The sequence below is a fragment of the Amycolatopsis thermalba genome (assembly GCF_003385215.1).
In the GTDB taxonomy this organism is placed as follows: Bacteria; Actinomycetota; Actinomycetes; order Mycobacteriales; family Pseudonocardiaceae; genus Amycolatopsis_E; species Amycolatopsis_E thermalba.
In genome coordinates, this window is sequence record NZ_PQHW01000014.1 from 1 (window position 1) to 88,553 (window position 88,553).

General features: G+C 69.7%; 99 protein-coding genes, 3 tRNA genes and 1 pseudogene. 82 read left to right on the forward strand and 21 right to left on the reverse strand.

Annotated elements, in window-relative coordinates:
* Positions 1-86 precede the first annotated feature (86 nt).
* Positions 87-614, forward strand: coding sequence for a phosphopantetheine-binding protein (locus tag D0D15_RS08510; protein WP_244214939.1), 528 nt, complete (start codon positions 87-89; stop codon positions 612-614).
* A gap of 276 nt (positions 615-890) precedes the next feature.
* On the opposite strand, the gene D0D15_RS08515 is transcribed toward D0D15_RS08510, so the two are convergent.
* The 4 genes from D0D15_RS08515 to D0D15_RS08530 form a co-directional block, all read right to left on the reverse strand.
* Positions 891-1,907, reverse strand: a complete 1,017-nt coding sequence (locus D0D15_RS08515) for an ABC transporter substrate-binding protein (RefSeq protein WP_233157092.1) — start codon at positions 1,905-1,907, stop codon at positions 891-893.
* 106 nt (positions 1,908-2,013) lie between these two features.
* Positions 2,014-4,134, reverse strand: a complete 2,121-nt coding sequence (locus D0D15_RS08520) for an amylo-alpha-1,6-glucosidase (RefSeq protein WP_094003855.1) — start codon at positions 4,132-4,134, stop codon at positions 2,014-2,016.
* Entirely contained in the window at positions 4,131-5,294 is a 1,164-nt protein-coding gene (locus D0D15_RS08525) for a glycosyltransferase family 4 protein (protein WP_094003856.1), read from the reverse strand. The genes D0D15_RS08520 and D0D15_RS08525 overlap by 4 nt, the downstream gene beginning before the upstream one ends.
* Before the next feature lie 153 nt (positions 5,295-5,447).
* Positions 5,448-6,779, reverse strand: a complete 1,332-nt coding sequence (locus D0D15_RS08530; RefSeq protein ID WP_115944354.1) for an MFS transporter — start codon at positions 6,777-6,779, stop codon at positions 5,448-5,450.
* A gap of 53 nt (positions 6,780-6,832) precedes the next feature.
* Between D0D15_RS08530 and D0D15_RS08535 the strand changes: the two genes are divergently transcribed.
* Positions 6,833-7,435: a TetR/AcrR family transcriptional regulator gene (locus D0D15_RS08535; protein WP_094003858.1), complete on the forward strand. Its 603-nt coding sequence runs from the start codon at positions 6,833-6,835 to the stop codon at positions 7,433-7,435.
* Here the strand turns inward: D0D15_RS08535 and D0D15_RS08540 are convergent.
* Together D0D15_RS08540 and D0D15_RS08545 are read right to left on the reverse strand one after the other, a co-directional pair.
* Positions 7,429-8,091: a response regulator gene (locus tag D0D15_RS08540; RefSeq protein ID WP_094003859.1), complete on the reverse strand. Its 663-nt coding sequence runs from the start codon at positions 8,089-8,091 to the stop codon at positions 7,429-7,431. The two genes, D0D15_RS08535 and D0D15_RS08540, sit on opposite strands and share 7 nt — an antisense overlap.
* Positions 8,088-9,200 (reverse strand): sensor histidine kinase, encoded by a 1,113-nt coding sequence (locus D0D15_RS08545; protein ID WP_233157093.1) that lies wholly within the window; start codon positions 9,198-9,200, stop codon positions 8,088-8,090. The genes D0D15_RS08540 and D0D15_RS08545 overlap by 4 nt, the downstream gene beginning before the upstream one ends.
* A gap of 107 nt (positions 9,201-9,307) precedes the next feature.
* Between D0D15_RS08545 and D0D15_RS08550 the strand changes: the two genes are divergently transcribed.
* Positions 9,308-9,517 (forward strand): DUF5957 family protein, encoded by a 210-nt coding sequence (locus D0D15_RS08550; RefSeq protein WP_094003861.1) that lies wholly within the window; start codon positions 9,308-9,310, stop codon positions 9,515-9,517.
* Entirely contained in the window at positions 9,514-10,974 is a 1,461-nt protein-coding gene (locus tag D0D15_RS08555; protein WP_115944355.1) for a multicopper oxidase family protein, read from the forward strand. The genes D0D15_RS08550 and D0D15_RS08555 overlap by 4 nt, the downstream gene beginning before the upstream one ends.
* Here the strand turns inward: D0D15_RS08555 and D0D15_RS08560 are convergent, their stop codons facing one another.
* From D0D15_RS08560 to D0D15_RS08575, 3 genes are all read right to left on the reverse strand, one after another.
* Entirely contained in the window at positions 10,975-11,913 is a 939-nt protein-coding gene (locus D0D15_RS08560) for a sporulation protein (RefSeq protein ID WP_094003863.1), read from the reverse strand.
* A 298-nt stretch (positions 11,914-12,211) separates the two neighbouring features.
* On the reverse strand, positions 12,212-12,856 hold the full coding sequence (locus D0D15_RS08570; protein WP_094003864.1) for a response regulator transcription factor: 645 nt from the start codon (positions 12,854-12,856) through the stop codon (positions 12,212-12,214).
* Complete coding sequence (locus tag D0D15_RS08575; protein WP_094003865.1) at positions 12,847-13,995, reverse strand: sensor histidine kinase; 1,149 nt, start codon at positions 13,993-13,995, stop codon at positions 12,847-12,849. The genes D0D15_RS08570 and D0D15_RS08575 overlap by 10 nt, the downstream gene beginning before the upstream one ends.
* A 108-nt stretch (positions 13,996-14,103) precedes the next feature.
* Between D0D15_RS08575 and D0D15_RS08580 the strand changes: the two genes are divergently transcribed.
* On the forward strand, positions 14,104-14,742 hold the full coding sequence (locus D0D15_RS08580) for a DedA family protein (protein WP_094003866.1): 639 nt from the start codon (positions 14,104-14,106) through the stop codon (positions 14,740-14,742).
* Positions 14,743-14,794: 52 nt separating this feature from the next.
* On the opposite strand, the gene lon is transcribed toward D0D15_RS08580, so the two are convergent.
* Entirely contained in the window at positions 14,795-17,188 is a 2,394-nt protein-coding gene (lon, locus tag D0D15_RS08585; protein ID WP_094003867.1) for an endopeptidase La, read from the reverse strand.
* A 510-nt stretch (positions 17,189-17,698) separates the two neighbouring features.
* Here lon and D0D15_RS08590 point away from each other — a divergent pair.
* The 8 genes from D0D15_RS08590 to D0D15_RS08625 all read left to right on the forward strand — a co-directional run bounded on the left by D0D15_RS08590 (position 17,699) and on the right by D0D15_RS08625 (position 22,678).
* A complete protein-coding gene (locus tag D0D15_RS08590; RefSeq protein WP_115944356.1) occupies positions 17,699-20,314 on the forward strand; it encodes a putative bifunctional diguanylate cyclase/phosphodiesterase in 2,616 nt (871 codons plus the stop codon).
* 76 nt (positions 20,315-20,390) lie between these two features.
* Positions 20,391-20,463 (forward strand) — tRNA-Thr (locus tag D0D15_RS08595).
* A gap of 53 nt (positions 20,464-20,516) precedes the next feature.
* Positions 20,517-20,589: transfer RNA gene (locus tag D0D15_RS08600), tRNA-Met, on the forward strand.
* 176 nt (positions 20,590-20,765) lie between these two features.
* Positions 20,766-20,930, forward strand: a complete 165-nt coding sequence (gene rpmG, locus D0D15_RS08605) for a 50S ribosomal protein L33 (RefSeq protein WP_005453176.1) — start codon at positions 20,766-20,768, stop codon at positions 20,928-20,930.
* A 341-nt stretch (positions 20,931-21,271) separates the two neighbouring features.
* The gene (locus tag D0D15_RS08610) at positions 21,272-21,721 is read left to right on the forward strand and encodes a MaoC family dehydratase N-terminal domain-containing protein (protein WP_094003869.1); all 450 of its coding nucleotides are present in this window, start codon (positions 21,272-21,274) and stop codon (positions 21,719-21,721) included.
* Positions 21,721-22,116: a MaoC family dehydratase gene (locus tag D0D15_RS08615; RefSeq protein ID WP_094003870.1), complete on the forward strand. Its 396-nt coding sequence runs from the start codon at positions 21,721-21,723 to the stop codon at positions 22,114-22,116. The genes D0D15_RS08610 and D0D15_RS08615 overlap by 1 nt, the downstream gene beginning before the upstream one ends.
* Before the next feature lie 35 nt (positions 22,117-22,151).
* Positions 22,152-22,379, forward strand: coding sequence for a ribbon-helix-helix domain-containing protein (locus D0D15_RS08620; protein ID WP_094003871.1), 228 nt, complete (start codon positions 22,152-22,154; stop codon positions 22,377-22,379).
* Entirely contained in the window at positions 22,379-22,678 is a 300-nt protein-coding gene (locus tag D0D15_RS08625; protein ID WP_094003872.1) for a type II toxin-antitoxin system PemK/MazF family toxin, read from the forward strand. Before D0D15_RS08620 ends, D0D15_RS08625 begins: the two co-directional genes overlap by 1 nt.
* A 297-nt stretch (positions 22,679-22,975) precedes the next feature.
* Here D0D15_RS08625 and D0D15_RS08630 read toward each other — a convergent pair whose 3' ends face one another.
* The gene (locus D0D15_RS08630; protein WP_115944357.1) at positions 22,976-23,881 is read right to left on the reverse strand and encodes an SGNH/GDSL hydrolase family protein; all 906 of its coding nucleotides are present in this window, start codon (positions 23,879-23,881) and stop codon (positions 22,976-22,978) included.
* A 76-nt stretch (positions 23,882-23,957) separates the two neighbouring features.
* A complete protein-coding gene (locus D0D15_RS08635; protein ID WP_094003874.1) occupies positions 23,958-25,184 on the reverse strand; it encodes a pyridoxal phosphate-dependent aminotransferase in 1,227 nt (408 codons plus the stop codon).
* Between the two features lie 179 nt (positions 25,185-25,363).
* Here D0D15_RS08635 and D0D15_RS08640 point away from each other — a divergent pair.
* The 5 genes and pseudogenes from D0D15_RS08640 to rplA all read left to right on the forward strand — a co-directional run bounded on the left by D0D15_RS08640 (position 25,364) and on the right by rplA (position 28,217).
* A tRNA-Trp gene (locus D0D15_RS08640) sits at positions 25,364-25,436 on the forward strand.
* A gap of 27 nt (positions 25,437-25,463) precedes the next feature.
* Entirely contained in the window at positions 25,464-25,910 is a 447-nt protein-coding gene (gene secE / locus D0D15_RS08645) for a preprotein translocase subunit SecE (RefSeq protein WP_094003875.1), read from the forward strand.
* Between the two features lie 55 nt (positions 25,911-25,965).
* On the forward strand, positions 25,966-26,808 hold the full coding sequence (nusG, locus tag D0D15_RS08650) for a transcription termination/antitermination protein NusG (protein WP_115944358.1): 843 nt from the start codon (positions 25,966-25,968) through the stop codon (positions 26,806-26,808).
* 77 nt (positions 26,809-26,885) lie between these two features.
* Positions 26,886-27,419, forward strand: a pseudogene (gene rplK / locus D0D15_RS08655) (50S ribosomal protein L11).
* Between the two features lie 78 nt (positions 27,420-27,497).
* On the forward strand, positions 27,498-28,217 hold the full coding sequence (rplA, locus tag D0D15_RS08660; protein WP_094003878.1) for a 50S ribosomal protein L1: 720 nt from the start codon (positions 27,498-27,500) through the stop codon (positions 28,215-28,217).
* Between the two features lie 53 nt (positions 28,218-28,270).
* Here rplA and D0D15_RS08665 read toward each other — a convergent pair whose 3' ends face one another.
* Complete coding sequence (locus tag D0D15_RS08665; protein ID WP_244214940.1) at positions 28,271-29,158, reverse strand: hypothetical protein; 888 nt, start codon at positions 29,156-29,158, stop codon at positions 28,271-28,273.
* A 293-nt stretch (positions 29,159-29,451) separates the two neighbouring features.
* Between D0D15_RS08665 and rplJ the strand changes: the two genes are divergently transcribed.
* The 16 genes from rplJ (at position 29,452) to D0D15_RS36265 (ending at position 50,662) form a co-directional block, all read left to right on the forward strand.
* A complete protein-coding gene (gene rplJ / locus D0D15_RS08670) occupies positions 29,452-29,988 on the forward strand; it encodes a 50S ribosomal protein L10 (protein WP_094003879.1) in 537 nt (178 codons plus the stop codon).
* A gap of 44 nt (positions 29,989-30,032) precedes the next feature.
* Positions 30,033-30,425 carry a 50S ribosomal protein L7/L12 gene (gene rplL / locus D0D15_RS08675; protein ID WP_115944359.1) on the forward strand — a complete coding sequence of 131 codons (393 nt, stop codon included), beginning with the start codon at positions 30,033-30,035 and terminating at the stop codon, positions 30,423-30,425.
* Positions 30,426-30,612: 187 nt separating this feature from the next.
* A complete protein-coding gene (locus D0D15_RS08680) occupies positions 30,613-31,785 on the forward strand; it encodes an ABC transporter ATP-binding protein (RefSeq protein ID WP_094003881.1) in 1,173 nt (390 codons plus the stop codon).
* Positions 31,782-32,576, forward strand: coding sequence for an MlaE family ABC transporter permease (locus D0D15_RS08685; RefSeq protein WP_162830531.1), 795 nt, complete (start codon positions 31,782-31,784; stop codon positions 32,574-32,576). Before D0D15_RS08680 ends, D0D15_RS08685 begins: the two co-directional genes overlap by 4 nt.
* A gap of 2 nt (positions 32,577-32,578) precedes the next feature.
* Positions 32,579-33,418 carry an MlaE family ABC transporter permease gene (locus tag D0D15_RS08690; RefSeq protein ID WP_094003882.1) on the forward strand — a complete coding sequence of 280 codons (840 nt, stop codon included), beginning with the start codon at positions 32,579-32,581 and terminating at the stop codon, positions 33,416-33,418.
* Between the two features lie 7 nt (positions 33,419-33,425).
* The gene (locus D0D15_RS08695) at positions 33,426-34,763 is read left to right on the forward strand and encodes an MCE family protein (RefSeq protein WP_167481479.1); all 1,338 of its coding nucleotides are present in this window, start codon (positions 33,426-33,428) and stop codon (positions 34,761-34,763) included.
* Entirely contained in the window at positions 34,760-35,785 is a 1,026-nt protein-coding gene (locus D0D15_RS08700) for an MCE family protein (RefSeq protein ID WP_094003884.1), read from the forward strand. Before D0D15_RS08695 ends, D0D15_RS08700 begins: the two co-directional genes overlap by 4 nt.
* The gene (locus D0D15_RS08705; RefSeq protein ID WP_094003885.1) at positions 35,782-36,768 is read left to right on the forward strand and encodes an MCE family protein; all 987 of its coding nucleotides are present in this window, start codon (positions 35,782-35,784) and stop codon (positions 36,766-36,768) included. Before D0D15_RS08700 ends, D0D15_RS08705 begins: the two co-directional genes overlap by 4 nt.
* On the forward strand, positions 36,765-37,949 hold the full coding sequence (locus D0D15_RS08710) for an MCE family protein (RefSeq protein WP_094003886.1): 1,185 nt from the start codon (positions 36,765-36,767) through the stop codon (positions 37,947-37,949). Before D0D15_RS08705 ends, D0D15_RS08710 begins: the two co-directional genes overlap by 4 nt.
* Positions 37,946-39,166 (forward strand): MCE family protein, encoded by a 1,221-nt coding sequence (locus D0D15_RS08715; protein WP_094003887.1) that lies wholly within the window; start codon positions 37,946-37,948, stop codon positions 39,164-39,166. Before D0D15_RS08710 ends, D0D15_RS08715 begins: the two co-directional genes overlap by 4 nt.
* A complete protein-coding gene (locus D0D15_RS08720; protein ID WP_094003888.1) occupies positions 39,166-40,425 on the forward strand; it encodes an MCE family protein in 1,260 nt (419 codons plus the stop codon). Before D0D15_RS08715 ends, D0D15_RS08720 begins: the two co-directional genes overlap by 1 nt.
* A 36-nt stretch (positions 40,426-40,461) precedes the next feature.
* On the forward strand, positions 40,462-41,049 hold the full coding sequence (locus D0D15_RS08725) for a hypothetical protein (RefSeq protein WP_094003889.1): 588 nt from the start codon (positions 40,462-40,464) through the stop codon (positions 41,047-41,049).
* Positions 41,050-41,083: 34 nt separating this feature from the next.
* Entirely contained in the window at positions 41,084-41,977 is an 894-nt protein-coding gene (locus D0D15_RS08730) for a hypothetical protein (protein WP_094003890.1), read from the forward strand.
* Positions 41,978-42,877: 900 nt separating this feature from the next.
* A complete protein-coding gene (gene rpoB, locus D0D15_RS08735) occupies positions 42,878-46,393 on the forward strand; it encodes a DNA-directed RNA polymerase subunit beta (protein WP_094003891.1) in 3,516 nt (1,171 codons plus the stop codon).
* A gap of 91 nt (positions 46,394-46,484) precedes the next feature.
* Entirely contained in the window at positions 46,485-50,396 is a 3,912-nt protein-coding gene (locus D0D15_RS08740; protein WP_094003892.1) for a DNA-directed RNA polymerase subunit beta', read from the forward strand.
* Between the two features lie 119 nt (positions 50,397-50,515).
* Entirely contained in the window at positions 50,516-50,662 is a 147-nt protein-coding gene (locus tag D0D15_RS36265; protein WP_094003893.1) for a hypothetical protein, read from the forward strand.
* A gap of 57 nt (positions 50,663-50,719) precedes the next feature.
* Here D0D15_RS36265 and D0D15_RS08750 read toward each other — a convergent pair whose 3' ends face one another.
* Genes D0D15_RS08750 through D0D15_RS08760 form a run of 3 tightly spaced genes read right to left on the reverse strand, consistent with a single transcriptional unit; the run spans position 50,720 to position 52,963 of the window.
* On the reverse strand, positions 50,720-52,033 hold the full coding sequence (locus D0D15_RS08750) for a WXG100 family type VII secretion target (protein WP_094003894.1): 1,314 nt from the start codon (positions 52,031-52,033) through the stop codon (positions 50,720-50,722).
* Position 52,034: 1 nt separating this feature from the next.
* On the reverse strand, positions 52,035-52,382 hold the full coding sequence (locus tag D0D15_RS08755; RefSeq protein ID WP_094003895.1) for a WXG100 family type VII secretion target: 348 nt from the start codon (positions 52,380-52,382) through the stop codon (positions 52,035-52,037).
* Positions 52,382-52,963, reverse strand: a complete 582-nt coding sequence (locus tag D0D15_RS08760; protein WP_094003896.1) for a YbaB/EbfC family nucleoid-associated protein — start codon at positions 52,961-52,963, stop codon at positions 52,382-52,384. The genes D0D15_RS08755 and D0D15_RS08760 overlap by 1 nt, the downstream gene beginning before the upstream one ends.
* A 550-nt stretch (positions 52,964-53,513) precedes the next feature.
* On the opposite strand from D0D15_RS08760, the gene rpsL reads away from it, so the two are divergent.
* The 39 genes from rpsL (at position 53,514) to truA (ending at position 77,743) form a co-directional block, all read left to right on the forward strand.
* Positions 53,514-53,888 carry a 30S ribosomal protein S12 gene (rpsL, locus tag D0D15_RS08765; RefSeq protein ID WP_003102113.1) on the forward strand — a complete coding sequence of 125 codons (375 nt, stop codon included), beginning with the start codon at positions 53,514-53,516 and terminating at the stop codon, positions 53,886-53,888.
* Complete coding sequence (gene rpsG / locus D0D15_RS08770) at positions 53,888-54,358, forward strand: 30S ribosomal protein S7 (protein WP_017986602.1); 471 nt, start codon at positions 53,888-53,890, stop codon at positions 54,356-54,358. Before rpsL ends, rpsG begins: the two co-directional genes overlap by 1 nt.
* Positions 54,359-54,422: 64 nt before the next feature.
* Positions 54,423-56,522 carry an elongation factor G gene (fusA, locus tag D0D15_RS08775; protein WP_094003897.1) on the forward strand — a complete coding sequence of 700 codons (2,100 nt, stop codon included), beginning with the start codon at positions 54,423-54,425 and terminating at the stop codon, positions 56,520-56,522.
* A gap of 127 nt (positions 56,523-56,649) precedes the next feature.
* Positions 56,650-57,843 (forward strand): elongation factor Tu, encoded by a 1,194-nt coding sequence (tuf, locus tag D0D15_RS08780; RefSeq protein ID WP_094003898.1) that lies wholly within the window; start codon positions 56,650-56,652, stop codon positions 57,841-57,843.
* Positions 57,844-58,206: 363 nt separating this feature from the next.
* Complete coding sequence (gene rpsJ / locus D0D15_RS08785; RefSeq protein WP_003883485.1) at positions 58,207-58,512, forward strand: 30S ribosomal protein S10; 306 nt, start codon at positions 58,207-58,209, stop codon at positions 58,510-58,512.
* Positions 58,513-58,543: 31 nt separating this feature from the next.
* Complete coding sequence (rplC, locus tag D0D15_RS08790) at positions 58,544-59,200, forward strand: 50S ribosomal protein L3 (RefSeq protein WP_094003899.1); 657 nt, start codon at positions 58,544-58,546, stop codon at positions 59,198-59,200.
* Positions 59,197-59,883, forward strand: a complete 687-nt coding sequence (rplD, locus tag D0D15_RS08795; protein ID WP_094003900.1) for a 50S ribosomal protein L4 — start codon at positions 59,197-59,199, stop codon at positions 59,881-59,883. Before rplC ends, rplD begins: the two co-directional genes overlap by 4 nt.
* Positions 59,880-60,191 carry a 50S ribosomal protein L23 gene (gene rplW, locus D0D15_RS08800; RefSeq protein WP_017986607.1) on the forward strand — a complete coding sequence of 104 codons (312 nt, stop codon included), beginning with the start codon at positions 59,880-59,882 and terminating at the stop codon, positions 60,189-60,191. Before rplD ends, rplW begins: the two co-directional genes overlap by 4 nt.
* A gap of 15 nt (positions 60,192-60,206) precedes the next feature.
* The gene (gene rplB, locus D0D15_RS08805) at positions 60,207-61,040 is read left to right on the forward strand and encodes a 50S ribosomal protein L2 (RefSeq protein ID WP_094003901.1); all 834 of its coding nucleotides are present in this window, start codon (positions 60,207-60,209) and stop codon (positions 61,038-61,040) included.
* Positions 61,041-61,058: 18 nt separating this feature from the next.
* Positions 61,059-61,340 (forward strand): 30S ribosomal protein S19, encoded by a 282-nt coding sequence (gene rpsS, locus D0D15_RS08810; RefSeq protein WP_017986609.1) that lies wholly within the window; start codon positions 61,059-61,061, stop codon positions 61,338-61,340.
* Between the two features lie 31 nt (positions 61,341-61,371).
* Entirely contained in the window at positions 61,372-61,773 is a 402-nt protein-coding gene (gene rplV, locus D0D15_RS08815; protein ID WP_026153758.1) for a 50S ribosomal protein L22, read from the forward strand.
* On the forward strand, positions 61,773-62,618 hold the full coding sequence (gene rpsC / locus D0D15_RS08820; RefSeq protein WP_017986611.1) for a 30S ribosomal protein S3: 846 nt from the start codon (positions 61,773-61,775) through the stop codon (positions 62,616-62,618). Before rplV ends, rpsC begins: the two co-directional genes overlap by 1 nt.
* 3 nt (positions 62,619-62,621) lie before the next feature.
* The gene (rplP, locus tag D0D15_RS08825; protein WP_094003902.1) at positions 62,622-63,041 is read left to right on the forward strand and encodes a 50S ribosomal protein L16; all 420 of its coding nucleotides are present in this window, start codon (positions 62,622-62,624) and stop codon (positions 63,039-63,041) included.
* Positions 63,041-63,289 (forward strand): 50S ribosomal protein L29, encoded by a 249-nt coding sequence (gene rpmC / locus D0D15_RS08830; RefSeq protein ID WP_017986613.1) that lies wholly within the window; start codon positions 63,041-63,043, stop codon positions 63,287-63,289. The genes rplP and rpmC overlap by 1 nt, the downstream gene beginning before the upstream one ends.
* Positions 63,289-63,594 carry a 30S ribosomal protein S17 gene (gene rpsQ, locus D0D15_RS08835; protein ID WP_020417563.1) on the forward strand — a complete coding sequence of 102 codons (306 nt, stop codon included), beginning with the start codon at positions 63,289-63,291 and terminating at the stop codon, positions 63,592-63,594. Before rpmC ends, rpsQ begins: the two co-directional genes overlap by 1 nt.
* A gap of 78 nt (positions 63,595-63,672) precedes the next feature.
* Positions 63,673-64,041, forward strand: coding sequence for a 50S ribosomal protein L14 (gene rplN, locus D0D15_RS08840; RefSeq protein ID WP_017986615.1), 369 nt, complete (start codon positions 63,673-63,675; stop codon positions 64,039-64,041).
* A complete protein-coding gene (rplX, locus tag D0D15_RS08845; protein ID WP_017986616.1) occupies positions 64,041-64,355 on the forward strand; it encodes a 50S ribosomal protein L24 in 315 nt (104 codons plus the stop codon). The genes rplN and rplX overlap by 1 nt, the downstream gene beginning before the upstream one ends.
* Positions 64,355-64,918, forward strand: a complete 564-nt coding sequence (rplE, locus tag D0D15_RS08850; RefSeq protein ID WP_017986617.1) for a 50S ribosomal protein L5 — start codon at positions 64,355-64,357, stop codon at positions 64,916-64,918. The genes rplX and rplE overlap by 1 nt, the downstream gene beginning before the upstream one ends.
* Entirely contained in the window at positions 64,918-65,103 is a 186-nt protein-coding gene (locus tag D0D15_RS08855) for a type Z 30S ribosomal protein S14 (protein WP_017986618.1), read from the forward strand. The genes rplE and D0D15_RS08855 overlap by 1 nt, the downstream gene beginning before the upstream one ends.
* A 74-nt stretch (positions 65,104-65,177) precedes the next feature.
* The gene (gene rpsH / locus D0D15_RS08860; RefSeq protein WP_020417564.1) at positions 65,178-65,576 is read left to right on the forward strand and encodes a 30S ribosomal protein S8; all 399 of its coding nucleotides are present in this window, start codon (positions 65,178-65,180) and stop codon (positions 65,574-65,576) included.
* Between the two features lie 17 nt (positions 65,577-65,593).
* Positions 65,594-66,133: a 50S ribosomal protein L6 gene (gene rplF / locus D0D15_RS08865; protein WP_017986620.1), complete on the forward strand. Its 540-nt coding sequence runs from the start codon at positions 65,594-65,596 to the stop codon at positions 66,131-66,133.
* Between the two features lie 2 nt (positions 66,134-66,135).
* The gene (gene rplR, locus D0D15_RS08870) at positions 66,136-66,537 is read left to right on the forward strand and encodes a 50S ribosomal protein L18 (RefSeq protein WP_094003916.1); all 402 of its coding nucleotides are present in this window, start codon (positions 66,136-66,138) and stop codon (positions 66,535-66,537) included.
* A gap of 37 nt (positions 66,538-66,574) precedes the next feature.
* Positions 66,575-67,204, forward strand: a complete 630-nt coding sequence (gene rpsE, locus D0D15_RS08875; RefSeq protein ID WP_094003903.1) for a 30S ribosomal protein S5 — start codon at positions 66,575-66,577, stop codon at positions 67,202-67,204.
* Between the two features lies 1 nt (position 67,205).
* Positions 67,206-67,391 carry a 50S ribosomal protein L30 gene (gene rpmD, locus D0D15_RS08880; protein WP_094003904.1) on the forward strand — a complete coding sequence of 62 codons (186 nt, stop codon included), beginning with the start codon at positions 67,206-67,208 and terminating at the stop codon, positions 67,389-67,391.
* A complete protein-coding gene (rplO, locus tag D0D15_RS08885; protein ID WP_094003905.1) occupies positions 67,388-67,834 on the forward strand; it encodes a 50S ribosomal protein L15 in 447 nt (148 codons plus the stop codon). Before rpmD ends, rplO begins: the two co-directional genes overlap by 4 nt.
* Before the next feature lie 80 nt (positions 67,835-67,914).
* A complete protein-coding gene (locus D0D15_RS08890) occupies positions 67,915-68,823 on the forward strand; it encodes a hypothetical protein (protein ID WP_143266144.1) in 909 nt (302 codons plus the stop codon).
* 304 nt (positions 68,824-69,127) lie between these two features.
* Positions 69,128-69,727, forward strand: coding sequence for a LysE family translocator (locus tag D0D15_RS08895; protein ID WP_094003907.1), 600 nt, complete (start codon positions 69,128-69,130; stop codon positions 69,725-69,727).
* Between the two features lie 178 nt (positions 69,728-69,905).
* Positions 69,906-71,213, forward strand: a complete 1,308-nt coding sequence (gene secY, locus D0D15_RS08900) for a preprotein translocase subunit SecY (protein ID WP_094003917.1) — start codon at positions 69,906-69,908, stop codon at positions 71,211-71,213.
* Entirely contained in the window at positions 71,210-71,764 is a 555-nt protein-coding gene (locus tag D0D15_RS08905) for an adenylate kinase (protein WP_094003908.1), read from the forward strand. The genes secY and D0D15_RS08905 overlap by 4 nt, the downstream gene beginning before the upstream one ends.
* The gene (map, locus tag D0D15_RS08910; protein WP_094003909.1) at positions 71,761-72,573 is read left to right on the forward strand and encodes a type I methionyl aminopeptidase; all 813 of its coding nucleotides are present in this window, start codon (positions 71,761-71,763) and stop codon (positions 72,571-72,573) included. The genes D0D15_RS08905 and map overlap by 4 nt, the downstream gene beginning before the upstream one ends.
* Before the next feature lie 239 nt (positions 72,574-72,812).
* Positions 72,813-73,034 (forward strand): translation initiation factor IF-1, encoded by a 222-nt coding sequence (infA, locus tag D0D15_RS08915; RefSeq protein WP_005443304.1) that lies wholly within the window; start codon positions 72,813-72,815, stop codon positions 73,032-73,034.
* A gap of 32 nt (positions 73,035-73,066) precedes the next feature.
* A complete protein-coding gene (gene rpmJ / locus D0D15_RS08920) occupies positions 73,067-73,180 on the forward strand; it encodes a 50S ribosomal protein L36 (RefSeq protein ID WP_004558882.1) in 114 nt (37 codons plus the stop codon).
* A gap of 208 nt (positions 73,181-73,388) precedes the next feature.
* Entirely contained in the window at positions 73,389-73,769 is a 381-nt protein-coding gene (gene rpsM / locus D0D15_RS08925; RefSeq protein ID WP_094003910.1) for a 30S ribosomal protein S13, read from the forward strand.
* Positions 73,766-73,972 carry a hypothetical protein gene (locus D0D15_RS08930; RefSeq protein ID WP_094003911.1) on the forward strand — a complete coding sequence of 69 codons (207 nt, stop codon included), beginning with the start codon at positions 73,766-73,768 and terminating at the stop codon, positions 73,970-73,972. Before rpsM ends, D0D15_RS08930 begins: the two co-directional genes overlap by 4 nt.
* Positions 73,973-73,991: 19 nt before the next feature.
* Positions 73,992-74,393 carry a 30S ribosomal protein S11 gene (gene rpsK, locus D0D15_RS08935; protein ID WP_017986633.1) on the forward strand — a complete coding sequence of 134 codons (402 nt, stop codon included), beginning with the start codon at positions 73,992-73,994 and terminating at the stop codon, positions 74,391-74,393.
* Between the two features lie 23 nt (positions 74,394-74,416).
* On the forward strand, positions 74,417-75,022 hold the full coding sequence (rpsD, locus tag D0D15_RS08940) for a 30S ribosomal protein S4 (RefSeq protein WP_094003912.1): 606 nt from the start codon (positions 74,417-74,419) through the stop codon (positions 75,020-75,022).
* Positions 75,023-75,113: 91 nt separating this feature from the next.
* Positions 75,114-76,181, forward strand: coding sequence for a DNA-directed RNA polymerase subunit alpha (locus D0D15_RS08945; protein ID WP_017986635.1), 1,068 nt, complete (start codon positions 75,114-75,116; stop codon positions 76,179-76,181).
* Positions 76,182-76,259: 78 nt separating this feature from the next.
* Positions 76,260-76,838 carry a 50S ribosomal protein L17 gene (gene rplQ / locus D0D15_RS08950; protein WP_094003913.1) on the forward strand — a complete coding sequence of 193 codons (579 nt, stop codon included), beginning with the start codon at positions 76,260-76,262 and terminating at the stop codon, positions 76,836-76,838.
* 68 nt (positions 76,839-76,906) lie between these two features.
* Positions 76,907-77,743, forward strand: coding sequence for a tRNA pseudouridine(38-40) synthase TruA (gene truA, locus D0D15_RS08955; RefSeq protein WP_198958133.1), 837 nt, complete (start codon positions 76,907-76,909; stop codon positions 77,741-77,743).
* Positions 77,744-78,488: 745 nt separating this feature from the next.
* Here the strand turns inward: truA and D0D15_RS08960 are convergent.
* Positions 78,489-78,920: a TIGR03667 family PPOX class F420-dependent oxidoreductase gene (locus tag D0D15_RS08960; protein WP_094006056.1), complete on the reverse strand. Its 432-nt coding sequence runs from the start codon at positions 78,918-78,920 to the stop codon at positions 78,489-78,491.
* A 93-nt stretch (positions 78,921-79,013) separates the two neighbouring features.
* On the opposite strand from D0D15_RS08960, the gene pepE reads away from it, so the two are divergent.
* The gene (gene pepE, locus D0D15_RS08965; RefSeq protein WP_094006055.1) at positions 79,014-79,724 is read left to right on the forward strand and encodes a dipeptidase PepE; all 711 of its coding nucleotides are present in this window, start codon (positions 79,014-79,016) and stop codon (positions 79,722-79,724) included.
* Here the strand turns inward: pepE and def are convergent.
* Entirely contained in the window at positions 79,693-80,340 is a 648-nt protein-coding gene (gene def / locus D0D15_RS08970; RefSeq protein WP_198958257.1) for a peptide deformylase, read from the reverse strand. The genes pepE and def overlap by 32 nt on opposite strands.
* A 46-nt stretch (positions 80,341-80,386) precedes the next feature.
* Between def and D0D15_RS08975 the strand changes: the two genes are divergently transcribed.
* The 4 genes from D0D15_RS08975 to D0D15_RS36555 all read left to right on the forward strand — a co-directional run bounded on the left by D0D15_RS08975 (position 80,387) and on the right by D0D15_RS36555 (position 82,463).
* Positions 80,387-80,794, forward strand: coding sequence for a winged helix-turn-helix domain-containing protein (locus D0D15_RS08975; RefSeq protein ID WP_094006054.1), 408 nt, complete (start codon positions 80,387-80,389; stop codon positions 80,792-80,794).
* 135 nt (positions 80,795-80,929) lie between these two features.
* Positions 80,930-81,157: a hypothetical protein gene (locus D0D15_RS08980; protein ID WP_094006053.1), complete on the forward strand. Its 228-nt coding sequence runs from the start codon at positions 80,930-80,932 to the stop codon at positions 81,155-81,157.
* A gap of 50 nt (positions 81,158-81,207) precedes the next feature.
* On the forward strand, positions 81,208-82,101 hold the full coding sequence (locus D0D15_RS08985; protein WP_094006052.1) for a PaaX family transcriptional regulator: 894 nt from the start codon (positions 81,208-81,210) through the stop codon (positions 82,099-82,101).
* A gap of 194 nt (positions 82,102-82,295) precedes the next feature.
* A complete protein-coding gene (locus D0D15_RS36555) occupies positions 82,296-82,463 on the forward strand; it encodes a hypothetical protein (RefSeq protein ID WP_198958256.1) in 168 nt (55 codons plus the stop codon).
* A gap of 43 nt (positions 82,464-82,506) precedes the next feature.
* Here the strand turns inward: D0D15_RS36555 and D0D15_RS08995 are convergent, their stop codons facing one another.
* The gene (locus D0D15_RS08995) at positions 82,507-83,103 is read right to left on the reverse strand and encodes a TetR/AcrR family transcriptional regulator (RefSeq protein ID WP_094006051.1); all 597 of its coding nucleotides are present in this window, start codon (positions 83,101-83,103) and stop codon (positions 82,507-82,509) included.
* A 127-nt stretch (positions 83,104-83,230) separates the two neighbouring features.
* Between D0D15_RS08995 and D0D15_RS09000 the strand changes: the two genes are divergently transcribed.
* The gene (locus tag D0D15_RS09000; protein ID WP_094006057.1) at positions 83,231-84,016 is read left to right on the forward strand and encodes an SDR family NAD(P)-dependent oxidoreductase; all 786 of its coding nucleotides are present in this window, start codon (positions 83,231-83,233) and stop codon (positions 84,014-84,016) included.
* A gap of 310 nt (positions 84,017-84,326) precedes the next feature.
* On the forward strand, positions 84,327-85,157 hold the full coding sequence (locus D0D15_RS09005) for an alpha/beta fold hydrolase (RefSeq protein ID WP_094006050.1): 831 nt from the start codon (positions 84,327-84,329) through the stop codon (positions 85,155-85,157).
* A 32-nt stretch (positions 85,158-85,189) separates the two neighbouring features.
* Here the strand turns inward: D0D15_RS09005 and D0D15_RS09010 are convergent, their stop codons facing one another.
* Positions 85,190-85,873 carry a TetR/AcrR family transcriptional regulator C-terminal domain-containing protein gene (locus D0D15_RS09010; RefSeq protein ID WP_158224440.1) on the reverse strand — a complete coding sequence of 228 codons (684 nt, stop codon included), beginning with the start codon at positions 85,871-85,873 and terminating at the stop codon, positions 85,190-85,192.
* 82 nt (positions 85,874-85,955) lie between these two features.
* Here D0D15_RS09010 and D0D15_RS09015 point away from each other — a divergent pair, with 82 nt between their 5' ends.
* On the forward strand, positions 85,956-87,338 hold the full coding sequence (locus tag D0D15_RS09015; RefSeq protein ID WP_115944360.1) for an MFS transporter: 1,383 nt from the start codon (positions 85,956-85,958) through the stop codon (positions 87,336-87,338).
* Between the two features lie 54 nt (positions 87,339-87,392).
* Here the strand turns inward: D0D15_RS09015 and D0D15_RS09020 are convergent, their stop codons facing one another.
* On the reverse strand, positions 87,393-87,584 hold the full coding sequence (locus tag D0D15_RS09020) for a DUF2795 domain-containing protein (protein ID WP_094006047.1): 192 nt from the start codon (positions 87,582-87,584) through the stop codon (positions 87,393-87,395).
* Between the two features lie 104 nt (positions 87,585-87,688).
* On the opposite strand from D0D15_RS09020, the gene D0D15_RS09025 reads away from it, so the two are divergent.
* Positions 87,689-88,306 (forward strand): flavodoxin family protein, encoded by a 618-nt coding sequence (locus D0D15_RS09025; protein WP_094006046.1) that lies wholly within the window; start codon positions 87,689-87,691, stop codon positions 88,304-88,306.
* The last annotated feature ends 247 nt before the right edge of the window (positions 88,307-88,553 follow it).

Sequence of the window (88,553 nt, forward strand, 5' to 3'; positions counted from 1 at the left end):
TGAAGGGTGGGGCCACCACGGAGATGTACACCGCTCTATTCGTCGGCAGCGTGAGATGTGTGTGAGAGACAGGGGTGCACCGGGGCGTGGCGGGGGTGGCCGGGAACCAGCTGGTGGCGGCTGTCGGGGGTGCCGTCGACGGGGACGAGGTGCGTGAGTTCGTCCGGACGCTGTTGCCGCCGCACATGGTCCCGGCGCGGGTGGTGGTGCTGGACGCCCTGCCGCTGACGGCGAACGGCAAGGTGGACCGCCGCGCGGTGGCGGCGCACTGGCAGGCGTCGGCGGACAGTTACGTCGCCCCGGAGACGCCGGTGGAGCAGGTGCTGGCCAAGGTGTGGGCCGAGGTGCTGCAGGTGGACCGCGTGGGCCGCGACGACCCGTTCTTCGCGCTCGGGGGTGATTCGGTCCTGGCGACGATGATCGTCGGCCGGCTGCGGGAGGCGCTGGACACGTCCGAGGTGAGCGTGCGGACGTTGTTCTCGAGCCTGACGGTGGGCGCGATGGCTGCCCGGTTGGTGGCGGACCAGGCGGTGCCCGGGCGGCTGGAGCAGGTGGCGGAGATCTACCTGGAGGTGGACGCGCTGTCCGAAGAGGATTTGAACGCGCAGTTGTGAGGTCCGCTACGCGGGTTTCTCAATCACCGGCTTCGCTTCGTTACGCCCCGATTTGCCCCTCCCGAACCCGATCTCTCAGTGTTCGGTTGCCGAGCAGTCGCGTCAAGGCGGGAAAGCGTGCCTTGACCCGACTGCTCGGCAACCGATGTGGCTGGGGATCGGGTTGCGGGAGGGGGGTGCTCGTGGGGGTGGTTGGCTCTCGTTGCCGGGTGGCGGTTGTGTGGCAACGAAAAGGGCCCTCCCCGCCGCAGCGGGGAGGGCCCTTGGGTCAGAAGATCAACCCAGCTTCGCGAACCCCGGCTTCAGCTTCTCCAGCACCCACGGGATGTCCAGCACCGTCGGGTAGCGCAGCGCCGAGATGGTCTGCATGTCGGTCACCAGGTAGTTGCCCGCCTTGATGCCGGACACCAGCTGGTTTCTCTCGAACGCCTGCTGCAGGTCCGGCGAGGTGAAGGCGACGATCACCAGATCAGCGGCGAGCTTGTCGTACTGCTCCGGCGTCAACGTGCCCGTCGGGCTGCCGGACTCGTTCTTCGACGCGTCGGCCACCGCCGGGCTCAGCTTGAGGCCCGTCGACTGCAGCAGCTGCACCGCGAAGTCCTTTTCGGACGCCAGGGTGAACATCTTGCCCGCCGTGTTGCCCACCGACGCGGTGAACGTCTTGCCCGCGGCCGCCGGGTGCTGGGCCTTCACCTGGTCGATCGCGGCCTGGGCCGAGGCCTTCACCGCAGCCGCCTCGCCGGTCTTGCCCAGCGCCTGGGCGACCACGTCCACGTGCTCCTGCCACGTCTGCGCGCCCCACTCGGTCGCGTACCCGATCGTCGGCGCGATCTTGGCCAGGTTTTCGTACTCCTGCTCCAGGCCGTAGTCCGCGGTGGCCAGGATCAGGTCCGGCGTCAGCGCGCCGACCTGCTCGGCGTTGACCCCGCTCGCCGCGTCGATGATCTGCGTCTTGGCCGGGTCGATCTTGCCCTGCAGCCACGGCGGCACGCTCGCCGAGCCGTCCTTGCTGAAGTACGCGACCGGGGTGACACCGAGAGCCAACGCCGCGTCGAGATCATCACTCGACGTGCCGATCACGACCACCCGCTGCGGGGCCTTCTCGATCTTCGTGGTGCCGAACTTGTGCGTGATGCTCACCGGGAAGGCCGACGCGTCGGCACTCGCTGAGGACGCCGTCTGCGTCGACGAATCCTGCACATTGCCACACGCCACGAGCCCGAGGCCGAGCACGCCCGCGACCGAAGCGGCCACGAGCGAGCGGAGTCCGGGCAGGCGAACCCTGCGAGACATGGCAACACCCTTTCGAAGGAACTGCGACAAAGTGCGCCAAGTCAAGCAAGGCTAACCTAAGGAATCAACCCCGCAGCTTGCGACGCGGATCACCCCGGAACCGCGTTCACCCAGCTACGCGCAGGTCCCAGCCCTCCGGCAGCCCCCGAACCTTGGCCACTTCGTGATCTGCCTCGACGTGCACGGTCAGCTCCCCGAGCCGCAGGTCCGACAACCGCACCCGGCCCCACTGCCCCGGCAGGTGCGGGCGCACCGCCAGCCGCTGCTGCGGAACGTGCGGTTCGAGCCCGAGGAACGACCGCACCAGCAGCAGCGGCGCCGCGCTCGCCCACGCCTGCGGTGAACACGACGTCGGGTAGGGGATCGGCGGGCTGAACTCCGACCGCGAGAACCCGCAGAACAGCTCGGGCAGCCGCCCGCCGAACGACGCCGCCGCGTCGAGCAGCCCGGTCGCCAGCCGCTGCGCCAGGTCCACCGCGCCCGGCAGGTGCGCGTACCGCAGCAGCCCGGCCACCGCGATCGCCGTGTCGTGCGGCCACACCGATCCGTTGTGGTAGCTCATCGGGTTGTAGGCGCCCATCGCCGAGGACAGCGTCCGCAGCCCGTACCCGCTGTCCATCTCCGGCCGGCTGAGCCGCTCGATCAGCACGGCCGCGTGCTCGTCGGTCGCGATGCCCGACCACAGGCAGTGCGCGGTGTTGCTGGTCAACGCGTCCAGCGGCTGCTTGCGCCCGTCCAGCGCGACGGCGTACCAGCCCTGGTCCGGCAGCCAGAACGCCTCCGCGAACCGCTCCCGCAACCGTTCGGCCCGCTCGCGGCAGCGCGCGGAGGTGGCCGGGTCGTTGAACGCGTCGGCCAGCTCGGCGCGCGCCAGCCAGGCCGCGTAGGCGTAGCCCTGGACCTCGCACAACGCGATCGGCGTGGTCGCCAGCCGCCCGGCCGCGTCGTTGATGCCGTCGAAGCTGTCCTTCCAGCCCTGGTTGAGCAGACCGCGGTCGGTCGCCCGCCGGTACTCGACGAACCCGTCGCCGTCGCGGTCGCCGTAGCGCTCCAGCCACTCCAGAGCCGCGTCCGCCGCCGGCAGCAGCGCCCGCACCGCGGTCTCGCCCGCACCCCAGCGCCAGCACTCGGCCAGCAGCATGACGAACAACGGCGACGCGTCCACCGTGCCGTAGTAGTGGCTGCCGCCGAGCACCTGGTCGCTGTCCGGGCCGAGCCGCAGCTCGTGCAGGATCCGCCCGGGTTCCTCCTCGGTCAGCGGGTCGACGCGCTTGCCCTGCAGTTCCGCCAGCGTCTCCAGCGTGCCCAGCGCGAGGCCGACGTCCAGCGGCAGCGCCATCCACGCGGTGAGCAGGCTGTCCCGGCCGAACAGGGTCATGAACCACGGCGCGCCGGCCGCGACGAACGGGCGGCCGTCCTGGCTGCTGTCGTGGATCTGCAACGCGCCGAGGTCGCTTTCGGTGCGCTGCAACACCTGCGTGAGCACCGGGTCGTCGGCCGCGATCACCGTGCTCACGTCGCGCCAGGCCCGGATCTTGCGCGCCGGGCCGCTCGCCTCGACCTCCTCGCCGCGGTCGAACTGCGGCCGCACCCGCCGGTTCCCGACGGTCGGCTGCACCACGATCTCGGTCGACCACTCACCGCGCGCGGGCACGACGACGCGCCAGTTCAGCACACCGGGCGCGGTGAGCGGGTCCGCGGTGGCGCTCACCGACAGGCCACGCGAGCCGTCGGACCGGTCGCGCAGCAGCAGTTCCGACCCGGCCACGGTGGCGTCCGCCCCGCCGTGCGCGGGACGGCCCTCCTTGACCGCGAACAGGTCCGAGAAGTCCGCGTCGACGTGCAGGGTCAGCGTCGCGACGGTGTTCTCCCGGCCCAGGTTCCGCAGCGTGATCGTCTCCCGCAGGCCGTCGCCGACCAGGCGTTCCCGCACCAGCAGCAGCGTGCTGTCGGCCTGGCCCGGCTTCGGGTTGCGGCGCAGCACGAACTGCGCCGCGAACGCCTCCGGCGAGAGGACCGACAGCGGGTGCGGGGCCTGCCCGTCCAGCCGCAGCTCCCACCGCGAGATCAGCCGCGCGTCCCGGAAGAACAGGCCGTGCGAGGTGCCCGGCTGGATGTCGCCGTTCGTGCCGGACAGGCAGAACGTGCTGCCCTCGACGAGCGTGACCGTGCCGCCCGCGCTGGTCACGGGCACCGGTTCGCCGGCGTTGAACGCCTCCGGCGTCATGGCCGTCCTCCGGATGGCTGCAGGGCGGGGCCGTCGTTGTCCATCTGGTCGTACGCGCGGTCGAGCGCCGAGTCCAGTGCCGCGTAGTCCCGCCGCAGGCGGCTGACCTCGACCGCCCGCCGGTACGCGGCCTCGTAACCCGCGCCCAGCCCGCCGACGTCGAAGTGCTCGGCGACGTGGGCGCGGCACTTCGCCGGGTCGAGGTGGCGGACGTCGCGCAGGGCCTGCGCCAGGTCGGCGGGGTGGTCACGCACCAGTCCGGTGACGCCGTCGACGACGACCTCCGGCACCGCGCCGGACCGCAGCGCCACGACCGGGGTGCCGCACGCCATCGCCTCGATCATGACCATCCCGAACGGCTCCTCCCACTGGATCGGGAAGAGCAGGCAGCGGGCCTTGGCGAGCAGCTCGCGCTTCGCGGTCGCGTCGGCGACGCCGAACACGTGGTCGTTCTCGGTGAGCCGCGGCCGGACCTCCCGCTCGAAGTACTCCTTCTCGATCGGCTCGGCGCACTTGCCGGCCAGCACCAGCCGCAGCCCGGCGCGGTGCGCGGCCTCCAGCGCCAGGTGCGGCGCCTTGTCCGGGTGGAACCGGCCGAGGAACAGCGCGTAGTCGTCCTTTTCGGACTGATAAGGCCAGTCGGCGAGCCGCAGTGCGTTGTGGACGGTGCCGATCCAGTTCAGGCCCGGCGCCAGCTCTCGCTGCCGGTTGCTGATCGCCACCAGGTGCACGTCGTCGCCCAGTTCGGCGTAGTAGCGCGCCATGTCCTCGCCCACCGGGCCGTGCACGGTCGCCACCGTCGGCACACCGTAAGCGGGGGCGTTGAGCGGCCCGGCCAGCGAGTGGTCGTGCACCACGTCGACACCCTCGGTCGCGGCGAGGCGCTGCACGGCCCGGCGGGCGGCGATCGCGTGTATCACCTCGGGGTAGGGCTCGCCCAGCAGCTCCGGGACGGTGCGGTCCCACACCGGCACGAACCGCGCCTTGGTGCCGGGGCGGCCGGCCCCGATCAGGGTGACCTGGTGCCCGCGGTCGACGAGGGCGTCCGCGAGGTCGGCGACCACCGCCTCGACCCCGCCGTACGCCTTGGGCGGAACGTCGAAGTAGGGCGGGACGACCATCGCCACGCGGAGCGGGCGGTCGGGGTCGTCGCGGCGCACGGCGGCGTGCGAAACAGATCGGGCTTTCCACGCGGGGCGATGCGTGCTGCTCAAGCTGCCTCCTCGGACCGTCTATGCAATTAGCACTCTCCTGTTAAGAGTGCTAATACAGCGGTGATCGCCTCGGCAAGCTCCGGGTGGGCGAGATCTGCGTCACACGGTGATCCGCCGGGCCGCGAGGACGCCAGCGAGGCCGAGCACCGCGGTGCCGGCGAAGACCGCCAGGAACGCCGGTGCCGCCGCACCCTGGGCGGCGATGAGCGCGCCGCCGAGTCCACTCGCGACCGCCGTCGCCAGGGTCTGTGCCAGCTGGAGCGCCGCGCTGACCGATCCCTGCTGCCCGTCCGCGGCACGGCCGAGCGTTTCGGTGGTGGCGGCGTTGAACGCGACACCCATGCCGAACCCGCCGATCACCCAGCCGAGCACCGCGAGCAGCCCGGGGCCGACGAGCACGCCGTAGGCCAGCACGGCCACCCCGGCCACCAGGACCGCGAAGCCCAGCCCCACCGCCGCCCGCCGGTTGCGGTCCCACTTCGCCTGCACCGCGGAGCCGGCCACCCAGCTCAGCGCCCCGGCCGACAGCCCCAGCCCGGCCTCGAACGCGCTCACGTGCCGCAGCTCGGTCAGCCCCAGCGGCAGGAACGCCTCCGTGCCGAAGTACACCGCACACAGCAGGAACCGCACGACCACCCCGGCCGGCACCCCGCGCCGGACGGTGAGGGTCCCGGCCGGGGTGACGTGCCGCAGCGCGACCACGGCGAGAACCAGCCCGGCCGCGGCGAGCGGGACCAGCACCGCGGCGGTGTGGAGTTCCAGCGCGGCCAGGACGACGGCGGTGCCCGCGGCGAGTGCGACGCTGGCGACCAGCGGACGCCAGCGGGAGCCGTCCGGCGCCGGGGTGGCCGGCGTGGTCAGGCCGGGGAGCGTGCACCAGGCCGCGATCGCGGCGAGCGGGATCATGGCCAGGAACACCCACCGCCAGCCGACCGTGCTCGCCACCGCCGCCGCGACGACCGGGCCGACCAGGGACGGAATCGTCCAGGCCGAGGACAGCAGCGCGAACATGCGGGCACGCAGGCGTTCCGGGTAGACCAGCCCGATCAAGGTGTAGGCCATCGCCATCACCGCGCCGACGCCGAGGCCCTGCGTGAACCGGCCGAGCAGGAACAGCGTCCACGACGGGGCGAGACCGGCCAGCGCGCTGCCGAGCGCGCTCGCGATCACCCCGGCGGCCAGTGGGCGGGCCGGCCCGCCGCGGTCGGCGGCGTGACCGGCGAGGACGGTGCCGACGATGTTCGCCAGCATCAGCGCGGCCAGCGCCCAGCCGTAGGAGCCGAGGCCGCCGAGCAGGCGGGAGATGTCCGGGAGGATGGTCGCCACGCCGAGGGACTCGAGCGCGACCAGTCCGACGGTGAGCACGATGCCGACGGTGCGAGCCCGGTAGCGGGGCGAGAGCACACCCTCGGAAGTCGAGGAGACAGTCATGGCGGCAATTATGTTACGTATCGGAACGGAATGGAAGTGCTAGGATGGGCCCTGTGACGAGCACCCGGGCGGGACGGCCACGCGACGAGCGCATCGACGGGGCTGTCCGCGAGGCGACGGTGGACCTGCTGAACGAGGTGGGCTACGCGGGCCTCACGCTGGAAGCCGTGGCGAGCCGGGCGGGCACGAGCAAGCCCGCGTTGCGCCGCCGGTGGCGCGGGCGCCAGCACCTGGTCGTCGACGCACTGGTGGCCACCGTCGGCGCGGTGCCCACGCCGGACACCGGGTGCACGCGCTGCGATCTCATCGCCGGGATCCGGACGCTCAGCGAGGCCTTCACCACCAGGATCGGACGGCGCGTGCTGCCCGCCCTGGTCGCCGACCTCGCCGACGATCCGGAACTTTCGGCGGTGTTCCTGCGCGACTACTTCCACACGCGACGGGCGTCCACCGCGCAGGCCCTGCGCCGGGGCATCGAGCGCGGCGACCTCGACCCGGACCTCGACCTGGGTCTCGTGCTCGACATGCTGGCATCCACCACCTACTACCGCGTCCTCTTCGGACACCTACCGGTCACCGGGAACCTGGCGGAGCAGGTGGTGGACGTGGTGCTGGCCGGGGTGGTCACGCCGCGGTGGCGCGGCTGCGGTCACTGACCGGCGTCGCCGGGACGGACCAGACCGGTCTCGTAGGCGATGTGCACCAGCTGCGCGCGATCCCGGGCGTCCAGTTTGGACAGCAGGCGGCTCACGTAGGTGCGGGTGGTGGCCGGGCTCAGGAACAGCCGCCCGGCGATCTCGTCGTTGGACCGGCCCGCGGCGACCTCGGCGAGCAGCTCCCGTTCCCGCCCGGTCAGGTGCGCCAGCCGCGCCGGGTCGGTCCGGTGCCCCCGCGCGACCGCCGCCATCACGCGCCGGGTCACCGACGGCGACAGCAACGCCTCCCCGCCGGCCACCGTGCGCACGGCCGCCCGCAGGTCGCCGGGCTCGGTGTTCTTGAGCAGGAAACCCGAGGCCCCGGCGCGGATCGCGTCGAGGATGTGCTCGTCGGTGTCGAAGGTGGTCAACACGACGACCCGCACGGCGCGCAACCGCGGGTCGGCGACGATGCGCCGCGTGGCCTCGATGCCGTCCACGCCGGGCATGCGGATGTCCATCAGCACGACGTCCGGCCGCGCGGTCAGCGCGAGCGTCACCGCCTCCGCGCCATCGGCGGCCTCGCCCACGACGGTGATGTCGTCGGCGCGGGCGAGCAGCGCGGACAGACCGGCCCGCATCAGGTGCTGGTCGTCGGCGAGCGCCACCCGGATCATCGCGGCTCCACCGGCAGGCTCGCGTCGATCCGGAAACCCGCGCCCGGGCGGGAATCCAGCGCCACCGACCCGCCCAGCAGTTCGGCCCGGTCCCGCATCCCGTCCAGCCCGCGGCCGGTGCGGACCGGCAGTTCGGCGCCGGCGCCGTCGTCGCGGACCTGGATCCGCAGCCGGTCCGGTTCGTACCGCACCCGCACCTCCGCCTTGCTCGCCCGGGCGTGGCGGAGACAGTTGGTCAGGGCCTCCTGCACGATCCGGTACGCCGTCGTGTCCACCGCGGCGGGCAACGCGACCGGTTCGCCCTCGGTGGACACGGTCACCGCCAGACCACTTCGGACGGTCGCGGTGACCAGGGCGTCCAGGTGCCGCAGGCTGCCCACCGGGGCGCGGCCGGAGTCGTCGGTCAGCAGGCCGAGCGTGATGCGCAGGTCGTGGGCGGCTTCGTCGGCGGCCAGCCGCAGGGTCGTCAGCGCGGAGCGGGCCGCGTCCGGATCGTCGTCCAGCGCCTCGGCGGCAACGCTGGCCTGCACCGACACCACGGCCAGCGTGTGCCCGACGGCGTCGTGCAGGTCCCGCGCGATCCGCAGCCGTTCCTCCTCGACCCGGCGCCGGGCCTCCCACTCCCGTTCCGCGGCCGCCTGCCGCGCGGTGCGGCGCTGTTCGGCGCGCAACGCCCCCAGCGCGATCGCGCTCAGCATCAGCCCGACCGTCGACGCCAGCTCGAAGCCCAGCAGGTAGTCCGGGTTCTCGCCCTGCCGCAACCGGAAGACCGTGCTGACCAGCACCAACGCCGCCGCCACCACCGCCGCGACGCGCGCCTTCCCGGCTTCGGCCGCGGAGAACAGGGCCGCCGCGACGGGCAGCGCCAGCCCGACCGGCGGGTACCCGGCCGCGTAGTAGGCGAGCAGCCCGGCCGCCGTCGCGGCCAGCGCCAGCACCGGGAACCGGCGGCGCACGAGCATCAGCGCGCCGAGGCACAGCGCGAACAGGTACGCCACCGGATCGGGTGCCCGCGCGCCGCCGAGGTCCATCGCGATGGCGACGGCCACCACGGTGGAGGTCGCGACCCCGAGAGCGGCGTCGGCGAGCACCCGCTTTCGCTCGCTCACCTGGTGAGAATAGCCAGGCCGGCGCCGTCGCACAGTCGTCGGATGTTGACTGTTCCGTCGCTTGCGGACGGACGACGGGCGGCGCGGATCCGCCTACGTTGGGCGCCATGAGAACCCTGGGTGTCGCCATCCTCGGCCTGTTCGTCGGCCTCGCGGTGGGATTTCTGGTCTTCAGCGAACTCGTCGGGCGGCTCGCCGCGCGGGACGGCCAGGTCGACGCGCCCTGGACGTTCGTGATCGGCTTCGGGCCACAACTGCTCGCCGTCGCGGGCGCTGTCGTCGCCGTGCTGATCGACCAGCGGAGGCGGAACCGATGAACCTGTCCCGGCGCGGCCTGTTCCGGGTCACCGCGGCCGGCCTGCTGGTGGCGGGCTGCGCGAGCGGCGGCTCGAACACCGAGACCGAGTCCAGCGCGGGCACGCTGTTGCGCAGCGCGGCGAAGCTGCCCGAGCCGTTCACCGTGCCGCTGCCGGCCGCGCCGGTGCTGCGACCGGTCCGGCCCGGCCACTACGAGATCACCCAGCGGGCCGCCGACGTGGAGATCCTGCCCGGCCTGCGCACGACGGTCTGGGGTTACGACGGCATCTTCCCCGGCCCCACGATCGAAACCCGCCGCGGGCAGACCACCGTCGTGCGGCACCGCAACGAGCTGGGCGTGCCCGTGGTGGTGCACCTGCACGGCGGCCGGACCCCGCCCGAGCACGACGGCTACCCGCTGGACCTGGTCGCACCCGGCGCGGCGCGCGAGTACGTCTATCCGCTGGACCAGCCGGCGGCCACGCTCTGGTACCACGACCACCGGGCCGACTTCACCGGCCCGCAGGTCTACCGCGGTCTCGCCGGGTTCCACCTGATCCGCGACGACGAGGAGGACGCGCTGCCCCTGCCGCGTGGCGAGCGGGAGGTGCCGCTGATGATCACCGACCGGTCGTTCGCCGCCGACGGTTCCTTCGCCTACCCCTCGGTCGATCCGTCACTGCTCGGCGAGCCCGGGGTGACCGACGATTTCGTCAGCGGCGTGCTCGGCGACTGCATCCTGGTCAACGGCGCGCCCTGGCCGGTGATGGAGGTGGACGCGGCCCGCTACCGGTTCCGGATCCTGAACGCCTCCAACGCCCGCCGCTACCGGCTCGCGCTGGACCCGCCGGGGCCGGGGTTCGTGCAGATCGGCGGCGACCAGGGGCTGCTCGCCGCGCCGGTCCGGCACGACCAGCTGCAGATCGCGCAGGCCGAACGGTACGACGTGGTGATCGACTTCTCGGCGTACCAGCCGGGCCAGGAGGTCACGCTGCTGAACCGGCTGGGCGAGGACGGCACGGCGCGCGTGATGCGGTTCGTGGTCACCCGGCGGGCGGCCGATGACAGCGCCATCCCGGACCGGCTGGCCGATGTCCGGCCGCTGTCCCGCGCGGACGCGGTGGTGGAGCGCGAGTTCACGTTCCGCCGCGGCGGGGCCGAACACCACGGGATGACACTGTGGACGGTCAACGGGATGCCGTTCAGCGCCGACGGGGTCGTGGCCGAGCCGGCGCTGGGCACGGTCGAGCTGTGGCGGTTGCGGGCGCAGAACGTGCCGCACCCGATCCACATCCACCTCGCGCCGTTCCAGATCCCGGGCACGGCGCACGGCTGGAAGGACACGGTCGACCTGGGCAACGGTGACCAGGCCGAGGTGCTCGTCCGGTTCGAGGGCTACCGCGGGAAGTACGTGATGCACTGCCACAACCTCGAACACGAGGACATGATGATGATGGCGAACTTCGTGGTGCGGTGATCACTCCTCGCCGTCGAACTCGAAGGCCTCTTCCAGCATCTCGCCCATGACCATGCCGCCCACGACACCCGCGGCCGCGCCGGCGACCACGCCGCCCATGCCCATCCCGCGGCCGTGGTGCCCGTGGTGGTGGCCGCCGAAGGCCGGGTTGCCGAACGCGGAGTGCCCGCCGCGCTGGGCGGCCTCGGCCAGCCACTGGCCGATCAGCGCGGCCCAGTCGGCGGTCTCCGCGTCCTGGTGCGGCATCTGGAAGCGGCCGAACGAGTCGCCGCCGGCCTGCATGAAGCGGCCCCGGCGGTCGGCCTCGAGGACGACGGCCAGATCGTGCGGTCCGGCGACGAACGTCAGCTCGACCTCGTTGATCCGCCCGGCGAACTCGGCGGGCGGGAAGAACTCGATCTCCTGGTAGAAACCCAGCTCCTGGCGCACGCCGTAGAGGCGGCCGGCCTCCACGTCGGCGTTGCGGAACCGGAAGCCGAGCTGGCCGAAGGCGTCCAGCACCCGGTCCTGCGACGGCAGGGGGTGCACGTGGACCGGGTCGAGGTCACCCTTGTCCGGCGCGCCCGCGATCACCAGCTCGGTCCGCACGCCGACGGCCATGCCGTGCAGCAGCGTGTCCCCGACCGCGGTGATGGGCGTCTCCCACGGCAGCCGCAGCTCGAACGGCACGGTGACCAGCTGACCGGCCGGCACCCGCACCCCCTGCTGCACCAGCTGGCGGTGGAACTCCCCGGTGGCCGCGGACTCGTGCCCGCCGCGCTCGATCTCGACCCGCGTGACCAGCGACAGGACGACCTGGTCGATGGCCGCGTCGGCGCTCCCGCCCTGGATCCGGACCTGCCCCGTGACCACCTGACCGGGCACCGCATGGGGCGAGTCGAGCACGGTGTCGACCGACGGCCCACCGACGCCGAAGGCGCTGAGCATCCGCTTGAACATGGACGGGTTCCTCCTGGGATCCAGACAAATCAGGCTCAAGATCGAGACTACCGGCAACCGCCCGCGAGTCCCACGCTCCCGCGCGCGAGTCCCACGCTCCGGCGCGCGAGTCCCACGCTCCGGCGCGCGAGTTCCACGTTCCGGCGCGCGAGTCCCACGTTCCCGCGCGCGAGTCCCACGCTCCCGGCCCCGAGTTCCACGCTCGCGCGCGCGAGTTCCACAGGGGGCCGACGGCGAGCGTGGGACTCGCGGTACTGAATGTGGGACTCGCGGTACTGAATGTGGGACTCGCGGTGGGTCAGGAGCCCAGGTATCGCAGCACGGCCAGCACCCGCCGGCTGTACCCGGTCGTATGGCTCAGCCCCAGCTTGTCGAAGATCGCGTTCACGTGCTTCTCCACCGCGGACTGCGACACGTACAGCTCGGCCGCGATGCCGGCGTTCGTGTGCCCCTCGGCCATCTTCGCCAGCACCTCGCGCTCCCGGGCGGTCAGCGTCGCGAGCGGGTCGGCGTGCGTGGTGCGCGCCAGCAGCCGCCGGACGACCTCCGGGTCGAACGCCGCCCCGCCGGACCCCACCCGCTCCAGCGCGTCGAGGAACTCGCCGACCTGCATCACCCGGTCCTTGAGCAGGTACCCGACCCGCCCGCCGTCGTCGGTGATCAGTTCGGTCGCGTAGCGCTTCTCGACGTACTGGGACAGCACCAGCACCCCGACCTCCGGCCACTGCCGCCGGATCTCCAGCGCCGCCCGCAATCCCTCGTCGGTGTGGTCGGGCGGCATCCGGATGTCGGTCACCACCACGTCCGGCCGCACCCGGGACACCTCGTCGAGCAGCTCCGTCGCGTTGCCGACCGCGGCGAGCACCTCGTGGCCCTCCTCGGCGAGCAGCCGGATCAGGCCCTCGCGCAGCAGGGTCGAGTCCTCGGCCAGGATCACGCGCACGGCAGCTCCGCCCGCACGACCGTCGGCCCGCCGGCCGGACTGTCCACAGTGAACACCCCGTCCGCCGCGCCGACCCGCCGGGCCAGCCCGGACAAGCCGTTGCCGTCCGGCCGCGCGCCGCCCACGCCGTCATCGCTGATGGTCACGGTCAGCATCCTGCCGGTCCGCCCCACGGCGATGTCGATCCGGCTCGCCGCCGCGTGCTTGATCGCGTTCGTGACCGCCTCCGACGCGACGAAGTAGGCGACGGTCTCGGTCGCCGGATCCACCCGCTCGTCCAGCGCGTACGACAGCCCGACCGGCAGGCTCGACCGCTCCGCCAGCGCCTCCAGCGCCGTGCCCAGACCGCCTTCGTCCAGCGCGATCGGGTACACCCGCCACGCGACGTCCCGCAGTTCCTGCAGCGCCAGCTGGGTCTCCTCGTGCGCCTGCCGCAACAGCGCCTCCGCCCGTTCCGGGTCCTTCGCGCGGCGGGCGCGGCCGAGCAGCATGCCCAGCGACACGATCCGCTGCTGCACCCCGTCGTGCAGGTCGCGCTCGATGCGCCGCCGCTCGTCGTTCACCGCCTCGACCACCTCGGCCCGGCTGTGGGTCAGCGCGTCGACGCGGCGCTGCAGCCGTTCCTGTTTCGTGGGCCCGAAGAAGTGGTGCGCGAGCCGGCGTTCCAGCGCGACGACCCCGATGAGCCCCTGCACCGCCAGGAAGACCAGCAACACGCCGATCAACAGCAGTCCGGGCGCGTCGTACCAGTCCTGATCCTCGCCGATCGGGTCGCCGCCGCCCAGCGGGTGCCCGCTGATCAGCTGCCACACCATGATCCCGGCCGCCGCCACCCCCAGCGCGATCAGCACGAAGATGCCCGCCCCGAGCCCGCCCACCACACTGCGCGTGCCGAGGTAGCGCAGGGCACGCGAGTCCCGGTAGTCGTCCGAGGTGGGGTAGTCCAGGTACCGCCGCAGCCGCGACCGGTCCCGCTCGGCGAACCAGCGCGTGGCCCCGAACACGGCGGGGCGCGCGGCCGGCACGGCGAGGGCGAGCGTCGCCACGATCACGAAGACCGCCTCGGCGAACGCGCTCAGCCCACCGAGCGCCAGCCCCGCCGTCACCCGCATCGCGCGGCGCACGTCCACTGTGGGCATATCCCGAGGTTAGCGGGGTTCCACGCGCCCGGTACTGAGGTTTTCCGCAGGATGATCGGGTGCTGCACCCCATGGTCGCGGCCGTCCCGGATTCCTAGCGTCGAAAGCATGGATCTTCACCTCGCACAGGCCGAACCGCTCGGGGGACTCGCCGGTTGGGCCGTCGGCCTCATGGACTCCCTCGGCGGGCTCGGCGCCGCCGTCATCGTCGGCCTGGACAACCTGTTCCCGCCCATCCCGAGCGAGCTGGTGCTGCCGCTCGCCGGGTTCTCCGCCAGCCAGGGCACGTTCAGCCTGCTCGAAGCGCTGGCCTGGACCACGTTCGGCTCGGTCGCCGGCGCGGTGATCGTCTACTGGCTGGGCGCGCTGCTCGGCCGCGACCGGACCCGTGCGCTGCTGCTGCGGATCCCGCTGGTCAAGGCGTCCGACTTCGACCGCACCGAGGCGTGGTTCGCCAAGCACGGCACCAAGGCGGTGTTCTTCGGCCGGATGGTGCCGATCTTCCGCAGCCTGATCTCACTGCCCGCGGGGATCGAACGGATGCCGTTCGGCCGGTTCCTGGTGCTCACCACGCTGGGCAGCCTGATCTGGAACACGCTGTTCGTCTTCGCCGGCTACCTGCTCGGCGCGAACTGGCACGTGATGAACGACTACGCGGGGATCTTCCAGTACGCGGTGATCGGCGCCGTCGCGATCGCGCTGGTGGTGTTCGTCGTCACGCGACTGCGCGACCGCGTGCGGGCGTGAACACGAAGCCGCCCTCCCCGGGGGCAGGGGAGGGCGGCTTCGCTCGCGGGCGTCAGGCGGCCTGGACCACGGGGGTGGTGGCCGGCGCCAGCGCCAGGTCGAGGACTTCCCGCACGTTCGACACCGGGTGCACGTCGAGCTGGGCCAGCACGTCCGCGGGGACGTCGTCCAGGTCCGGCTCGTTGCGCTGCGGGATGATCACCGTCTTCACCCCGGCCCGGTGCGCGGCCAGCAGCTTCTGCTTGACCCCGCCGATCGGCAGGACCCGGCCGGTCAGCGACACCTCGCCGGTCATCGCCACGTCGGCCCGCACCACACGGCCGGACAGCAGCGACGCCAGCGCCGTGGTCATCGTGATCCCGGCGCTCGGCCCGTCCTTGGGCACCGCGCCCGCGGGGACGTGGACGTGCACGCCCCGGTCCTTCAGGTCGCCGACCGGCAGTTCCAGCTCGGCGCCGTGCGAGCGCAGGTAGGACAGTGCGATCTGCACCGACTCCTTCATCACGTCACCCAGCTGCCCGGTGACGGTGAGCCCGGAGCTGCCCGACTCGGGATCGGCCAGCGACGCCTCGATGTAGAGGACGTCCCCGCCGGCACCCGTGACGGCCAGCCCGGTCGCCACCCCCGGCGTCGCGGTCCGCTGGGTCGACGCGGGCAGCGCCGACTCCGGCAGGTGCCGCGGACGGCCGAGGTAGCCCTCCAGGTCCGCCGCGTCGACGGTCACCGGCAGGGTCGCCTCGTCGAGCGCGACCCGGGTCGCGATCTTGCGCAGCACCTTCGCGATGGTCCGGTTCGCGTTGCGCACGCCCGCCTCGCGGGTGTACTCGGCGGCGATCCGGCTCAGCGCGGCGTCGGTGAACCGCACGTCGTCGCGGCCCAGCCCGGCCCGCTCCAGCTCGCGGGGGAGCAGGTGGTCGCGGCCGATGACGACCTTCTCGTGCTCGGTGTAGCCGTCCAGCGTCACCAGTTCCATCCGGTCCAGCAGCGGCCCGGGGATGGTCTCCAGCGCGTTGGCCGTGGCGAGGAACACCACGTCCGACAGGTCCAGCTCGACCTCGAGGTAGTGGTCGCGGAAGGTGTGGTTCTGCTCGGGGTCGAGCACCTCCAGCAGGGCCGCGGTCGGGTCGCCGCGGTAGTCGGCGCCCACCTTGTCCACCTCGTCGAGCAGGACCACCGGGTTCATCGACCCGGCCTCCTTGATGGCGCGGACGATCCGGCCGGGCAGCGCGCCGACGTAGGTGCGCCGGTGGCCGCGGATCTCCGCCTCGTCCCGGACACCGCCGAGCGCGACGCGGACGAACTTGCGGCCCATCGCCTTCGCGACCGACTCACCGAGCGACGTCTTGCCCACACCCGGCGGGCCGACCAGCGCCAGCACCGCTCCGGAGTGCCGCCCGCCGACCTGTCCCTGGCCCGCTTCGGCGCGGCGGGCGCGCACGGCCAGGTACTCGATGATGCGTTCCTTCACGTCGTCCAGGCCCGCGTGGTCCGCGTCGAGCACCGCCCGCGCCGCCGCGATGTCGTGGACGTCCGTGGTCCGGTCATTCCAAGGGATCTCCAGGACCGTGTCCAGCCAGGTGCGGATCCAGCCGCCCTCCGGCGAGGCGTCGGAGGTGCGCTCCAGCTTCTCCACCTCGGCCAGCGCGGCCGTGCGGACGTGCTCGGGCAGGCCGGCCTGCTCCACGCGGGTGCGGTAGTCGTCGGAGTCGGCGGTGCCGTCCAGCTCGCCCAGCTCCTTGCGGATCGCCTCCAGCTGGCGGCGCAGCAGGAATTCCTTCTGCTGCTTCTCCATGCCCTCGGCGACGTCCTTGCGGATGGTGTCGGTCACCTCGAGCTCGGCCAGGTACTCCCGGCTCCACTCCAGTGCCTTCTCCAGCCGCGTCGCGACGTCGAGCGCGGTCAGCAGCTCCAGCTTCTGGTCCGTGCTCAGGAACGGCGAGTTGCCGGCCAGGTCGGCGATCGCGGACGGGTCCTCGACCTGCTGCACCGCGTCGATCATCTGCCAGCCGCCGCGCTGCTGGAGGATCGAGATCACGACGGTCTTGTACTCGGCGGCCAGCGCGCGGGCCCGCTCGCCGGAGATCTCGGCGACCGGCTCGGCGTACACCCAGCGCGCCGCGCCGGGGCCGTCGCCGTTCTCGCCGACCCGGGCGCGCCGGGTGGCGCGCAGCAGGACGGCGGCCTTGCCGCCGGGGATGCGGCCGACGCGCTCGATGGTCGCGACGGCGCCCAGCTCGGCGTACTCCCCGTGCACCCGCGGGACGATCAGGACCTCGGCCTGCGTGGCCGGGAGCGACCGGATACCCGGGAACGACGGCGCCTTCGCCTGGGCGGAGTCGACCGCGGCGCGGGTCTCCGCGTCGTCGAGTTCGAGCGGGACGATCATGCCGGGCAGCACGACGTCGTCGTCGAGGGGCAGTACGGGGAGGAGCCTGGTGTCGGTCATCTGTTTGCTCCCTACCTGGTTGAGTCTGCCTAGCTCAACTTTCCGGCGAGCCGGTTTGTTTCCGCAGGTAGTTCGCTCGCAGCGGACGGCGTCCGGGAATAAAACCGGGGCTGGCCCGGCAGCGGTCCCGGCTGGCGAGACTGAGACGCTCGTCGCATCGCGGGCGGGCCACGCACAGTCATCGGCGCTGTTCAATCACGATCGCGATTGAATCGCGATCAATGCGCGGGAGCGCAGCACGGCGGCTCGCGGGGAACGCGTTGTAGCCGGGCGACGCGCTTAACGTCGATTACCGGGAGCGATCGCCGAAAAGATCCATCTCACCCGTAAGTCTCCGCTGGTCACCGTAGTTGGCACGTTGTTAACTATGAGGTGATGTCATGGCGGCCGGAAAGAGGCTGAAGTACGCCCTCCGGGGTACAGTGATCCCCTCATTCGCACCGAGATCACCGTCTCGTGCGCGGTGAGTACCGGCGGGCGCACTGGGGCGTATGGGTGGAAGGAGGTTGCATGCCGGACTTTGATGGCAGGCCGGACGGCCCCATCCCGGCGGCAGCCGCCAATGCTGGTGGTGCCGAGGCGCGGGCGGACGAGCGCCGCTTCCGGGTCTACACGCTGACCGTCTTCTCGGTCGGCGTGCTCACCGCCGTCGCCGTGTCGCTGTGGCTGCCGTTCCACGGTTCGGCGGAGCTGTGGTGGATCGGCCCGGTGCTGGCCCTGTCCTTCTTGCTCGCCGAGCAGCTCGGCATCAACGTCGACGTCCGGTCCGGCATCTCCTGGACCATCTCCTTCACCGAGATCCCCCTGGTCATCGGCTTCTTCGTGGCGCCGTTCGAGGTCGTCCTCGCGGCCCACCTGGTCGCCGGGATCAGCACGCTCCTGGTCCGCCGCGTCTCCGGGCGCGTGCTCTACAACGCCGGCGCGTTCCTGCTGGAGATCACCAGCGCGTTCGCCGTGGCCGGCCTGGTCGAGCGGATCATGGGCACCACCGAGATGACCTGGCCCGCCGCGCTCGCCGGCACCCTGACCGCGCCGCTGACCAGCACGCTGCTGGCGCTGGCCGCCGTCCGGGTGCTGCGCCGCCGCATGCGCATCGGCACCGCGCTCCGGCTCACCGGCCGCATCCTGGTCGTCGGGTTCGTCAACGCCTCGGTCGGCCTGAGCGGCTACCTGGTGATCGCCGGCACGGCCAACGCGTGGCCGCTGGTGCTCGCCGTCTTCGCCGGCCTGTCCGCGCTGTACTGGGCCTACTCCGATCTGCTGCGTGAGCAGCGGGACATGGAGGCGCTCTCCGACGTCAGCCTGATGGTCGCCCGCTCCGGTCAGCAGGCCGCCGCGCGCCCGGCCAGCGGCGCCGACGACCTCGCGGCCGGGGTGAACGTCAGCGAGTGGCAGACGATCGCCGAGCGCATCAAGGACCAGCTCTCCGCCGGCCGCGTGGTGCTGCGGCTGCGCCTGGAACCGACCGCGGACATGCGCGCCGTCGTCGCGGGGGAGCCGATGCCGACGGCGGACCTGCCCGCCGACGACCCGATGCTGCGCCTGCCCGGCTCGCACGTGCGGCACTTCCGCATCACCGAGGCCAACAGCGACATCGCCGCCGGACTGCTCAGCCGCGGCGCGCAGGAGGCGCTGGTGGTGCCGCTGCGCAGCGCGAATCAGCTGCTCGGCGTGGTCGAGGCGCACGACCGCCTGTCCCGGTGGCGGGGCTTCGGCAAGTACGACGTGCAGCTGCTCGGCACCATGGCCAGCCACCTGGCGACCGCGCTGGACAACCGCCGCCTGGTCGCCACCCTGCGCCACGACGCCTACCACGACCCGCTGACCGGCCTGCTCAACCGGCCCGGCTTCCGGCAGGTCGCGCGCGAGCCGCTCGCCGAGCACCCCGACTCCGCCGTGCTGCGCATCGACCTGGACGTGTTCTCCGCGGTCAGCGACGCGCTGGGCTACGCGTGGGCGGACCGGATGGTGGTCGCCGCCGGACGCCGCCTGCGCGACGCCCTCGGCCCCGACGTCCCCCTGGCCCGCCTGGAGGGCGCGTCCTTCGCCGCCCTGCTCACCGGGGTGCGCGGCCAGGACGTGCACGACGTGGCCGATCGGCTGCGCGCGCAGCTGTCCGTGCCCTACCCGGTCGACCGGCTCACGGTCGAGGCCAACGCGATGGTCGGCTACGCCTCGGCGGCCGACGACGACACCCTCGACCACGGCGACGTGGACGGCCTGCTCCAGCGGGCCGACGTCGCCGTGCGGGCCACCCGCGGCGGCGAAGAGGTCCGTGGGTACGTGCCCAGCATGGGCCAGATCTTCCTGCGCCGGTTCCAGATGGTCACCCAGTTCCGGCAGGCCATCGAGGAGGGCCAGGTCAGCGTCCACTACCAGCCGAAGGTGTCGCTGCCGAGCAAGCAGGTCCTCGGCGTGGAGGCGCTGGTGCGCTGGCAGCACCCCGAGTTCGGCCGGCTCGACCCGGACGAGTTCGTGCCCGCGGTCGAGGCCGCCGGCCTGGTCCTGCTGCTGACCGGGTTCGTGCTGGAGCAGTCGCTGATCCGGGTGCGCAAGTGGATGGACGAGGGGCTGCGGATCTCCGTCGCGGTCAACCTGTCCGTGCGGAACCTGGCCGACGAGGACTTCCCGGCCAAGGTCGTCGAGGCGCTGCGGAAGTTCGGCGTGCCGCCCGAGCTGCTCACCTTCGAGCTGACCGAGTCCGGGGTGATGGCCGATCCGCAGAAGGCGCTGCCGATCCTGCGCGAGCTGCACGGGCTGGGCATCGTGCTGGCGGTCGACGACTTCGGCACCGGCTACTCGTCGCTGGCCTACCTGCGGCAGCTGCCGGTGGACGAGGTCAAGATCGACAAGAGCTTCGTCCTCGGCATGGGCACCGACCTCGGGGATCTGGCGGTGGTCCGGTCGATCGTCGAGCTGGGGCATTCGCTGGGGCTGGCGGTCGTCGCCGAGGGCGTCGAGGAGGACGTGGCGCGGGACCAGCTGGAGGCGATGGGCTGCGACGTCGCCCAGGGGTACCTGATCTCCCGCCCGCTGGCCGAGGACCGCCTGGAGGCCTGGTTGCAGGCCCGCACGGCCCGGTCGACGGGGCGCAAGATGGAGACGGTGCTGACGCTCCTGACGTAAAAGGGACCCCCCTGCACGGGCCCTCCGGCCGGGGATGTAATCTCTTCGAGGCTTCAACGTTCAGACGTTGGAACTCGCCCCAATAGCTCAGTCGGCAGAGCGTCTCCATGGTAAGGAGAAGGTCTACGGTTCGATTCCGTATTGGGGCTCGGTGGTCAGCAGGACGCCCTCGCTTCGGCGGGGGAGCCTGACGGCCGGTCAAGGCGGTGTAGCTCAGTCGGTAGAGCAAGCGGCTCATAATCGCTGTGTCGCCGGTTCAAGTCCGGCCACCGCTACGCGGATGGGCGAGCTATGCTCACAGACTGCGTGAGCCGAGTCCGCTTCGCCATTGCATCGGGGGTCGGACCCCCGGACCCCCGCCAGGGGGCAAGCCCCCTGGACCCCCACGTCGGGTGACCTGGCAGGTTGAGGTCGCCGGTGGGGGGTTCGTTGTGTAGAGAAAGGCTTTGCTGTGGCTGCCACCGACGTGCGACCGAAGATCACGCTGGCGTGCGAGGTCTGCAAGCACCGCAACTACATCACCAAGAAGAACCGGCGCAACGACCCGGATCGCCTGGAGATGAAGAAGTTCTGCCCGAACTGCGGTACGCACCGGGTTCACAAGGAAACCCGCTGACGCCAGCACCCAGGTTTCGACGAAGGCCGCCCCGGTCCCCCCGGAGCGGCCTTCGTGCTTTCCGGGCCCCTCGCCAGGATCGTGATCCCGGCCACCACGTCGACCCCGACCGCGGCCCGGGCTGCCCACGCCGGGATCACGGGCCGTTCCGCGAGGTAGCCGAGCGCCGCCCCGCCGGCATGTCATCCCGGCTGGTCAACCTGCGCCTACGCCGTCCCGGACGGCGCGGCAGCGGCCGAGCCAGTCACCGGCGGACGTCACGCCGTCCGAGCTGTGCCACCCGCTCGGCGAGGCCGCCAGACGGGCTCTGTGCGCGCTCGCCCGGTAGGTAGGCTGCGCGGGTGCCTTTGGACCCCTCGTTCGTCGGGCGGACGTATCCGCCGGACTCCACGTACGAAGTCGGCCGCGAGAAGATCCGCGAGTTCGCCGCCGCGATCGGCGACGCCAACCCGCTCTACACCGACGCGGAGGCGGCCCGCGCGGCCGGCTACCCGGACGTCATCGCGCCGCCCACCTTCCTCACGGTGATCAACCTCGACGCGATCAACGCGATCGCCGAGGACCCCGAACTCGGGCTGGACTACAGCCGGATGGTGCACGGCGACCAGGCGTTCAGCTACACGCGCCCGGTGCACGCGGGCGACCGGCTCCGCATCACCACGACGGTCGAGGACATCATGGCCCGCGCCGGCAACGACTTCCTCACCGTGCGCGGCGAGGTCGTCGACGCCGACGGTCAGCTGGTGTGCACGACGCGGGCGCAGCTCGTCGTGCGGGGAGAGGGGGCCTGATGGCGTACGAGAAGGGCACCGAGCTGCCGCCGCTGCAGGTGCACGTCACACGCGACCAGCTGGTCCGGTACGCGGGCGCGTCACTGGACTTCAACCCGATCCACTGGAACGAGCGGTTCGCCAAGGAGGTCGGGCTCCCGGACGTGATCGCGCACGGGATGCTGACCATGGCCCTGGGCGGCCGGCTCGTGACGGACTGGCTCGGCGACCCGGGGAAGCTGGTCGAGTACAGCGTGCGCTTCACTCGGCCGGTCGTGGTCTCGCCGGAGGGTGCGGACGTCGAGTTCACCGGCAAGGTCGCCGAGGTCCGCGAGGACGGCTCGGCGCGCGTGGACATCACGGCGAAGTTCGACGGCAAGACGGTGCTCGGGAAGGCCCAGGCCGTCGTCCACTGACGACAGGTTGCATCCCAAACTGGTACCGTAGTGGTATGACGAAGCAGATCGCCGTTCGTCTCCCGGACGACCTGGTGTCCTTCATCGACCACGTGGTGGAGGAGGGCGGCGCCGCGAGCCGCGCCGAGCTGGTGTTCCGCGCCCTGGAGCGGGAACGCCGCCGGCTGATCGCGGAACGCGACATCGCCCTGCTGACGGGCGGCGTGCCGGACGATCTCGCCGGGATCGAGGAGCACGCCGCCCCGTTGGACGACCTGGACTGATGCGCCCGATCCACACGGCCCGGCTCGACAAGGTGCGGCCGGTGCTGGTGCTGACGCGGGAGCTGATCCGCCCGCACCTGACGCGCGTCACGATCGCGCCGATCACGAGCACGATCCGCGGCCTGTCCACCGAGGTGCGGGTGGGCAGCCGCAACGGCCTGTCCCACGACAGCGTCGTGAGCTGCGACAACATCCAGACCATCCGGAAGTCCGCGCTGGGCAAGCAGATCGGCTACCTGATGCCGGACCAGGAGCACGAGCTGACGGAAGCGATCCGCCTGGCCTTCGACCTGGAGTAGCGCGCACAGCGCGGCTTTGAACCAACCCGAGCTGGGTGGTCATCCCGTCGCCTGACACGCAACGATCACTTTGAGCCAGGCCCGCAACCCAGGCCGCCAACCGCCGCCCGACAACGCAACCTTGCGGGCCTGGCTCAAAGTGATATGCACAAACCGGAAGGCGACGGGATGACCACACAGCGACCACCTCGCCAAGGTGAGACGAGGCACCCCTTGGTCATCCCGGAGCCTGCCCGTCCGGCGAGGACATCCCTTGATCCCTGGAGCCGCACGAACCCCGGCGACGTGCCCACCGCGTCAATCCACCAGCTCCAGCACCACGTCGGCCATCCCGCGCTCCCCGACCGCGTTGGGGTGCAGCTCCATCGCCGGTGAGGACGGCACCACGTCCTCGACCCACTTCACCCGCGCCTTGGCGCACATGTCCTTCCCCTTGGACGGCGTCGCCGTGTCCGCGTACCCCGCCTGGTTCGCCTTGGCTTCGGTGGCCAGCATCGTGTTCAGCCGCGCCAGCGACGTCCGCAGGTAGGCCACGTCCTCCGGCCCGATGGGCAGGAACGGCCAGCACCCGTTCCCGTCCGGCAGCGCCGTCGGGTACCCGACCACGATCACCCGCGCCCGCGGCGCCCGCTGGTGGATCTCGGTCAGCGCGGCGCGGATCTTCGGCGCCGTCGCGGCGATCCGCTCCGCCAGCTGGTCCCGTCCGCCCGCGGTCAGCCGCGGCTTGCACAGCGACACCGTCCGGTTGGTCGTCAGGCAGTCCCGCGCGAGGCTCACCAGCCCGACGTCGTTGCCGCCCATCCCGAGCGTGACCAGCGTCGTGTCGGGGGTGACCGCGTCCAGCTGCGGCGGGTTGACCCCGTCCGGCGTGGTCTGCGGCTCGGTCAGGTGCTGGGTGGTCGCCCCGCCGCAGCTCACGTCGGCGAACGACACCGGCCGCAGCTCGGCGGCGACGAGGTGCGGGTAGTTGTTGTTCGAGCGCGCGCAGCCCGGCGACGTGCCCGCGGGCGCCCCGATGCGCGGCGCCGACGTGTAGGAGTCGCCCAGCGCGACGTACCGGCCGGTGCCCGGGCCGATCACCGAGCCCGGCGGTTTCGGCGGCTCGGCCGATTCGCCCCGGTCGCCGCGCCAGTACACGACACCGGCCGTCACCGCGCCCACGAGCGCGGCCACCACCACCCCGATCAGTACCTTCTTCCCCACCCGCTCCGGCTACCCCGAAAACGCCGAAGCGCCACTTCCGGCATGCGGAAGTGGCGCTTCGGGTAACCGGATCGGGTTACTTCGCCTCGGACAGCAGGGCGGCGATCCGCTGCACGCCCTCCACCAGATCGGACTCGGCCAGCGCGTAGGAGAACCGGAAGTAGCCCGGCGTCCCGAACGCCTCACCCGGCACCGCGGCCACGTCGGCCTCGCGCAGCATCAGGTCGGCCAGCTCCAGCGTGTCGGACGGCTTCTCGCCGCGGATCTCCTTGCCCAGGAGCTCCTTGAACGACGGGTACGCGTAGAACGCGCCCTCCGGCGTCGGGCAGGTCACGCCCGGGATCTCCGACAGCAGCGAGACGATCTTCTTCCGGCGCGCGTCGAACGCGGCGCGCATCTCGGCGACCACGTCCAGCGGCCCCGCGATGGCGGCCAGCGCGGCCCGCTGCGCGATGTTCGACACGTTGCCGCACAGGTGCGACTGGTAGCCGGTCGCGGCCTTGATCACGTCCTTGGGGCCGGCGATCCAGCCGACCCGCCAGCCGGTCATCGAGTAGGTCTTCGCGACGCCGTTGAGGATCAGCGTCTGGTCGGCCAGCTCGGGCACCACGACCGGCATCGAGTGGTTCTCGGCGCCGTCGTAGGTCAGGTGCTCGTAGATCTCGTCGGTGATCACCCAGATGCCGTGCTCGTAGGCCCACTTGCCGATGGCCTCGATCTGCTCCCGGGTGTAGACCGCGCCGGTCGGGTTGGACGGCGAGTTGAACAGCAGCACCTTCGTGCGGTCGGTGCGCGCGGCCTCCAGCTGCTCGACGGTGACCCGGTACCCGGTCGACTCGTCGGCGGTGACCTGCACCGGCACGCCGCCGGCCAGCTTGATCGACTCGGGGTAGGTGGTCCAGTACGGCGCCAGCAGCAGGACCTCGTCGCCCGGGTCGCACAGCGTGGCGAACGCGGAGTAGACGGCCTGCTTGCCGCCGTTGGTGACCAGCACCTGGCTGGGCTCGATGGTGAAGCCGGAGTCCCGCAGCGTCTTCGCCGCGATGGCCTCCTTCAGCTCGGGCAGGCCGCCGGCCGCGGTGTACCCGTGGTTGGCCCGGTCGTGGACGGCCTTCGCGGCCGCCTCGACGACGTAGTCGGGGGTGGGGAAGTCCGGCTGCCCCGCACCGAAGCCGATCACCGGGCGGCCCTGCGCCTTCAGCTCCTTCGCCTTCGCGTCGACGGCGAGGGTGGCCGACGGCGTGATGCCGGCGATGCGGGCCGAGATGCGGGAGCCAGTGGTGACGGTTGCGGGTGCGCTCATGACCCACATCGTCGCACGTCCGGTGTGTCCAGAAGCACGCGGGAGGCCCTTCGCGGCCCCTCGGTTGCGGGCCCGCGAAGGGCTTGCCGTAGACTTCCGAACTTGGAACGTCCGGCGCTTGACCCCGCAGGGCATGCGGGGAGGGTCAAGGGCGTCCAGCGAGCGGCTCGATTGCTCGAAGGGGTGTAGCTCAATTGGCAGAGCAGCGGTCTCCAAAACCGCAGGTTGCAGGTTCAAGTCCTGTCACCCCTGCGTCGATGTAGGTGCCTTAGCGGAGGAGTGGTCGTGAGCGACAACGACGCCGGCGGCAAGGGCCAGGAGCAGGAGCCCAAGCGGGCTGCCCGTCCGGTCACGGCCGCGGCGCGGCGCGAACGTCGCGCCTCCGCGCGCCCTGCCGGCAAGGCGGCCAAGGACGGCGACAAGGCCCGTCCGTCGGGCAAGGCTTCGGTCAGCCCCTCCGCCGACGGCGCGGCCAAGGCCGGTGAGGTCAGGAAGGGTCGCGCGACCCCGAAGCGGACCCGCAAGGACAAGAAGCCGTCCCTGTTCGCGAGGCTGGTGCGGTTCATCCGCGAGGTGTGGGCCGAGCTGCGCAAGGTCATCTGGCCGACGCGCAAGCAGATGGTCACCTACACCACGGTCGTGCTGGTCTTCGTGGCCTTCATGGTCGCGCTGGTCTCGTTGCTGGACTTCGCGTTCCGCAAGGGCGTGTTCTGGCTGTTCGGCTGAGCGCGTCTGCGGGGCCGGCACGGACACGACAAGCGATCAAGTGAGAGGACGGAACGTGACCTCCGAGAACGGCGTCGCAGCCGGCGACGAGTACGACGAGCCGGTCGAGGCGGCCACCGGGGCTGAGGACGAGGCCGCCCGGTCCGAGGCTGCGCAGTCCGACCAGGACGCCGACGGCGCGGTCGCCGAACTCGACGCCGAGCCCGCCGAGACCGCTGCCGAGGACGAGACCGTCGAGGACGAGCCGGCCGCCGAGGCCGCTCCGGCCGAGGACGACGACGAGGACCCGGTGGAGAAGCTGCGCAAGGAGCTGCGCTCGCTGCCGGGCGACTGGTACGTCGTGCACTCCTACGCGGGCTACGAGAACAAGGTCAAGAACAACCTCGAGACCCGTACCCAGACGCTGGACGTCGAGGACTACATCTTCCAGATCGAGGTGCCCACCAAGGAGGTCACCCAGATCAAGAACGGCCAGCGCAAGGTCGTTCAGGAGAAGGTGCTGCCCGGCTACATCCTGGTCCGGATGGAGCTCAACGACGCGTCCTGGAGCGCGGTGCGCAACACCCCCGGCGTCACCGGGTTCGTGGGCGCCACCTCCAAGCCGTCGCCGCTGACCGTCGACGACGTGGTGAAGTTCCTGGCCCCGCAGGTCGAGAAGGCCGCCCCGGCGAAGGCCAAGGGCGAGGCCGCGACGGCGGAGGCCGCCCTGGGCGCGCCCGCGGTCGAGGTCGACTTCGAGGTGGGCGAGTCGGTCACCGTCATGGACGGCCCGTTCGCGACGCTGCCCGCGACGATCAGCGAGGTCAACGCGGACGCGCAGAAGTTGAAGGTCCTGGTGTCGATCTTCGGCCGCGAGACGCCGGTCGAGTTGTCGTTCACCCAGGTCTCCAAGATCTGACGACCCAGTACACTGGATCGTTGGCCCTCGCGCGCAGGCAGGCGCGCGGGGTACTCGGTACTGAATAGGAACTAGGAATGCCACCCAAGAAGAAGAAGCTTGCAGCGATCATCAAGCTGCAGATTCAGGCGGGTGCCGCGAACCCGGCTCCGCCGGTCGGCCCCGCGCTGGGTCAGCACGGCGTCAACATCATGGAGTTCTGCAAGGCCTACAACGCCGCGACCGAGTCGCAGCGCGGCAACGTGGTGCCGGTCGAGATCTCCGTGTACGAAGACCGGTCGTTCGACTTCAAGCTGAAGACGCCGCCGGCCGCGAAGCTGCTGCTGAAGGCCGCGGGCATCGACAAGGGCTCGGCCGAGCCGCACAAGACCAAGGTCGCCAAGGTGACCTGGGACCAGGTGCGCGAGATCGCCGAGACCAAGAAGTCGGACCTGAACGCCAACGACGTCGAGCAGGCGGCGAAGATCATCGCCGGTACCGCCCGGTCGATGGGCATCACGGTCGAGTAATTCCCGCACCGCGAACGCCAACGACATCGAGCAGGCCGCACAGTGTCGATCAAAAGCATGATCGCCGGTACCGCTCGGTCGATGGGCATCACGGTCGAGTAAGAGCCCTCGGGCTCGTCGTGGGAGAGCCAGGCGCTGGCTCGTCACCACAACTGATCCACTTTCTAGCTAAGGACAGACATGGCAAAGCGCAGCAAGGCTTTCCGCCAGACCGCTGAGCAGGTCGACCGCACGCGGCTGTACGCGCCGCTGGAGGCCGTGAAGCTGGCGAAGGAGCTCTCCAAGTCCAAGATGGACGAGACGGTCGAGGTCGCGATGCGCCTCGGCGTCGACCCCCGCAAGGCCGACCAGATGGTCCGCGGCACCGTGAACCTGCCGCACGGTACCGGTAAGACCGTCCGCGTCATCGCGTTCGCCGTCGGCGACAAGGCCGCGCAGGCCGAGGCCGCCGGTGCGGACGCCGTCGGCAGCGACGACCTGATCGAGCGAATCCAGGGTGGCTGGCTCGACTTCGACGCCGCTGTCGCGACGCCGGACCAGATGGCGAAGGTCGGGCGCATCGCCCGCATCCTGGGCCCGCGTGGCCTGATGCCGAACCCGAAGAGCGGCACCGTGACGCCCGACGTGGCGAAGGCGGTCACCGAGATCAAGGGCGGCAAGATCGACTTCCGCGTCGACAAGCAGGCCAACCTGCACCTGGTGATCGGCAAGTCGTCGTTCGACGCCGAGAAGCTGGTGGAGAACTACGCGGCCGCCCTGGACGAGATCCTCCGGGCGAAGCCGTCCGCCGCGAAGGGCCGCTACATCAAGAAGGTGGTCGTCTCGACCACCATGGGACGCGGCATCCCGGTCGACCCGGCCCGGACGCGCAACCTCCTCGCGGAGGAAGCGACCGCCTGACGGTCAGTGACGTGAACGGGCCCCGGCGCTGCTGCGCTGGGGCCCGTTTCGCGTTATCGGCTGGTGGGAGTGGCCGCGGTGCTCGGCACCGGACAGGTCACGGGCCCCGGCTCGTGGCCGGTGATGAGCCATTGCCCCTTCTCCACGCGCTGCACGGTGAACGTCCCGAGGGCGGGTCCGCCCTGGATGGGGAACCGGCACGAGTCGATCGTCAGGGTATCGCCGGGTGGAGGCTCGGAGACCGAGCTGGGGATCGACTCGGCGTAGTTGTTGACATTGGTGACCTGGGCTTTCAGTGCGAACACCGCCTGCTGGCAGTCGGCGTACCCGAGGTCTTCCGCGAACTTCTGCTGGATCGGGATGTCGAACGAGCCGCACGCGAGATCGGGCCGGTTCTGCGCGATCTGGGCGTAGACCGTGCGGACCGCCTCGTACGGCTGGGTGGAGAAGATCTTGTTCGTGCGCCACTGCCCGCCACCGGTTTCCGAGGCCGGCTTGTCTTCGTCGTCGGTGGGGAAGAAGTGGTTGTACGCCAGCTTGCCGGCCACCAGCAGGACGATCAGGAACAGCAGGGCGGACAGCAGCTTCCCCGCCAGGCGCTTCGCCCACTTCGGCGCCCTGATCTTCGGGCCGGGCTGGAGCTGGCCGTACGGCGGAGGCGGCCGCACCGGCGGGCCGCCGGGGCCGGGCTGCGTCGGTGGGCCGTAGCCGGGCGCGCTTTGCACCGGGGCGTTCTGCGTGGGCACCAGCTGGCCGTTGCCCTGCCGCTGGGCCTCCGTGTAGCGGAGGAAGTCCTGGAACTGCTGGAACTGCTGGAACTGCCGCAGCTGCTCCGGATCCAGCCGCGGCTGCGCGGGTTCGACCGCGGAACCGCTGGGCTCCGGGTCCCGGGACGGCTCGTCGGGCTGCTGGCCTGGTCGCTGCTCCACCACGCGCCCCATGATGCCTGCCGTGTGGTGGCCGAGTCATCACGCACCGCGCAAACCGGCCCCCGCGCCGGGCACGAAAACCACCAGGTACGATGGACGACGGTTCTACCGAAGACCGCTGGTTCTTCACGCCGTCAGGCGTGAAGCGAAGTGCCCCGAGCAGAAGGGGCGGCCCGCGCAGGAAGAACGAGGCCGGTGCACCCGTGTGCGCCGATGACGCCCCGTGCTTGCTGCGCGTGGGCGTTTTCTTCTTCCCGGGACTCCTCGCACAAGGCGGTCACACCAGCCAAGAGAGGAGGCGACCCATGGCGAAGCCGGACAAGGTGGCGGCCGTCGCCGAGATCGCGGACCACTTCCGCAACAGCTCGGCCACCGTCGTCACGCAGTACAACGGCCTCTCCGTGTCCCAGCTGTCCCAGCTGCGCCGCGCTCTCGGCACCAGTGCCAAGTACCGGGTTGCGAAGAACACCCTCGTGCAGCGGGCCGCGGAAGAGGCCGGCATCGAGGGTCTCCAGGACCTCTTCGTCGGCCCGACCGCGATCGCCTTCGTGCAGGGTGAGCCGGTCGACGCCGCGAAGGCCCTGAAGAACTTCGCCAAGGACAACGCCGCCCTGGTCATCAAGGGCGGCTACATGGACGGCCGCCCGCTGTCCGTCGACGAGGTCAACCAGATCGCCGACCTCGACAGCCGCGAGGTTCTCCTCGCCAAGGCGGCAGGCGCGTTCAAGGCCAAGCTGTCCCAGGCCGCGGCACTGTTCCAGGCCCCGGCGTCCCAGGTCGCCCGCCTCGCGCAGGCCCTGGCCGACAAGCAGCAGGGCGACGAGGCACCCGCCGAGAGCTGACGTACCACCCACCCCGTACCACCCGTTAGGAAAGGAACGCCATCATGGCGAAGCTGAGCACCGACGAACTGCTCGACGCGTTCAAGGAGCTGACCCTGCTGGAGCTCTCGGACTTCGTGAAGAAGTTCGAGGAGACCTTCGACGTCACCGCCGCCGCCCCGGTCGCCGCCGGCGCGGCCGCCCCGGGTGCCGCCGCCGCGGGCGCCCCGGCCGAGGAGGAGAAGGACGAGTTCGACGTCATCCTCGAGGGTGCCGGCGACAAGAAGATCCAGGTCATCAAGGTCGTCCGCGAGGTCGTCTCCGGTCTGGGCCTGAAGGAGGCCAAGGAGCTCGTCGAGGGCGCCCCGAAGCCGCTCCTGGAGAAGGTCGACAAGGACGCCGCCAACGCGGCCAAGGAGAAGCTCGAGGCTGCCGGCGCCAAGGTCAGCGTCAAGTAGTCGCGAATTTCGCATCTCGAAAAAGGCGGGTCACCTCCACGGTGGCCCGCCTTTTTCGGATCACCTGGATTGTGGCTTGCAAAACTCATGAGTAACCTGCCCGGGACTTGACTCGTTGCACCCTGTTGACGCCGGGCAGGCGTGTGCCAGGGTGTTGATCCACGGCGTCGGAGCTGCGGGAGGTTCGATGGGTGCCGAGGTGGTCATCGAGGGTCTGACCAAGTCCTTCGGGCGGCAGAGCATTTGGCGGGACGTGACCTTGACACTGCCTCCGGGCGAGGTGTCGGTCATGCTGGGCCCGTCGGGCACCGGTAAGTCGGTGTTCCTGAAGTCCATGATCGGGCTGCTCAAGCCCGACCGGGGCAAGTGCGTCATCAACGGCGTGGACATCGTGCGGTGCAGCGAGCACAAGCTGTACGAAACGCGAAAATTGTTCGGTGTCCTGTTCCAGGACGGCGCGCTGTTCGGGTCGATGAACCTCTACGACAACGTCGCCTTCCCGCTGCGCGAGCACACCAAGAAATCCGAGACCGAGATCCGCCGGATCGTCCTGGAAAAGCTCGAGATGACCGGTCTGGCCGGTGCCGAAAAGAAGCTGCCCGGCGAGATTTCGGGCGGGATGCGCAAGCGCGCCGGCCTGGCCCGGGCGCTGGTGCTGGACCCGGAGATCATCCTGGTCGACGAGCCGGACTCCGGTCTGGACCCGGTCCGCACCACCTACATCTCGCAGCTGTTCATCGACGTGAACGCGCAGATCGACGCCACGTTCCTGATCGTCACGCACAACATCAACCTGGCCCGCACGGTGCCGGACAACCTGGGCATGCTGTTCCGCAAGGAGCTGGTCATGTTCGGCCCCCGCGAGGTGCTGCTGACCAGCGAGGAGCCGGTCGTCAAGCAGTTCCTGAACGGCCGCATGGACGGCCCGATCGGTATGTCCGAGGAGAAGGACACCGCCCAGATGGCCGCCGAGCGCGCCATGTTCGAGGCCGGCCACCACGCCGGCGGTGTCGAGGACGTCACCGGCATCCCGGCCCAGATGCAGCCGACCCCGGGCGTGCCGACCCGGCAGGGCGCGATCCGCCGCAAGGACCGGGTCATGAAGATCCTGCACACGCTCCCGCCCGCGGCGCAGGAGGGGATCATCGAGTCCCTGTCGCCGGAGGAGCAGCGCCACTACGGCGTCACGCCGCGCCGCGCGGTGCACACCGGCAGCAGGCACGCCGCCCCGACCCAGCCGCTGCCGACGCAGCACCAGGGGCAGCTGCCGCAGGAGGAAATCGCCCACATGCCGCAGTCGGGCTGGTCCAGAACCGAGACCACCGACCGGCTGCGTGGCCCGGGGGCCGGTGAGGCATGAGCTCGACGGCCTCCCCGGCCAAGGTTCCCGGACTCGGAATGCTGCGTGAGACCGGGAAGTTGTTCGCCCTCGGGCTGGACATCATCCGCGGGTTCTTCCAGCGGCCGTTCCAGTTGCGGGAGTTCATCCAGCAGTCGTGGTTCATCGCGAGCGTCACGATCCTGCCCACGGCCCTCGTCGCGATCCCGTTCGGCGCGGTCATCTCGCTGCAGTTCGGGTCGCTCGCGCGTCAGCTCGGCGCGCAGTCCTACACCGGTGCCGGCAGCGTGCTCGCGACCGTGCAGCAGGCCGCTCCGCTGGTGACCGCGCTGCTCGTCGCGGGCGCCGGCGGCAGCGCGATCTGCGCGGACATCGGCGCGCGCACCATCCGCGAGGAGATCGACGCGATGGAGGTGCTCGGCGTCTCCGCGGTGCAGCGGCTGATCGTGCCGCGCGTGCTGGCGTCGATGCTCGTCGCGTTGCTGCTCAACGGCATGGTCAGCGTCATCGGCGTGCTCGGCGGCTACTTCTTCAACGTCGTGCTGCAGGGCGGCACGCCGGGCGCGTACCTGGCGAGCTTCTCGGCGCTGGCGCAGCTGCCCGACCTGTGGGTCGGCGAGATCAAGGCGCTCATCTTCGGCTTCATCGCGGCCGTGGTCGCCGCCTACCGCGGGCTGAACCCCGCCGGCGGCCCGAAGGGCGTGGGTGACGCGGTGAACCAGTCCGTCGTCATCACGTTCCTGCTGCTGTTCGTCGTGAACTTCGTGATCACGCTCATCTACCTGCAGATCGTCCCCGGAAAGCTGAGCTGATCATGGCGAGCATCGGTCAGACGGCGAAGCGGATCGCCACCCGTCCACTGGAGATCCTGGACAACTTCGGCGACCAGATGTCGTTCTACGCCCGTGCGCTGGCGTGGACGCCGCGCACGCTGCGCCGCTACACCAAGGAGGTCCTGCGGCTGCTGGCGGAGGTGAGCTTCGGCTCCGGTTCGCTGGCGGTCATCGGCGGCACGGTCGGCGTGATGATCGGCCTGACCCTGTTCACCGGTGTGCTGGTCGGCCTGCAGGGCTACTCGGCCCTGAACTCGATCGGCACGTCGGCGTTCACCGGGTTCCTGACGGCGTTCTTCAACACCCGCGAGATCGCGCCGCTGGTCGCCGGGCTGGCGTTGTCGGCGACCGTCGGCGCCGGGTTCACCGCCCAGCTGGGCGCGATGCGGATCTCCGAGGAGATCGACGCGCTCGAGGTGATGGGCGTGCCGAGCCTGCCGTACCTGGTGACCACCCGGATCATCGCCGGGTTCGTCGCGGTCATCCCGCTGTACGTGATCGGCCTGCTGTCGTCCTACCTGGCGTCGCGGCTGGTGGTCATCTACATCTACGGGCAGTCGGCGGGCACGTACGACCACTACTTCAACCTGTTCCTACCTCCCGAAGACGTCTTCTACTCGTTCATCAAGGTGCTGATATTCAGCGTCGTGATCATCCTGACCCACTGCTACTTCGGGTACCGCGCCTCCGGCGGCCCGGCCGGCGTGGGTGTGGCGGTGGGCCGCGCGGTGCGGCTGAGCATCGTCACGGTCGCCATCATCAACTTCTTCATCGGGTTCGCCATCTGGGGAACCTCGGTGACGGTCCGGATCGCGGGGTGAGGACACCGTGGTGACCTTGCGTCGCAGGCTGCTGGGCCTGCTCCTGATCGTGGTGCTCGCGGCGGGCGTCACGCTGTCGATCGCCATGTACAACAAGGCGTTCACGCCGACGGTCGAGGTGAAGCTGCAGGCCGGCGAGGTCGGCAACCAGCTGCTGCCGCAGTCCGACGTCAAGGTGCGCGGGCTGATCGTCGGCTCGGTGAAGTCGATCGACGCGAGCGCCGACGGCGCCACGCTGACGCTCGCGCTGGACCCGGAGTCGGCGAAGCTGATCCCGGAGAACGTCAGCGCCCGGTTCCTGCCGAAGACGCTGTTCGGCGAGCGGTACGTGTCGCTGGAGATCCCGGAGCGGCCGTCGGCGAAGACGATCGCCGCCGGTGACGTGATCCCGGAGGACCGCACGCAGGACGCCGTCCAGCTGTCGCAGGCGCTGGACAACCTGCTGCCGGTGCTGCAGGCCGTGCAGCCGGAGAAGCTGTCCACCACGCTGACCGCGATCTCGACCGCGCTGCAGGGCCGCGGCGAGACGCTCGGGCAGACCCTGTCCGAGCTGGGCACCTACTTCGGCGACCTGAACCCGCACCTGCCGCAGCTGCGGGAAAACCTGCAGGAGCTGGCGAAGTTCTCCGACAACCTGTCCGACGCGGCGCCGGATCTGGTGCAGACGCTGGACAACCTGTCGACCACGACGAAGACGGTGTTCGACGAGCAGCAGAACCTGCAGGCCCTCTACGCCAACGTGACCGCCGCTTCGCAGACCCTGGAATCGTTCGTGAGCGCGAACGCGAGCAACCTGATCAGCCTGGCCGAGAACTCGCGCCCGACGGCCGAGCTGCTGGCGAAGTACGCGCCGGAGTACCCGTGCCTGTTCGGGTCGATGGCCGAGCTGGTGCCCTTCGTGGACCAGGCGCTGGGCAAGGGCACGAACCAGCCCGGCCTGCACGCGACGATCGAGATCGTCACCACCCGCGGGCCGTACGTGGCCGGCCGCGACGAGCCGCGCTTCGAGGACAAGCGGGGCCCGCGCTGCTACAACGTCAAGGAGTTCCCGCAGCCGTTCCCGCAGTACCCGCCGGAGGGCCCGATCAAGGACGGCGCCCAGCCGACCCCGGCGTCGAAGTCGGCCAGTGACGGCCTGCAGCCCGCCAACACGATCGCCGACGCCGGCGGCTACAACGGCGGCGGTGGCGCGGCGGGCGGCAACCCGGCCAACAGCCGGGCCGAGCTCGATTTCCTGTCCCAGCTCGTCGGCCCGCAGGTCGGCCTCGACCCGGCGGCCATGCCGGGCTGGTCCGGCCTGCTCGTGGGCCCGCTCTACCGCGGTGCGGAGGTGACGGTCAAGTGAGGGGACTGGTCGCGCCGCTGATCAAGCTGACGATCTTCATCGTGATCACCGTGTTGTTCACGGCGATCCTCGGCATCAGCATCGCCAACATCAACACCCAGGACACCACCGGGTACAGCGCCCGCTTCACCGACGCGACGCTCGTGCTGCCCGGTGACGACGTCCGCATCGCGGGCGTGAAGGTCGGCCAGGTCACGAACGTCAAGATCGTGGACCGGCGCCAGGCCCAGATCGACTTCGAGGTCGACCAGGGCCGCACCCTGCCGGCCGGGGTCACGGTGCAGATCAAGTACCGCAACCTGGTCGGCCAGCGGTACCTCTCGCTCGGCCAGGGCACCGGCAAGGGCACGCTCGAGCCGGGCAGCACGATCCCGCTGGAGCGCACCACCCCGGCGCTGGACCTGGACGAGCTGTTCAACGGGTTCAAGCCGCTGTTCCGCGCGCTCAACCCGGAGGACGTCGACAAGCTGTCCTACGAGCTGATCCAGGTCCTGCAGGGCGAGGGCGGCACGATCGACAGCCTGCTCGCCCACACCGCGTCGCTGACCACCACGATCGCGCAGAAGGACCAGGTGATCGGCCAGGTGGTGACCAACCTGAACACAGTGCTGGACGCGGTCAACGCGCACACCCCGCAGCTGACCGACCTGATCGACAAGCTGCAGCGGCTGACCACCGGACTGGCGCAGGACCGCGACTCGATCGGTGACGCGATCGACGCGCTGGGCGGGCTGGCCACCACCACCGCGGGCTTCCTGGACGAGGCACGCGAACCGCTGAAGAACGACATCTCGGCGCTGGGCGGGCTCGCCCAGAACCTCAACGACAGCGAGCCGGTGGTGGAGCACTTCATCCAGTTCCTGCCGCAGAAGGTCACGACGCTCGCGCGCACGGCCGACTACGGTTCCTGGTTCAACTTCTACCTCTGCTCGGCGACCGGGAGCGTGTCCCTGCCGCCGCTGATCAACCAGGAGATCAACCTGCCGATCATGCCGCAGACCCGGGACCGGTGTGGATCATGAGGAGCTTCCAGTCCCGCAACCCGGTGCCCATCGCGGTCGTCGGCCTCGTGCTGATGCTGCTGGGCTTCGTCGCCGCGCTCAACGCCGACGACCTGCCGATCATCGGCGCCGGGACGAGCTACGAGGCGGAGTTCACCGAGGCGGCCGGCCTGAAGGCCGACGACGAGGTGCGCGTCGCCGGGGTGAAGGTCGGCAAGGTCACCGACGTGACGCTGGACGGCGCGTCGGTGAAGGTGACGTTCAAGGTCAAGGACACCTGGCTCGGCGACAAGACCGCGGCGGCGATCAAGATCAAGACGCTGCTCGGCCAGAAGTACCTGGCGCTCGACCCGGTCGGGGAGAAGGCGCTGGACCCGGGCACGCCGATCCCGACGGAACGGACGCTGGCGCCCTACGACGTGCTGGACGCGTTCCGGGACCTGTCGACCACGGTGAACGACATCGACACGGACCAGCTGGCCCAATCCTTCGACGTGCTGTCCCAGACGCTGTCCGGCACCTCCGACAACGTGCGTGGCGCGCTCAACGGCCTGTCGCAGCTGTCCGACACGATCGCCAAGCGGGACACCGAGCTGGCGCAGCTGCTGCAGAACACCAACCAGATCTCGCAGACGCTGGCCGACCGCGACCAGCAGCTCACCCGGTTGCTGCAGGACGGCAACCTGGTGCTGCAGGAGGTCGCCGCCCGTGAGCAGGCGATCTCGACGCTGCTGACCGGCGCGCAGGAGCTGTCCCGGCAGCTGCAGGGACTGGTGAGCGACAACGACGCGCAGCTGACGCCGGTGCTGACCTCGCTGGACCAGCTCACCGCGATGCTGCAGCGCAACCAGGACAACCTGGCCCAGGGCATCGCCCGCTTCGCGCCCTACATCCGCGTGTTCACCAACACCGTCGGCAACGGGCACTGGTTCGACAACTACATCTGCGGTCTGATCCTGCCCTCGATCGGCCCCCTGAACGAAGAGGGGTGCAACCAGAAATGACGGAGACCCGCTTCGGCCGATCCCTCGCGCGTGGCATCGCGGCGGCGTGCGTGCTCGGTCTCGTCGTGGCCGGCGTGCTCTGGTGGACCCTCAAGGACGCCGACAAGAAGCACGTCACCGCCTACTTCACCAGCGCGACCGGCCTCTACGTGGGCAACAGCGTGCGCGTGCTGGGCGTCGACATGGGCAAGGTGACCTCGGTCGAGCCGATGGGCGACCGGGTCAAGGTCGTCATGGAGTACGACCGCGCGGTGCAGGTGCCCGCCGACGCGCAGGCCGCGATCGTCGCGCCGTCGCTGGTCAGCGACCGGTACGTGCAGCTCGCCCCGGCCTACACCGGCGGCCCGGTGATCAGCGAGGGCGCCACCATCCCGCTGGAGAAGACCGCGGTGCCGATCGAGGTCGACCAGCTCTACGAGAGCCTGGACAAGATCAGCCGGTCGCTCGGCCCGAACGGGGTGAACTCCAACGGCTCGCTGTCGGACCTGCTCACCACGCTGGCGCAGAACATGGACGGCAACGGCCAGGCCCTGCACGACACCATCACGAAGCTGAGCCAGGCGTCGCGGACGCTGTCGGGCAACAAGGACGACCTGTTCGGCACGGTCGCCAACCTGGCCGACTTCACCACCACCCTGGCCAACAGCGACAACCAGGTGCGGCAGTTCGAGCAGCGGCTGGCCGACGTCTCCGGCTACCTGGCGGGGGAGAAGGACAACCTCGCCGCCACGGTGCAGCAGCTGGGCACCACGCTCGCCACGGTGCAGCAGTTCATCAACAACCACTCCGACCGGCTGAAGTCCAACGTGGACAAGCTGGCCAGCGTGACCCAGGTGCTGGTGGACCAGCGCAGCGCGCTCGCCGAGATCCTCGACGTCGCGCCGGTCGGCCTGAACAACGTCATCAACGCCTACAACGGCTCGTCGGGCACGCTCGACGCGCGGGCCAACCTCAACGAGCTGACCCAGCCGCCGATCGTGATGATCTGCAACCTGCTCAAGCAGACGCCGGAGGCGCTGGACGCGATCGGCAACCTGTGCAGCTCGGTGGCGCCGCTGCTGGATGGCGCGGTGCCGCTGCCGTCGGTCGCGCAGACCGTGCACGCGCTGCAGAACGGCCAGCTGCCGCCGCTGCCGCTCCCGCTGGCGCAGACCGTCTACGGAACGGGGGCGTCGCAGTGAGGAAGCCACTCGCCCTCGCCGCCGCCGGCTTGGCGGCGGCGCTGACCCTGACCAGCTGCTCGTTCGGCGGCATCTACGACGTGCCGCTGCCCGGCGGCGCCGACCTGGGCGACCACCCGTACACGGTCAAGGTCCAGTTCGCCGACGTGCTCGACCTCGTGCCGCAGGCCGGGGTCAAGGTCAACGAGGTCCCGGTGGGCCGGGTCGAGTCGATCGGGCTGACCGAGGACGGCTGGCACGCCGAGGTGACGGTCAAGCTCAACGGCGACGTCAAGCTGCCCGCCAACGCGCTGGCCAACATCCGCCAGTCCAGCCTGCTCGGGGAGAAGTACGTCGAGCTGGCCTCGCCGGGCGAGGACCTCGCGCAGGGCACCCTCGCCGACGGCGCGGAGATCCCGCTGGCCCGCACCAACCGCAGCGTCGAGGTGGAGGAGGTGCTCGGCGCGCTGTCCATGCTGCTCAACGGCGGCGGGGTCGAGCAGCTCAACACCATCACCAAGGAGCTCAACGCCGCCACCGAGGGCCGCGAGCCGGACATCCGGCGCCTGCTGGACAACGCCAACCAGCTGGTGTCCACACTGGACGCCCAGTCCGGCGACATCACGCGGGCGCTGGACGGCCTGAACCGGCTCTCCAGCACGCTGGCCGGGCAGAAGGACCAGATCGTCAACGCGATCGACGACCTCGGCCCCGGCATCGGGATCCTGGAGCAGCAGCGCACCCAGCTGGTCACCATGCTCCAGGCGCTGCAGAACCTCTCCGGCGTCACCGTGGACACGCTGAACAAGAGCCAGGAGAACCTGGTCGCCGACCTGCGCGCGTTGCTGCCGACGCTGCAGAAGCTCGGCGAGGCCGGCGCCGACCTGCCCAAGTCACTGGAGATCCTGCTGACCTACCCGTTCACCGACGCGGCGATCGACGGCGTCAAGGGCGACTACTTCAACCTCTACGCCAAGATCGACCTGAACCTGCAGAACGTGCTGCAGAACCTCAGCCGCAGCAGGCAGAACCCGCTGGCCGGGGTGCTGCCGGACAGCCTGGCCGGCCTCACCGGCGGGGTCGAGGGCGAGCAGGCCAACCAGCCGCCGCCGCTGCCGTTGCCGCTCCAGGTCGCACCGCAGAGCACAGCGGCCACCGGCGCCACCGGGGCCACCGGGGCGCAGCCGCAACAGACCGGGGTCGCGGGCATCTTCGGCCTGCTGGCGGGAGGTGCGTGATGCTGGTCCGCAAGACGAAGATCCAACTGGTCGCGTTCCTGGTCATCTCCGTGGTGGCCGTGGTGTACGCGCTGATCCGGTTCGCCGGGCTCGGGCAGGTGTTCGGCCAGACCGGGTACACGGTTAAGCTGGAGCTGACCCAGTCCGGCGGCATCTTCACCGGGGCCGAGGTCACCTACCGCGGCTACAACATCGGCAAGGTCGGCCAGCTGCGGCTCACCGCCGAGGGCCTGGAGGCCGACCTGGAGATCGACCCGGACACCCCGCGGGTGCCGGCGAACCTGCAGGCGGTCGTCGCCAACCGGTCGGCGGTCGGGGAGCAGTTCGTCGACCTGCGGCCGGTCGCCGACGGCGGGCCGTACCTGGCGGGCGGGTCGGTCATCCCCGCCGCGAAGACGCAGGTGCCGATCGGCACCGACCAGATCATCACCGGCCTGGACAGCCTGGCCTCCTCGGTGCCGAAGGACGCGCTGCGGACCGTCGTCGACGAGTCCTACAACGCGTTCAACGGCACCGGCCCGGGCCTGCAGCAGCTGCTGGACACCGCGCGGGACTTCACCGCCACCGCGCAGCAGTACCTGCCGCAGACCGTGCAGCTGCTCGACTCCGGTGAGCGGGTGCTCCAGACGCAGAACCAGCAAGCGGGCAACCTGAAGGAGTTCAGCCGCAACCTCAACGAGCTGTCGGCGACGCTGAAGGGCTCCGACGCCGACATCCGGCGGCTGATCGAGGTCGCCCCGGGCGCGGCGCAGACGCTCAACCAGTTCGTGACCGACCTCGGGCCCGGGCTCGGCGAGCTGACCGCGAACCTGCTGACCACGTCGAACCTGCTGCTGACCCGGCAGGACGGCATCCAGCAGGTGCTGGTCAGCTACCCGGTGCTGGCGGTGGGCGCCCGCAGCGTGGCGCCCGGCGACGGCACCGCGCACCTGGGGCTGGCGCTCAACCTGTTCGACCCGCCGGTGTGCACCAAGGGCTACATGAGCCCGGAGCAGTACCGCACGGGTGCCGAGACCACGCCGCGGGAGCCGAACCTGAACTCCTACTGCGCGGAGCCCGCGGGCAGCCCGATTGGCGTGCGCGGTGCGCAGAACGCGCCGTACAACGGGGTGCCGGTGGATCCCTCGCCGCAGGAGGTCGCGCAGAATTCGAACCGCGACGAGGAGCAGCTGGCGTACATGCGGGGCACCCCCGGCGTCGTCGGCTCGCCGGGCGTCTCGATCACCAGCCTGTCCGCCCTGCTGGGACTGCCCGGCTGACGCCGCCCACACCCGACCTACCTACTCTGGAGAGCTATGAGTTCGGACGAGGCACGGACCGAGGAAGCCGGCTTCCCGGATCCGCCGGCCGAGGACCCGGCCACCGGGGACAAGCTGGGCCGGTACCTGGTGCTGGGCACGGCCGCGCTGGCCGCGGCGGCGCTGATCGTCGCCGGGATCTTCGGGGTCCAGTGGTGGGTCGCCTCCACCGACGACAACCTGGCGCTGGCCCAGGCCCGCGACGACGTGGTCAAGGCGGGCACCACGGCGGTCAAGGCGTACACGGAGCTGGACTACACCAACCCGGACGGCTACTTCGCCCAGCAGAAGGCCGTGTCGACCCAGGAGCTGGCCGACCAGATCACCGCGACCGAGCAGAACTACCGCCAGGCCATGACCGAGGCCAAGACCAAGGTGACCACCACGGTGCAGGACATCGGGGTGGAGGAGCTGGACCTGCACGGCGGGAAGGCGAGCTTCCTGGCCGCGATCAGCACGCTGGTCGCCAAGGAGGGCGCGCAGCCGGTCGCCAAGCCGCTGCGGCTGGAGGTGCAGATGACCCGGGTCGGGGACGAGTGGAAGGTGTCCGGGATCGGGTCGGTGCCGCTCGTGAGCGGGCAGTAACGGTCGCCGCAGGCGTACGAGGAGAGGACCAGTCATGCCACCGTCTCGCCGGCAGACACCGCCGGTGCGCCGCCGTCCCAAGGTCGCCGGCGCCGGGATCCGGCGTCCCTCGCCGAGGCCCCGCGACGAGGAGTACGCCGAGACCGAGGAGGTCACGGGCCGGGCCGCGGCGCCCGAACCGGAGGTCGATGAGGTCGAGGTCGCCGAGCCCGAGGCCGCTGCCGAGGCCCCGGCCGAGCCGCGACGGCCCAGCCCGCGGCCCAAGGCCCGCGACGAGGGCGAGCCGAAGCCGGAGAGCTACGCCGAGGCCGAAGCAGCCACGTCGGACGAGGAGCCGACGGCTGCGGGGGAGCGGCGGAAGACGAGCCCGTACGTGCTGGCCGGCGTGCTGTTCGGTCTGGCGCTGGTGCTGGCCGGGTTAGCGGTGTGGTTCAAGATCGAGGGCAACCGGGTCGACGAGATGATGTCGAACACGGCGCTGCTGGACACCGCCCGCACGGCGGAGGTCAGCAAGGCCGCCACGGGTGCCGCCGAGTCGCTGTTCTCCTACGACTTCAACAACATCGCGAAGACCCAGGACGCGGCGAAGAACCTGCTGCTCAACGACGAGGTGAAGGCCAAGTACAACGCCATCTTCGGCGAGGTCGAGCGGCTGGCCCCGCAGCAGAAGATCGTGGTCACGGTGAAGGCGACGCGCAGCGCGGTGATCATGCTCGACGGCGACCGCGCGAAGGTGATGGTGTTCGTCGACCAGACCTCGACGCGCACGGACCAGAACCAGACGGCGAGCGGCAGCGCGCAGCTGTGGCTGAACATGCAGTACGTCGACGGCGAGTGGAAGGTCTCGGCGCTGGACACGTACACAGCCACCCAGCCGACGCCAGCGCCGTCCAGCGCGCCGCCCGCGTCCCCGGCACCGTCCCGCTGATCCATTCCGGACGCCCCCGCCGAGCCGCCGGCCGGTGGGGGCGTTCTGGTGTTCGTGCGCACCCTGCCGCGGTGGGGCGCGCTGGCTCGGATACCGCCGCGCCCCGGGCGGTGGGACTTCTGCTGTTCGTGGGAACCCTGCCGCAACAGGGCGCGCTCGACCGGACGCCGCCGCGCCCCGGTGGGGCATCTGCTGTTCCTGGGCGGCCGCGTGCTGCGGCCGCGCCTGGCTAGGCTGGCCGCCCATCATTCCGGGGCGTGCCTACCCAGCGGCCGCGCCGCGAGCACCGCCGCGCCGAGTCGTGCGCACCCTGCCGCTGCAACCCGGGCACCAGCCACCGCCGTCCCGGCCCCTCGACAGCCCCCACGGCCGTGAAGCGCGCCACTCCAAACCGCCGCGAGTGCCTCTCCGCGACGGCCGCACCGGGGCCCCGCGCCGCTTTCGCGGGGCCCCGCAACAACACCCGGGGACGATCTTGGACCGGCGTGACCCAGCCCGCAACCCCTGGTGACCGCATCCGTCCCCGGGCGCCGCCACAAACACGAATCCCCAGGTCGAGGCCGTGTACGGACCGCGATCGCGTTGCGCCAACCGGCGGGTTCGCCGCGTGGCATCTTGACTCTTCGGCGCCGGGGGTTCACGCTTATCGCCAACGGCAGCGCCCTGCGGGAGGGCCTGTCGGGAGGCGATGCCTGAGCACGTCGTGATCGAGGTGCGGGCCCCATCGAGCGGCCCCCTCGACAGAACGCGTCGTTCAGGCTAGACTGCTTCTTTGCGCTGCCCTCTTTCAGGCTGCCCGAAGACGGAAGCTAGGATAGTGGGCACACGGCACCCTTGACAGTCGCTTTAGCTGTTGCTAACGCGGCTGCGCACCGCTCATTGTCCCCGGAAGGACGCATCTTGGCAGTCTCTCCCGCGAACCAGGCCACTGCTGCGACCACCTCGGCTGTAACGGAGCCGAACCCGACGGGAATTCCCGGAGCCCCCAAGCGGGTCTCGTTCGCGAAGATTCGCGAACCCCTCCCCACCCCCAACCTGCTGGACGTGCAGATCCAGTCCTTCCAGTGGTTCACCGGTGACGAGAAGTGGTTCGAGCGCCGCGTGAACGAGGGCGAGGAGAACCCGGTCGGCGGCCTCGAAGAGGTCCTCAACGAGATCTCCCCGATCGAGGACTTCTCCGGTTCGATGTCCCTGTCCTTCTCCGACCCGCGCTTCGACGAGGTCAAGGCCTCCGTCGAGGAGTGCAAGGACAAGGACATGACGTACGCGGCCCCGCTGTTCGTGACCGCCGAGTTCGTCAACAACAACACCGGCGAGATCAAGTCCCAGACGGTCTTCATGGGCGACTTCCCCGTGATGACCGAGAAGGGCACCTTCATCATCAACGGCACCGAGCGTGTCGTGGTGTCCCAGCTGGTCCGGTCGCCCGGCGTGTACTTCGACACCAGCGTCGACAAGACCACCGACAAGGACGTCTTCAGCGTCAAGATCATCCCGAGCCGCGGCGCGTGGCTCGAGTTCGACGTGGACAAGCGCGACACCGTCGGCGTCCGCATCGACCGCAAGCGCCGCCAGCCGGTCACCGTGCTGCTGAAGGCGCTGGGCTGGACCACCGAGCAGATCCGCGAGCGGTTCCACTTCTCGGAGACCCTGCTCGCGACGCTCGAGAAGGACCACACCGCGGGCACCGACGAGGCGCTGCTCGACATCTACCGCAAGCTGCGCCCGGGCGAGCCGCCCACCAAGGAGAGCGCCCAGACGCTCCTGGAGAACCTGTTCTTCAAGGAGAAGCGCTACGACCTGGCCAAGGTCGGCCGCTACAAGCTCAACAAGAAGCTGGGCCTGAAGCTGCCGTACGAGACCGGCACCCTCACCGAAGAGGACATCGTCTCGACCATCGAGTACCTGGTCCGCCTGCACGCGGGTGAGACCAAGATGGGCGAGGGCGAGAACGAGGTCCCGGTCGAGGTCGACGACATCGACCACTTCGGCAACCGCCGCATCCGCACCGTGGGCGAGCTGATCCAGAACCAGATCCGGGTCGGCCTGTCCCGCATGGAGCGCGTCGTCCGCGAGCGGATGACCACGCAGGACGTCGAGGCGATCACGCCGCAGACCCTGATCAACATCCGCCCGGTCGTGGCGGCGATCAAGGAGTTCTTCGGCACCTCGCAGCTGTCGCAGTTCATGGACCAGAACAACCCGCTGTCGGGCCTGACCCACAAGCGCCGCCTCAACGCGCTGGGCCCCGGTGGTCTGTCCCGTGAGCGCGCCGGCATGGAGGTCCGCGACGTCCACCCGTCGCACTACGGCCGCATGTGCCCGATCGAGACGCCGGAAGGCCCGAACATCGGCCTGATCGGCTCGCTGTGCTCCTACGCGCGGGTCAACCCGTTCGGCTTCATCGAGACGCCGTACCGGAAGGTCGTCGAGGGCCGGGTCACCGACCAGGTCGACTACCTGACCGCCGACGAGGAGGACCGCTACGTCAAGGCGCAGGCCAACGCGCCGCTGACCGAGGACGGTCACTTCGCCGAGACCCAGGTGCTGGGCCGGCGCAAGGGTGGCGAGGTCGAGCTGCTCGACCCGCTGGAGATCGACTACATGGACGTGTCGCCGCGTCAGATGGTGTCGGTCGCCACCGCGATGATCCCGTTCCTCGAGCACGACGACGCCAACCGCGCGCTGATGGGCGCCAACATGCAGCGCCAGGCCGTGCCGCTGCTGCGCGCCGAGTCGCCGCTGGTCGGCACCGGCATGGAGCTGCGTGCCGCGGTCGACGCCGGTGACGTGCTCCTCGCCGAGCAGGCCGGTGTCGTCGAGGAGCTCTCGGCCGACCTCGTGACGATCATGCACGACGACGGCACCCGCAAGAGCTACGGACTGCACAAGTTCCGCCGCACCAACGCGGGCACCTGCTTCAACCACCGCCCGATCGTCTCGGAGGGCGACCGCGTCGAGGCCGGTCAGGTCATCGCCGACGGCCCGTCCACCGACCAGGGCGAGATGGCGCTCGGCAAGAACCTGCTCGTGGCGATCATGCCGTGGGAGGGTCACAACTACGAGGACGCGATCATCCTCTCCGAGCGCCTGGTGCAGGACGACGTGCTCACCTCGATCCACATCGAGGAGCACGAGATCGACGCCCGCGACACCAAGCTCGGCGCCGAGGAGATCACCCGGGACATCCCGAACGTCTCCGAGGAGGTCCTGGCCGACCTCGACGAGCGCGGCATCGTGCGCATCGGTGCCGAGGTCCGCGACGGCGACATCCTGGTCGGGAAGGTCACGCCCAAGGGCGAGACCGAGCTGACCCCGGAGGAGCGCCTGCTCCGCGCGATCTTCGGCGAGAAGGCCCGCGAGGTCCGCGACACGTCGCTGAAGGTGCCGCACGGCGAGACCGGCAAGGTCATCGGCGTCCGCGTGTTCTCCCGCGAGGAGGATGAGCGGGGCAACGCCGACGAGCTGCCCCCGGGCGTGAACGAGCTGGTCCGCGTCTACGTGGCGCAGAAGCGGAAGATCCAGCCGGGCGACAAGCTCGCCGGCCGCCACGGCAACAAGGGTGTCATCGGCAAGATCCTGCCGGTCGAGGACATGCCGTTCATGGAGGACGGCACCCCGGTCGACATCATCCTGAACACCCACGGTGTGCCGCGACGGATGAACATCGGCCAGATCCTCGAGCTGCACCTGGGCTGGCTCGCCTCGCAGGGCTGGAAGATCGAGGGCAACCCGGAGTGGGCGCAGAACCTCTCCGAGGAGCTCTACGACGTCGAGCCCGGCACGAACACCGCGACCCCGGTGTTCGACGGCGCCAAGGAGGAGGAGCTCACCGGCCTGCTCGCGTCGACCCGGCCCAACCGGGACGGCGAGCGCATGGTCAAGGAGAACGGCAAGGCGACGCTGCTCGACGGCCGGTCCGGCGAGCCGTTCCCGTACCCGGTGGCCGTCGGCTACATGTACATCCTCAAGCTGCACCACCTGGTGGACGACAAGATCCACGCCCGGTCCACCGGCCCGTACTCGATGATCACCCAGCAGCCGCTGGGTGGTAAGGCGCAGTTCGGTGGTCAGCGCTTCGGTGAGATGGAGTGCTGGGCGATGCAGGCCTACGGCGCGGCCTACACGCTGCAGGAGCTGCTGACGATCAAGTCGGACGACGTGGTCGGCCGCGTGAAGGTGTACGAGGCGATCGTCAAGGGCGAGAACATCCCCGACCCGGGCATCCCCGAGTCGTTCAAGGTTCTCCTCAAGGAGCTGCAGTCGCTGTGCCTGAACGTGGAGGTCCTCTCCAGTGACGGCGCCGCGATCGAGATGCGCGACTCCGACGACGAGGACCTGGAGCGCGCCGCCGCCAACCTCGGCATCAACCTGTCCCGCAACGAGTCGCCCTCGGTGGACGACGTCGTGCAATGACGTAGCGACCGGGGGCGGGGCCACCTCCCGCGGCCCCGCCCCCGGTAGCCGACTCCTCTAGCCGAATCAACCCCAAAGGGGATGCAACGACGTGCTGGACGTCAACTTCTTCGATGAGCTCCGGATCGGCCTGGCGACCGCCGACGACATCCGTCAGTGGTCCTTCGGCGAGGTCAAGAAGCCGGAGACCATCAACTACCGCACCCTGAAGCCGGAGAAGGACGGGCTCTTCTGCGAGAAGATCTTCGGCCCCACCCGGGACTGGGAGTGCTACTGCGGCAAGTACAAGCGGGTCCGCTTCAAGGGCATCATCTGCGAGCGCTGTGGTGTCGAGGTGACTCGCGCCAAGGTGCGCCGTGAGCGGATGGGCCACATCGAGCTGGCCGCGCCGGTCACGCACATCTGGTACTTCAAGGGTGTTCCCTCCCGCCTGGGCTACCTGCTCGACCTGGCGCCGAAGGACCTCGAGAAGATCATCTACTTCGCGGCCTACGTGATCACCGGGGTGAACACCGAGCTGCGGCACAACGACCTGCCGACGCTGGAGAACGAGATCAGCGTCGAGCGGAAGAACATCGAGGCGAAGCGCGACGCCGACATCGAGGCGCGCGCGCAGAAGCTCGAGGCCGACCTCGCTCAGCTCGAAGCCGAAGGCGCTAAATCGGACGTCAGGCGAAAGGTTAAAGAGGGCGGCGAGCGCGAGATGAAGCAGCTCCGCGACCGGGCCCAGCGCGAGCTGGACCGGCTCGAGGAGATCTGGACCACCTTCACCAAGCTCGAGCCGCGTCAGCTGATCGCGGACGAGACCCTGTACCGCGAGCTGTACGACCGCTACGGCGAGTACTTCACCGGCGGCATGGGCGCGGAGGCCATCCAGAAGCTGGCCACCGAATTCGACGTCAACGCCGAGGCCGAGAAGCTGCGCGACACCATCCGCAACGGCAAGGGGCAGAAGAAGCTCCGCGCGCTGAAGCGGCTCAAGGTCGTCGCGGCCTTCCAGGCCACCGGCAACGACCCGCGCGGCATGGTCCTCGACGCGGTCCCGGTGATCCCGCCGGACCTGCGCCCGATGGTGCAGCTCGACGGTGGCCGCTTCGCCACCTCGGACCTCAACGACCTGTACCGCCGGGTGATCAACCGGAACAACCGCCTCAAGCGGCTGATCGACCTCGGCGCGCCCGAGATCATCGTCAACAACGAGAAGCGGATGCTGCAGGAGGCCGTCGACGCGCTGTTCGACAACGGCCGCCGCGGCCGTCCGGTCACCGGCCCGGGCAACCGGCCGCTGAAGTCGCTGTCCGACCTGCTCAAGGGCAAGCAGGGCCGGTTCCGCCAGAACCTGCTCGGCAAGCGCGTCGACTACTCGGGCCGTTCGGTCATCATCGTCGGTCCGCAGCTGAAGCTGCACCAGTGCGGTCTGCCCAAGGACATGGCGCTGGAGCTGTTCAAGCCGTTCGTCATGAAGCGGCTGGTCGACCTGAACCACGCGCAGAACATCAAGTCCGCGAAGCGGATGGTGGAGCGGGCCCGCCCGCAGGTGTGGGACGTGCTGGAAGAGGTCATCACCGGGCACCCGGTGCTCCTCAACCGCGCGCCGACCCTGCACCGGCTGGGCATCCAGGCCTTCGAGCCGCAGCTGGTCGAGGGCAAGGCCATCCAGCTGCACCCGCTGGTCTGCGAGGCGTTCAACGCGGACTTCGACGGTGACCAGATGGCGGTGCACCTGCCGCTGTCGGCCGAGGCGCAGGCCGAGGCCCGGATCCTGATGCTGTCGGCGAACAACATCCTCTCGCCGGCGTCGGGCCGCCCGCTGGCCATGCCGCGTCTGGACATGGTCACCGGTCTGTTCCACCTGACCCGCCTCGACGAGAACGCGGTCGGCGCCGGCCAGGCCTTCAGCTCCCCGGCCGAGGCCATCATGGCCTTCGACCGCAAGACGCTGGGCCTGCACGCGCCGATCAAGATCCGGATCAAGGACCGTCAGCCGAACCGGACCCAGGTCGCCGAGCTCACCGAGAAGGGCTGGGAGCCCGGTCAGCCGTGGCTGGCCGAGACCACCCTGGGCCGGGTGCTGTTCAACGACCTGCTGCCGGCGGACTACCCGTACATCAACGAGCCGCTGCCGAAGAAGCGCCAGGCGGCGATCGTGAACGACCTCGCCGAGCGCTACTCGATGACGCAGGTCGCGCAGGTCCTGGACCGGCTCAAGGACGCCGGCTTCTACTGGGCCACCCGCTCGGGTGTCACGGTGTCGATGTTCGACGTCATCGTGCCGCCGGAGAAGAAGGAGATCCTCGACCGGTACGAGGCCAAGGCCGCGCAGGTGGAGAAGCGGTACCAGCGTGGTCAGCTGTCGCACGCCGAGCGCAACAACGAGCTCGTCAAGGTGTGGACCCAGGCCACCGACGAGGTCGCGGAGATCATGGAGGACGCCTTCCCCGAGGACAACCCGATCTCGATGATCGTGAAGTCCGGGGCGGCGGGCAACATGACCCAGGTCCGGTCGCTGGCCGGTATGCGTGGTCTGGTGTCGAACCCGAAGGGTGAGTACATCCCGCGCCCGATCAAGTCGAACTTCCGCGAGGGCCTGTCGGTGGCGGAGTACTTCATCGCCACCCACGGTGCGCGGAAGGGTCTGGCCGACACCGCGCTGCGGACCGCCGACTCGGGTTACCTGACCCGTCGTCTGGTGGACGTGTCGCAGGACGTCATCGTCCGGGAGACCGACTGCGGTACCACCCGCGGCGTGACCCGGCCGATCGGCGAGAAGCAGCCGGACGGCACCGTGCTGCGCGGCGCGCACGTGGAGACCAGCGTGTACGCCCGGACGCTCGCCCAGGACGTCACCGACGACCAGGGCAACGTCGTGCTCAACGCCGGCGACGACCTGTCCGACCCGGCGATGGACAAGCTGATCGCCTTCGGTGTCACCAAGGTCAAGGTCCGCTCGGTGCTGACCTGCGAGTCGGCCGTCGGTGTCTGTGCCATGTGCTACGGCCGCTCGATGGCGACCGGCAAGCTCGTCGACGTGGGTGAGGCCGTCGGTATCGTCGCCGCCCAGTCGATCGGTGAGCCGGGTACCCAGCTGACGATGCGTACCTTCCACCAGGGTGGTGTCGCCGGTGACGACATCACCACGGGTCTGCCCCGTGTCACCGAGCTGTTCGAGGCCCGGGTGCCGAAGGGCAAGGCGCCGATCGCCGACGTCGATGGCCGCGTGCGCATCGAGGAGAGCGAGCGGTTCTGGAAGATCACGCTCATCCCGGACGACGGTGGCGAGGAGATCGTCTTCGACAAGCTGTCGAAGCGTCAGCGCCTGGCCAACACGCCGAACGGGCCGCTGCAGGACGGCGACCACGTGCACGTCGGCCAGCTGCTGCTCGAGGGCACGCCGGACCCGCACGAGGTGCTGCGTGTCATGGGCCCGCGCGAGGCGCAGATGCACCTCGTGGAAGAGGTCCAGAAGGTGTACCGGGCCCAGGGTGTGTCGATCCACGACAAGCACATCGAGGTCATCGTCCGGCAGATGCTGCGCCGGGTGACGATCATCGACTCCGGTTCGACGGACTTCCTGCCGGGCGAGCTGCCCGAGCGGACCAAGTTCGAGAGCACGAACCGGTCGGTCGTGGCCGAGGGCGGCGAGCCGGCCTCGGGCCGCCCGGTGCTGATGGGTATCACGAAGGCCTCGCTGACCACGGACTCGTGGCTGTCGGCGGCGTCGTTCCAGGAGACCACGCGTGTCCTGACCGACGCGGCGATCAACGGCCGCAGCGACAAGCTCGTGGGCCTCAAGGAGAACGTGATCATCGGTAAGCTGATCCCGGCGGGCACCGGCATCAACCGGTACCGGAACATCCAGGTGCAGCCGACGGAGGAGGCCCGGGTGGCGGCGTACGCCATCCCGTCCTACGACGACGGCTACTACACCCCGGATGTGTTCGGCACCGGCACCGGCGCCGCGGTTCCGCTGGACGACTACGACTTCGGTCGCGACTTCCGCTGATCGGTAGTTGTGTGAAGCCCCCGGCTCCGGTTTCGGAGCCGGGGGCTTCGTCGTGTCCGGGCAGGGGCGCGGAGGTAGCGTGAGGCCCGAGTTCACACGAGCGACACGAGGAGGGCGTTGTGAACGCAGAGCAGGCCCCGGAGGAGGCGCCGTCGAGGGGACGGCACGCCGCGCCCGAGGGCGCACCCACCCACCCGGCGATCGACCTGTCGAGGGACCCCAACCCGGGCAGGCCGGACCACGCGAAGCCCGACGAGGACGAGTAGCCGTCCCGACGTGGAACGGGGCCCCAGGCGCGCGCCTGGGGCCCCGTTTCGTGGGGGTCAGAAGTCGAGCTTGCCGGTGATCTCGGCGTCGGACATGCCGGTGTCGCCGTGGTCCTCGGCCTGCCCGGCCTTCTCGGTGAAGTCGTCGAACGTCTGCTGGGCCTTGTCGATCGTGCCGGGGACGTCCGGGATCTTGCGCTCGCTGCCCGGCACCTCCTCGCTGCCGGGGCGTTCCTGCATCGAGATGACCTGGTCCTTCACGGCCTCGCCGGCGAACTCCTTGAGCTTCCCGCCGGCCTGCTCGCCGATCGTGTCGCTGATCGCCCCGCGCAGGTCCCGCGTCAGGTTGGGTGTCTCGCCGTTCTCGATCGCGTCCCTGCCTGCCTGCTTGGCCCGGTCGAGGATGCCGTCCGCGGCCTCCTTGCCGAGGTTCTCCTTCAGCACGCCATCGGTGAGCTGCTGCGCGACCTTGTCGGTGACCTTCTCCGGGCTGAGGCTGTCCCCGGCATTGCCGACGGCGTCCGCGAGCTTCTTGAACCCCGGGATCTTCTCCAGGAACGCCTTGATCTTGTCGATCAGGCTCTTGATCTTGTCGATGACGGTGGTCAGCTTCTGCATCCAGCGGCTGACCTTGGACGTCTCGGTCGCGGCCCGGACCCCGGTGGCGGCCGCCGCCGCGGCCTCCGAGCCGCCCAGCGTGACCACCGTGGCGGCGAGCGCGGCCAGCCAGGTGACGATCAGCCACTCGACGAAGTCGCTGATGATGCTCAGCACGAGGTCCTTCGCGATGCTCATCACCGCGGAGCTGACCGCGAGCAGCGTCGCCAGCTCGGTCGTCGCGCCGGCGGTGCCGGAGAGCCCGTCGCGGAACTCGCTGAGCCGCTTCGCCGCGGCTTCGGCGCCGTCGCCCTGCCAGTTGGCGAGCCCGCTCGCCAGGAGTTCCTCGGTCTCCTGCTTCAGCGCCTCGATCTGCTCCCCGAGCTGGTTGAACGCCTTCGCGCCGTCCTCCAGGGCGTCCGGGTCGCCGGTGACGAGTTCGAGCGCGTCCTCCAGCGGTTTGATCCAGCTGACCAGGAAACCGACCCCGTTCGAGATCAGCCAGCCGAGCGGGTCCGACACGATGTCGCCGATGGTGCTCGCGGCTTCGTTGACGAACGAGCTGGCCGTCGAGAAGGCCTCCGTGCCGTCCGCGACGAGGGCTTCGAGGTCACCCTTCGCCAGGTCCTCGCCGAGCTGGAAGCCCACGTCGAGGGTGTCATTGGCGCCGGAGTAGAGCTTGACCGGAGCGGTGTCGTCGAGCTTCTCCTGGACCTCCTCGGCGTCGTAGCCCGAGCCGAAGTTCTCGGCCAGCGCCTCCGCATCCGTGGGCACGTCAGATCGCCTCCGTTCCCGCGTCGGTCTCGTCGAGCAGCTCGGCGACATCGCCGAACGCGCGGACCACCTCGTCGTCCATCGAGCTGTACGCGTCGGCGGCGCTGGTCAGCTTCACGCCGATCGACTGGTAGCCCGCGGACATCTCGTTCAGGTGGTCCTTCAGCTTGCCGAGCATTTCGCGGTACACCGGGAACGCGGTGCCGGCTCCGAGCAGTCCCCACGAGACCACGGGCACGTCCGCCTCGTAGGTCGCCTGCTGCAGCTCCGAGACCTTCCCCGTCAGGTCGCTCGCCCGCGCCGCGGTGGTGCGCAGGGCTTCGACGTCGACCTGGAACCCGCCGGCCATCAGGCGTTCCCGAACGGGTCGATGTAGTCGTCGTCGGCCGGTTCGCGCCGGGGCGGCGGAGCGGGACGAGCCGGGCGTTCCGCCGGCCGCTCCTCGAGGAAGTCCTCCTCGGCGAAGTCCGCGCCCTGGTCGATCGGCCGCGGCGCGGCGGCCGGCCGTTCGTCGGCCAGCTTCGCCTTGAGGTCCGCCACGCTCATGCCGAACGCCTCGGCCTGGGTCTCCAGCACCGACTCCAGCACGTTGCTCTGCTCGCCGAGGGCGTCCTGGACGATCGCGGCCTGCTGCCGCGCCGCCGCGGCGACCGCCTCGCGGATCGTGCTGGTGATCGTCGAGGACAGCTGGATCGCGCTTCCCCCGAGCGCGTCCTCGCTGACCCGGACCGACTGCACCCCGCCACCGGGCCCCGCCACGACCGTCACGGTCCGGTCGGGGGAGGAGACGGTGACCGACAGCTCACCAATCTGTTCCTTCATCCGGGTGAGCGCGGCCATCCGCTGCTCCCCGTTCCGCTTGTGCTGCTCGACCTGGTCCAGCTTCTGCTGCAGCTGCTCGACCAGATCGCCATGGCCGCCGTACGCCATGCGGTCCCTCCCCGTGGTGAATTACGCACCTTCGGTATCGGATCATGCACCACACGTGTGTGCCGCGGGCACGCTTCCGGGCAACTCACCGATTCGATTGATCACTTTTCGCCACGCGGGAATTCCGCCGCCATTTCCGGCGTTGAAACGATCGCCGAAGATGCCCGCCGACCTGCTCGAACGCGTCGGCCGACGGGGTCCCGGGAGTTGGCCGAACGCCTCCTGCGCGGCCGTCTTTCCGCTAGACTCGCCACACCACCTTCTCGCCGGAGCCGGGGTGTGAGCCCGTTAGGGACCCCCGATGCCACCGCCTGCCGCAAGGGCGGGTATCTTTGACGACTGTGCCCGGCATGCGTCGGGCCGCTCTGCGTGCTTTTCGGCCAAGCGGGGATGCTCCGGCATCGTGGCGACGGCCGCGGCGAAGCGGAGCTCCACGGAAATCCGAGGGAACGTTAGCGGTCGACAGACCCAGACGCGGGCCGACACGCCCGACCTCGGGGGCCGGGGAGACCAAGACGGAACAAGCAAGACGCGACAGAAGGCTGGTCCATTGCCCACGATCCAGCAGCTGGTCCGCAAGGGCCGCCAGGACAAGGCTGCCAAGCAGAAGACCGCGGCCCTCAAGGGGAGTCCGCAGCGGCGTGGCGTGTGCACTCGCGTGTACACCACGACGCCCAAGAAGCCGAACTCGGCGCTGCGCAAGGTCGCGCGTGTCAAGCTGACCAGCGGCATCGAGGTCACCGCCTACATCCCGGGCGAGGGCCACAACCTGCAGGAGCACTCGATGGTGCTCGTGCGCGGTGGTCGTGTGAAGGACCTGCCCGGCGTTCGCTACAAGATCATCCGCGGTTCGCTCGACACCCAGGGTGTGAAGAACCGCAAGCAGGCGCGCAGCCGGTACGGCGCGAAGAAGGAGAAGAGCTAATGCCCCGCAAGGGTCCGGCCCCGAAGCGGCCGCTGATCTCCGACCCGGTTTACGGCTCCCCGCTGGTCACCCAGCTGATCAACAAGGTGCTGACCGACGGCAAGCGCTCGCTGGCCGAGCGCATCGTCTACGGCGCCCTGGAAGGTGCCCGGGAGAAGACCGGCACGGATCCCGTCGTCACGCTCAAGCGTGCGCTGGACAACGTGAAGCCGAGCATCGAGGTGAAGAGCCGCCGGGTCGGTGGTGCCACCTACCAGGTGCCGATCGAGGTCAAGCCGGGCCGCTCGACGACCCTTGCGCTGCGGTGGATCGTCAGCTTCTCCCGCGCCCGCCGCGAGAAGACCATGATCGAGCGTCTGCAGAACGAGCTGCTCGATGCGAGCAACGGCCTCGGGGCCAGCGTGAAGCGCCGCGAGGACACCCACAAGATGGCCGAGTCCAACAAGGCGTTCGCCCACTACCGGTGGTGAACGTAGCCCGGCTGCCGAGACAAGCCAGGCCGGGCCCCACGCTTCGAGACAGGGGAACAGTGCAGTGGCACGCGACGTGCTGACCGACCTGAACAAGGTCCGCAACATCGGCATCATGGCTCACATCGACGCCGGTAAGACCACCACCACCGAGCGGATCCTGTTCTACACCGGGATCAACTACAAGATCGGCGAGGTGCACGACGGCGCCGCGACGATGGACTGGATGGAGGAGGAGCAGAAGCGGGGTATCACCATCACCTCGGCTGCCACCACCACCTTCTGGGCCGACCACCAGATCAACATCATCGACACCCCCGGCCACGTCGACTTCACCGTCGAGGTGGAGCGTTCGCTGCGGGTGCTCGACGGTGCCGTTGCCGTGTTCGACGGCAAGGAGGGTGTCGAGCCCCAGTCCGAGCAGGTCTGGCGCCAGGCCGACAAGTACGAGGTCCCGCGCATCTGCTTCGTCAACAAGATGGACAAGCTGGGCGCGGACTTCTACTTCACCGTGCGCACCATCGAGGAGCGCCTCGGCGCGCGCCCGCTGGTCATCCAGCTGCCGATCGGTGCCGAGAGCGACTTCCAGGGCGTCATCGACCTGGTCCGCATGAAGGCGCTGACCTGGCGGGGCGAGGTCAAGAAGGGCGAGGACTACGAGGTCGAGGACATCCCGGCCGACCTCGCCGACAAGGCCGCCGAGTACCGCGACAAGCTGATCGAGGCCGTCGCGGAGACCGACGACGCCCTGATGGAGAAGTACTTCGGCGGCGAGGAGCTGTCCGAGGCCGACATCAAGGCCGGCATCCGCAAGCTGACGGTCGCCCGCGAGGCGTACCCGGTGCTGTGCGGCTCCGCGTTCAAGAACAAGGGCGTGCAGCCCATGCTGGACGCGGTGATCGACTACCTGCCGTCGCCGCTGGACGTCCCCGCCGTCGAGGGCACCCTCACCGACGGTGAGACGGCGGCGTCCCGGAAGCCGTCGGTTGACGAGCCGTTCGCGGCACTGGCGTTCAAGATCGCCGCGCACCCGTTCTTCGGCAAGCTGACCTACGTCCGGGTGTACTCGGGCAAGGTCGCCGCCGGCGCCCAGGTCATCAACTCGACCAAGGAGCGCAAGGAGCGCATCGGGAAGCTCTTCCAGATGCACTCCAACAAGGAGAACCCGGTCGACGAGGCCCAGGCCGGCCACATCTACGCGGTCATCGGCCTGAAGGACACCACGACCGGTGACACCCTGTGCGACCCGCAGAACCCGATCGTTCTGGAGTCGATGACCTTCCCCGAGCCGGTCATCAAGGTGGCCATCGAGCCCAAGACGAAGGCCGACCAGGAGAAGCTGTCGACCGCGATCCAGAAGCTGGCCGAGGAGGACCCCACCTTCCAGGTCCAGCTGGACGAGGAGACCGGTCAGACGATCATCGCGGGCATGGGCGAGCTGCACCTCGAGGTGCTGGTCAACCGCATGAAGTCCGACTACAAGGTCGAGGCGAACATCGGTAAGCCGCAGGTCGCCTACCGCGAGACGATCCGCCGCACGGTCGAGAAGTACGAGTACACGCACAAGAAGCAGACCGGTGGTTCCGGCCAGTTCGCGCGCGTGATCATCAAGCTGGAGCCGCTGTCCACCGGTGACGGCGCCCTCTACGAGTTCGACAACAAGGTCACCGGTGGCCGCGTGCCGCGCGAGTACATCCCGTCGGTGGACGCCGGTGCCCAGGACGCCATGCAGTACGGTGTCCTCGCCGGTTACCCGCTGGTCGGGCTGAAGGTGACCCTGTTGGACGGCGCTTACCACGAGGTCGACTCGTCGGAAATGGCCTTCAAGATCGCCGGTTCGATGGCGCTCAAGGAGGCCGCGCGCCAGGCCAGCCCGGTTCTGCTGGAGCCGGTCATGGCCGTCGAGGTGACCACCCCCGAGGACTACATGGGTGACGTCATCGGCGACCTCAACTCTCGCCGTGGTCAGATCCAGGCCATGGACGAGCGGGCAGGCACCCGAGTCGTGAAGGCACTGGTTCCGCTGTCCGAGATGTTCGGGTACGTCGGCGACCTGCGGTCTCGTACCCAGGGTCGGGCGAACTACTCGATGACGTTCGACTCCTACGCCGAGGTTCCCTCGAACGTCGCGAAGGAGATCATCGCGAAGGCGACGGGGGAGTAAACCCCTCAGCACCCAACGCGGGCGCGCACAGGGGCCTCCCCTAGGGTCCGCACAACCGACCAGATCGATCGCCGTTCGGCTGCCACGCCGGCGGTGAAGCAAAGCAAGAGTCCAGGAGGACATTCCAGTGGCGAAGGCGAAGTTCGAGCGGAGCAAGCCGCACGTCAACATCGGGACCATCGGTCACGTCGACCACGGCAAGACCACGCTGACCGCGGCGATCACCAAGGTTCTGCACGACAAGTACCCGGAGCTCAACGAGTCCCGGGCGTTCGACCAGATCGACAACGCGCCGGAAGAGAAGCAGCGCGGTATCACGATCAACATCTCGCACGTCGAGTACCAGACCGAGAAGCGTCACTACGCCCACGTGGACGCCCCCGGTCACGCGGACTACATCAAGAACATGATCACCGGTGCCGCCCAGATGGACGGCGCGATCCTGGTGGTCGCCGCGACCGACGGCCCGATGCCGCAGACGCGTGAGCACGTGCTGCTCGCCCGCCAGGTCGGTGTGCCCTACATCGTCGTGGCGCTGAACAAGGCCGACATGGTCGACGACGAGGAGATCCTCGAGCTCGTCGAGCTGGAGGTCCGCGAGCTGCTGTCCTCGCAGGAGTTCCCCGGCGACGACGCCCCCGTGGTCAAGGTCTCCGGCCTCAAGGCCCTCGAGGGTGACCCGAAGTGGTCGGAGTCGGTCCTGGAGCTCATGCAGGCCGTCGACGACAACGTGCCGGACCCGGTGCGTGACCTCGACAAGCCGTTCCTGATGCCGATCGAGGACGTCTTCACCATCACCGGCCGCGGCACCGTCGTGACCGGTCGCGTGGAGCGCGGCCAGATCAACGTCAACGAAGAGGTCGAGATCGTGGGTATCCGCGAGAAGTCGACCAAGACCACCGTCACCGGTGTCGAGATGTTCCGCAAGCTGCTCGACTCGGGCCAGGCCGGTGACAACGTCGGTCTGCTGCTGCGTGGTATCAAGCGCGAGGACGTCGAGCGTGGCCAGGTCGTCGTGAAGCCCGGCACCACGACTCCGCACACGGAGTTCGAGGGCTCGGTCTACATCCTGTCCAAGGACGAGGGTGGCCGTCACACGCCGTTCTTCAACAACTACCGCCCGCAGTTCTACTTCCGTACGACCGACGTGACCGGCGTGGTGACCCTCCCCGAGGGCACCGAGATGGTCATGCCGGGTGACAACACCGAGATCAAGGTGCAGCTCATCCAGCCGGTCGCCATGGACGAGGGTCTGCGGTTCGCCATCCGCGAGGGTGGCCGGACCGTCGGCGCGGGCCAGGTCACCAAGATCATCAAGTGATTCCATCCGGCCCCGGAGTGCCTATAGCACCCCGGGGCCGGGTTGTGGAACCACGTGTGCGACACTAGTTGAGTTGCTCGTTGCGGGGCGGCCGATATCTGTTCAGAAATCGGCCGCCCCGGCACGAGTGGCCTTGGTCCGTGGGTATCCCAGGGGGAGACCGCGGGCGCGACAGATGGCCGGCACGGCCGTCTCGCGGTGAAGACCAACCGGCACGACGACGATCCTCTTGCGGGATCAGTCTGCGCAGCGGGCGCGACACGCCCGACCGCGTGGATCGGACGCGAGGGCGTTGACGTGCGGAAACCGGCGCGAAAGTGCCGGTAGAGATAGCGGCACAAGACGAAGGAACGAGCTGCGACCATGGCGGGACAGAAGATCCGCATCAGGCTCAAGGCCTACGACCACGAGGCGATCGATGCCAGCGCGCGCAAGATCGTCGAGACGGTGACGCGCACCGGCGCCTCGGTCGTCGGACCTGTGCCGCTGCCCACCGAGAAGAACGTTTACTGCGTCATCCGCTCGCCGCACAAGTACAAGGACTCGCGCGAGCACTTCGAGATGCGCACGCACAAGCGGCTGATCGACATCCTCGACCCGACGCCGAAGACGGTCGACGCGCTCATGCGCATCGACCTCCCGGCGAGCGTCGACGTCAACATCCAGTAAGCGTTGGGCGAGCGGCGGAGATAAGAGACTCATGTCTGACAGGCAAGTAAAGGGCATCCTGGGCACCAAGCTCGGCATGACCCAGGTCTTCGGCGAGGACAACCGGATCGTTCCGGTGACCGTCGTGCAGGCCGGGCCGAACGTGGTGACCCAGATCCGTACCCAGGACAACGACGGCTACCAGGCCGTGCAGCTGGCCTTCGGCGCCGTGGACCCGCGCAAGGTCAACAAGCCGGTGACCGGCCACTTCCAGAAGGCCGGCGTGACGCCGCGGCGGTACCTCGCCGAGCTGCGCACGACCGACGCCGAGACCTACGAGGTCGGCCAGGAGATCACCGCCGAGGTGTTCCCCGCGGGCTCCCGCGTCGACGTCACGGGCACCAGCAAGGGCAAGGGCTACGCCGGTGTCATGAAGCGCCACGGCTTCAAGGGCCAGGGCGCCAGCCACGGTAACCAGGCCAAGCACCGCGCCCCGGGCTCGATCGGTGGCTGCGCCACCCCGGGCCGCGTGTTCAAGGGCCTGCGGATGGCCGGCCGCATGGGTGGCGTCCGGGTCACGACCCAGGGCCTGACCGTCCACGACGTGCGCGCCGAAGAGGGCCTGCTGCTGATCAAGGGCGCCGTCCCCGGCCCCAAGGGCAGCCTCGTCTTCGTCAAGACCGCCGCGAAGGGTGGTGCGACCGAATGACCAGCGTCGAGCTGAAGACCCCGGCCGGCAGCGCCGAGGGCACCGTCGAGCTCCCCGCCGAGATCTTCGACGTGCAGGCCAACGTGCCGCTGATGCACCAGGTCGTGGTGGCCCAGCAGGCCGCCGCGCGCCAGGGCACGCACGACACGAAGACCCGCGGCGAGGTCTCCGGTGGCGGCAAGAAGCCGTACCGCCAGAAGGGCACCGGCCGCGCCCGCCAGGGTTCGACCCGCGCCCCGCAGTTCGCCGGCGGTGGCACCGTCCACGGCCCCACGCCGCGCGACTACAGCCAGCGCACCCCGAAGAAGATGAAGGCCGCCGCCCTGCGCGGTGCCCTCTCCGACCGGGCGCGCGCCGGCCAGGTGCACGTCATCACCGAGCTGGTGTCGGGCGAGAAGCCCAACACCAAGGAGGCGAAGAAGGCCCTCGCCGCCGTGACCCAGGCCAAGCGCCTGCTGGTCGTGCTGCACCGCGAGGACGAGCAGGGCTGGCTGTCCGCCCGCAACCTGCCGAACGTGCACCTGATCAACCCGGACCAGCTCAACACCTACGACGTGCTGGTCAACGACGACGTGGTGTTCACCAAGGCCGCGTACGACGCCTTCATCGCCGGCCCGGTCAAGGGCAAGGCGGCCAAGGCTTCCGCGCGGGCCAGCGAGGTTGAAGGGAGTGAAGCGCAGTGAGCAGCGTTGCCATCCCGGACCCTCGTGACATCGTGCTCGCGCCGGTGATCTCCGAGAAGTCCTACGGGCTTCTCGAGGACCACAAGTACACGTTCGAGGTCCGGCCGGACGCCAACAAGACGCAGATCAAGATCGCCGTCGAGCAGATCTTCGGCGTCAAGGTGGTCAGCGTGAACACGCTGAACCGGCAGGGCAAGCGCAAGCGGACCCGCTACGGCTTCGGTAAGCGCAAGAACGTCAAGCGCGCCGTCGTGACGCTGTCCGCCGAGAGCAAGCCGATCGAGATCTTCGGCGGACCCGCCGCGTAAGGGACGGAAGCTGTCATGGGTATTCGTAAGTACAAGCCGACGACTCCGGGCCGCCGTGGCTCGAGCGTGTCGGACTTCGCCGAGATCACCCGGTCGGAGCCGGAGAAGTCGCTGCTGCGCCCGCTGAGCAAGTCGGGCGGCCGCAACTCCTCGGGCAAGATCACCACCCGGCACAAGGGTGGCGGCCACAAGCGGGCCTACCGGGTCATCGACTTCCGGCGCAACGACAAGGACGGCATCCCGGCCAAGGTCGCGCACATCGAGTACGACCCCAACCGGTCCGCCCGCATCGCGCTGCTGCACTACGCCGACGGCGAGAAGCGCTACATCATCGCGCCGGACAAGCTCAAGCAGGGTGACACCGTCGAGGCCGGCCCGCGGGCCGACATCAAGCCGGGCAACAACCTGCCGCTGCGCAACATCCCGGTCGGCACCGTGGTGCACGCGATCGAGCTCCGCCCCGGTGGCGGCGCGAAGATCGCCCGCTCGGCCGGCGCCCGCGTGCAGCTGGTCGCCAAGGACGGCCCGTACGCCCAGCTGCGGATGCCCTCGGGCGAAATCCGCAACGTGGACGTGCGCAACCGCGCCACCGTCGGCGAGGTCGGCAACTCCGAGCACCAGAACATCAACTGGGGCAAGGCGGGCCGCAACCGCTGGCGCGGCAAGCGCCCGACCGTCCGTGGTGTCGTCATGAACCCGGTCGACCACCCGCACGGTGGTGGTGAGGGCAAGACCTCGGGTGGTCGCCACCCGGTCAACCCGAACGGCAAGCCGGAGGGCCGCACCCGCCGCCGCAAGCCGTCCGACGCACTGATCGTCCGCCGCCGGCGTACCGGCAAGAAGCGCTGAGCAGGGAGGTAAGACAACATGCCGCGCAGCCTGAAGAAGGGCCCGTTCGTGGACGACCACCTGCTCAAGAAGGTGGACGCGCTCAACGAGTCGGGCAAGAAGACCGTGATCAAGACCTGGTCCCGCCGGTCCACGATCATCCCGGACATGCTGGGTCACACCATCGCGGTGCACGACGGCCGCAAGCACGTGCCGGTGTTCGTCAGCGAGGCCATGGTCGGCCACAAGCTTGGCGAGTTCGCTCCGACGCGGACCTTCAAGGGTCACGTCAAGGATGACCGGAAGTCGCGCCGCCGCTGAGCGGGCACACGAGAGTTAGGGAAAGCAAGCGATGACAGCCCCAGAAACCGCTCCGGCCCAGGTGGCCGTGGCGCGGGCTCGCTTCGTCCGGGACTCGCCGACGAAGGTGCGCCGGGTGATCGAGCTGATCAAGGGTCTTAGCGCCGCCGAAGCCCTCGCCGTGCTCCGGTTCTCGCCGTACGCGGCGAGCCAGCCGGTGGCGAAGGTGCTCGCGAGCGCCGTGGCCAACGCCGAGAACAACCTCAACCTGGACCCGGACACGCTGTTCGTGAAGAACGCGTACGCCGACGAGGGGCCGACCCTCAAGCGCATCCAGCCGCGTGCCCAGGGCCGTGCGTACCGGATCCGGAAGCGGACCAGCCACATCACGGTCGAGGTGGAGTCGCGTCCGGAAGCGAAGAAGAGCGGTAAGAAGAAGGCAGGTGGCCGCTAGTGGGCCAGAAGATCAACCCGCACGGCTTCCGGCTGGGAATCACCACCGACTGGAAGTCGCGCTGGTACGCCGACAAGCAGTACGCGGAGTACGTGGCGGAGGACGTCAAGATCCGCAAGCTGCTCTCCACCGGCATGGAGCGCGCCGGCATCTCCAAGGTCGAGATCGAGCGCACCCGTGACCGCGTGCGCGTGGACATCCACACCGCGCGTCCGGGCATCGTGATCGGCCGCCGCGGCGCGGAGGCCGACCGGATCCGCGGCTCGCTGGAGAAGCTGACCGGCAAGCAGGTCCAGCTGAACATCCTCGAGGTCAAGAACCCCGAGGCCGACGCGCAGCTGGTCGCCCAGAGCGTCGCCGAGCAGCTGTCCAACCGCGTGGCGTTCCGCCGCGCGATGCGCAAGGCGATCCAGACGACCATGCGCTCGTCGCAGGTCAAGGGCATCCGCGTGCAGTGCAGCGGCCGTCTCGGCGGTGCCGAGATGTCGCGGTCGGAGCACTACCGCGACGGCCGGGTCCCGCTGCACACGCTGCGCGCGGACATCGACTACGGCTTCTTCGAGGCCCGCACCACCTTCGGCCGCATCGGCGTGAAGGTGTGGATCTACAAGGGCGACCTGGTCGGCGGCCTGAAGGCCAAGGCCGAGCGGGACGCCGCGGCCGCCAACGAGCGTCCGCGCCGGGAGCGTCCGTCGCGCCCGCGCCGGTCTGGCGCGCAGGGCACGACGCCGACCTCGACCGAAGCCGGCCGCGCCGCTGCCGCCGCGAAGGCCGACACGGATGTCGCGACCAGCGAGGCGCCCGCGCAGGGCTCGCCGGACGCGGCCGAGAAGACGGAGGGCTGAGGCGTGCTCGTCCCACGCAAGGTCAAGCACCGCAAGCAGCACTCGCCGAAGCGTTCCGGTGCCGCCAAGGGCGGTACGAAGGTCACCTTCGGTGAGTACGGCATCCAGGCGCTTGAGCACCACTACGTGACCAACCGGCAGATCGAGTCCGCTCGTATCGCCATCACCCGGCACATCAAGCGTGGCGGCAAGGTCTGGATCAACATCTTCCCGGACCGCCCGCTCACCAAGAAGCCGGCCGAAACCCGCATGGGTTCCGGTAAGGGTTCGCCCGAGTGGTGGGTCGCGAACGTCAAGCCGGGCCGCGTCATGTTCGAGCTGAGCTTCCCGAACGAGGCCCAGGCTCGTGAGGCGCTGCGCCGCGCGATCCACAAGCTGCCCATGAAGTGCCGCATCGTGACCCGTGAAGGTGGTGAGTTCTGATGGCGCAGGCAGGTGTCGCCGCCGCAGAGCTGCGTGAGCTCACCAACGAGGAGCTCGTGCTGCGCCTGAAGGAGGCCAAGGAGGAGCTGTTCAACCTCCGCTTCCAGATGGCCACCGGGCAGCTGGACAACAACCGCCGCCTCCGCACCGTCCGTGCCGACATCGCTCGGATCTACACGGTCATGCGGGAGCGCGAGCTCGGTCTGTCCGTTTCCCCCGACGCCGAGAATGAAGAAGGTGCTGCCTGATGAGTGAGCAGACCCCAGAGCTCGCCGCGCAGCCGGTCCAGAGTGCCGAAAGCGGTCGCAACTACCGGAAGGTCCGCGAGGGCTACGTCGTCTCGGACAAGATGGACAAGACGATCGTGGTCGAGCTCGAGGACCGCAAGAAGCACCGCCGCTACGGCAAGGTTCTCCGCTCCACCAGCAAGGTGAAGGCGCACGACGAGGAGAACACCGCCGGCATCGGTGACCGCGTGATCCTCATGGAGACCCGCCCGACCTCGGCCACCAAGCGGTGGCGGCTCGTGCGGATCGTGGAGAAGGCCAAGTAATCGGAGGCCCACTCGGGCCTCCTCCGTTCCGCCAGGCTCACCGCCGCGTGAGAACCGGCGCGACATACAGGAGTTGACGTGATCCAGCAGGAGTCGCGGCTGCGAGTCGCCGACAACACGGGTGCCAAGGAGATCCTCTGCATCCGCGTGCTCGGTGGCTCGGGACGGCGCTACGCGGGTATCGGCGACATCATCGTCGCCACCGTCAAGGACGCCATCCCGGCTGCCGGGGTGAAGAAGGGTGACGTGGTCAAGGCCGTCGTCGTCCGCACGACGAAGGAGCGGCGTCGCCCGGACGGCTCCTACATCAAGTTCGACGAGAACGCCGCCGTGCTCATCAAGAACGACAACGAGCCGCGCGGCACCCGCATCTTCGGCCCGGTCGGCCGTGAGCTGCGTGACCGCAAGTTCATGAAGATCATCTCGCTGGCGCCGGAGGTGCTCTGATGAAGGTGAAGAAGGGCGACACGGTCGTCGTCATCGCCGGCAAGGACAAGGGCGCCAAGGGCAAGGTCATCAAGGCCTACCCGGAGCGCCAGCGGGTGCTGGTCGAGGGCGTGAACCGGATCAAGAAGCACACCCGGATCTCGCAGACCCAGCGCGGCGCGCAGTCCGGCGGCATCGTGACCCAGGAGGCCCCGATCCACGTGTCGAACGTGATGGTCGTGGACTCCGACGGCAAGCCGACCCGCGTGGGCTACCGCATCGGCGAGGACGGCAAGAAGGTTCGCATCTCGCGCCGGACCGGTAAGGACATCTGATGACGACCGCAGAGAAGATCGTGCCGCGGTTGAAGACGCGGTACCGCGAAGAGATCAAGGGCGAGCTCCGCAGCGAGTTCGGCTACGAGAACGTCCACCAGATCCCGGGCGTGGTCAAGGTCGTCGTCAACATGGGTGTCGGCGACGCCGCGCGGGACAGCAAGCTGATCGACGGTGCGATCCGCGACCTCGCGGCCATCACCGGTCAGAAGCCCGAGGTGCGCCGGGCGCGCAAGTCCATCGCGCAGTTCAAGCTGCGCGAGGGCCAGCCGATCGGTGCGCGCGTGACCCTGCGCGGCGACCGCATGTGGGAGTTCCTGGACCGGCTGCTGACGATCGCGCTGCCGCGTATCCGTGACTTCCGCGGGCTGTCGGCCAAGCAGTTCGACGGCAACGGCAACTACACCTTCGGTCTCAACGAGCAGTCGATGTTCCACGAGATCGACCCCGACTCCATCGACCGCCCCCGCGGCATGGACGTCACCGTTGTCACCACCGCTACCACCGACGACGAGGGCCGCGCGCTGCTCCGCAAGCTCGGCTTCCCGTTCAAGGAGAACTGATGGCCAAGAAGGCTCTGATCGCCAAGGCGGCCCGCAAGCCGAAGTTCAAGGTGCGTGCCTACACGCGCTGCAACAAGTGCGGCCGGCCCCACTCGGTGTTCCGCAAGTTCGGACTGTGCCGGGTTTGCCTGCGCGAGATGGCGCACGCGGGCGAACTCCCCGGTGTGTCCAAGTCCAGCTGGTAGGAACGACAGAAGCTCCCACTTCGCCACAGGCCCTCTGAGCAGGGGGAACCAGGCGAGAAAGGTTGAAGGTCACCATGACGATGACCGACCCCATCGCAGACTTCCTGACACGTCTGCGCAACGCCAACTCGGCGTATCACGACGAGGTCGTGGTGCCGCACTCGAAGCTCAAGGCGAACATCGCCGAGATCCTGAAGCGCGAGGGTTACATCTCGGGCTACCGGGACGAGCCGGGTGAGAAGCACAAGAACCTCATCGTGGAACTGAAGTACGGCCGCAACCGCGAGCGCAGCATCGCCGGTCTGCGCCGCGTGTCCAAGCCGGGTCTGCGGGTGTACGCCAAGTCGACCGAGCTGCCGAGCGTGCTGGGCGGGCTGGGCATCGCGATCATCTCGACGTCGGGCGGCCTTCAGACCGACCGGCAGGCCAAGCGCAACGGTGTGGGCGGGGAAGTCCTCGCCTACGTCTGGTAACGGAAGGGAGAGCAGGCATGTCGCGCATCGGTAAGCAGCCGATCACCGTCCCTTCCGGGGTCGAGGTGACCATCGACGGCCAGAACATCTCGGTGAAGGGTCCCAAGGGCACCCTTTCCCACACTGTCGCCGAGCCGATCACGGTCGAGCGCGGTGAGGACGGTGCGCTGCTGGTCAAGCGCCCGGACGACGAGCGGGAGAGCCGTGCCCTGCACGGTCTGACCCGCACGCTGGTCAACAACCTGGTCGTGGGTGTGACCGAGGGTTACGAGAAGAAGCTCGAGATCCACGGTGTCGGTTACCGCGTCCAGGCCAAGGGCAGCAACCTCGAATTCGCCCTCGGCTACAGCCACCCCGTGCTGATCGAGGCGCCGGAAGGCATCACCTTCAAGGTCGAGACCCCGACCCGGTTCTCCGTGTCCGGCATCGACAAGCAGAAGGTCGGCCAGATCGCCGCGGTGATCCGCCGGCTCCGCCGTCCGGACCCGTACAAGGGCAAGGGGCTGCGCTACGAGGGTGAGCGCATCCGTCGCAAGGTCGGAAAGACGGGTAAGTGATCATGAGCGAAACGGCAACGAAGAAGCGGAAGCCGGTCGGCAAGGACATCTCGACCCGGCGCCGCGTCGCGAAGGCGCGCCGTCACTTCCGGCTTCGCAAGAAGGTCGGCGGGACCGCTCAGCGGCCCCGGCTGGTCATCCACCGGTCCTCGCGGCACATCACGGTCCAGGTGATCGACGACGTGGCCGGGCACACCCTGGCGTCGGCGTCGAGCCTCGAGGCCGACGTGCGTGCGCTCGAGGGCGACAAGAAGGCCAAGGCCGCCAAGGTCGGCGAGCTCGTGGCCGCCCGCGCCAAGGGTGCGGGCATCTCCAGCGTCGTGTTCGACCGCGGTGGCAACCGCTACCACGGCCGCATCGCCGCGCTGGCCGACGCCGCTCGCGAGGCGGGGTTGGAGTTCTGAGAACCATGCACATGCTCGCGAATGGAAGGAAAGCCTGATGCCGGGACGTACACGGCAGGGCGGTGGACAGGGCGGTCCGGGCGGCAACGACCGCGACCGTCGTGACCGCCGCGACCGCCGCGACGGTGGCCGTGGCGGGGCCGGCCAGGAGAAGACCCCGCACCTCGAGCGCGTCGTCGCGATCAACCGCGTCGCCAAGGTCGTGAAGGGTGGTCGTCGCTTCAGCTTCACCGCCCTGGTGGTCGTCGGTGACGGCGACGGTCAGGTCGGCGTCGGCTACGGCAAGGCCAAGGAAGTTCCCGCGGCCATCGCCAAGGGCGTCGAGGAAGCGAAGAAGAACTTCTTCCGCGTGCCCCGGATCGCCGGCACCATCCCGCACCCGATCCAGGGTGAGGAGGCCGCCGGTGTGGTCCTGCTCCGTCCGGCCAGCGCCGGTACCGGTGTCATCGCCGGTGGCCCGGTGCGTGCGGTGCTGGAGTGCGCGGGCGTGCACGACGTGCTGTCGAAGTCGCTGGGCTCCGACAACGCGATCAACATCGTGCACGCGACCGTGGCGGCCCTGAAGGGTCTCCAGCGTCCGGAGGAGGTGGCGGCCCGTCGCGGTCTGCCGCTCGAGGACGTCGCCCCGGCCCGGATGCTGCGTCAGCGCGCGGGACAGGGGGTCTGACATGGCTCAGCTCAAGGTGACCCAGGTCCGGAGCAAGATCGGCACCAAGCAGAACCACCGGGACACGCTGCGGACCCTCGGGCTGCGCAAGATCCGGCAGTCCGTGGTGCGCGAGGACACTCCGGAGGTCCGCGGTCTGATCCACACCGTCCGCCACCTCGTGACTGTTGAGGAGGTCAAGGCATGACGGCCATCAAGATCCACCACCTGCGCCCGGCCCCGGGCGCCAAGCGCGAGAAGATCCGCGTCGGTCGTGGTGAGGGTTCGAAGGGCAAGACCGCCGGTCGCGGTACGAAGGGCACCAAGGCCCGGAAGAACGTGCCCGCCGGGTTCGAGGGTGGGCAGATGCCCATCCACATGCGGCTGCCGAAGCTGCGTGGGTTCAAGAACCGCTTCCGCACCGAGTACCAGCCGGTGAACGTCGGCGACATCGCCCGGGTCTTCCCGGACGGTGGCGACGTCACCAAGGAGCAGCTGGTGGAGCGCGGTCTGGTTCGCAAGAACCAGCTCGTCAAGGTCCTCGGCAACGGCGACCTGAACGGCGTGAAGCTGAACGTCACCGCCGACAAGTTCTCCTCGTCCGCGAAGGAGAAGCTCGAGGCGGCGGGCGGCTCGGCCACCGAGCTCTGACGCTTTGACGCGGGACGGCCCGCCGGTCTTCGGACCGGCGGGCCGTTCCTTTTTCCGGCCCTGGGTGCCACGATCGGGTGATGTCGTTTCCCGGGGTTGCGCCGGGCCGTCGTCCCGGCTGGCACGGCGGTCGGATCGTGGGCGCCGTGCTGGCGCTGCTGGCCGCTGCGGCCGCCGTGACGGGCTCGTTCCTGGCGCTGTTCCTGGGCGAGCTGCTCTTCCAGGGCGAGGCGCAGCTGAAGCTGACGGTGACCGGTTGGGACCTGTCGGCGGAGGCGGTCGAGCCCGGGATCCCGACGGACACCTTCGGCAGCCCGGTCCGCAACGGCTACCTGCTGGCGGCCGCCGGGTTGCTGCTGCTCGTCGCGGCCGTGCTGGGCCTCGCCGCGGCCCGCCGGACCGCGGCGCCGGGCCGCAAGCTCGCCGCGGCACTGGCGACGGCGATCGGAGCGGCCTTCCTGCTGGCGACGACCGCGGGGATAGTGCTGCAGGGAGTCAGCCTGCACGAGAGTTTCCGCCCAACAGGCGCCGCCGAGGACAACGGCGAGTTCACGACGGGGGACAGCTTCGGGCTCGGCTTCTGGCTGGTGGCCGGGGCGACCCTGGCGGCGATCGCGGCCGCGGTACTGGCCACGACCCGCGGCCGGCGCGCCCCGGACCTGACCACGCCGCGCTACGGAGTCCCCGCGCCGCCCGGCTACCAGCCCGGACCCCAGTTCCCGGCGCCGACAAGACACTGGCCCACGGGCGAGCCCTACCCGAGCGGCCAGGGCATGCCGCCACACGCCGGCTTCGCCCCCGGACCCCCGCAGGCTCCACAGCCGCCGGGCCAGCCGGACCTGGGCCGCCCGCCCGGAGGGCAGGCAGCTACGGGGCAGCCGGACCAGGGCTGGTCGCCCACGGCGCAGGCGGGCCCCGGCGCGGACACTTCGCCGGAGGAGTCACCACGGCCCGAGCAGCGACCCGGAGCCGACCGGCCGCAGCTGTAGCCCGAACCGGAGCGGCCAGGTAGCCACGGCCGCCACCGCGACGACAGCGTGACGTCCTCGCCAGCCGCCGCGCTCCGAACAGCCGCTCAGCGCGCACCGCCCAGCGCGACCGGTCGCCCACCGCGCACCAGTCGCCCACCGCGGACTGGGCGCCCGGCGCGGACCGGCCGGTCATCGCGCACCGGCCACCCACCGCCCACCCAGCGCGCACCGGTCGCCCACCGCGCACCGGTCGCCCACCGCGCACCGGCCGCCCAGCCCACAACCACTCCCGAACCAGCCACCCCACCACTACCGTCACCCCATGACCTGGTTGCTCGTCTTCCTCGGTGCCGCCATGCTCATCGCCCTCACGCCGGGGGCCAACAACCTTCTCGGGCTGCACCACGGGATTCAGCACGGCCTTCCGCGGGCGCTCGCGGGGCTGCTCGGGCGCCTGGCCGCCTTCACCCTCATGATCGGCGCCGTCGCGGGTGGGCTGGGGCAGCTGCTCGCCGCCTCCGAGCCGGCGCTCACCGTCATCAAGTGGGCCGGCGTGGCCTACCTCGTCTGGCTCGCGGTCCGCCTCCTGCGCGCCAAACCCCAGCCCGCGCAGGCCCCGCCGCCGGGACCCGTGCTGCGCAAGGAGTTCCTCGTCGCCATCACCAACCCCAAGGCGATCCTCATCTTCACCGCCTTCGTGCCGCAGTTCGTCGACCCCGCGCACGGCTCGCCCACCGCCCAGATCGCCGTCCTCGGCGCCGTCTACCTGCTCGCCGAGTTCCTCGCCGGCACCGCCTACGCCGCGGTCGGCGCCGCGCTCAAGGCCGTCCGCCTGAGCGCCCGCGCCCGCCGCAACATGGACCGCGGCACCGGAGTCGTCCTGCTCGGCATGGCCGGCACGCTGGCCGCCTCCGGCTCATAACACGGCCTACCTCACAGCCCTCCAACCCCCGGCTGTTAGAGTCGGGCGACGCGCTTCGGGGACCCATCTGCCCCGGAGCGCTGCTGGCTTGCCAGCGACATGGTGTTCCTGCCGGCCAGCGTGCCGGCCAAGCCGATCGCCGGTGACACCCACCGGCGACGCCGAGGAGGTCCCCCGCGTGCTCAGCGCCTTTCGCTCGGCTCTCGCCACGCCGGACCTGCGCAAGAAGATCCTGTTCACGCTGTTGATCGTGGCCGTGTACCGGATCGGTGCGGTCACTCCGGCGCCCGGGATCTCCTATCCCAATGTGCAGGCATGCCAGGCAGGTGCCGACCAGTCCGGCATCTACTCCCTGCTGAACCTGTTCAGCGGCGGGGCGCTCCTGCAGTTGTCGATCTTCTCGACCGGCATCATGCCGTACATCACGGCCAGCATCATCGTCCAGCTGCTCACCGTCGTCATCCCGCGGTTCGAGGAGCTGAAGAAGGAAGGCCAGGCCGGCCAGAGCAAGCTGACGCAGTACACCCGGTACCTGACGATCGCGCTGGCGATCCTGCAGGCGACCGGTGTGGTGGCGCTGGCCGACCGCGGCCAGCTGTTCCCGGACTGCGCGCAGTCGATCATCCCGGACAACAGCATCTTCTCGCTGGCGCTGATCGTCATCACGATGACGGCGGGCACCGCGGTCATGATGTGGCTGGGCGAGCTCATCACCGAGCGCGGCGTCGGCAACGGCATGTCCGTCCTGATCTTCCTGAACATCGCGGCCCGCATCCCGGCCGAAGGCATGAACATCCTGAACAACCAGGGCGGTCTCGTCTTCGCGCTGGTGTGCCTCTTCGGCCTGGTGATCATCGCCAGCGTCATCTTCGTCGAGCAGGGCCAGCGCCGGATCCCGGTGCAGTACGCCAAGCGGATGATCGGCCGCCGGATGTACGGCGGCACGTCGACCTACCTGCCGATCAAGGTGAACCAGGCCGGTGTCATCCCGGTCATCTTCGCTTCGTCGCTGCTCTACCTGCCGGACCTGATCAGCCGCCTGTTCGGTGACCCGACCAGCGGCTCGGGCTGGCAGGCGTTCCTGCAGACCTACGTGGTCAACCAGTCCAGCTGGGTGCACATCCTGCTGTACTTCGCGCTGATCATCTTCTTCACGTACTTCTACATCACCATCACCTTCAACGTGGATGAGCGCGCGGAGGAGATGAAGAAGTTCGGCGGCTTCATCCCGGGCATCCGCCCGGGCCGGCCGACCGCCGAGTACCTGAGCTTCGTGCTGGGCCGGATCACCTTCCCCGGCTCGCTCTACCTCGGCATCATCGCGATCCTCCCGAACTTCTTCCTGTCCATCACGCAGGAGGGCAACAACCAGAACTTCCCGTTCGGCGGCACCGCTGTGCTGATCATGGTCGGCGTCGGCCTCGACACGGTGAAGCAGATCGAAAGCCAGCTGATGCAGCGGAATTACGAAGGGTTCTTGCGATGACGCGCCTGGTTCTTGTCGGCCCGCCCGGAGCAGGAAAGGGAACTCAGGCGGTAGCGCTGTCGCAGCGGCTCTCCATCCCGCACATCTCCACCGGTGACCTCTTCCGCGCTCACGTGGCGGAGCAGACGCCGCTGGGCGAGGAGGCGAAGCGTTACCTCGACTCGGGCGAGCTGGTCCCGGACAGCGTCACCAACGAGATGGTCCGCGAGCGCCTGGCCGAGTCCGACACCAAGGCCGGCTTCCTGCTGGACGGGTTCCCGCGCAACACCAAGCAGGCCGAGGTCCTCGGCGAGATGCTGGCCGAGTCGGACAGCGCCCTCGACGCCGTCATCCAGCTCGACGTGCCGGAGGACGTCCTGGTCGCGCGCCTGCTGGGCCGCGGCCGCACGGACGACACCGAAGAGGTCATCCGCCGCAGGCAGCAGGTCTACCAGTCGGAGACCGCGCCGCTGCTGGACTACTACCGCGACATCCTGGTGAAGGTGGACGGCGTCGGCGAGGTCGACGAGGTGTCCTCGCGGATCGTGAACGCACTCGACGACCGCGCGTGAACCTGGTGCCTTCCGTGCTCCGCCGCCACCGCGGCATCGAGATCAAGACGCCCGGCGAGCTGGACGCGATGCGGGCCGCCGGCATCGTGGTGGCCCGCACCCTCGCGGCGGTCGCCGAGGCCGCCCGGCCCGGCGTCAGCACCGGTGACCTCGACGAGATCGCCGAGCAGACGATCCGGGCCGCCGGTGCGGTGCCCTCGTTCAAGGGCTACCACGGCTTCCCGGCCTCGATCTGCGCGTCGGTGAACGAGCAGGTCGTCCACGGCATCCCGGCGAAGACGACCGTGCTGGCCGAGGGCGACCTGCTGTCCGTGGACTGCGGCGCGATCCTCGACGGCTGGCACGGCGACTCCGCCGTCACCCTGGCCATCGGCACGGTCTCGGCCGCCGACCAGGCGCTGTCGGCCGCCACCCGCGCCGCGATGCTCGCCGGCATCGAGGCCGCCGTGCCCGGCGCCCGGCTCACCGACATCTCGCACGCCGTGCAGTCCTCGGCCGAGACCTCCGCGGCGGCCGACGGCATCGACTACGGCCAGATCGTCGAGTACGGCGGGCACGGCATCGGCACCGAGATGCACATGGAGCCGTTCCTGCCCAACGTCGGCAAGCCCGGCAAGGGGCCGAAGCTCAAGCCCGGTATGGCGCTGGCCATCGAGCCGATGCTGACCGGCGGCAGCGCCGAGACCGTCGAGCTGGAGGACGGCTGGACCGTGGTGACCGCGGACGGCTCGCGCGCCGCCCACTGGGAGCACACGGTCGCCGTCACGGAGGACGGTCCGCGCGTCCTGACCCTCCTCGAAGGCTCCTGACCTGCGGTTTCGCCCCTTCGGGGGCGATCAGGGGTATCGTCGGAGTGACGTTGCCTACCACACATCACCCCGCCTCGCGAGGTGCGACACAGGCTGCGTACACTATCTAGTCGGCGTACCCATCACGCCGGTTCCAACGTGCTCGTCAATGCTCGGGTCCTTGGGGTCGGTGCGGCGTGTCCGCCGAACGCAAGAGTTGCCCATTTCGGTGCTCTACCCAGTCACGAAACGCGGAGGACATGGCTAAGAAAGACGGGGCCATCGAGGTCGAAGGTCGGGTCATCGAGCCACTCCCCAACGCGATGTTCCGAGTCGAGTTGGAGAACGGTCACAAGGTCCTGGCACACATCAGCGGCAAGATGCGGCAGCACTACATCCGCATCCTCCCGGAGGACCGGGTTGTCGTGGAGCTGTCGCCGTACGACCTGTCTCGCGGGCGGATCGTCTACCGCTACAAGTGACACGGTGAGCAACGCATAAGGAAGCAGGAGACGTGAAGGTCCAGCCGAGCGTCAAGAAGATCTGCGACAAGTGCAAGGTGATCCGCCGCCACGGCCGGATCATGGTGATCTGCGAGAACCTGCGGCACAAGCAGCGGCAGGGCTGATCACCGCTCGCACCACGCAGAGCGGACGGACAGCTGAATACCCTCCCCGCACCTGCCGGGTCGCGCGAGCGGCCCAGCCGACCCCCGGACTCCAGGCCGGGGCCGGGACACCGGACACGCAAGTGCTCCGGACGACATGCGAGTCGGTCCCGGAACCGGGCGGGGAGCACACCTGGAGCGACGAACACTAGAAGGAGCATCAAGCGCCATGGCACGACTCGCCGGCGTAGACCTCCCCCGCGAGAAGCGGTTGGAGATCGCGCTGACCTACATCTACGGCATCGGTCGTACCCGCTCGAAGGAGCTCATCGCCGCGACGTCGCTGAACCCGGACACCCGGGTGCGCGACCTGTCCGACGACGACCTCGTCAAGCTGCGGGACTACATCGAAGAGAACTTCAAGGTCGAGGGTGACCTCCGCCGCGAGGTGCAGGCCGACATCCGTCGCAAGATCGAGATCGGCTGCTACGAGGGCCTGCGGTGGCGCCGCGGTCTGCCCGTCCGCGGTCAGCGGACCAAGACCAACGCCCGCACCCGCAAGGGTCCGAAGAAGACGGTCGCCGGCAAGAAGAAGGCTGGCAAGAAGTGAGCGTCCAGGGCAAGAAGGTCGTGCGGATCGGCGCCGGGCAGATGCGTCGCCGCAACAATTCGTGCGTCTCGCCGAAGGCCCTGTACGCCCGCCCGATGGCGCTTCGCCAGCTCTACACCGACGCCGGCTCGCTGATCCGGCGTGGCCAGCAGGAGGCCCGCGAGGCCGCCGCTGCCGCCGCTCAGACCGAAAACTCGCGCTAGGCAGGAGAAACCACCCAACATGCCACCCAAGGCTCGCGCCGGGGCCAAGAAGGTCCGGCGGAAGGAAAAGAAGAACGTGGCCCACGGCCACGCCCACATCAAGAGCACGTTCAACAACACCATCGTGTCGATCACCGACCCGAACGGTGCCGTGATCTCGTGGGCCTCGTCCGGCCACGTCGGCTTCAAGGGCTCCCGCAAGTCCACCCCGTTCGCCGCGCAGATGGCGGCCGAGAACGCGGCCCGCAAGGCCGCCGAGCACGGGATGAAGAAGGTCGACGTGTTCGTCAAGGGCCCGGGTTCCGGCCGGGAGACGGCGATCCGTTCGCTGCAGGCCGCCGGTCTCGAGGTCGGCACCATCCAGGACGTGACCCCGCAGCCTCACAACGGCTGCCGCCCGCCCAAGCGGCGCCGGGTCTGAGGAACGGGGAGGAGTAACAACACATGGCTCGCTACACCGGCCCCGCGACTCGCATCTCGCGGCGCCTCAAGGTTGACCTCGTCGGCGGCGACCAGGCTTTCGAGCGCCGCCCGTACCCGCCCGGCCAGCACGGCCGCGGCCGCATCAAGGAGAGCGAGTACCTGCTTCAGCTCCAGGAGAAGCAGAAGGCTCGCTACACCTACGGTGTCCTGGAGCGGCAGTTCAGCCGTTACTACAAGGAGGCCGCGCGGCGCCCCGGCAAGACCGGTGAGAACCTGCTGCAGATCCTCGAGTCGCGCCTGGACAACGTCGTGTACCGCGCCGGCCTGGCCCGGACCCGCCGCCAGGCGCGTCAGCTGGTCGCGCACGGTCACTTCACCGTCAACGGCGTGAAGGTGACGATCCCCAGCTACCAGGTCGAGAAGTTCGACATCATCGACGTGCGGCCGAAGTCGCTCCAGATGCTGCCCTTCGTGGCCGCCAAGGAGTCCTTCGGCGACCGGCCGATCCCCGGCTGGCTGCAGGTCGTGCAGTCCAACCTGCGCATCCTGGTGCACCAGCTCCCCGAGCGGGCGCAGATCGACGTTCCCGTCCAGGAACAGCTGATCGTCGAGTACTACTCGAAGTGATCGGCAGCGGCGGCGCGCACCCGCGCGCCGCCGCTTCGCCATCCCTTTCGGCGTCATATGGCGGGCGCCGGCAGGAAAGGAAGAGAAGAAAGTGCTGATTTCCCAGCGACCGGCCCTCGGCGAGGAGCCGATCAACGAGACCCGGTCCCGGTTCACCATCGAGCCGCTGGAGCCCGGCTTCGGGTACACCCTCGGCAACTCGCTGCGGCGCACGCTGCTGTCGTCCATCCCGGGCGCGGCGGTCACCAGCATCCGCATCGACGGGGTGCTGCACGAGTTCACCACGGTCCCCGGGGTGAAGGAAGACGTCACCGACATCATCCTGAACCTCAAGGAACTGGTCGTGTCCTCCGAGGAGGACGAGCCCGTCACCATGTACCTGCGCAAGCAGGGCCCGGGTGAGGTCACCGCGGCCGACATCGTGCCGCCGGCCGGCGTCACCGTGCACAACCAGGATCTGCACATCGCCTCGCTGAACGGCAAGGGCAAGCTGGAGATCGAACTGGTCGTCGAGCGCGGTCGTGGTTACGTGCCTGCCCAGCAGAACAAGCAGGCGGGTGCCGAGATCGGCCGGATCCCGGTCGACTCGATCTACTCGCCGGTGCTGAAGGTCACCTACAAGGTCGAGGCGACCCGTGTCGAGCAGCGCACCGACTTCGACAAGCTGATCCTGGACGTCGAGACCAAGCCGTCGATCACCCCGCGGGACGCCGTCGCTTCCGCCGGCAAGACGCTGGTCGAGCTGTTCGGCCTGGCCCGGGAGCTCAACGTCGACGCCGAGGGCATCGAGATCGGCCCGTCGCCGCAGGAGGCGGACACCATCGCCGCCTACGCGATGCCGATCGAGGACCTGGACCTGACGGTCCGGTCGTACAACTGCCTCAAGCGCGAGGGCATCCACACGGTCGGCGAACTGGTCTCGCGCAGCGAGGCCGACCTGCTCGACATCCGCAACTTCGGCGCGAAGTCGATCGACGAGGTCAAGATGAAGCTCGTCGGTCTCGGCCTCTCGCTGAAGGACAGCCCGCCCGGGTTCGACCCGACCGCGGCTGCCGCGTCCTACGAGGGCGGCGAGAGCTGGTCCGCCGAGGGTGTCGGCGGTCTGTCGGACAACGGCCACGACGACGGCCAGGACTACGCAGAGACGGAGCAGCTGTAAGGACGGCAGCCCGCCCCGCCGGATGAGCGTGCGGGGCGGGCGCCGGCCTGAAAGCGGCCGGATTTACGAGGAGAAGCAATGCCCACCCCCACGAAGGGCCCCCGTCTCGGTGGATCCGCGGCCCACGAGCGGCTGATGATGGCGAACCTCGCCACGTCGCTGTTCGAGCACGGCAAGATCACCACGACCGAGGCCAAGGCCCGCCGGATGCGGCCGCTCGCCGAGAAGCTGATCACCAAGGCGAAGCGCGGCGACCTGCACAACCGGCGTCAGATCCAGCGCGTGATCCGCGACAAGGACGTGGTTCACAAGCTGCTGGCCGAGATCGGCCCGTTCTTCGCGGACCGCAACGGCGGCTACACCCGGATCACCAAGACGATGCCGCGCAAGGGCGACAACGCCCCGATGGCGGTCATCGAGCTGGTGTCCGAGAAGACCGTCACCGCGGAGGCGGAGAAGGCGCGGAAGACCAAGTTCGCGGCTAAGGACACTGCCGAGGCTTCATCCGCGGTCGAGGAGACCAAGGCCGAGGCGACCGACCAGGACGCCGAGGCGCCCGAGTCGGCCACCACCGAGGCGACGGCCGAGCCGGCCGAGGGTGCCGACGAGGCCAAGGCTGAGGACACCAAGGACGAGGCCAAGAAGGACGAGTCCTGACGGCTGAGTTCGGTCCAGGCAACGAGCCCGCTGCTCCCTCCGGGGAGGGCGGGCTCGTTCGTCTGCGCCTGGACGTCAGCTACGACGGCACGCAGTTCTCCGGGTGGGCCCGCCAGCCGGGCCGCCGCACGGTGCAGGGCCTGCTGGAGGAGGCGCTGGCGAAGCAGCCGCCCGGGGCCGCGGTGCCGAAGTCGGTCGTGGTGGCCGGCCGCACGGACGCCGGGGTGCACGCGACCGGGCAGGTCGTGCACGTGGACGTGGTGCCGTTGTCCGGGCCGGCCGGACGGCTGGCGGTGGACGAGCACGGAATTCTTGATCTGGAGCGGATGCGGCACCGCTGGAACCGGTTCCTGCCAGGTGACGTGCGGGTGCTGGACGCGCGCGTTGCACCCGAGGGTTTCGACGCCCGGTTCTCGGCCATTCGACGGCACTACCGCTATCGGGTGTCGGACGCGCCGTGGGGTGTCGACCCGCTGCGCCGGTTCGACACGCTCGGGTGGGGCCGGCCGCTGTCCCTGACGGCGATGAACTCCGCGTCGGAGGCGCTGCTGGGCCTGCGGGACTTCGCGGCGTTCTGCAAGCAACGCGAGGGCGGCACGACGATCCGCGAGCTGCAACGGTTCACCTGGCACCGGATCGACGAGCACGTGGTGGAGGCCGAGGTCTTGGCGGACGCGTTCTGCCACTCGATGGTCCGCAGCCTGGTCGGCGCGATGCTCCTCGTGGGTGACGGCCGTCGACCGGTGGAGTGGCCGGCGGAGCTGCTGCGCGGGGGAGTGCGGGACAGCGCGGTGGCCCCAGCACACGGCCTGACGCTGACTGGGGTCGACTACCCGGCCGACGAGGAGCTGGCAGCACGAGCGGAGCAAACCCGCAACATGCGAGCGACATCCGAGGCGAGCTGAGTTATCCACAATCCACAGGGGTTGTCCACAGCTATCCACAGGCCGCGCACGGGCGGTAAGGGGGAGCTGACGGCGGGGAAGCCTGGCCGTGCGGAAGGCCTCCGTTCCGGCGGCCGGCAACGCACGCGGGCTGGTGATCAGCCTGACCACGCGGCAGCCCTGCGTTCCGGCAGCCGGCAACGCGAGTGGCCCGGCACTCGGCTGACCGCGGCAGCCCTGCGACCGCCGCCCGGCAACGCGACAGCACCGACTACCCCAACCAGACCTCCCCCGCCCCCGATCCACAGCCGGTCTTTGGTCGCCGATCAGGCGTGTCAAGGTACTCTTTCCCGCCTTGACACGCCTGCTCGGCGACTGAAACACAATCAGGCATCGGGGGCGGGGGTGGTCGGAAGGTGACCGTTCGGCGCCGTGAGGCGCTTTCCGCCCGAAGGGCGTTGCCCGCCCGCAGGGCGGACTCCCCGCCTGCCCAAAAGCAAGACTAAAGATCAAAAGATGTCCTCGCGGACGGGCAGGCTCCGGGATGACGGGGAATGCAGGAACCTCACCTCGGGCAGGTGGTCGCTGGGTGGTCATCCCGTCGCCTTCCGGTTTGTGCATATCACCTTGAGCCAGGGCCGCAAGGTTGGCATGGTCGGCCGCCGGAGAGAGCCTGGGTTGCGGCCCTGGCTCAAGGTGATCGTTGCGTGTCAGGCGACGGGATGACCACCCAGCTACCTTGGGTTCAAGACGGCGCTGCGCGCCGTCAGTATCCCCGTACCGCGTTGATCCTCACCCGCAATACCTGGGGATACTGCTCCGAAAACCCCGCCAGGCTTCCGCTTACCCGCTCCATCGCCTTGCCGTACTTCGCCACGTACGAGGCGTTCTCGTGTGCCGGGGGTTGTGTGTCGGCCGGTCGGGCCAGTCCGCGGAACACCACGACGTCCGAGCCCTGCCCGTCGCTGTTGAAGTGGAGCGCCACCTGCGGCCGGTCCCGGATGTGGTCCAGTCGCTTGGCGCGCGCGGCGTTGTACACCAGGAACTCGCCGTCCCGCCACACGAACCACACCGGGTTCGGCTGCGGGGTGCCGTCCGCGCCCGTCGTGGTGAGCCAGACGACCTGCTCGGTCTCGAGCCGTTCGCGGACCCGCCGTCCGAACGGGCTCGACGGGTCGGGGAGCACGTCGCCTGCCATGCCGCCAGCGTAGTGGCCGGGCTCACTTCCGGCGCAACTTCACCGACCGCCCGTGATAGGCATTCGGGGATCGAGCGCCGGAAAGGATCATCGATGCGTCTGCTGCTGCTGTCCAACTCGACCGCGCCCGGACGCGGCTACCTGGAGCACGCTACCGACGCACTGGGCGAAGTGCTCCAGGACGTGCGCCGCCTGGTGTTCGTGCCGTTCGCGCTCGCCGATCACGACGGTTACACGGCGATCGTCGCCAAGGCGCTCGCCCCGTTCGGCATCGAGGTCGCCGGGGCCCACCAGGATGACCCGATCAGGTTGCTCAACTCCGCGCAGGCCGTGTTCACCGGCGGCGGCAACACCTTCCGGCTCCTGCGCGAGCTCTACCGCCGCGAGCTCCTCGCCCCGATCCGCGACCGCGTCGCGCACGGGACCGTCTACATCGGATCGAGCGCGGGCACGAACGTCGCCTGCCCCACCATCCGCACCACCAACGACATGCCGATCGTGCAGCCGCCCGCGTTCGACGCGGCCGGGTTCGTGCCGTTCCAGATCAACCCGCACTACCTCGACCCACAGCCAGAATCCACCCACATGGGCGAAACCCGCGAGGAGCGGATCGACCAGTTCCTGGAGGAGAACGACGTGCCGGTGCTGGGGATGCGCGAAGGCACCTGGCTGCGCCGCGAGGACGACACCCTCACCCTCGGCGGTGACGAAGCCGGCGCCCGCCTGTTCCGCCGCGGCGCCGGCCCGGCGGAGCTGCGGCCGGGCGCGGACCTCAGCGACCTTCTGGCGAGCGAGATCGCCTGAGCTCGTCCGCCAGCTCGGCGCGCCGGGCCAGAACCTCGTCCCGCGACCTGGCCATGTCGCGCAGCACCGACTTGCGCTTGCGCAGTGGCAGCCGGTCCACGTACAGGCCGCCGCCGAGGTGGTCGGTCTCGTGCTGCAGGCACCGCGCGAAGTAGCCCCGCCCCTCGACGACCAGCGGCTCCCCGAACTGGTCCACCCCGCGCACCACGGCGTGGTCGGCGCGCGGCAGCTTCGCGTACGGGCCAGGCACGGACAGGCAGCCCTCCGGCGCCTCGATCAGCCGCCGGTCACCGACCGGTTCCTCGTCGAGCACCGGGTTGAGGATGTGGCCGATGTGCCGGTCGCCGTACTCGTCCCAGCAGTCCCACACGAACAACCGCAGGTCGACGTCCACCTGGTTGGCCGCCAGTCCGGCGCCCTCGGCCACGTACAGGGTGGCGAACATGTCGTCGATCAGGGCCGACAGCTCCGGCGTGCCGAACTCGGCCGCCGGGCGGCACGGACGAGCGAGGATCTCCTCGCCGATCTCGGTGATCCGCCGCGGCGAGCCACGGCGCGCTTCCGGCAGCACCCGCGGGCAGTCCCCGACCGGCTGCCCCTGCACGTAGACGGCCATTCCGCCTCCCTTGCCAACAACTTTGCAAACTAGCATACTTTGCAAAGTGGAGAACCGACCCGAGTCGAAGCTGCCCGACCACCCCGTCCGCGTCGCGCTGCTGGACCTGCTCGCCGAACTGGGCACCGTGACCGCGAACGAGGCGAGCCGCCGCCTCGGGTACAGCTCCGGCCTGTGTTCGTTCCACCTGCGACAGCTGGCGCGGGCGGGCCTGATCGAAGAGGCGCCGCGCGGCCGGGGGCGAATCAAACCGTGGCGGCTGCGGTGGGATTCCGCGGAATCCCACGCGCCAGATGATCAAACCTTTTCGGCCGTCCTGCACCTGACTCCGCGCGAGCTGGCCGAACTCACCGCATCCGTGCGGGAATTGATCAAGCGTTTTCCCGAACGGGCATCCGGACACGCCGAATCCCGGCCGGTCGAAGTCAATTTCTCCGCGTTTCCGCACCCGTGAACCACGCCGGTCAATAACCGGTTCAACGGAGTTTCAGCAGCCGAGACACACGTTTGCTACGTTCGGATGACGACGCTTCATGACCGCTCCGACCCGTGCCTACCATGGTTCAACTGCGACCCACGGGATGCGATCATGACAACGCACATGGATTTCCGCCCCGCGGACAGCTGCTTCGGCTGCCTGGTCCCCCACGAGCAGACCCCCGCCGACGAGGAATGGTGTTTCGACGCGCAGGGCCACCCGCTTTGCGGGCAATGCGCCCGCGACGAGCAGATCATTCACGAACCGTGGACCGGCCCGCCGGACGGGCATCGCGCCGAATGGGATTTGGTGCAGGACCTGTCCTATTTCCTCCATTGACCCGCCGCGCACGGCACGCGACTCCGCGTGGGCTAACCTGAGCAACGCCAATGGCGTCGAGGTCAGCTTCGCGGGAGGTGAGCGCGATCGCGGACACCACGGCCCGCCCCACCGTGAGCAGGCGGCGCGAGGTGAGCCACACGAGCGCGCGGTCGGTCCTGATGACCGTGCTCGGTGAGTTCGTGCTGCCCCGTGACCGGCCGGTGTGGACCTCCACCCTCGTCGACGTCCTCGCGATGTTCGGCATCGAGGAGAAGTCGGCGCGCCAGGCGCTGGCCCGCACCGCCGCCGAGGGCTGGCTGGTGTCGCAACGCCACGGCCGTCGCGTGCGGTGGTCGCTGACCACGCCGGGCCGGCGGCTGCTGAGCGAGGGCGCGGAACGCATCTACGGTTTCGGCCGCGACCACACGCCGTGGGACGGCACCTGGCTGATGCTGCTGGTGTCGGTGCCGGAGACGAAGCGGGACCTGCGGCACAGCCTGCGCACGCGGCTGACCTGGGCCGGGTTCGGTTCGCCGACGCCCGGTGTGTGGATCTGCCCGGACCCCAGCCGTCACGACGAGGCGAACTCGATCGTGCGTGAGCTGGGGCTGGACGCCGAAGCGATGTCGTTCGTCGCCTCGTACGGCCGGATCGGCGACGAGGACGCGATGGTCGCGCGGGCCTGGGATCTGACCGCGCTGGAAGAGCGTTACGAGGACTTCATCGACGAGTTCGCCGCGCTGGCGCCCGCTTCGGGCGAGGCGGTGCTGCACGCGCAGACCCGCCTCGTGCACGAGTGGCGCCGCTTCCCGTTCCTCGACCCGCGCCTGCCGGGCCGCCTGCTGCCCGACGGCTGGAGCGGCGCCAAGGCGGCGGAGCTGTTCCACCGCCGGCACGTCGAGTGGCGCCCGGTCGCGCAGCGGCACTGGGACCAGCTGGTCGGCGCGGAGGAAGCGGCCTAGGTGTACTAGGCGCTGTTTCGGTGCTGGCAGCGGGCTGTGTCCGGCAGCGGATCCGCACCGCGCTGCAAACCGTCGCCGACGCGGCCGGGCCGGCCACCTGGGATGTCAGCGTGGACTCCACCATCGCCAGAGCGCACCTCTTCCGGGCCGGGTGATCACGCGTGGGTTCGTCCCGGTCTTGGCGGGTATCCGGGGTGCCCCGGCTGGCTGGGGGCCGGCCCAGAACCCGGCCTGACCCGGATCAAGGCGGCGATCCCAGCAACCGGCACAAACGCAACCGGGCCGTGGCCACGCGCTACGACGAGCTGGCCGTGCGCTACGAAGCCACCGGCCAGATCGCCGCGATCAACGAATGGCTCTGACCGGCTTCGATACAGGCCCTGGCGGGCCGGCAGGTTGTCTTCTCTAGACGCTGGGCTTCAGCGACTGCTGGCCGACGCCGGTCAGCAGTGTGTCCACGACGAGCGTCGCCAGTTCGTCCACGTCTCGGGCGTCGGCGGGCTGGGGCTGCGCGGCTTCGTGGATCAGCGCGTAGTAAGTGCGCCGAGCCCAGGTCAGGTCGGTGTCGGGCCGTAGGACACCTGTGTGCTGGAGCCTCCGGAAGAGGCGGTCGCACTGGTCGAGCACGTCCGCATGTACGCGTGCAGTCTCGGAATCCTCGGGCTTGACGGCGTTCATGGCGAACCCCCAGCCGATCTTGACTCGAAGCACGTTCGCGGTCACCTGATACAGCGCGACCAACGGCGGGGCAGTCTCAGGCCGAGCACTGGTGACGGCGTCGTGGAACTGCTGAGTGGCCCAGGCTGTCATGGCATCGACGAGGGCCTCGCGGCTGGTGAACCGGCGATGCACCGTCGTCCGGGCGACACCCGCGGCTTCCGCGATCTGTTCCATGGTGGCCGCGGGATTGGCGCTCAGCACGCGTTCCGCGGCCTCGAGGATCGCCTTCGCTGTCCGTTCGGCGTCTGCGCGCATCGGCCGTACTCGCCTCTCCTGCTCCACGTGATCTTCTCATACCCCGCCCCCAGGCTACAGGACAGTCGCCATTCATCCATAACTTGCAACATATGTGTTGCATGTACTAGCCTAGTCGCATCACTGATGACGTCAATCGAACGTGGAGGACCTCATGGATTTGCAGCTGGACGGCAAGGTCGCTGTCGTGACCGGCGCAAGCCGAGGAATCGGATTGGCCACGGTTTCGGCCTTGCTCCGCGAAGGAATGCGGGTGCTGGCAGCAGCACGGACCATCACACCCGAGCTCCAGGCCACAGGGGCGCTCAGCATGTCCGTCGACCTGTCCACCCCCGACGGCCCTGCTCAGCTCATCGAACGGGCAGAGGCCGAGCTTGGGCGGCTCGACGTGCTGGTCAACAACGTCGGGGGCGGTGACGGCGGTGGCCAGACCGGCGGGTTCCTCACCTTCACCGATGAGCAGTGGAGCAGCGCGTTCGACTTGAACTTCCTGGCGGCAGTCCGCACCACGCGGGCCGCGCTCCCTCATCTTTCGAAGAGCCGCGGCGCGATCGTCAACATCTCCTCCAACGGTGCGCGAATCCCGCATGCCGGCCCGATCACCTATACCACCGCCAAAGCTGCGCTCACCGCCTTCGGGAAGGCGGTAGCGGAAGAGTTCGGCCCGCGAGGAGTGCGCGTCAACACCGTCTCGCCCGGCCCGGTCCGGACCCACATGTGGGAATCCCCGGACGGCTATGGAGCTGAGCTCGCCGAATCCCTGGGCCTGAGCCGGGAGCAACTGATGGACAACCTCCCCGCGACCATGGGGATGGTCACCGGCAGGCTCGTGAATCCCGCGGAGGTCGCCGACCTTGTTGCGTACCTCGCTTCACCGCTCGCGGGCAGCACCACCGGGGCGGACCACCTCATCGACGGGGGCGCGATCAAGTCCGTGTGACGCGCCGACGTCTCCCATCCAGCCGTCCGCCCGATGCTGTGCGTGGCCTCCGGCACCTAGTCCGGCAGGTTCCCGTCGCCACCGAGGTTCACCACCATGCGGCGCAGGACGTTGACGGTGGTCACGAAGTCGGCGGGGTCACCCCTGGTGCGTCCGCTCGTGGACGACCGGCGCCTCGCGCAGCGCGCCGGTACGCCTCACCGCTCCGTACTCCTTGACCACGAGCCGACGGTGGAAACTCCAGCAAACTTGAGGTCGACGCACGGGATGCGCGGCGGGATTGTCGGTGGCGGGTCGTAGGGTTTCGGGCGTGATGGATTACCTGAGCATCCCGACCGCGAACGGCACGTTCGACGCGATCGCGGCCGGGCCGGCCGACGGCAGGCCCGTGCTGCTGCTGCACGGTTTCCCGGAGGCGGCGATCTCGTGGGAGTACCAGGTCGCGGTGCTGGGCGACCGGGGTTTCCGCGCGGTGGCGCCGGACCAGCGCGGTTACTCGCCCGGGGTGCGGCCGGAGCAGGCGGCCGAGTACGGCGTGGACGAGCTGGTGGGGGACGTCCTGGCGATCGCCGGGGCGCTGGAGTGGTCCCGGTTCGACCTGGTGGGCCACGACTGGGGCGGCGCGGTGGCGTGGTGGACGGCGTCGGAGCACCCGGAGCGCCTGCGGACGTTGACGGCGGTGTCGACGCCGCACCCCGGGGCGTTGAGCCACGCCATGCGCACGGACGAGGACCAGCAGATGCGGTCGCAGTACATGCGGGACTGGCGGTCGAGTTCCACGGAACGCCAGATGCTGGCCAACAACGCCGAGGCGTTGCGGCGGATGTTCGAGTGGAAGGTGCCACCGAGCCGTGTCGACGAGTACATCCGGCGGCTGTCCGAGCCGGGCGCCCTGACCGCGGCGCTGAACTGGTACCGCGCGAGCCGCCCGAGGGCCACCATCGAGAAGGTGTCGGTGCCGACGCTGTACGTGTGGAGCACGGAGGACGTCGCGTTCGGCTCGACGCCCGCCCTGGAGACCGAGAACTGGGTCACCGGGCCGTACTCGTTCCAGATGCTGGAGGACGTGACGCACTGGATCCCGGAGGAGGTGCCCGAGGTGCTGACGGCGTTGCTGCTGGAGCACCTGAACGCCTTCTGACCGGTCCACCCGCCCCGGGGCGAACAGCGTGGTCAGCCGGCTTCCCGCTCGGTGTCCAGCCGGTCCAGAATGGCGCCGAGCCCGAGGTCGAACCGGGACGTGAACCGCCCGGCGGTGAGTTCGCCCGCCACCGCCACCAGGTCCGGGTACTGGTCCGCGGGCAAACCGGCCAGGAACGCGTCCACCTGGTCCAGCCGCTCGCGCCCACCGGGCCCCTTGCCGAACGCGGTCTCCTGGATGGCGAAGCCGACGACGTAGTTGAGGAAGACGATGTAGCCGTGGCTCGCGAGCCGGTCGCCGAAGCCGTGGTCGCGCAGCGCGCCGATGACGTGGTCGGCGAGCCGCAGCCCGTTCGGGCCGAACAGCGGCTGACCCAACAGCAGCCGCGGGGCCGCCGGATGCGTGACCAGGGCGCTGCGCAGCCCGTGGCCGATGTCCTCGAGCTGCTGGCGCCACCCAGCCCGGCGGGACGGCAACCGGCATTCGCCCACCACGTGGTCGACGACGAGCGCGAACAGCTCCTCCTTGCCCTTCACGTGCCAGTACAGCGACGGTGACTTGATCCCCAGCCGGGCCGCCAGCTTGCGCGTGCTGAACTGCTCCACGCCGTCGGTGTCCAGGAGTTCCAGCGCTGCCCGGACTATCCCGGCCCGGTCCAGACGTCCCTCACCGGTGGCGTGCTCCGGCCACGGATAGTGCCAACCCTGCGCGGTCATCATTCCTCCTCGCCGGAGCCTACCATTGCAAGACCACGTCTATCAGTGATAGATAGTCCCTATCGGTGATAGGGAGGTTCTCGTGGTGGAACGACAAGCGGAACGGACGGACGGGCGGGTTGACTGGCTGCCGCTGGCCGGGATCGTGCTCGCGGTGTTCATGCTCATGCTGGACGCGACCGTGGTGACGGTCGCCCTCCCGGCGATGGGCCGGGACCTGGACGGCGGGCTCGGTGACCTGCAATGGGTGGTGAACGCGTACACGATCGCCATGGCCGCCGTGCAGCTCACCGCGGGAGCGCTCGCGGACCGCTACGGGCGGCGCAGGCTGTTCCTGCTCTCGGTGACCGCTTTCGCCGTGGCGTCACTGGCCTGCGGACTCGCGCCCACGGTCGGGGTCCTCGTCGCCGCGCGCGTCACGCAGGGACTGGCCGGCGCGGTCATCTTCGCGACCACGCTCGCCCTGATCGGGCAGTGCTACACGGGCGCGGCACGCGGCACGGCCTTCGCGGTCCGCGGCACGGCCGCCGGCGTCGCCGTCGTGCTCGGTCCCGTTGCCGGGGGCCTGCTGACCGAAGGGCTGGGCTGGCGGTGGATCTTCTTCCTCAACCTGCCGGTCGCGCTCGCCGCCGTGGTCATCGGCTGGATCCGCTTGCCGAGCGTGGAAGAACTCGCCCGGGGACGCCGGATCGACGTCCGCGGACCCGTGCTGTGGGCCGTCTCGCTGGTCTCGCTGGTCTACGCCCTGCTGCACGCCGGTGAACGGGGCTGGGCCGACCCGGAGGTGCTGATCTGCCTCACGGTCGCCGCCGTCAGCCTGGCGGTGTTCCTCGCCGTCGAGCACCGGCATGCCCACCCGATGCTCGACCTGAGCCTGTTCGGCAGCCGCCGGTTCGTGGGCACCCAGATCGGGTCCTTCGCGGTCCAGGGCAGCGTGTTCGCCCTGTTCGTCTACTTCTCCGTCTACTTCACGGATCAGCTGGGCTACAGCGTCGTCGAGACGGGCCTGGCGTTCCTGCCCGTCGTGGCCCCGATCATGGTCGCCGGAGCGGTCGTCGGGGCGGTTCTGGAGCGCATCCCGCCGTGGCTCGGCGTCGGCGGCGCACTCGGGCTCATCGGCCTCGGTTTGCTGCTCATGCTGGGGATCACACGGGACACCGGGTCGGCACACCTGGTCGCCGGCATGATCGTCGCCGGGTTCGGTTGCGGCGTCGCACTTCCCGCGCTCGGCTCGCTGGCGGTCGACGTGCCGCCGAGGCGGATCGGCGTCGCCGCCGGTGTCAACAACACCGCGCTCCAGCTCGGGTTCGCCCTCGGGGTCGCGGTGTACGGCGCGGTGCTGGGTGCCTTCCCGGCCACCGCCTTCGCCGACGGTCTCGACCACCTCATCACCCTCGGCGCCGCCGGCGCGCTGGCCGGAGCCGCCAGCACCGCGGCCCTGCTCCGGCGGCCGCGCGCGGCATGAGAGCGGCAGTGCGGCGCCGCGGGTGTGCACGGCGCCGCATCGACACGTCCGGCGTCAGGTCTTGGAAAACTCCGCGCTCACGGCGTTCGGGCCGTCGTACTCGCGGTCCGGCAACTGCCGCAGGTGGTCCAGCACGTCGTCCGGCGCGCCCTGGCTCTGCGCGTGGTCGACCAGCGCGTCGCGCGTGCACGGGTAGTCCACGCCCGACAGGAACTTCTGCATCTGAATCGGATTCGGGGCCGACACGGTCGAACTCCTTCCTCTGGTGGTTCGTTCGCCCCGGGGGCTACCCACGCGCCGGGCCGTCAGTCGTCCTGTTTCGCGGATCGACCGGACGGGAAGCCCGTCCCATGCGCGCGACCATCCTGAACTGCACGTTGAAGCCCTCGCCGGAGCCGTCGAACACCGACGCGCTGGCCGAGGTCGTGGCCGCCGGCCTGCGTGAGCTGGGCACCGACGTCCGGAGCATCCGCCTGGTCGACCACGACATCAAGCCCGGCGTCAGCAGCGACATGGGCGACGACGACGAGTGGCCCCGCATCCGCGAGGAGATCCTGCGCTCGGAGATCCTCATCATGGCCTCGCCGACCTGGGTCGGGCACCCCTCGTCCCTCGCGCAGCGCGCGATCGAGCGCATGGACGCGATGCTGTCCGAGACGGGCGAGGACGGTACACCGGTTGCATACAATCGCGTCGCGGGCGTGGTCGTGACCGGTAACGAGGACGGCGCGCACCACGTCATCAGCGAGATCAACGGCGCGCTCGGCGACATCGGCTTCACCATCCCCGGCCAGGCCTGGGTGTACTGGAACATGGGTCCCGGACCGGGCCCGAGCTACAGCGACACCGACCACGGCCACCAGTACGTCCACCAGGTGGCCGGCCTGATGGCGAAGAACCTCTACGCGGTGGCCGTCGCCCTGCGCGAGCGCCCGATCCCGGCGGAGATCTCCCGCGGCGAAGACTGACGGCCGCTCTCCCCACACCGTCCAAACGGGACAAATAGTCCGTGACGCAGCTCGCGCGTTACGCCGCTCGGGTGAACGCCGTTCGTGACGCCCCCGGAATTGTCGGACCCCCTGATTAACGGCTCTTTGTACTGATGTGTGGGTGGGTCTGCCCAGGTAGCGGAGGGGCACGTCGTTGCTGGGTCTAGGTTTCTGAGCTGTCGAGGAACAGAAACCGGATAGACGGAGAACGACGTGCCCGCTGCCA

Excerpts from the sequence above, each read along its gene's own strand:
- rpsJ (WP_003883485.1), top strand. The coding sequence starts at position 58,207 with ATGGCGGGACAGAAGATCCGCATCAGGCTCAAGGCCTACGACCACGAG.
- rplX (WP_017986616.1), top strand. The coding sequence starts at position 64,041 with ATGAAGGTGAAGAAGGGCGACACGGTCGTCGTCATCGCCGGCAAGGAC.
- D0D15_RS08685 (WP_162830531.1), top strand. The coding sequence starts at position 31,782 with ATGAGCTCGACGGCCTCCCCGGCCAAGGTTCCCGGACTCGGAATGCTG.
- D0D15_RS08705 (WP_094003885.1), top strand. The coding sequence starts at position 35,782 with ATGAGGAGCTTCCAGTCCCGCAACCCGGTGCCCATCGCGGTCGTCGGC.
- D0D15_RS08530 (WP_115944354.1), bottom strand. The coding sequence starts at position 6,779 with ATGACTGTCTCCTCGACTTCCGAGGGTGTGCTCTCGCCCCGCTACCGG.
- D0D15_RS08580 (WP_094003866.1), top strand. The coding sequence starts at position 14,104 with ATGGATCTTCACCTCGCACAGGCCGAACCGCTCGGGGGACTCGCCGGT.
- D0D15_RS08515 (WP_233157092.1), bottom strand. The coding sequence starts at position 1,907 with ATGTCTCGCAGGGTTCGCCTGCCCGGACTCCGCTCGCTCGTGGCCGCT.
- D0D15_RS08895 (WP_094003907.1), top strand. The coding sequence starts at position 69,128 with ATGACCTGGTTGCTCGTCTTCCTCGGTGCCGCCATGCTCATCGCCCTC.
- D0D15_RS09025 (WP_094006046.1), top strand. The coding sequence starts at position 87,689 with ATGCGCGCGACCATCCTGAACTGCACGTTGAAGCCCTCGCCGGAGCCG.
- pepE (WP_094006055.1), top strand. The coding sequence starts at position 79,014 with ATGCGTCTGCTGCTGCTGTCCAACTCGACCGCGCCCGGACGCGGCTAC.
- D0D15_RS09000 (WP_094006057.1), top strand. The coding sequence starts at position 83,231 with ATGGATTTGCAGCTGGACGGCAAGGTCGCTGTCGTGACCGGCGCAAGC.
- rpsQ (WP_020417563.1), top strand. The coding sequence starts at position 63,289 with ATGAGTGAGCAGACCCCAGAGCTCGCCGCGCAGCCGGTCCAGAGTGCC.
- D0D15_RS08520 (WP_094003855.1), bottom strand. The coding sequence starts at position 4,134 with ATGACGCCGGAGGCGTTCAACGCCGGCGAACCGGTGCCCGTGACCAGC.
- D0D15_RS08560 (WP_094003863.1), bottom strand. The coding sequence starts at position 11,913 with ATGTTCAAGCGGATGCTCAGCGCCTTCGGCGTCGGTGGGCCGTCGGTC.
- D0D15_RS08575 (WP_094003865.1), bottom strand. The coding sequence starts at position 13,995 with ATGCCCACAGTGGACGTGCGCCGCGCGATGCGGGTGACGGCGGGGCTG.
- infA (WP_005443304.1), top strand. The coding sequence starts at position 72,813 with ATGGCTAAGAAAGACGGGGCCATCGAGGTCGAAGGTCGGGTCATCGAG.
- D0D15_RS08730 (WP_094003890.1), top strand. The coding sequence starts at position 41,084 with ATGCCACCGTCTCGCCGGCAGACACCGCCGGTGCGCCGCCGTCCCAAG.
- rplV (WP_026153758.1), top strand. The coding sequence starts at position 61,372 with ATGACAGCCCCAGAAACCGCTCCGGCCCAGGTGGCCGTGGCGCGGGCT.
- D0D15_RS08725 (WP_094003889.1), top strand. The coding sequence starts at position 40,462 with ATGAGTTCGGACGAGGCACGGACCGAGGAAGCCGGCTTCCCGGATCCG.
- D0D15_RS08855 (WP_017986618.1), top strand. The coding sequence starts at position 64,918 with ATGGCCAAGAAGGCTCTGATCGCCAAGGCGGCCCGCAAGCCGAAGTTC.
- D0D15_RS08665 (WP_244214940.1), bottom strand. The coding sequence starts at position 29,158 with ATGGGGCGCGTGGTGGAGCAGCGACCAGGCCAGCAGCCCGACGAGCCG.
- D0D15_RS08760 (WP_094003896.1), bottom strand. The coding sequence starts at position 52,963 with ATGGCGTACGGCGGCCATGGCGATCTGGTCGAGCAGCTGCAGCAGAAG.
- D0D15_RS08590 (WP_115944356.1), top strand. The coding sequence starts at position 17,699 with ATGCCGGACTTTGATGGCAGGCCGGACGGCCCCATCCCGGCGGCAGCC.
- D0D15_RS08985 (WP_094006052.1), top strand. The coding sequence starts at position 81,208 with ATGGCGTCGAGGTCAGCTTCGCGGGAGGTGAGCGCGATCGCGGACACC.
- D0D15_RS08980 (WP_094006053.1), top strand. The coding sequence starts at position 80,930 with ATGACAACGCACATGGATTTCCGCCCCGCGGACAGCTGCTTCGGCTGC.
- D0D15_RS08680 (WP_094003881.1), top strand. The coding sequence starts at position 30,613 with ATGGGTGCCGAGGTGGTCATCGAGGGTCTGACCAAGTCCTTCGGGCGG.
- D0D15_RS08540 (WP_094003859.1), bottom strand. The coding sequence starts at position 8,091 with ATGATCCGGGTGGCGCTCGCCGACGACCAGCACCTGATGCGGGCCGGT.
- rpsK (WP_017986633.1), top strand. The coding sequence starts at position 73,992 with ATGCCACCCAAGGCTCGCGCCGGGGCCAAGAAGGTCCGGCGGAAGGAA.
- D0D15_RS08755 (WP_094003895.1), bottom strand. The coding sequence starts at position 52,382 with ATGGCCGGCGGGTTCCAGGTCGACGTCGAAGCCCTGCGCACCACCGCG.
- rplD (WP_094003900.1), top strand. The coding sequence starts at position 59,197 with ATGACCAGCGTCGAGCTGAAGACCCCGGCCGGCAGCGCCGAGGGCACC.
- lon (WP_094003867.1), bottom strand. The coding sequence starts at position 17,188 with ATGACCGACACCAGGCTCCTCCCCGTACTGCCCCTCGACGACGACGTC.
- D0D15_RS08960 (WP_094006056.1), bottom strand. The coding sequence starts at position 78,920 with ATGGCAGGCGACGTGCTCCCCGACCCGTCGAGCCCGTTCGGACGGCGG.
- D0D15_RS09010 (WP_158224440.1), bottom strand. The coding sequence starts at position 85,873 with ATGACCGCGCAGGGTTGGCACTATCCGTGGCCGGAGCACGCCACCGGT.
- D0D15_RS08615 (WP_094003870.1), top strand. The coding sequence starts at position 21,721 with ATGGCGTACGAGAAGGGCACCGAGCTGCCGCCGCTGCAGGTGCACGTC.
- D0D15_RS08550 (WP_094003861.1), top strand. The coding sequence starts at position 9,308 with ATGAGAACCCTGGGTGTCGCCATCCTCGGCCTGTTCGTCGGCCTCGCG.
- rplJ (WP_094003879.1), top strand. The coding sequence starts at position 29,452 with ATGGCGAAGCCGGACAAGGTGGCGGCCGTCGCCGAGATCGCGGACCAC.
- rpsH (WP_020417564.1), top strand. The coding sequence starts at position 65,178 with ATGACGATGACCGACCCCATCGCAGACTTCCTGACACGTCTGCGCAAC.
- rpmD (WP_094003904.1), top strand. The coding sequence starts at position 67,206 with ATGGCTCAGCTCAAGGTGACCCAGGTCCGGAGCAAGATCGGCACCAAG.
- D0D15_RS08620 (WP_094003871.1), top strand. The coding sequence starts at position 22,152 with ATGACGAAGCAGATCGCCGTTCGTCTCCCGGACGACCTGGTGTCCTTC.
- D0D15_RS08625 (WP_094003872.1), top strand. The coding sequence starts at position 22,379 with ATGCGCCCGATCCACACGGCCCGGCTCGACAAGGTGCGGCCGGTGCTG.
- def (WP_198958257.1), bottom strand. The coding sequence starts at position 80,340 with ATGGCCGTCTACGTGCAGGGGCAGCCGGTCGGGGACTGCCCGCGGGTG.
- D0D15_RS08905 (WP_094003908.1), top strand. The coding sequence starts at position 71,210 with ATGACGCGCCTGGTTCTTGTCGGCCCGCCCGGAGCAGGAAAGGGAACT.
- rplE (WP_017986617.1), top strand. The coding sequence starts at position 64,355 with ATGACGACCGCAGAGAAGATCGTGCCGCGGTTGAAGACGCGGTACCGC.
- rplQ (WP_094003913.1), top strand. The coding sequence starts at position 76,260 with ATGCCCACCCCCACGAAGGGCCCCCGTCTCGGTGGATCCGCGGCCCAC.
- rpsE (WP_094003903.1), top strand. The coding sequence starts at position 66,575 with ATGCCGGGACGTACACGGCAGGGCGGTGGACAGGGCGGTCCGGGCGGC.
- rplR (WP_094003916.1), top strand. The coding sequence starts at position 66,136 with ATGAGCGAAACGGCAACGAAGAAGCGGAAGCCGGTCGGCAAGGACATC.
- D0D15_RS08720 (WP_094003888.1), top strand. The coding sequence starts at position 39,166 with ATGCTGGTCCGCAAGACGAAGATCCAACTGGTCGCGTTCCTGGTCATC.
- D0D15_RS08710 (WP_094003886.1), top strand. The coding sequence starts at position 36,765 with ATGACGGAGACCCGCTTCGGCCGATCCCTCGCGCGTGGCATCGCGGCG.
- D0D15_RS08890 (WP_143266144.1), top strand. The coding sequence starts at position 67,915 with ATGTCGTTTCCCGGGGTTGCGCCGGGCCGTCGTCCCGGCTGGCACGGC.
- D0D15_RS08690 (WP_094003882.1), top strand. The coding sequence starts at position 32,579 with ATGGCGAGCATCGGTCAGACGGCGAAGCGGATCGCCACCCGTCCACTG.
- rplB (WP_094003901.1), top strand. The coding sequence starts at position 60,207 with ATGGGTATTCGTAAGTACAAGCCGACGACTCCGGGCCGCCGTGGCTCG.
- rplL (WP_115944359.1), top strand. The coding sequence starts at position 30,033 with ATGGCGAAGCTGAGCACCGACGAACTGCTCGACGCGTTCAAGGAGCTG.
- D0D15_RS08555 (WP_115944355.1), top strand. The coding sequence starts at position 9,514 with ATGAACCTGTCCCGGCGCGGCCTGTTCCGGGTCACCGCGGCCGGCCTG.
- rplF (WP_017986620.1), top strand. The coding sequence starts at position 65,594 with ATGTCGCGCATCGGTAAGCAGCCGATCACCGTCCCTTCCGGGGTCGAG.
- rplA (WP_094003878.1), top strand. The coding sequence starts at position 27,498 with ATGGCAAAGCGCAGCAAGGCTTTCCGCCAGACCGCTGAGCAGGTCGAC.
- D0D15_RS08635 (WP_094003874.1), bottom strand. The coding sequence starts at position 25,184 with ATGAGCGCACCCGCAACCGTCACCACTGGCTCCCGCATCTCGGCCCGC.
- rplC (WP_094003899.1), top strand. The coding sequence starts at position 58,544 with ATGTCTGACAGGCAAGTAAAGGGCATCCTGGGCACCAAGCTCGGCATG.
- rpsS (WP_017986609.1), top strand. The coding sequence starts at position 61,059 with ATGCCGCGCAGCCTGAAGAAGGGCCCGTTCGTGGACGACCACCTGCTC.
- rpsM (WP_094003910.1), top strand. The coding sequence starts at position 73,389 with ATGGCACGACTCGCCGGCGTAGACCTCCCCCGCGAGAAGCGGTTGGAG.
- rplO (WP_094003905.1), top strand. The coding sequence starts at position 67,388 with ATGACGGCCATCAAGATCCACCACCTGCGCCCGGCCCCGGGCGCCAAG.
- rpsG (WP_017986602.1), top strand. The coding sequence starts at position 53,888 with ATGCCCCGCAAGGGTCCGGCCCCGAAGCGGCCGCTGATCTCCGACCCG.
- rpsD (WP_094003912.1), top strand. The coding sequence starts at position 74,417 with ATGGCTCGCTACACCGGCCCCGCGACTCGCATCTCGCGGCGCCTCAAG.
- rpmC (WP_017986613.1), top strand. The coding sequence starts at position 63,041 with ATGGCGCAGGCAGGTGTCGCCGCCGCAGAGCTGCGTGAGCTCACCAAC.